This window comes from Streptomyces sp. NPDC055025 (genome assembly GCF_053608565.1).
The window spans coordinates 1-111,741 of record NZ_JBSGVS010000018.1 but is presented as its reverse complement, the minus strand read 5'-3'; the positions used below and the strand labels follow the sequence as shown (position 1 = coordinate 111,741).

103 protein-coding genes, 1 tRNA gene, 6 pseudogenes and 1 riboswitch (1 of these 111 only partly in view) are annotated in these 111,741 nt (G+C 70.8%); of the genes and pseudogenes, 58 read left to right on the top strand and 52 right to left on the bottom strand.

Annotated features, from left to right (window positions below):
* On the top strand, nucleotides 1-639 hold the 3' portion of the coding sequence (locus ACWGDX_RS14280; protein ID WP_365901916.1) for a 1,4-dihydroxy-6-naphthoate synthase. 210 nt of this gene lie to the left of the window's left edge; 639 of the gene's 849 nt are visible here — the last part of the coding sequence; its start codon lies off the left edge, out of view; the stop codon is at nucleotides 637-639.
* Between the two features lie 69 nt (nucleotides 640-708).
* Here the strand turns inward: ACWGDX_RS14280 and ACWGDX_RS14275 are convergent, their stop codons facing one another.
* Nucleotides 709-1,092, bottom strand: a complete 384-nt coding sequence (locus ACWGDX_RS14275; protein WP_046507938.1) for a cold-shock protein — start codon at nucleotides 1,090-1,092, stop codon at nucleotides 709-711.
* A 176-nt stretch (nucleotides 1,093-1,268) separates the two neighbouring features.
* Here ACWGDX_RS14275 and ACWGDX_RS14270 point away from each other — a divergent pair, with 176 nt between their 5' ends.
* Entirely contained in the window at nucleotides 1,269-1,550 is a 282-nt protein-coding gene (locus ACWGDX_RS14270; RefSeq protein ID WP_453625417.1) for a hypothetical protein, read from the top strand.
* A gap of 38 nt (nucleotides 1,551-1,588) precedes the next feature.
* On the opposite strand, the gene ACWGDX_RS14265 is transcribed toward ACWGDX_RS14270, so the two are convergent.
* Nucleotides 1,589-2,257: an HAD family hydrolase gene (locus tag ACWGDX_RS14265; protein WP_453625415.1), complete on the bottom strand. Its 669-nt coding sequence runs from the start codon at nucleotides 2,255-2,257 to the stop codon at nucleotides 1,589-1,591.
* A gap of 220 nt (nucleotides 2,258-2,477) precedes the next feature.
* Here ACWGDX_RS14265 and ACWGDX_RS14260 point away from each other — a divergent pair, with 220 nt between their 5' ends.
* The 5 genes from ACWGDX_RS14260 (at nucleotide 2,478) to ACWGDX_RS14240 (ending at nucleotide 7,825) form a co-directional block, all read left to right on the top strand.
* The gene (locus tag ACWGDX_RS14260; RefSeq protein WP_453625414.1) at nucleotides 2,478-3,512 is read left to right on the top strand and encodes a FecCD family ABC transporter permease; all 1,035 of its coding nucleotides are present in this window, start codon (nucleotides 2,478-2,480) and stop codon (nucleotides 3,510-3,512) included.
* Between the two features lie 85 nt (nucleotides 3,513-3,597).
* The gene (locus ACWGDX_RS14255; RefSeq protein ID WP_453625463.1) at nucleotides 3,598-4,758 is read left to right on the top strand and encodes a FecCD family ABC transporter permease; all 1,161 of its coding nucleotides are present in this window, start codon (nucleotides 3,598-3,600) and stop codon (nucleotides 4,756-4,758) included.
* Entirely contained in the window at nucleotides 4,755-5,558 is an 804-nt protein-coding gene (locus tag ACWGDX_RS14250) for an ABC transporter ATP-binding protein (RefSeq protein WP_453625412.1), read from the top strand. Before ACWGDX_RS14255 ends, ACWGDX_RS14250 begins: the two co-directional genes overlap by 4 nt.
* Nucleotides 5,559-6,884: 1,326 nt before the next feature.
* Nucleotides 6,885-7,379 carry a MarR family winged helix-turn-helix transcriptional regulator gene (locus tag ACWGDX_RS14245; protein ID WP_453625410.1) on the top strand — a complete coding sequence of 165 codons (495 nt, stop codon included), beginning with the start codon at nucleotides 6,885-6,887 and terminating at the stop codon, nucleotides 7,377-7,379.
* Complete coding sequence (locus ACWGDX_RS14240; RefSeq protein WP_453625408.1) at nucleotides 7,376-7,825, top strand: MarR family transcriptional regulator; 450 nt, start codon at nucleotides 7,376-7,378, stop codon at nucleotides 7,823-7,825. The genes ACWGDX_RS14245 and ACWGDX_RS14240 overlap by 4 nt, the downstream gene beginning before the upstream one ends.
* Before the next feature lie 30 nt (nucleotides 7,826-7,855).
* Here ACWGDX_RS14240 and ACWGDX_RS14235 read toward each other — a convergent pair.
* The 4 genes and pseudogenes from ACWGDX_RS14235 to ACWGDX_RS14220 all read right to left on the bottom strand — a co-directional run.
* Nucleotides 7,856-8,237: pseudogene (locus ACWGDX_RS14235) on the bottom strand (IS5/IS1182 family transposase); the annotation flags it as partial.
* A 49-nt stretch (nucleotides 8,238-8,286) separates the two neighbouring features.
* Nucleotides 8,287-8,832 carry a hypothetical protein gene (locus ACWGDX_RS14230; RefSeq protein WP_453625406.1) on the bottom strand — a complete coding sequence of 182 codons (546 nt, stop codon included), beginning with the start codon at nucleotides 8,830-8,832 and terminating at the stop codon, nucleotides 8,287-8,289.
* Nucleotides 8,833-8,972: 140 nt separating this feature from the next.
* Nucleotides 8,973-9,413 (bottom strand): ATP-binding protein, encoded by a 441-nt coding sequence (locus ACWGDX_RS14225; protein ID WP_453625405.1) that lies wholly within the window; start codon nucleotides 9,411-9,413, stop codon nucleotides 8,973-8,975.
* A 94-nt stretch (nucleotides 9,414-9,507) separates the two neighbouring features.
* Entirely contained in the window at nucleotides 9,508-10,749 is a 1,242-nt protein-coding gene (locus ACWGDX_RS14220; protein ID WP_453625403.1) for a helix-turn-helix domain-containing protein, read from the bottom strand.
* Nucleotides 10,750-11,038: 289 nt separating this feature from the next.
* Here ACWGDX_RS14220 and ACWGDX_RS14215 point away from each other — a divergent pair, with 289 nt between their 5' ends.
* From ACWGDX_RS14215 to ACWGDX_RS14200, 4 genes are all read left to right on the top strand, one after another.
* Nucleotides 11,039-11,257 carry a DUF397 domain-containing protein gene (locus ACWGDX_RS14215; protein WP_453625402.1) on the top strand — a complete coding sequence of 73 codons (219 nt, stop codon included), beginning with the start codon at nucleotides 11,039-11,041 and terminating at the stop codon, nucleotides 11,255-11,257.
* A 280-nt stretch (nucleotides 11,258-11,537) separates the two neighbouring features.
* On the top strand, nucleotides 11,538-12,434 hold the full coding sequence (gene ribD, locus ACWGDX_RS14210; protein ID WP_453625400.1) for a bifunctional diaminohydroxyphosphoribosylaminopyrimidine deaminase/5-amino-6-(5-phosphoribosylamino)uracil reductase RibD: 897 nt from the start codon (nucleotides 11,538-11,540) through the stop codon (nucleotides 12,432-12,434).
* A gap of 257 nt (nucleotides 12,435-12,691) precedes the next feature.
* Nucleotides 12,692-13,207: a GNAT family N-acetyltransferase gene (locus ACWGDX_RS14205; RefSeq protein ID WP_453625398.1), complete on the top strand. Its 516-nt coding sequence runs from the start codon at nucleotides 12,692-12,694 to the stop codon at nucleotides 13,205-13,207.
* 22 nt (nucleotides 13,208-13,229) lie between these two features.
* Nucleotides 13,230-13,724: a hypothetical protein gene (locus tag ACWGDX_RS14200; RefSeq protein ID WP_453625396.1), complete on the top strand. Its 495-nt coding sequence runs from the start codon at nucleotides 13,230-13,232 to the stop codon at nucleotides 13,722-13,724.
* 91 nt (nucleotides 13,725-13,815) lie between these two features.
* On the opposite strand, the gene ACWGDX_RS14195 is transcribed toward ACWGDX_RS14200, so the two are convergent.
* Complete coding sequence (locus tag ACWGDX_RS14195) at nucleotides 13,816-14,889, bottom strand: hypothetical protein (RefSeq protein WP_453625394.1); 1,074 nt, start codon at nucleotides 14,887-14,889, stop codon at nucleotides 13,816-13,818.
* Nucleotides 14,890-15,110: 221 nt separating this feature from the next.
* On the opposite strand from ACWGDX_RS14195, the gene ACWGDX_RS14190 reads away from it, so the two are divergent.
* On the top strand, nucleotides 15,111-17,939 hold the full coding sequence (locus tag ACWGDX_RS14190; protein ID WP_453625392.1) for a helicase-associated domain-containing protein: 2,829 nt from the start codon (nucleotides 15,111-15,113) through the stop codon (nucleotides 17,937-17,939).
* 25 nt (nucleotides 17,940-17,964) lie between these two features.
* Here ACWGDX_RS14190 and ACWGDX_RS14185 read toward each other — a convergent pair whose 3' ends face one another.
* Nucleotides 17,965-19,797, bottom strand: a complete 1,833-nt coding sequence (locus ACWGDX_RS14185; protein WP_453625390.1) for a pectate lyase — start codon at nucleotides 19,795-19,797, stop codon at nucleotides 17,965-17,967.
* A gap of 118 nt (nucleotides 19,798-19,915) precedes the next feature.
* Nucleotides 19,916-20,590: a VanZ family protein gene (locus ACWGDX_RS14180; protein ID WP_453625388.1), complete on the bottom strand. Its 675-nt coding sequence runs from the start codon at nucleotides 20,588-20,590 to the stop codon at nucleotides 19,916-19,918.
* A 255-nt stretch (nucleotides 20,591-20,845) separates the two neighbouring features.
* Between ACWGDX_RS14180 and ACWGDX_RS14175 the strand changes: the two genes are divergently transcribed.
* Nucleotides 20,846-22,489: a DNA repair helicase XPB gene (locus tag ACWGDX_RS14175; protein ID WP_453625386.1), complete on the top strand. Its 1,644-nt coding sequence runs from the start codon at nucleotides 20,846-20,848 to the stop codon at nucleotides 22,487-22,489.
* 127 nt (nucleotides 22,490-22,616) lie between these two features.
* Here the strand turns inward: ACWGDX_RS14175 and ACWGDX_RS14170 are convergent, their stop codons facing one another.
* Both ACWGDX_RS14170 and ACWGDX_RS14165 read right to left on the bottom strand, forming a co-directional pair.
* On the bottom strand, nucleotides 22,617-23,828 hold the full coding sequence (locus tag ACWGDX_RS14170) for a glycosyltransferase 87 family protein (protein ID WP_453625384.1): 1,212 nt from the start codon (nucleotides 23,826-23,828) through the stop codon (nucleotides 22,617-22,619).
* A gap of 74 nt (nucleotides 23,829-23,902) precedes the next feature.
* Nucleotides 23,903-24,109, bottom strand: coding sequence for a hypothetical protein (locus tag ACWGDX_RS14165; RefSeq protein WP_363082752.1), 207 nt, complete (start codon nucleotides 24,107-24,109; stop codon nucleotides 23,903-23,905).
* Between the two features lie 379 nt (nucleotides 24,110-24,488).
* Between ACWGDX_RS14165 and ACWGDX_RS14160 the strand changes: the two genes are divergently transcribed.
* Nucleotides 24,489-26,624 carry a HelD family protein gene (locus ACWGDX_RS14160; protein WP_453625382.1) on the top strand — a complete coding sequence of 712 codons (2,136 nt, stop codon included), beginning with the start codon at nucleotides 24,489-24,491 and terminating at the stop codon, nucleotides 26,622-26,624.
* Here ACWGDX_RS14160 and ACWGDX_RS14155 read toward each other — a convergent pair.
* Complete coding sequence (locus ACWGDX_RS14155) at nucleotides 26,621-27,571, bottom strand: HpcH/HpaI aldolase/citrate lyase family protein (RefSeq protein ID WP_453625381.1); 951 nt, start codon at nucleotides 27,569-27,571, stop codon at nucleotides 26,621-26,623. The two genes, ACWGDX_RS14160 and ACWGDX_RS14155, sit on opposite strands and share 4 nt — an antisense overlap.
* Nucleotides 27,572-27,740: 169 nt before the next feature.
* Between ACWGDX_RS14155 and ACWGDX_RS14150 the strand changes: the two genes are divergently transcribed.
* Both ACWGDX_RS14150 and ACWGDX_RS14145 read left to right on the top strand, forming a co-directional pair.
* Nucleotides 27,741-28,760 carry an MBL fold metallo-hydrolase gene (locus ACWGDX_RS14150; protein ID WP_453625379.1) on the top strand — a complete coding sequence of 340 codons (1,020 nt, stop codon included), beginning with the start codon at nucleotides 27,741-27,743 and terminating at the stop codon, nucleotides 28,758-28,760.
* Entirely contained in the window at nucleotides 28,757-30,109 is a 1,353-nt protein-coding gene (locus ACWGDX_RS14145; RefSeq protein ID WP_453625377.1) for a CaiB/BaiF CoA transferase family protein, read from the top strand. The genes ACWGDX_RS14150 and ACWGDX_RS14145 overlap by 4 nt, the downstream gene beginning before the upstream one ends.
* A gap of 129 nt (nucleotides 30,110-30,238) precedes the next feature.
* Here ACWGDX_RS14145 and ACWGDX_RS14140 read toward each other — a convergent pair whose 3' ends face one another.
* Both ACWGDX_RS14140 and ACWGDX_RS14135 read right to left on the bottom strand, forming a co-directional pair.
* A complete protein-coding gene (locus tag ACWGDX_RS14140) occupies nucleotides 30,239-30,985 on the bottom strand; it encodes a GntR family transcriptional regulator (protein ID WP_363082748.1) in 747 nt (248 codons plus the stop codon).
* Nucleotides 30,982-31,887: an alpha/beta fold hydrolase gene (locus ACWGDX_RS14135; protein WP_453625375.1), complete on the bottom strand. Its 906-nt coding sequence runs from the start codon at nucleotides 31,885-31,887 to the stop codon at nucleotides 30,982-30,984. Before ACWGDX_RS14135 ends, ACWGDX_RS14140 begins: the two co-directional genes overlap by 4 nt.
* A 114-nt stretch (nucleotides 31,888-32,001) precedes the next feature.
* Here ACWGDX_RS14135 and ACWGDX_RS14130 point away from each other — a divergent pair, with 114 nt between their 5' ends.
* The 5 genes from ACWGDX_RS14130 (at nucleotide 32,002) to ACWGDX_RS14110 (ending at nucleotide 38,040) form a co-directional block, all read left to right on the top strand.
* Nucleotides 32,002-32,865: an ABC transporter ATP-binding protein gene (locus tag ACWGDX_RS14130; protein ID WP_453625373.1), complete on the top strand. Its 864-nt coding sequence runs from the start codon at nucleotides 32,002-32,004 to the stop codon at nucleotides 32,863-32,865.
* A gap of 249 nt (nucleotides 32,866-33,114) precedes the next feature.
* Entirely contained in the window at nucleotides 33,115-34,170 is a 1,056-nt protein-coding gene (locus ACWGDX_RS14125; protein ID WP_382854755.1) for an ABC transporter substrate-binding protein, read from the top strand.
* On the top strand, nucleotides 34,170-35,111 hold the full coding sequence (locus ACWGDX_RS14120; protein ID WP_453625371.1) for an ABC transporter permease: 942 nt from the start codon (nucleotides 34,170-34,172) through the stop codon (nucleotides 35,109-35,111). The genes ACWGDX_RS14125 and ACWGDX_RS14120 overlap by 1 nt, the downstream gene beginning before the upstream one ends.
* The gene (locus tag ACWGDX_RS14115) at nucleotides 35,108-36,034 is read left to right on the top strand and encodes an ABC transporter permease (RefSeq protein WP_453625369.1); all 927 of its coding nucleotides are present in this window, start codon (nucleotides 35,108-35,110) and stop codon (nucleotides 36,032-36,034) included. Before ACWGDX_RS14120 ends, ACWGDX_RS14115 begins: the two co-directional genes overlap by 4 nt.
* A 161-nt stretch (nucleotides 36,035-36,195) precedes the next feature.
* The gene (locus tag ACWGDX_RS14110) at nucleotides 36,196-38,040 is read left to right on the top strand and encodes a CocE/NonD family hydrolase (RefSeq protein WP_453625368.1); all 1,845 of its coding nucleotides are present in this window, start codon (nucleotides 36,196-36,198) and stop codon (nucleotides 38,038-38,040) included.
* A gap of 151 nt (nucleotides 38,041-38,191) precedes the next feature.
* Here the strand turns inward: ACWGDX_RS14110 and ACWGDX_RS14105 are convergent, their stop codons facing one another.
* Complete coding sequence (locus tag ACWGDX_RS14105; RefSeq protein ID WP_453625366.1) at nucleotides 38,192-38,905, bottom strand: copper homeostasis protein CutC; 714 nt, start codon at nucleotides 38,903-38,905, stop codon at nucleotides 38,192-38,194.
* A gap of 318 nt (nucleotides 38,906-39,223) precedes the next feature.
* Between ACWGDX_RS14105 and ACWGDX_RS14100 the strand changes: the two genes are divergently transcribed.
* From ACWGDX_RS14100 to ACWGDX_RS14090, 3 genes are all read left to right on the top strand, one after another.
* Nucleotides 39,224-41,668 (top strand): heavy metal translocating P-type ATPase, encoded by a 2,445-nt coding sequence (locus ACWGDX_RS14100; RefSeq protein ID WP_453625364.1) that lies wholly within the window; start codon nucleotides 39,224-39,226, stop codon nucleotides 41,666-41,668.
* Nucleotides 41,669-41,748: 80 nt separating this feature from the next.
* Nucleotides 41,749-42,504 (top strand): HD domain-containing protein, encoded by a 756-nt coding sequence (locus ACWGDX_RS14095; RefSeq protein ID WP_453625362.1) that lies wholly within the window; start codon nucleotides 41,749-41,751, stop codon nucleotides 42,502-42,504.
* Between the two features lie 177 nt (nucleotides 42,505-42,681).
* On the top strand, nucleotides 42,682-43,962 hold the full coding sequence (locus tag ACWGDX_RS14090; protein ID WP_453625461.1) for a Cmx/CmrA family chloramphenicol efflux MFS transporter: 1,281 nt from the start codon (nucleotides 42,682-42,684) through the stop codon (nucleotides 43,960-43,962).
* 196 nt (nucleotides 43,963-44,158) lie between these two features.
* On the opposite strand, the gene ACWGDX_RS14085 is transcribed toward ACWGDX_RS14090, so the two are convergent.
* Together ACWGDX_RS14085 and ACWGDX_RS14080 are read right to left on the bottom strand one after the other, a co-directional pair.
* Nucleotides 44,159-44,446 carry a DUF4031 domain-containing protein gene (locus ACWGDX_RS14085; RefSeq protein ID WP_453625361.1) on the bottom strand — a complete coding sequence of 96 codons (288 nt, stop codon included), beginning with the start codon at nucleotides 44,444-44,446 and terminating at the stop codon, nucleotides 44,159-44,161.
* The gene (locus tag ACWGDX_RS14080) at nucleotides 44,443-44,925 is read right to left on the bottom strand and encodes a hypothetical protein (protein ID WP_453625359.1); all 483 of its coding nucleotides are present in this window, start codon (nucleotides 44,923-44,925) and stop codon (nucleotides 44,443-44,445) included. The genes ACWGDX_RS14085 and ACWGDX_RS14080 overlap by 4 nt, the downstream gene beginning before the upstream one ends.
* Before the next feature lie 75 nt (nucleotides 44,926-45,000).
* Here ACWGDX_RS14080 and ACWGDX_RS14075 point away from each other — a divergent pair, with 75 nt between their 5' ends.
* Together ACWGDX_RS14075 and murQ are read left to right on the top strand one after the other, a co-directional pair.
* Nucleotides 45,001-45,927 carry a MurR/RpiR family transcriptional regulator gene (locus ACWGDX_RS14075; RefSeq protein WP_453625358.1) on the top strand — a complete coding sequence of 309 codons (927 nt, stop codon included), beginning with the start codon at nucleotides 45,001-45,003 and terminating at the stop codon, nucleotides 45,925-45,927.
* 131 nt (nucleotides 45,928-46,058) lie between these two features.
* Entirely contained in the window at nucleotides 46,059-47,033 is a 975-nt protein-coding gene (gene murQ / locus ACWGDX_RS14070; RefSeq protein ID WP_453625356.1) for an N-acetylmuramic acid 6-phosphate etherase, read from the top strand.
* A gap of 150 nt (nucleotides 47,034-47,183) precedes the next feature.
* Here the strand turns inward: murQ and ACWGDX_RS14065 are convergent, their stop codons facing one another.
* From ACWGDX_RS14065 to ACWGDX_RS14055, 3 genes are read right to left on the bottom strand one after another with little or no spacing between them, the layout of a single operon-like run.
* The gene (locus ACWGDX_RS14065) at nucleotides 47,184-47,705 is read right to left on the bottom strand and encodes an amidase (protein WP_453625355.1); all 522 of its coding nucleotides are present in this window, start codon (nucleotides 47,703-47,705) and stop codon (nucleotides 47,184-47,186) included.
* Nucleotides 47,702-47,920, bottom strand: a complete 219-nt coding sequence (locus tag ACWGDX_RS14060; protein ID WP_453625353.1) for a hypothetical protein — start codon at nucleotides 47,918-47,920, stop codon at nucleotides 47,702-47,704. Before ACWGDX_RS14060 ends, ACWGDX_RS14065 begins: the two co-directional genes overlap by 4 nt.
* On the bottom strand, nucleotides 47,904-48,134 hold the full coding sequence (locus ACWGDX_RS14055) for a hypothetical protein (RefSeq protein WP_453625351.1): 231 nt from the start codon (nucleotides 48,132-48,134) through the stop codon (nucleotides 47,904-47,906). Before ACWGDX_RS14055 ends, ACWGDX_RS14060 begins: the two co-directional genes overlap by 17 nt.
* Nucleotides 48,135-48,327: 193 nt before the next feature.
* On the opposite strand from ACWGDX_RS14055, the gene ACWGDX_RS14050 reads away from it, so the two are divergent.
* Together ACWGDX_RS14050 and ACWGDX_RS14045 are read left to right on the top strand one after the other, a co-directional pair.
* Nucleotides 48,328-49,125 (top strand): helix-turn-helix domain-containing protein, encoded by a 798-nt coding sequence (locus ACWGDX_RS14050; protein WP_453625459.1) that lies wholly within the window; start codon nucleotides 48,328-48,330, stop codon nucleotides 49,123-49,125.
* The gene (locus tag ACWGDX_RS14045) at nucleotides 49,106-49,315 is read left to right on the top strand and encodes a DUF397 domain-containing protein (RefSeq protein WP_453625349.1); all 210 of its coding nucleotides are present in this window, start codon (nucleotides 49,106-49,108) and stop codon (nucleotides 49,313-49,315) included. Before ACWGDX_RS14050 ends, ACWGDX_RS14045 begins: the two co-directional genes overlap by 20 nt.
* 131 nt (nucleotides 49,316-49,446) lie before the next feature.
* On the opposite strand, the gene ACWGDX_RS14040 is transcribed toward ACWGDX_RS14045, so the two are convergent.
* Nucleotides 49,447-50,418, bottom strand: a complete 972-nt coding sequence (locus tag ACWGDX_RS14040) for an aldo/keto reductase (protein ID WP_453625458.1) — start codon at nucleotides 50,416-50,418, stop codon at nucleotides 49,447-49,449.
* 131 nt (nucleotides 50,419-50,549) lie between these two features.
* On the opposite strand from ACWGDX_RS14040, the gene ACWGDX_RS14035 reads away from it, so the two are divergent.
* Nucleotides 50,550-51,425 carry an alpha/beta hydrolase gene (locus ACWGDX_RS14035; RefSeq protein WP_453625348.1) on the top strand — a complete coding sequence of 292 codons (876 nt, stop codon included), beginning with the start codon at nucleotides 50,550-50,552 and terminating at the stop codon, nucleotides 51,423-51,425.
* Between the two features lie 48 nt (nucleotides 51,426-51,473).
* Here the strand turns inward: ACWGDX_RS14035 and ACWGDX_RS14030 are convergent, their stop codons facing one another.
* Nucleotides 51,474-53,087 carry a GMC family oxidoreductase gene (locus ACWGDX_RS14030; protein ID WP_453625456.1) on the bottom strand — a complete coding sequence of 538 codons (1,614 nt, stop codon included), beginning with the start codon at nucleotides 53,085-53,087 and terminating at the stop codon, nucleotides 51,474-51,476.
* Between the two features lie 184 nt (nucleotides 53,088-53,271).
* Between ACWGDX_RS14030 and ACWGDX_RS14025 the strand changes: the two genes are divergently transcribed.
* From ACWGDX_RS14025 to ACWGDX_RS14000, 6 genes are all read left to right on the top strand, one after another.
* Nucleotides 53,272-54,015 carry a recombinase family protein gene (locus ACWGDX_RS14025; protein ID WP_453625454.1) on the top strand — a complete coding sequence of 248 codons (744 nt, stop codon included), beginning with the start codon at nucleotides 53,272-53,274 and terminating at the stop codon, nucleotides 54,013-54,015.
* A complete protein-coding gene (locus ACWGDX_RS14020) occupies nucleotides 53,945-54,211 on the top strand; it encodes a hypothetical protein (protein ID WP_453625346.1) in 267 nt (88 codons plus the stop codon). Before ACWGDX_RS14025 ends, ACWGDX_RS14020 begins: the two co-directional genes overlap by 71 nt.
* The gene (locus ACWGDX_RS14015; protein ID WP_453625344.1) at nucleotides 54,192-54,710 is read left to right on the top strand and encodes a DUF6879 family protein; all 519 of its coding nucleotides are present in this window, start codon (nucleotides 54,192-54,194) and stop codon (nucleotides 54,708-54,710) included. Before ACWGDX_RS14020 ends, ACWGDX_RS14015 begins: the two co-directional genes overlap by 20 nt.
* Nucleotides 54,711-54,716: 6 nt before the next feature.
* Complete coding sequence (locus ACWGDX_RS14010) at nucleotides 54,717-55,565, top strand: helix-turn-helix domain-containing protein (protein WP_453625342.1); 849 nt, start codon at nucleotides 54,717-54,719, stop codon at nucleotides 55,563-55,565.
* Nucleotides 55,566-56,181: 616 nt separating this feature from the next.
* Nucleotides 56,182-56,319: a hypothetical protein gene (locus tag ACWGDX_RS14005; RefSeq protein ID WP_453625340.1), complete on the top strand. Its 138-nt coding sequence runs from the start codon at nucleotides 56,182-56,184 to the stop codon at nucleotides 56,317-56,319.
* Nucleotides 56,316-57,494, top strand: a complete 1,179-nt coding sequence (locus ACWGDX_RS14000) for a methyltransferase domain-containing protein (protein ID WP_453625339.1) — start codon at nucleotides 56,316-56,318, stop codon at nucleotides 57,492-57,494. The genes ACWGDX_RS14005 and ACWGDX_RS14000 overlap by 4 nt, the downstream gene beginning before the upstream one ends.
* 97 nt (nucleotides 57,495-57,591) lie before the next feature.
* Here ACWGDX_RS14000 and ACWGDX_RS13995 read toward each other — a convergent pair whose 3' ends face one another.
* On the bottom strand, nucleotides 57,592-57,939 hold the full coding sequence (locus ACWGDX_RS13995) for a VOC family protein (protein ID WP_453625335.1): 348 nt from the start codon (nucleotides 57,937-57,939) through the stop codon (nucleotides 57,592-57,594).
* Entirely contained in the window at nucleotides 57,936-59,276 is a 1,341-nt protein-coding gene (locus ACWGDX_RS13990) for an MFS transporter (protein ID WP_453625334.1), read from the bottom strand. Before ACWGDX_RS13990 ends, ACWGDX_RS13995 begins: the two co-directional genes overlap by 4 nt.
* Before the next feature lie 47 nt (nucleotides 59,277-59,323).
* On the opposite strand from ACWGDX_RS13990, the gene ACWGDX_RS13985 reads away from it, so the two are divergent.
* Nucleotides 59,324-59,899 (top strand): CGNR zinc finger domain-containing protein, encoded by a 576-nt coding sequence (locus tag ACWGDX_RS13985; protein WP_453625452.1) that lies wholly within the window; start codon nucleotides 59,324-59,326, stop codon nucleotides 59,897-59,899.
* A gap of 84 nt (nucleotides 59,900-59,983) precedes the next feature.
* On the opposite strand, the gene ACWGDX_RS13980 is transcribed toward ACWGDX_RS13985, so the two are convergent.
* Nucleotides 59,984-60,631: a TetR/AcrR family transcriptional regulator gene (locus ACWGDX_RS13980; RefSeq protein ID WP_453625332.1), complete on the bottom strand. Its 648-nt coding sequence runs from the start codon at nucleotides 60,629-60,631 to the stop codon at nucleotides 59,984-59,986.
* A 73-nt stretch (nucleotides 60,632-60,704) separates the two neighbouring features.
* On the opposite strand from ACWGDX_RS13980, the gene ACWGDX_RS13975 reads away from it, so the two are divergent.
* The gene (locus ACWGDX_RS13975) at nucleotides 60,705-61,664 is read left to right on the top strand and encodes an oxidoreductase (RefSeq protein WP_453625330.1); all 960 of its coding nucleotides are present in this window, start codon (nucleotides 60,705-60,707) and stop codon (nucleotides 61,662-61,664) included.
* A 99-nt stretch (nucleotides 61,665-61,763) separates the two neighbouring features.
* Here the strand turns inward: ACWGDX_RS13975 and ACWGDX_RS13970 are convergent, their stop codons facing one another.
* From ACWGDX_RS13970 to thrC, 6 genes are all read right to left on the bottom strand, one after another.
* Entirely contained in the window at nucleotides 61,764-62,402 is a 639-nt protein-coding gene (locus ACWGDX_RS13970) for a hypothetical protein (protein ID WP_453625328.1), read from the bottom strand.
* Nucleotides 62,399-62,935 (bottom strand): RNA polymerase sigma factor, encoded by a 537-nt coding sequence (locus ACWGDX_RS13965; protein WP_453625326.1) that lies wholly within the window; start codon nucleotides 62,933-62,935, stop codon nucleotides 62,399-62,401. The genes ACWGDX_RS13970 and ACWGDX_RS13965 overlap by 4 nt, the downstream gene beginning before the upstream one ends.
* 167 nt (nucleotides 62,936-63,102) lie before the next feature.
* Complete coding sequence (gene groL, locus ACWGDX_RS13960; protein WP_453625324.1) at nucleotides 63,103-64,725, bottom strand: chaperonin GroEL; 1,623 nt, start codon at nucleotides 64,723-64,725, stop codon at nucleotides 63,103-63,105.
* 384 nt (nucleotides 64,726-65,109) lie between these two features.
* The gene (locus tag ACWGDX_RS13955) at nucleotides 65,110-65,313 is read right to left on the bottom strand and encodes a cold-shock protein (protein WP_005315736.1); all 204 of its coding nucleotides are present in this window, start codon (nucleotides 65,311-65,313) and stop codon (nucleotides 65,110-65,112) included.
* Between the two features lie 386 nt (nucleotides 65,314-65,699).
* A complete protein-coding gene (locus tag ACWGDX_RS13950) occupies nucleotides 65,700-65,975 on the bottom strand; it encodes a ubiquitin-like small modifier protein 1 (RefSeq protein ID WP_093596123.1) in 276 nt (91 codons plus the stop codon).
* Nucleotides 65,976-66,074: 99 nt separating this feature from the next.
* Nucleotides 66,075-67,361, bottom strand: coding sequence for a threonine synthase (gene thrC, locus ACWGDX_RS13945; protein ID WP_453625322.1), 1,287 nt, complete (start codon nucleotides 67,359-67,361; stop codon nucleotides 66,075-66,077).
* 17 nt (nucleotides 67,362-67,378) lie between these two features.
* Nucleotides 67,379-67,506: riboswitch (SAM riboswitch) on the bottom strand.
* Nucleotides 67,507-67,740: 234 nt separating this feature from the next.
* On the opposite strand from thrC, the gene ACWGDX_RS13940 reads away from it, so the two are divergent.
* From ACWGDX_RS13940 to ACWGDX_RS13930, 3 genes are all read left to right on the top strand, one after another.
* Nucleotides 67,741-68,805 carry a glucosyl-3-phosphoglycerate synthase gene (locus tag ACWGDX_RS13940; protein ID WP_453625320.1) on the top strand — a complete coding sequence of 355 codons (1,065 nt, stop codon included), beginning with the start codon at nucleotides 67,741-67,743 and terminating at the stop codon, nucleotides 68,803-68,805.
* Nucleotides 68,806-68,843: 38 nt separating this feature from the next.
* Complete coding sequence (locus tag ACWGDX_RS13935) at nucleotides 68,844-69,206, top strand: hypothetical protein (protein WP_453625319.1); 363 nt, start codon at nucleotides 68,844-68,846, stop codon at nucleotides 69,204-69,206.
* Nucleotides 69,207-69,326: 120 nt separating this feature from the next.
* The gene (locus tag ACWGDX_RS13930; RefSeq protein WP_453625317.1) at nucleotides 69,327-70,775 is read left to right on the top strand and encodes an alpha,alpha-trehalose-phosphate synthase (UDP-forming); all 1,449 of its coding nucleotides are present in this window, start codon (nucleotides 69,327-69,329) and stop codon (nucleotides 70,773-70,775) included.
* A 137-nt stretch (nucleotides 70,776-70,912) separates the two neighbouring features.
* On the opposite strand, the gene otsB is transcribed toward ACWGDX_RS13930, so the two are convergent.
* The 3 genes from otsB to ACWGDX_RS13915 form a co-directional block, all read right to left on the bottom strand.
* Nucleotides 70,913-71,761 carry a trehalose-phosphatase gene (gene otsB, locus ACWGDX_RS13925; RefSeq protein ID WP_453625315.1) on the bottom strand — a complete coding sequence of 283 codons (849 nt, stop codon included), beginning with the start codon at nucleotides 71,759-71,761 and terminating at the stop codon, nucleotides 70,913-70,915.
* Nucleotides 71,762-71,835: 74 nt separating this feature from the next.
* Complete coding sequence (locus ACWGDX_RS13920) at nucleotides 71,836-72,201, bottom strand: DUF3263 domain-containing protein (RefSeq protein WP_453625313.1); 366 nt, start codon at nucleotides 72,199-72,201, stop codon at nucleotides 71,836-71,838.
* A 12-nt stretch (nucleotides 72,202-72,213) separates the two neighbouring features.
* The gene (locus tag ACWGDX_RS13915; protein WP_453625311.1) at nucleotides 72,214-73,482 is read right to left on the bottom strand and encodes an ABC transporter substrate-binding protein; all 1,269 of its coding nucleotides are present in this window, start codon (nucleotides 73,480-73,482) and stop codon (nucleotides 72,214-72,216) included.
* Nucleotides 73,483-73,825: 343 nt separating this feature from the next.
* Between ACWGDX_RS13915 and ACWGDX_RS13910 the strand changes: the two are divergent.
* The 5 genes and pseudogenes from ACWGDX_RS13910 to ACWGDX_RS13890 all read left to right on the top strand — a co-directional run.
* Nucleotides 73,826-74,701, top strand: a pseudogene (locus ACWGDX_RS13910) (ROK family protein); the annotation flags it as partial.
* 251 nt (nucleotides 74,702-74,952) lie between these two features.
* Nucleotides 74,953-76,107, top strand: coding sequence for an N-acetylglucosamine-6-phosphate deacetylase (gene nagA / locus ACWGDX_RS13905; RefSeq protein ID WP_453625309.1), 1,155 nt, complete (start codon nucleotides 74,953-74,955; stop codon nucleotides 76,105-76,107).
* A gap of 167 nt (nucleotides 76,108-76,274) precedes the next feature.
* Nucleotides 76,275-76,490 (top strand): annotated as a pseudogene (locus tag ACWGDX_RS13900) (PfkB family carbohydrate kinase); the annotation flags it as partial.
* Between the two features lie 354 nt (nucleotides 76,491-76,844).
* Nucleotides 76,845-77,537: pseudogene (locus ACWGDX_RS13895) on the top strand (1-phosphofructokinase family hexose kinase); the annotation flags it as partial.
* 170 nt (nucleotides 77,538-77,707) lie between these two features.
* Nucleotides 77,708-78,691: a class II fructose-bisphosphate aldolase gene (locus ACWGDX_RS13890; protein WP_453625307.1), complete on the top strand. Its 984-nt coding sequence runs from the start codon at nucleotides 77,708-77,710 to the stop codon at nucleotides 78,689-78,691.
* Here the strand turns inward: ACWGDX_RS13890 and ACWGDX_RS13885 are convergent.
* Nucleotides 78,672-79,706 carry a CBM35 domain-containing protein gene (locus tag ACWGDX_RS13885; RefSeq protein WP_453625305.1) on the bottom strand — a complete coding sequence of 345 codons (1,035 nt, stop codon included), beginning with the start codon at nucleotides 79,704-79,706 and terminating at the stop codon, nucleotides 78,672-78,674. The two genes, ACWGDX_RS13890 and ACWGDX_RS13885, sit on opposite strands and share 20 nt — an antisense overlap.
* Nucleotides 79,707-79,987: 281 nt before the next feature.
* A complete protein-coding gene (gene cdgB / locus ACWGDX_RS13880) occupies nucleotides 79,988-81,721 on the bottom strand; it encodes a diguanylate cyclase CdgB (protein WP_453625303.1) in 1,734 nt (577 codons plus the stop codon).
* Nucleotides 81,722-82,176: 455 nt separating this feature from the next.
* On the opposite strand from cdgB, the gene ACWGDX_RS13875 reads away from it, so the two are divergent.
* On the top strand, nucleotides 82,177-82,752 hold the full coding sequence (locus ACWGDX_RS13875) for a flavin reductase family protein (protein ID WP_453625301.1): 576 nt from the start codon (nucleotides 82,177-82,179) through the stop codon (nucleotides 82,750-82,752).
* A 130-nt stretch (nucleotides 82,753-82,882) separates the two neighbouring features.
* Here the strand turns inward: ACWGDX_RS13875 and arfB are convergent, their stop codons facing one another.
* Entirely contained in the window at nucleotides 82,883-83,314 is a 432-nt protein-coding gene (gene arfB / locus ACWGDX_RS13870) for an alternative ribosome rescue aminoacyl-tRNA hydrolase ArfB (RefSeq protein ID WP_453625299.1), read from the bottom strand.
* Between the two features lie 203 nt (nucleotides 83,315-83,517).
* Here arfB and ACWGDX_RS13865 point away from each other — a divergent pair, with 203 nt between their 5' ends.
* Nucleotides 83,518-84,093: a TerD family protein gene (locus ACWGDX_RS13865; RefSeq protein ID WP_453625297.1), complete on the top strand. Its 576-nt coding sequence runs from the start codon at nucleotides 83,518-83,520 to the stop codon at nucleotides 84,091-84,093.
* A gap of 90 nt (nucleotides 84,094-84,183) precedes the next feature.
* Here ACWGDX_RS13865 and ACWGDX_RS13860 read toward each other — a convergent pair whose 3' ends face one another.
* Complete coding sequence (locus ACWGDX_RS13860; protein ID WP_453625295.1) at nucleotides 84,184-85,686, bottom strand: M1 family metallopeptidase; 1,503 nt, start codon at nucleotides 85,684-85,686, stop codon at nucleotides 84,184-84,186.
* 22 nt (nucleotides 85,687-85,708) lie between these two features.
* Nucleotides 85,709-86,287, bottom strand: a complete 579-nt coding sequence (locus ACWGDX_RS13855; protein WP_453625450.1) for a Uma2 family endonuclease — start codon at nucleotides 86,285-86,287, stop codon at nucleotides 85,709-85,711.
* A gap of 253 nt (nucleotides 86,288-86,540) precedes the next feature.
* Here ACWGDX_RS13855 and ACWGDX_RS13850 point away from each other — a divergent pair, with 253 nt between their 5' ends.
* On the top strand, nucleotides 86,541-87,038 hold the full coding sequence (locus tag ACWGDX_RS13850; protein ID WP_363080727.1) for a hypothetical protein: 498 nt from the start codon (nucleotides 86,541-86,543) through the stop codon (nucleotides 87,036-87,038).
* Nucleotides 87,039-87,402: 364 nt separating this feature from the next.
* Here the strand turns inward: ACWGDX_RS13850 and ACWGDX_RS13845 are convergent, their stop codons facing one another.
* Nucleotides 87,403-88,095, bottom strand: a complete 693-nt coding sequence (locus tag ACWGDX_RS13845; RefSeq protein ID WP_363080726.1) for a pentapeptide repeat-containing protein — start codon at nucleotides 88,093-88,095, stop codon at nucleotides 87,403-87,405.
* Nucleotides 88,096-88,302: 207 nt separating this feature from the next.
* On the opposite strand from ACWGDX_RS13845, the gene ACWGDX_RS13840 reads away from it, so the two are divergent.
* The 3 genes from ACWGDX_RS13840 (at nucleotide 88,303) to ACWGDX_RS13830 (ending at nucleotide 92,437) form a co-directional block, all read left to right on the top strand.
* Complete coding sequence (locus ACWGDX_RS13840; RefSeq protein ID WP_453625292.1) at nucleotides 88,303-89,532, top strand: NAD(P)-binding protein; 1,230 nt, start codon at nucleotides 88,303-88,305, stop codon at nucleotides 89,530-89,532.
* A 69-nt stretch (nucleotides 89,533-89,601) separates the two neighbouring features.
* Complete coding sequence (locus ACWGDX_RS13835) at nucleotides 89,602-90,615, top strand: zinc-binding dehydrogenase (RefSeq protein ID WP_453625290.1); 1,014 nt, start codon at nucleotides 89,602-89,604, stop codon at nucleotides 90,613-90,615.
* Nucleotides 90,616-90,868: 253 nt separating this feature from the next.
* Nucleotides 90,869-92,437: an MFS transporter gene (locus ACWGDX_RS13830; protein ID WP_453625289.1), complete on the top strand. Its 1,569-nt coding sequence runs from the start codon at nucleotides 90,869-90,871 to the stop codon at nucleotides 92,435-92,437.
* Nucleotides 92,438-92,861: 424 nt separating this feature from the next.
* On the opposite strand, the gene ACWGDX_RS13825 is transcribed toward ACWGDX_RS13830, so the two are convergent.
* Nucleotides 92,862-93,341: a GNAT family N-acetyltransferase gene (locus ACWGDX_RS13825; protein WP_405985732.1), complete on the bottom strand. Its 480-nt coding sequence runs from the start codon at nucleotides 93,339-93,341 to the stop codon at nucleotides 92,862-92,864.
* Nucleotides 93,342-93,366: 25 nt separating this feature from the next.
* On the bottom strand, nucleotides 93,367-94,281 hold the full coding sequence (locus ACWGDX_RS13820) for an aminoglycoside phosphotransferase family protein (protein WP_453625287.1): 915 nt from the start codon (nucleotides 94,279-94,281) through the stop codon (nucleotides 93,367-93,369).
* On the opposite strand from ACWGDX_RS13820, the gene ACWGDX_RS13815 reads away from it, so the two are divergent.
* Nucleotides 94,280-94,936, top strand: a complete 657-nt coding sequence (locus ACWGDX_RS13815) for a rhomboid-like protein (protein WP_453625285.1) — start codon at nucleotides 94,280-94,282, stop codon at nucleotides 94,934-94,936. The two genes, ACWGDX_RS13820 and ACWGDX_RS13815, sit on opposite strands and share 2 nt — an antisense overlap.
* Complete coding sequence (locus ACWGDX_RS13810) at nucleotides 94,933-96,324, top strand: NAD(P)/FAD-dependent oxidoreductase (protein ID WP_453625283.1); 1,392 nt, start codon at nucleotides 94,933-94,935, stop codon at nucleotides 96,322-96,324. Before ACWGDX_RS13815 ends, ACWGDX_RS13810 begins: the two co-directional genes overlap by 4 nt.
* Before the next feature lie 769 nt (nucleotides 96,325-97,093).
* On the opposite strand, the gene ACWGDX_RS13805 is transcribed toward ACWGDX_RS13810, so the two are convergent.
* Nucleotides 97,094-97,921: a glycoside hydrolase domain-containing protein gene (locus tag ACWGDX_RS13805; protein WP_453625282.1), complete on the bottom strand. Its 828-nt coding sequence runs from the start codon at nucleotides 97,919-97,921 to the stop codon at nucleotides 97,094-97,096.
* A gap of 245 nt (nucleotides 97,922-98,166) precedes the next feature.
* Between ACWGDX_RS13805 and ACWGDX_RS13800 the strand changes: the two are divergent.
* A pseudogene (locus ACWGDX_RS13800) lies at nucleotides 98,167-98,373 on the top strand (IS5/IS1182 family transposase); the annotation flags it as partial.
* Nucleotides 98,374-98,516: 143 nt separating this feature from the next.
* Here ACWGDX_RS13800 and ACWGDX_RS13795 read toward each other — a convergent pair.
* Together ACWGDX_RS13795 and ACWGDX_RS13790 are read right to left on the bottom strand one after the other, a co-directional pair.
* A pseudogene (locus ACWGDX_RS13795) lies at nucleotides 98,517-98,798 on the bottom strand (N-acetylmuramoyl-L-alanine amidase); the annotation flags it as partial.
* A 146-nt stretch (nucleotides 98,799-98,944) separates the two neighbouring features.
* Nucleotides 98,945-99,021, bottom strand: a tRNA-Thr gene (locus tag ACWGDX_RS13790).
* Between the two features lie 203 nt (nucleotides 99,022-99,224).
* On the opposite strand from ACWGDX_RS13790, the gene ACWGDX_RS13785 reads away from it, so the two are divergent.
* The 3 genes from ACWGDX_RS13785 (at nucleotide 99,225) to ACWGDX_RS13775 (ending at nucleotide 101,871) form a co-directional block, all read left to right on the top strand.
* Nucleotides 99,225-100,346, top strand: coding sequence for an ABC transporter ATP-binding protein (locus ACWGDX_RS13785; RefSeq protein ID WP_363084012.1), 1,122 nt, complete (start codon nucleotides 99,225-99,227; stop codon nucleotides 100,344-100,346).
* A gap of 297 nt (nucleotides 100,347-100,643) precedes the next feature.
* Nucleotides 100,644-101,066: a hypothetical protein gene (locus ACWGDX_RS13780; protein ID WP_363084011.1), complete on the top strand. Its 423-nt coding sequence runs from the start codon at nucleotides 100,644-100,646 to the stop codon at nucleotides 101,064-101,066.
* Between the two features lie 88 nt (nucleotides 101,067-101,154).
* Nucleotides 101,155-101,871 (top strand): nucleotidyltransferase family protein, encoded by a 717-nt coding sequence (locus ACWGDX_RS13775; protein WP_363084010.1) that lies wholly within the window; start codon nucleotides 101,155-101,157, stop codon nucleotides 101,869-101,871.
* Nucleotides 101,872-102,260: 389 nt separating this feature from the next.
* Here ACWGDX_RS13775 and ACWGDX_RS13770 read toward each other — a convergent pair whose 3' ends face one another.
* The 7 genes from ACWGDX_RS13770 to ACWGDX_RS13740 form a co-directional block, all read right to left on the bottom strand.
* Nucleotides 102,261-104,120 (bottom strand): DoxX family protein, encoded by a 1,860-nt coding sequence (locus tag ACWGDX_RS13770; protein ID WP_453625279.1) that lies wholly within the window; start codon nucleotides 104,118-104,120, stop codon nucleotides 102,261-102,263.
* A 217-nt stretch (nucleotides 104,121-104,337) separates the two neighbouring features.
* On the bottom strand, nucleotides 104,338-105,288 hold the full coding sequence (gene rlmB / locus ACWGDX_RS13765) for a 23S rRNA (guanosine(2251)-2'-O)-methyltransferase RlmB (RefSeq protein WP_453625277.1): 951 nt from the start codon (nucleotides 105,286-105,288) through the stop codon (nucleotides 104,338-104,340).
* 270 nt (nucleotides 105,289-105,558) lie between these two features.
* Entirely contained in the window at nucleotides 105,559-106,959 is a 1,401-nt protein-coding gene (cysS, locus tag ACWGDX_RS13760) for a cysteine--tRNA ligase (RefSeq protein ID WP_453625275.1), read from the bottom strand.
* A gap of 240 nt (nucleotides 106,960-107,199) precedes the next feature.
* Nucleotides 107,200-107,604: a PPOX class F420-dependent oxidoreductase gene (locus tag ACWGDX_RS13755; protein ID WP_453625273.1), complete on the bottom strand. Its 405-nt coding sequence runs from the start codon at nucleotides 107,602-107,604 to the stop codon at nucleotides 107,200-107,202.
* A 220-nt stretch (nucleotides 107,605-107,824) separates the two neighbouring features.
* Entirely contained in the window at nucleotides 107,825-108,439 is a 615-nt protein-coding gene (ispF, locus tag ACWGDX_RS13750) for a 2-C-methyl-D-erythritol 2,4-cyclodiphosphate synthase (RefSeq protein WP_453625271.1), read from the bottom strand.
* The gene (gene ispD / locus ACWGDX_RS13745) at nucleotides 108,429-109,175 is read right to left on the bottom strand and encodes a 2-C-methyl-D-erythritol 4-phosphate cytidylyltransferase (protein WP_363084921.1); all 747 of its coding nucleotides are present in this window, start codon (nucleotides 109,173-109,175) and stop codon (nucleotides 108,429-108,431) included. The genes ispF and ispD overlap by 11 nt, the downstream gene beginning before the upstream one ends.
* A gap of 543 nt (nucleotides 109,176-109,718) precedes the next feature.
* A complete protein-coding gene (locus ACWGDX_RS13740) occupies nucleotides 109,719-110,201 on the bottom strand; it encodes a CarD family transcriptional regulator (RefSeq protein WP_003953493.1) in 483 nt (160 codons plus the stop codon).
* A gap of 763 nt (nucleotides 110,202-110,964) precedes the next feature.
* On the opposite strand from ACWGDX_RS13740, the gene ACWGDX_RS13735 reads away from it, so the two are divergent.
* Nucleotides 110,965-111,660 (top strand): DUF461 domain-containing protein, encoded by a 696-nt coding sequence (locus tag ACWGDX_RS13735; protein ID WP_453625269.1) that lies wholly within the window; start codon nucleotides 110,965-110,967, stop codon nucleotides 111,658-111,660.
* Nucleotides 111,661-111,741: the final 81 nt, after the last annotated feature.

Sequence of the window (111,741 nt, the reverse complement as noted above, 5' to 3'; positions counted from 1 at the left end):
ACACTGCTGCCGTGCGGCGGCGCGCTCGGCCGGGGCTGCGGTCCGCTCGTACTGACCCGGGAGCCGGGCACCGATCTGACCGGCAGGACCATCGCCGTACCGAGCGAGCGCTCCACGGCCTATCTGCTCTTCCGGCTGTGGGCGGCGGATGTCGTCCCGGGCGGGGTGGGCGAGGTCGTCGTCCTGCCGTTCAACGAGATCATGCCGGCGGTACGCGACGGCAAGGTGGACGCCGGACTCGTCATCCACGAGGCGCGCTTCACCTATCAGGATTACGGTCTGCACTGCCTCGCCGATATGGGCGAGCACTGGGAGACCACGACGGGCCTGCCGATCCCGCTGGGCGCGATCATCGCGAAGCGCTCGCTGGGCACCGAGGCGCTCCAGCTCCTGGCGGAGTCGGTGCGCAGGTCGGTCCGGATGGCCTGGGACGACCCGGAGGCCTCACGCCCGTATGTCCTGGAGCACTCCCAGGAGATGGACCCGGCGGTGGCGGACCAGCACATCGGTCTGTACGTCAACGAGTTCACCGCGAATCTGGGCGACGACGGCTACGCGGCGGTCCGCGGGCTGCTCACACGCGCGGCGGCCGAGGGGCTCGTACCGCCCCTCGGCCGTGACGCGTTGCGTTTCGTCTGATCCGGTTCTAGCTGCGTTTCGTCTGATCCGGTTCTGTTCGACTGATCCGGTTCTACCGGGCCCGGGGCGTCACACGTCCAACTGGTCGGCCACCGCCCGCAGCAGGCCCGCGATCTTCGCGCCATGGACCTTGTCGGGATAGCGGCCACGCTCCAGCATCGGCGTGATGTTCTCCAGCAGCGTCGTCAGATCCTGGACGATCGAGGCCAGTTCGTCGGGCTTGCGGCGCTGGGCCGCCGCGACCGAGGGCGTCGGGTCGAGGACCGTCACCGAAAGCGCCTGGTCGCCCCGCTGGCCCGCGACGACGCCGAACTCCACGCGCTGGCCTGGCTTGAGTGCGTCGACTCCGGCAGGGAGGACCGACGAGTGCACGAAGACGTCGCCGCCGTCGTCACGGGAGAGAAAGCCGAAGCCCTTCTCACTGTTGAACCACTTGACCTTGCCGGTAGGCACGTCTGTCCTCGTCCTCGTACTCGTTGGGGCGCTGGCGCGCACAAAAACGGCTCTGGATAGCACTACAGCGGGTCGACCGACCCGCCAACCCCAAGGCTAATGGTCCAGGGGCTGGTGACAAGACGTCGCCGGATGGTTCCTGTCCGCTGCTGTCCGGTGGGAACTACCCTGGTGAGGTGACTGCTACTCCTGCACCCCGCACCACGGACGAGGCACCCCGCACCACGGATGAGGCCGGGCCGGGCGACGGCCTGGTCCGTATCGGCGCGATCGTCTTCATCGTCGGCGCGATCGCGACGCTGATCACCGTGGCACCGCTGTTCCTCGGGACGGACCCGTTCCCGTCCGTCGCGTATGCCGTCTGCATGCTGATGGGGGTGGGATTCCTGATCGCGGGCGCGGGTGTGCTGCGGTCGATCGCGGCGCAGCGCCGTCAGGCCAGGTCGGCGGAACGTTAGAGCAGGCCGGAGGGCCGTCGGGACACTTCGGCGGACCGTCAGGCCAGGTCGGCGGCCTCCACCGGCGCATAGCTCTCCGCATAGCTCGCCAGCCAGGCCGGGAAGGCGGTCAGATCCGGCAGGATCACATCCGCTCCCGCCGCCCGCAGCTCCTCCTCGTCGCACGGCCCGGTCGGTACGGCGACGGAGAGCGCCCCGGCCGTACGGGCCCCGCGTACATCGCCGATGTGGTCACCCACGTACACCGTCGCGCCGTGTTCGCGCAGGGCCACCGCCTTGGCCTCCGCCCACAGCCATCCGACGACCTCGTCCGGCTCGATACCGAGGTGGTTCAGATGCAGTTCGGCGTTCGGCTGGTGCTTGGCGGTGACGACGATCGCCCGGCCGCCGAGTGCCTGTACGGCGGCGATGGCCTCACGGGCACCGGGCATCGCGGGCGTCGGGGCGATCGCGAATGTGGGATAGATCTCCCTGTAACGGTCGCCCATCTCCTCGATCCGGTCCTCGGGGAACCAGTGCGCCAGCTCCTCTTCGAGCGGCGGCCCGAGCCGGGTGATCGCGAGATCGGCGTCGATCGGCACTCCGGTCTCGGCGGAAAGTGCCAGGTAGGCGGCGTGAATACCGGGGCGGGAGTCGATGAGGGTCATATCGAGGTCGAAGCCGACCGTGGGTGCGTGCCGAGCCGTGGAGGAAGCCATGACAGCCATTGTGCCCAGGCGGGCGGTGCGCGGACCGGGCCCTGGGGATGGCTTGATTCGGGTGCTTAGACTTAGCCAAGCCTAACCAGACCGACCCCGCGTCCCCGTTCCCTGCGTACCTGTTCCGTCCGTACCCGTCCCCTGCGTGCCCGTCCGGTCCGTACCCCGTCCCGTCCGTGCCTGTTCCCTGCGTGCCCGTTCCGTCCGTACCCCGTTCCGATTGGTCCCGATGTCAGCCGCCGCCCCGCCGGTCCACAGCGCCCGACGCGCCCTGGTCGCCCGCCGTATCGGCTGGACGGCGGGCGCCGTCGTGGCCGTGCTGCTCGCGGTCCTGCTGAGCCTCGCGGTCGGCGCGCGCGCCGTCGCTCCCTCCGCCGTCGTCGACGCGCTGCTGCACGGAGGGCGCGGCGACGACGCCGAGGTCATCCGGCAACTGCGCGTACCGCGCACCCTGATCGGGCTGATGGTCGGGGCGGCGCTCGCGCTGGCCGGTACCGTCCTCCAGGGCATCACCCGCAATCCGATCGCCGACCCCGGCATCCTCGGGATCAGCCAGGGCGCCTCCGTAGGCGTCGTACTGGCCATCGCCTTCGCCGGGGTGCACACCCTCAGCGGCTATGTCTGGTACGCGTTCGCCGGCGCGGGTGTCGCCTCGGTGGCGGTGTACGCGATCGCCTCCAGCGGGCGCGGCGGTGCGACCCCCGTCAAACTCGCCCTGGGCGGCGCGGCGATCAACGCGCTGCTCGTCTCGGTGACGATGGGGGTACTGACCACCAGCGCGGCGACGCTGGACGAGTTCCGCTTCTGGCAGGTGGGCTCGATCGCGGGCCGGGACGCCGAAGTGGTGTCCCAGATCTGGCCGTTCCTGCTCATCGGCACCGTGCTGGTGGTCTCCGTGGCGCGCGGCCTCGACGCGCTGGCGCTCGGTGAGGACGTGGCGAAGGGGCTGGGCCAGAATGTCGCGGCCGTACGTGTGCTGGGCGGCCTCGGCGCGACGGTACTCACCGGCGTGGGCGTCGCGGCGGCGGGACCGATCGCCTTCGTCGGACTGGCCGTTCCGCATATCGCCCGTGCGATCGTCGGCACCGACCACCGCTGGGTGCTTCCGATGGCCGCGCTGATCGGGCCCGTGATGCTGCTGGTCTCGGATGTGATCGGCCGGATCGTCTTCCCGCCGAGCGAGGTGCCCGCGGGGGTGATGACGGCGCTCCTCGGGGTGCCGTTCCTGGTCGCGCTCGTACGCAGGAAGGCGGTACCGGCGTGACGGCCGTACGCAGGAAGGCGGTACCGGCGTGACGGCGCTGACGTCGAAGGACCCGGGGAAGGGCGCGAGCAGGGGTGCGGGGAAGGTGGACGCGGCCCACGCGTCCGGCGGGACCGCCGGGGTGCGGCCTGCCGGATACGCGCGGATACGGATCGGCCGCGGCACCTTCCTGCTGCACCGGCGGGCGGCGGCGGTGGCCGGCGCGCTCACCGTCACGCTGGCGGCCGTCTGCGTCGTGTATCTGAGCGTCGGCGAGAGCTTCGTGGCGCCCTCCGAGGTCCTGAAGGTGCTGAGCGGGCAGCCGTCGTCGGACGAACTCGTCGTCGGCACACTGCGCCTGCCGCGCATGATGGCGGGGCTGTTCGTCGGGCTCGCGTTCGGTGTCGCGGGCGCGCTGATCCAGACCGTCGCCCGCAATCCGCTGGCCAGCCCCGACATCATCGGTATCAGCCAGGGCGCGAGCGCGCTCACGGTCGGCGCGATGACCTTCGGTGTCACCTCGTTCAGCGTGCTGCCGTATCTCTCCGTCGTCGGCGGGATCCTGGCGGCGGCGCTGGTGTACGTGTTCGCCTGGCGCGGCGGGCTGCACGCGACCCGGTTCGTACTCATCGGGATCGGCTTCGCGATCGCGCTGCGTTCCATCACCACGCTCTTCCTGACCAAGGGCGACTATCTCGTCGCCCAGCAGGCGCAGATCTGGATGACGGGATCGCTCAACGGCCGCGGCTGGGACGAAGCCGCACCGCTGGGGTGGCTGCTGCTGGGGCTGGTGCCCGCGATGCTGTGGGCGGCGTACGCGCAGCGCACGGTGTCGCTGGACGACGACACGGCCACCGCGCTGGGGGTACGGCTCGGCCGCGTCCGGCTGGGTCTCGTACTGCTCGGTGTGGTGCTGGCGTCGGTCGCGACCGGCGCGGCGGGGCCGGTGGACTTCGTGGCGCTGCTGGCCCCGCAGATCGCCCGGCGGATGACCCGTACCGCGCAGATCCCGCTGCTGTGCTCGGCGTTGACGGGCGCGGTGATCGTCGTACTCGCGGATCTGCTGGCCCGCAGGCTGCTGTCGCCGACGGAGCTGCCGGTGGGGGTGCTGACGGCGGCGGTGGGGGCGCCGTATCTGATCTGGCTGATCGTCCGGAGCCGTGCGGTGGGCGCGGGGGCGGGTACGGGGGCGAGTGCGGGTACGGGGGCGGGTGTGCGCGCAGGTGCGGGTGTACGTGCAGGTGTACGAAAGGGAGGGACCGCATGAGCAGGCTCATGGCCCGCGAGCTGACGCTCGCCTATGAGGACCGCACGGTCGTGCACGAGCTGGAACTGGCCGTCCCCGACGGGCGGGTGACCGTGATCGTCGGCCCCAACGCCTGCGGCAAGTCGACGACACTGCGCGCGCTGGGGCGGCTGCTGAAGCCGCGCGGCGGCTCGGTGCTGCTCGACGGCGAGGAACTGGCGAAGATCCCGACGAAGCGCATCGCCCGGTCGATCGGGCTGCTGCCGCAGTCGCCGGTCGCGCCGGAGGCGATCACGGTCGCGGACCTGGTCTCGCGCGGACGCCAGCCGCACCAGCACTGGTGGCAGCAGTGGTCGGACGAGGACGAGCGCGCGGTGACGGAGGCGATGGCCCGGACGGCGGTGACCGAGCTGGCCGACCGGCTGGTGGACGAGCTCTCGGGCGGACAGCGCCAGCGGGTGTGGATCGCGATGGCCCTGGCCCAGGAGACCGATCTGCTGCTCCTCGACGAACCGACGACCTTCCTGGACATCGCGCACCAGGTGGAGGTCCTCGACCTGGTGCGCCGGCTCAACCACGAGCAGGGCCGTACGGTCGTGATCGTCCTCCACGACCTCAACCAGGCGGCCCGCTACGCCGACCATCTGGTCGCGATGAAGTCGGGCCGCGTCGTGGCGGAGGGCCACCCGGCGGAGGTGGTGACCGCGGACCTGGTCCAGGAGGTCTTCGGCCTCGCCTCGGTGGTGATCCCGGACCCGGTGACGGGCTCCCCTCTGGTCATCCCGGGAGCCCCGTTCCAACCGGAGGGGACGGGGGCGTAGCTGGTGGTTGCTCTGTCTGCTCTGTCTGCTCTGTCTGCGGGTGAGGACCGAGGGGTAGTCGGGGTGGGCCGGTAGGTCCCGTGCCACGCGGGGGCCGCCCCTCTGGCTTTGAGTTTCGCGACTCCGGGCCGGGCGTCAAGGGCGCTCCTCCGTCGCGTCGGCAAGCCGATTCCGCTGCGCTCCACCCTTGACTCCCGTCCCTCCATCGCAAGTGCGGACAGGCGGGAGGGGCGGCCCGGGGGAAGGGGTCCCCGGGGAGATCCGTTGAGGGTCCCGGTTTCCTCCCCGGCCTGCGGCCCGGTGGGTGCTCTGCGCGGCAGTGGAATGGGGCGGTGACGACACCGGCTCAGCGACAGACCGTCCACTGCTCGCTGGGGCTCAGTCCCGTGCCTGAGATCCGTGAGCACGTGGCACCCCAAGCGCAACGCGGACAAGCCTGCGCCCCCTCAAGGGCCCGAACGGGCCGGTGTGTCTGCCCTTTTCGCCGGTCGGGGACCTGTGAGGACGCTTCCCGCGTCACTAGGACGCAAGAGACGTCCGAAGGACATCGCCGGACCCATCGCCGCGCCATTCCCGGGGAAAGGGGCTCACCAAGCCCCACCCATGCCCCATATGCCCACATTTGGAAGAGTGCTGGGGAGTCCCGCGAGGCGGTCATGTGTCCCCAGTTGCGTTAGACGGGTCCCAGGGCAGGCCCTCAACTGGCCCACCCACACCCGCCACGGACACACCCACGCCACCAACCACCCACCCCAGGCACGGGACTGAACCCCGGCAAGCAGCGGACAGAAAGCCGCTGAGCCGGTGTCGTCACCGCCCCACTCCACTGTCGCGCAGCCCCGCAGGGCCCACCGGGCCGCAGGCCGGGAAAGAAACAGACACCCCCAACTCAGCCCCCCGGGGACCCCTTCCCCCGGGCCGCCCCTCCCGCCTGTCCGCACTTGCGATGGAGGGACGGGAGTCAAGGGTGGAGCGCAGCGGAATCGGCGCAGCCGACGCGACGCAGGAGCGCCCTTGACGCCCGGCCCGGAGTCGCGAAACTCAAAGCCAGAGGGGCGGCCCCCGCGTGGCACGAAACCACCCGGCCCACCCCGACTACCCCTCGGCCCTCACCCGCAGACAGAGCACACAGAGCAAACAGAGCAACCACCCGAGCAACCACAAGCCAGCACCCCGACCGCAGGACCGGGAAACGGAACGGAATCGTGCAGGGCGGCGAACGCGGACGGGAACGTCCCGCGTTTGAGCTTGATCATGCGACGGGGCCGAGGCGGTTCCGCCGGAAAATAGTAGCCATGGACATAGTAGCTATGTAATCTATTCGCCATGAGCAAGGGTTCACCGAGCCCCACGCCCGGCTTCCTGGTGTGGCGGCTCGCCAACAAGTGGCGCGTCGCGGTCGACCGCGCGGTGGCTCCGCTGGGTCTCACCCACGCGCAGTACGTAGTGGTCGCGTCGCTGCACGGCATGCAGCGCGCCGGCGAGCGGCCCAGCCAGCGCCGGCTCGCCGACCACACCGGTCTGGAGGCGCTGTACGTCTCGAAGCTGGCGCGCGTCCTGGAGTCGGCCGGTCTGATCGAGCGCACCCGCGACCCCCGCGACCCGCGCGCCGTACAGCTCGCCCTCACCGAGCAAGGACAGGCTGTCACGCGGCAGGCCATCGCGGTGGTCCAGGAACTGCTCCAGCAACTGCTGGAGCCGCTCGGCGGCCTCAACGCCCCGCGGACGCGCGCGTTCACCGACGAGCTGACGACCCTGCTCGACGTACCTCTCGCTCCATCCGTACCGAACGACCAGAGCACTCGGAGGAGAACACCATGACCACCGCCGCCACCAATCCCGCCGCCGATGCCCGCACCGTCGCCCTGGCCCACTACGCCGCCCGCGGTGTCCTGGAGCACATCCTGGCCCGGCACGGCGCCACGTTCCAGCAGCAGGTCACCCTGCGCGCGGCCATCACCACCGAGACCCCGCAGACGCCGGACGATCTCATCACCCAGGTCCAGGGCTTCCTCAAGGCCGATCCGGCCGACATCCGCGCCACCCTCGACGAACTGCTGGCCAAGCAGCTGCTCGTCATGGACGGCGCACATCTTCACCCGACGGACGCGGGGCGCGAGCTGCTCGCCGCCACCGGCGCGGAGACCGCGCCCGTCTCCGCCCGCATCTGGGGCGGGATACCCGCCGAGGACCTGACCGCCGCCGGCCGCGTCCTCGCCCTGGTCACCGAGCGCGCCAACGCGGAGCTTGCGGCGCGGACCGCCTGACCCCACGACCGGTCCCGCAACCGGCTCCGGTCACGGGCTGGTTGGGGTGAGGCCGTTGATCCGGATCATGGAAGCGCGGAGATACAGGCCGGCGAGGTGGCCCTGCGGGGCCTTGTCCCAGCGGGCGGCGATGCCGCGCCAGGCTTTCAGCTTGTTGATCAGTCGCTCGACAGCCTTCCTCGACTTGTAGAGGCCGGTGTCGTGGCTGACGGGCCAGGCCACCGCTGCCGCCCTTCTTCTTCCGGCTGGCGGCCTTGATCTGGTGTCTTCGCAGGTAGGTGCGGTTGCCGCGAGACGAGTACGCCTTGTCCCCGGCGACCGCGCCGGGCCGGGTGCGGGGACTGCCGACCGGCCGGCGGACCCGCACCTTCGCCGACACGGGGATGAACTGCGGGCTGTCGGCGGCCTGCCCCGGCCCGAACTGCTGCCCCCTGCGGATTGATCACAACCAGAGACTGGGTCTACTGGCCCCCGAGGACTTTCCCCCGCGCTTCCGCGCGCTTCAGATACGCCGCGTGCTCCGCTTCCAGGTCCACCACCGTGAACTCCTGGAACTCCATGATCAATTGAGACGCCAGCACCCACCCGATCCGCCAGTCCTCGAACGTCACCCCATCCGCGTCATACACCACCGGAAACGCCCCACCCGGCTGGTACAGCGCCCCGTGCACCCCCGCCGGCACGAACGCCCGCACCCGCAGCGCCACATACACCTCACGCAAATGCGGACACGCACCCACCGACGTCACCGCACACGGCACACACACCGGCGGATGCGTCGTGACATAACCCGGCTCCCACAACTCCGGACCATCCACGTCCTCCCCCACCAGCCACAGCGTCCCCTCACCCGTACGGTCCGACGGCCCACCACAGACCTGGCACAACAGCTTCCGCATCGCCCGCCGCTGCCGCAGGAAATGCACCTTCCCAAACTCCGGCCGCCCCTTCCCCGGACTGATCCCGATCCGCTTCCACAGCACACCCATCTCATCGCGCTCATACACCCCCTCATCCGCATACGCGATACCACCGCCCCTCACCACCACCACACCCGCAGGCCGCTGCTCCGACGACCAACACGCGATATACGGCACGACATCCGGCCGCGAAAACGCACCCACCGGAGGCCTGCCCACCGGCGCGGTCACGAGCAACCACCCTCGCCCGGCAGCCCGACCGGCAGAACCAGCTCCGCCCAGACCACCTTGCCCGGCCGCCCGGTCCGCTCGGCCACCCCCCACGCGTCCGCCAACGCATCGACCAGAAAGAGCCCCCGCCCATTCACCGCCCCCGAATCCGGCACACACGGAAGCGGACGCGCGTCCGAACCGTCGTGAACCTCGATCCGCAGAGCACCCGAACTGCGGAAGTACCGCGTCTCGATGGTCTGCTCCGGCGTCACCCTCGCGTGCACGCCCGCGTTCGTCAGAAGTTCCGACAGGATCAGGACGGCCGAGTCCTCAAGGACGGACAGCCCCCACTCCGCCAGCGCCTTCCGTAACTCCAGCCGCGCCAGCGCCACACACCTCGGGTGACCGCTCCACCGCAGCACAATGCGGCAATCCCTCTGCTGGTTTCTCGCCATGTTCGTCAAAGTAGAGAAAACGGAATGCGGCCAGCCAGACAGAAGTTATGCACTTTTCATGACGTGCCATCAGAAGTGCATTGGCACGATGCAGTTACGCGAAAACGCCGAGGTGAGTGCCGACTTCCCGCATCTCCGTGGTGAGGGTGCGGCGCTTCCGCGTCACCTCTTCGAAGGTGACCGCGGCGGACGACTGGTGACGGAACCACTCGGGCGCGATCTCGTCCAGGCGGGACAGCTCCTCCATAGCGGCCGTGGGATCGCCTGCCCGGACATGTGCGCGAGCGAGGTCGAGCCGGTAGCGGTTCCCGTCATTGGTGCTGGGACCGCCCAGTCTCTTCCAGTTCTTCTCTTTGAGGTTCGCTTCCTCGTCGGACTTGCGGATCACCGCACGCGCGTCCCCGGCGACCATGAAGTCCTCCAATTCCTTCATGGACGCGGTGACGGGCCCGAACATCGACCAGTGACGCAACAGATTCTTGTGCGTGGAACCCACCGCTTTCGCGGCTGTGCCCGCCGCCTTGCGTAGCGACTTGGCCTCCTTGGGGCGGTTGTTACGGGCCGCCGCAGCGGCTGCCTCCATCGCCAGACCACCCCATGTCGCGTACTCGTCGGGGGTCGCTCCGGTGATCTTCGGCTCGATCAGATCCATCGTCGCTACGGCGATGTCCTCCGCCTCGTCGAACCGCTCGGTCCGCATGAGCATCCAGCACATGCCGCCGACCCCGGAAGCCGCGACAAGCTGGTTCCCCGCCGCCTTGGCATCGGCGATAGCCACCCGGACGGCCCCATGAGCGAGGTCGTACTGCCTGATCTGCGTCAGATACCGGCCGGCCAGTTGCAGAGCCTGAGAACGGGCCACCAGGGCCTTCGCGCGCTCCTCGCCCGAGTCGTAGTAGGCGACCGCGTCGTTCGCGGCAAGGATGAGAGCCGGAAGGTCAGCCGCAATGCTCCGGTAGCTGTCCTCGAAGTAGAGGACGGAGTTGTCATGTGTCATGCGCCGCAAGCGCGACACATCCGGCTCGTCCCCGACGGGAGCACTCACCGAAGCGAGCCCGACGGCCGGTGTCAAGGCGATTCGGAGATCACGCAAACGCATTCCGTTGGAGTTGTCGTGCGCGACAGGCGCGGGAACGCCTGAGGCCATGAGCGCGGACGTCCTCACGTTGAAGGCGCGGGCGATGGCGTGCAGGGTCTCCATACGCACCCCGTCATGCCCTTGCTCGATCCTGCGGACAGGTCCGACAGAGAGCCCGGCATGGTGTGCCAGCTCCTCTTGGCTCCACCCCGCAGCGCGCCGGTACTTCCTTACGTTGCTGGCCAGTTCGTCCGACATGCGCCACCGTCCTTTCCGATTCCAGCGTACGACGACGAAGGACACCTCATCCTGAGGACGCAGCGCGCGGAACCGAAATGCCCAGCGCGGCAGTCCTCGACCGACACCGCCCCGGCACCCGCTTCCTCCGCCGACTGATCGAGCCCACACGCCCCCACCATGCCGTCCCTACCATGCTGCTTCCGCCCCTCCGATGCCCATGCTGACGGCCTACCATCGGTTGCAGGCCGTCAGCCCTCTCCAAGGCGGCATCTGTGGCCATGATCGAGCAGTTGCGAAAGGGCACCCCGTGACGACTCAATCCCCCCGTTGGATCAAGTCCTCCTACAGCGAGAACGGCGGCGCCTGCGTGGAGGCCGCCGCCAACCTCGCCGCCCCACGCGGCATGGTCCCCGTCCGCGACTCCAAGAACCCGGACGGTCCGGTCCTGGACATCACCGCCAACGCGTTCACCTCGTTCATAGAGGCCGTCAAGGCGGGCGAGTTCACCCGCACCCCCGCCACATGACCCGCGCACCGCAACACTGACCCACGCCGTTCCCCAAGCCTCACCCCTCCGGAACGGCGAGGCTCTTCGTCCCGCCCTCCGTCCCACCCAGGCTCAGGCCAGAGCGTCGATGGCCTTCACGACGAGAGCCCGCGCCTCGGCGCCGTACACGGCCCTGCTCCACAGTTACGCGAAAGTGAGCGGGTACGAAAGGGCAGCACAGGCCGCCGCGGTTCAGCTTCGGTCCGTACGGTGTCTCGGTTGTTCGACGCCATCAAAGAAGGGGCGGATCTCTGACGTCATGATTGCCCATGAGATGGCCGCCATGCGCCGCGCCATCGCGATTTCCGCTCAGGGGCTGGGGTCGACCAGCCCCAACCCGCCTGTTGGTTGCGTAATTCTCGACAGTGATGGGCGGACCGTTGGCGAGGGATATCACGTACGCAAGGGCGAGTCACACGCGGAAGTCAATGCCCTTGCCGCCGCCGGCAGACGGGCGGAGGGCGGGACGGCTGTCGTCACGCTGGAGCCATGCAACCACTACGGGCGCACGCCGCCATGCCGCGAAGCTCTGATCAACGCGAAAGTCGCCAAAGTACTCATTGCCGTGATGGATCCAACGTCGCGCGGCGAAGGCGGGGCGGAACTTCTGCGAAAAGCCGGTATAGAAGTCCAGCAAGGCTGTCTGGAGGACGAGGCGCTTCTCGTTCTGGGTCCTTGGCGAGCCTCCCTGAAGGACGACCGCCCCTTCATTACCTGGATCTATGAAGCGAGTGCGGATGGAAACCCCGATGCTTCTCTCACGCAGGGGGTCACACTTGAGGAGATGAACTCACTTCGGGAGTCGTACGATCTCGTCATCGGCCACGGCGGCATCGAAGAAGGGAGGCCGCGCAGTCACGGCAGCGATGTATTCCAGCTTCCGCGCGGACCGCTGAGCGGCGACCCCGCCGAGACGATCAGAGTCCTCCGCGACACAGGGGCGCGATCCGTTCTGCTGGCCGGCGCGATCGATGAAATATCTGCGATCACTTCAACGGGGTTGGTTGATCAAGTGATCGCCTATCTTCCGAAAACGCCGTACTCATGGTCGCCCGACATGGATTCGACCCGAACCATGGCCGTCCCGGACGGTTTTCAGCTCACCGAAGTGACCCGACGGGCAGCCTATGTCCGCCTGGTCGGACGCAGGACCTGATTGCTCCAGTGTCGCCTTCGCGCTCTCTGGTCGGATTCGGCCTCGGTCTTCCGTACATGCCACGCGCTCTCCATAACCAACGAGCCTTCGCGGACCCTGCGCCTCCTCATGTCAGAAGTGGAACAGTCCCGGAACCAGCCGATGCCGGGGTCTCAGGCCCCGCCCCGACCTGCCTAACGCAACACCCCGCACATGAGCCGCGCCGCAACGGGGCCCAGCCCCCGAAGCCGCCGAGCGTGGATCGAGGAGTCCGCCCCATGGATCTGAAGCGCTACACGCACGCGGACGCGCGGGATGTGCGTTCGCTGCTGCTGGACATCCATGACGAGGTGTACGCCGGTGATCCGGATCCGTTCCACCTGCGTGAGCGTTTCTCCTACTTTGTCGACCTCTGGTCCTCGCGGGAGGACTGGCAGTGCGTTTCCGGCTGGGAGGAGGGCGGCCCGGTGGGCTACGCGTACGGTTCGATGTTCAAGCCGGGCGGCTGGTGGAAGGGGCACCGGCGTCCTTCCGGCCTCAGGGGCTCCGTGTTCGCTCTGTCCGAACTCATGGTGATTCCCCAGTGGCGCGGCACCGGACGTGCGCGGCAGATCCACGACGCGTTACTCAGCTCGGTGTCCGCCGACATGGTCACACTCACGGTGGACACCGAACACCCCAGAGTCCAGGCTCTGTACGAGCGCTGGAACTACAGCAAGGCAGGCGAGGCAAAGCCCTCCGACGACTCCCCGCTGTATGCCGTTATGGTCCGGAAGCTGGTATCCGCGACCTGAGTCGAATTGACTGGTGGAACGTATGACGACGCTGGCTGTGACCGGGCACATGGACCTCACCGAGGAAAGCGTGGCGCTCGTGCGGGGTGCGCTGCGTGAGGTGTTGGTGGCGTATCGCGGGGATCTCACCGGGGTGTCGTGCATCGCGGCCGGGGCCGACAGTCTGTTCGCGCAGGAGGTCCGTGCGCTCGGGGGGCGGCTGGTGGTGGTGATTCCCTCTCGGGACTACCGGGAGAAGAAGGTGAAGCCGGACCACGCTCCGGTCTTCGATCTCTTGGTGCGGGAGGCGGCCGAGGTTGTGGTGATGCCGTACGAGACGGCGAACCGGGCGGCATACGAGGGTGCCAACGCGGAGCTGTTGAAGCGGGCCGACCGGCTGGTCGCGGTGTGGAACGGCGAGCCCCCGACCGGCAAGGGCGGCGGCACGGCGGATGTGGTGATCGAGGCGCGCGAGGCCGGTCTCCCGGTGGACGTGGTGTGGCCGGACGGCGCCGCCCGGCGTGCTTCCCGTCCGTGAACGCGAGCCCGCCCGGTGACGGTTCGTCTCCGCACGCGGGCGGGCCCGATCTGCCCACCCGCGCCAAGGCCGGCTCCGCCGGACGCCGGGTCTACCGGCGGCGGGCCCGCCAGATCAGGTACAGGGCCGAGGCCACCGCCGCCGTGCGGAGGACCGGTGGCCACGTGTCCGCGAGGGCCTCGGCCATGGCGGTGTCCGGGATCGGGGCGCCCCAACGGCCGTCCAGGCGGCCCCAGAGCCAGATCAGGCCCCCGCCCGCCGAGACGCCGGGGAGGCCGAAGACCGCCCATTTCGCCTCGGCCCGGGAGAGGGTCCGGGAGGCGTACGCGAGGAGCCAGCCGCCGATCAGGGCCAGCCAGGTGCCGGCGATCGCGCCCACCACCAGCAGCGCGGCGGCCAGCAGCAGGAAGGGGTTGGAGAGTCCGGCCTTCTTCGGGGCGGCCTCCTTCTGGGCCTTGGCAGCCTTGGCAGCCTGGGCCTTGAGAGCCTTGGCTGCCTTCTGCCCCTCCGGGGCTTCGTCCCCGGATTCCCCGGAGGTCCCGGAGGCACCGGAGGTCCCGGCCTTCCCGCGGCGCAGCAGCGCGCGCCAGCGGGCACGGGCCGACGACTCCGCCGCCTTGTCCCCGGCGGCTCCGCCGCCCTCCGCGCCCTCGCCGTCCTTCTTCTCGTCCGGATCCTCCGGCGGCGGTACGAGTATCTCCGGGATCTCGATCCCCGCCAGGATCCCCCGCTCGCCCGCCCCCGCGTCCATCGGACCCAGTCCGATCCGCCACCAGTCCGGCTCGCCGAAGGCCGCGGGCCGCGGGCCCGTCCGCTGTTCCGGCAGAACGAGGTCCTCTTCCGTGAAGACCGGCTCCGTCTTCCGCTGCTCGGGCACGGCCGGCCGGGGCTCCTCCGGTTCGGCGGCCCGGCTCCATCCCCCGCGCCGGTCCCCGCCGTCCGAGGACGCCGCCTCCACCACCGCGTCCGGTGTGCCCAGCCGCCCCAGGATCCGGCGGACGGCCGCCGGGCTGTCCCCGCCGAACTTCCCGCGCTGCCGGTCGATCTCGTTCCGCAGCGTCGACACCAGCCGCATCCGGTCCCCGGACGGCAGCTGCCGCTGCTGCGCCGCGTCACCGACACGACTCAGGTAGTCGTAGACGAGCTGGTCGCTCTCGATCCCCACACAGTCCTCCGCACAAGCGCGCCGCCACACGCGATGGTGTCGGAGTCATCCCCGAACGTCCACCCCGAACACGCGCGCCGTACCCCCCGTACGGAGAAGGTACGAAGCAGACTCGGCATCACACCCGCCGCCGACCCCGGGCCCCGCGGCGCGGGCGGAGCGCCCCTCAGGGGCTAACGTGGAACGGATGGGGAACCGCGAAGGCTGAGCAGGAGGCGCACGTGCCCGAAGGAACCGGCGGTACGCCACCGCGGACGCTCGCGGAGGCCCTGCGTACCCAGAGCGACGACTCCCTGGCCGCCCTGCTGCGCGCCCGGCCCGATCTGCTCACCCCCGTACCCAGCGATCTCTCGCAGCTCGCGACACGCGCGGGCACCCGTGCCTCGGTCGTACGGGCCCTCGAACGCCTCGACCGGTTCACGCTCCAGACCGCGGAGGCGCTGGCCGTCGCGCCGGAGCCCGCGCCGTACGAGACGCTGCGCGCGCTGCTGACCGGCGACGAGGGCGATCCCCGGATCGAGGCGGCGCTGCCCGGCACCGTGCGCACGCTCCGTGACCGGGCCCTGATCTGGGGTGGTGACGACCGGCTGCGGCTGGTCCGTACCGCCCGTGAACTCCTCGCGCCGTCCCCCGTCCATCCCTCGCCGACCGGTCTCGGTCCGACCGTCGCCGAGGCCACCTCCGGTATGTCCCCCGGCCGGCTCCAGGAGATCCTGGCCGCGGCCCGGCTGCCCTCCACCCACGATCCGGTCTCCGCCGTCGCCTCGCTGACCGCGCTCTTCACCGACCGCACCCGGATGGCCGCCCTGCTCGACACCGCGCCGATGGAGGCGCTCTCGGTGCTGGACCGGCTGGTGTGGGGGCCGCCGTACGGAGAGGTCACATCGAGCCCGACGCCGCCCGTGCAGTGGCTGCGGGACCGCGGACTGCTGCTGCCCGCGACCACCCGTACCGTCGTACTGCCGCGCGAGGCCGCGCTGCATCTGCGCGCCGGGCGCGCGCACCGTACGCCGGAGCCCGTCGCACCCGATGTCGCGCCCCGCGCCTCCGAGACGGCGGGCGGCTCGGCGGTCGGCTCGGCAGGCGTCTTGCCGGGCGGGTCCGCGAGTGGCTCGGCGGGCGGCTCGCTCGGCGGCTTCGCGAACGCCGGAAACCGGGCGCACATCGTGGACAGTACGGCCGCGGCCCAGGCGTACACCACGCTCGCCACCGTCGAGGAGCTGGCCAAGGACTGGAACGAGGGCGGTCCCAACGTCCTGCGCGCCGGCGGACTCTCCGTACGCGATCTCAAGCGCACCGCCGCCGCCCTGGACGTCTCCGAGTCCGTGGCCGCCTTCTGGGTCGAACTCGCCTACACGGCGGGGCTGCTGGCCACGGACGGCGAACCGGACGAGCGGTACGCGCCGACACCCGCGTACGACGACTGGCAGGAACTGTCCTCGCCCGAGCGCTGGGCCCGGCTCGCCACCGCCTGGCTGACGGCGACCCGTACGGCGGGCCTGGTCGGCAGCCAGGACAGCAAGGGCCGGACGCTCGCGGCCCTCGGCCCGGATCTGGACCGCGGTCCCGCGCCCGAGGTACGGCGCCGGATCCTGGAGCTCCTCGCCACCCTCCCCGAGGGCACGGCCCCCGACCCCGAATCACTGCTGGCGCGGCTGCGCTGGGAACGTCCGCTGCGCGGCGCGTCCTCCGCCGGCCGGTCCGACGATCTGCGCTCACGGCTCGCGGCCTGGACCCTGAACGAGGCCGAGATGCTGGGGGTCACCGGCCGGGGCGCGATCTCGTCGCACGGCCGGGCGCTGCTCGCGCGCAGCTCCCCGGACGGCCGTGACACACGCGCGGCGGGCACAGGCATGGCGGGCACAGGCGTGGCGGCCACGCGTACGACGGACACGCGCGCGGCGGAAGCGGGTCTCGGCGGACCGCGCTCCGGCGACGGCGGTGTCATCGGTGTCCCCGGTGCCGGCCGTGGCGGACCGCGCCCGGCCGACGGCGGTCTCGGCGGACCGCGTTACGCGGACGGCGCCGTGCGCACCAGCGCCGAACTCACCGCCGCCGGGCTCCGGGCCGCCGCCGCGCTCGCGCCGCTGCTCCCCGAACCCCTCGACCATGTCCTGCTCCAGGCCGATCTGACCGCCGTCGCCCCGGGCCCGCTCCTGCGCCCGCTCGCCGAGCTGCTCTCCATCGCCGCCGATGTCGAGTCCAAGGGCGGGGCGACCGTCTACCGGTTCACCCCGGGATCGGTACGGCGCGCGCTCGACGCCGGGCAGTCCGCCTCCGATCTGCATGACTTCCTCAAGGCCCACAGCCGCACGCCCGTTCCCCAGCCGCTCGCGTATCTCATCGACGATGTGGCGCGCAAGCACGGCCATCTCCGGGTCGGTTCGGCCTCCGCGTACGTACGCTGCGACGACGAGGCCGTACTCGACGAGATCGTCGCGGACAAGCGGTCGCAGGGGCTGCGGCTGCGCCGTCTCGCCCCGACCGTCCTGGCCGCCCACGCCGATCCGACGACGCTCCTCGACGGGCTGCGCACCATGGGGTTCGCGCCCGCCGCCGAGTCCGCCGAGGGCGATGTGATGATCACCCGCGCCCATGCCCACCGGACCCCGCCCAGAGCCGCGCCCGCGCCGGTCCCGGACGGGCCGCCGGTGCCGGACTCGACGCTGCTCGGCGCGGCGGTGAGAGCGATCAAGGCGGGGGACCTGGCGGCCACGGTCGTCCGCAAGCCGGTCCAGGTGCCGGAGCCGTCCGCGCCCCTGTCGGCGGCGGCGGTCGCCGCCGCGGCTGCTGCGGCGACCGGGAACGGCGAACTCCCCCGTACGACCTCGGCCGAGACCCTCGCGACCGTCCAGGCCGCCGCCATGACGGGCTCGGCGGTCTGGATCGGCTACGTCAACGCGGACGGCGCGGCCAGCCAGCGGGTCATCGCCCCGGTGCGGGTGGAGGGCGGTTATGTGACGGCGTACGACCACACCGCGGACGAGATCCGTACGTACCCGCTGCACCGGATCACCGGGGTCGCCGAACTGGCCGACGACCCCGCGTAGAAGCCGTCACGCACCCGGCCCGGCGTCAGGGCGCCGCCACGTATCCGACGAGCTTGGCCATGTTCGCCACATACGCGGCGGTACTGATGCACAGCGGCGGCTCGGCGGGCCGGTACGGCGGCTCCAGCGGCGGGTCCATGGGTCCGTACGGCGAGGTGTCGCGGGTGTCGCCGACGTGCTTGCTCATATACGCCCTGCCGTCGTACGGCTCCGCCGAGCCCGGCCCCCGGTAGGGATTGGTGACCGCGTCCATCGGCGTCAGCCAGTGGTCGCGCGTCCCGAGACCGGCCACCAGCGCCGCCGCCTCCGCGTCCGTCACCGCCGGCAGGGGCAGCGGCGCGTCCCGCAGCAGATCGGACAGCTGGAGATCGCGCGGCGAGAAGTAGCGCGGCAGCGGGATGCGCCCGCCGTGCGCGTTGGCGGGCGACAGGGGTGACCGGGCGCGCAGACCGGCGATCTGGGCCGGGGTCAGCGCGGCCAGTTCCTCGTAGGTCGCGCGCAGACCGGCCAGGTCGACGGAGCGTCCCGCCGAGTAGTGGCTGAGCGTGTCCCTGTGGTCGTGGTCGTGGTAGTACGCGCCGTTGCGGATGTTGGAGCCGAAGCGGTGCACGAAGCGCGCGCGGTTCGTGCCGAGTTCCACGAAGGTCGGGTGCGTACGGCCCGCCAGCAGCGGATTCTCGGCAATCTGAGCGCTCGTCAGCCGACAGCTCTCCAGCCAGTCGAGGGCCTCGGGTACCCGGCGCAGATACGCGCGGTCGCCGGTCAGCCGGAAGTAGTGGAAGAGCTGCTGGACATTGGTCTGGGTGGTGTGGGTGGCGAGGGCGCGCGGTTCGTACGAGCGGGCTCCCGCCGGCGCCCCGGCGGGCCGGCCGCCCTTGGCCCGGGAGAGGTGCTGGAGGCCCCAGCCCGCCTGCGGTCCCGGCTGCTGCATCCGGCGCAGACACTCCATCGCCCGTGTGACGGGACCGATCAGATCGCGGCGCCCGAGCGTCGAGACGCACATCAGCAGGAACTTGATGTTCTCGCCCAGGACGTCGTCGTTGAAGGTGACCTGCTGGGTGTACTCGCCGTCCTCCATGCCGTGCCGTACCCCGGCGGGCAGCCACGGCGGACGCTTCTCGGGCCAGGGCGTACGGCTGACCGATCCCGGGAACGCAGGAAAGCGCTGCGGCCAGCCGCCGTCGGCGGCCCCGCCCCTGAACTGCGAGGCGAGCAGAAAGCCGATGACGCGGTCGAGCGAGCGCTTGAAGCGCGGATCGCGGCGCTCCGCGTACAGCCGCAGGATGAGCTGGGCGGCGGACGAGGTGCCCGCGTCGTCGAAGGTGGCGTTGCCGTAGTAGTGCTGGAACTCCTCCAGCCGCCAGCCGTTGGCGCCGATGGTCGCGTACCAGTCGCGCAGGGAGTCCTCACCGGCGAAGTCATGGATGTAGTTCCAGCCGCCGACGGGGAGCTGGGCCTCGACGAGCGCGAGACCGGTCCGCGCGGCGGCCCGGTAGCAGACCTCCTCGCCGGTCGCGTGGTACGCGTCGAGCATGCTGTGCCCGACGGACGGGGTGCCGGGGGGCTGGACCCAGCACATGGTGCGCTTGGCCTCCATCTCGCCCCAGGTGACGGAGAGGTCGGGCAGATAGTTCCAGACGTAGCCACCTCTGTAGGAGACGGTCCCGTCCATGAACGCGACGGCCCGCCGTATGGCCCGGACGGTCTCGGCGCGCGGCGTCGGCGGCGGCCCCGCCATGGAGGTGGCCGGGGTGCCGGCCGCCGCGGCGGCGGTCCCGGGGAGCAGCACGGCCGGGGCCGTGAGCAGGGGAGTCATGGCTATGTGATGGAACGTGCGGCGGCTCAAGGGCTTCTTCATGGGCGAAGTGCCTTCCTGGAAGGTGGTGGAACACTGGTGCCGCTTTCCACCACGGGAAGGTAGTGACACTCCGCACGCTCTTCAAGTATGTGGACAACAATTTCGTACACGAACAGAGTCAGTCGGTCGCCCTGCCCTTCGCGGGCTTCGCGGACTTCACCGGCTTCACCGACCGCGTCCACGGCATCTTCGGCCTCGTCAGCTTCTTCGGTTCGCCCGCCTTGGCCGCCTTCTCGGCCTTCTCCACCCTCGCCGCCTTCTCCGGCCTCTTCGGCTTCCGCGACGTGCCAGGCCTCTCCGCCTTGCCCGCCCTGCTCGGCTTGCCCGGCTTCTCCGGTACCGCCTCCAGCGCGTGGAAGCGCCGGCCGATCCGCCGTCCCAGGAGCAGATACGCGATCAGCGCGCCGCCTGTGTTCAGGATCACATCGTCCACGTCGAAGGCCCGCCCCTGGACGATCGCGCCCTGAGCCAGCTCCACCAGCACCATCACCACCGCGGTGAGCATCACCACCCGCAGCATGCGCATCCTGCGCGGTACGAGCACCGGGAGCAGCAGCCCGAAGGGCGCGCCCAGGACCAGATTGCCGCCGATCTGCTTGCAGGCGGCGAGGAACGTGTAGTCCTCCATGTACTGGCGCAGTGAGCGCCCCGGCCGCAGATTGGCGCCCGCGATCTCGGCCGACGCGGGGGACGGCGTCAGTGTCAGCTTGGCCAGCACGGCGGAGAAGACCACCAGCGCGACAAGCGCCACGGACACGATGAGGATCCGCGCCACGGTCCGGCCCCATGACATACGCGATGACTTACGCGACGACATACGCGCGGACCCACGCGCCGGCACCTCCCGGGACCTGCCGCGCGCCCTGCCCCGCGATCTGCCCCCGGACACACCCGTCCGCGCGGCTCTGTCCGGCCCGGTTCCTTCCGTCTCAGCGGTCATAGCACCCTGGTGCCCCCGCCACGTCGGCGTAAGCCCTGGGAAGTTCTCCGGTCCGGATCCGCTCGGGATGCGCGACACTGGTCGTTTGGCAACGGAAAGGGCGCCGCTGTGAATGGACCTCTCATCGTCCAGAGTGACAAGACACTGCTGCTCGAAGTCGACCATGAGCAGGCGGACGCCTGCCGCCGCGCCATCGCGCCGTTCGCCGAACTGGAGCGCGCTCCCGAGCACATCCACACCTACCGGCTGACCCCGCTCGGGCTGTGGAACGCCCGTGCCGCGGGTCATGACGCCGAACAGGTGGTCGACGCGCTGGTGGCGTTCTCGCGGTATCCCGTACCGCACGCCCTGCTCGTCGATGTCGCCGAGACGATGGCGCGCTACGGCCGGCTCACCCTCTCCAAGCACCCCACCCACGGTCTCGTCCTGACCTCCACGGACCGTCCGGTGCTGGAGGAGATCCTCCGTTCCAAGAAGGTCCAGCCGCTGGTCGGCGCCCGGATCGACCCGGACACCGTCGCCGTGCACCCCTCCGAGCGCGGCCAGATCAAGCAGACGCTCCTCAAGCTGGGCTGGCCGGCCGAGGACCACGCCGGTTACGTCGACGGCGAGGCGCACGCCATCGAGCTGGACGAGACCGGCTGGGCGCTGCGCCCGTATCAGAAGCAGGCCGTCGAGGGCTTCTGGCACGGTGGCTCCGGTGTGGTCGTCCTCCCCTGCGGCGCGGGAAAGACGCTGGTCGGGGCGGGTGCGATGGCCGAGGCCAAGGCGACGACCCTGATCCTGGTCACCAACACCGTCTCCGCCCGGCAGTGGAAGCACGAACTGGTGAAGCGCACCTCGCTCACCGAGGACGAGATCGGCGAGTACAGCGGTACGAGGAAGGAGATCCGCCCGGTCACCATCGCCACGTACCAGGTGCTGACGACCCGTCGTAAGGGCGTCTATCCGCACCTTGAGCTGTTCGACTCCCGCGACTGGGGGCTGATCATCTACGACGAGGTGCATCTGCTGCCCGCCCCCGTCTTCAAGTTCACCGCCGATCTCCAGGCCCGCCGCCGGCTCGGGCTGACCGCGACGCTCGTACGGGAGGACGGCCGGGAGTCGGACGTCTTCTCGCTGATCGGGCCGAAACGGTTCGACGCGCCGTGGAAGGAGATCGAGGCGCAGGGCTATATCGCCCCCGCGGACTGTGTCGAGGTACGGGTCAATCTCACCGACAGCGAGCGTCTCGCGTACGCGACCGCCGAGCCGGAGGAGAAGTACCGGTTCTGCGCGACGACCGCGACCAAGCGGAAGGTGACGGAGGCGCTGGTACGCAAGCACCGGGGCGAGCAGACCCTCGTCATCGGCCAGTACATCGACCAGCTCGACGAGCTGGGCGAGCATCTCGACGCGCCCGTCATCAAGGGCGAGACCAGCAACGCGCAGCGCGAACTGCTCTTCGAGGCGTTCCGGCAGGGCGAGATCTCGGTGCTCGTCGTGTCGAAGGTCGCGAACTTCTCGATCGATCTGCCGGAGGCGACGGTCGCGATCCAGGTGTCGGGTACGTTCGGCTCCCGCCAGGAGGAGGCCCAGCGCCTGGGCCGGGTGCTCCGCCCCAAGGCGGACGGCCACGAGGCGCGCTTCTACTCGGTCGTCGCCCGGGACACCATCGACCAGGACTTCGCGGCGCACCGGCAGAGATTCCTCGCGGAGCAGGGGTACGCGTACCGGATCGTGGACGCGGACGAGCTGCTCACGGAGAACTGAGAGCGGAAAGCTGAGAGCGGAAAGCTGAGGCGGGGCGCGGGTCGGACGCGGGGTAGCGGCCCGGGTGTACGGGCACGGGTCCGGGTCCCGCGTAAAGCGGGTGCTCAGCCCGTGCCCGTTGGCGTAGTTACCCCTGGACCCGGGTCCGGACCGACTCGGCGCGCGGTGTGGGCAGGGCCGGGCCCGTGGCCGCCCGCGCCATGCCCGCGCCCGTCCCCGTACGCCAGCCCGCGAACGCCAGCAGCCCCAGGGCGCACAGCGCGTACGGCGACGCCACCGGCTGCTGCCACCAGGCCAGCCGGAGATCCAGCTCGCCCTCGTGCGGTACGGCCCAGAAGCTGCGCGCCGTCCAGACCACCCCGACCGCCGCCGCCGTACGGAACCGCCGCTCCGCGATCAGCACCGCCAGCAGCGGTACGCACCACACCCAGTGGTGCGACCAGCTGATCGGCGACACCAGCAGCGCGGTCAGCGCGGTGACCAGTACGCCCCAGCGCTCCGACCCCGCCCGTACGACGGCCGTACGCGCCATCCACAGGCCGCCGGCCGCCGTGACCGCGGCGGCCACCGTCCAGACCGCGCCCGGCTCCGGGGTGTGCAGGACGCGTGCCAGCAGCCCTTGCAGCGACTGGTTGTCGATGATCCACGCCTTGCCGACCCTGCTGGTCTCGAAGACGCGCCGGGTCCAGAACTCGTCGCTGGCCTGCGGCAGTACGAGCACACCCAGCAGCACCGTGGCGGTGAGGGAGGCGAGGGCGGTCAGCCCGGCCCGTACGCGCCCGGTCACCAGCAGATAGACGATGAAGACGGCCGGGGTCAGTTTGATGCCCGCGGCGACCCCGAGGGCGAAGCCCTTGCCGAGCGCGTGCTCGGGTCTGGACAGGTCCCAGAGGACAAGACAGGCGAGGGCGAGATTGATCTGGCCGAACAGGACGGTCTGGAAGACGGGTTCGAGCCAGAGCCCGGCGGCGACGGCGACGAGCAGGGGCACAGGACCGGCGGGCAGCCCCGCGAACCGCCAGGACAGCCGGACGAAGAGGGCCAGCAGCGCGACGTTCCCGATGACGAAGACGACTTTGAGGGCGTCGACGGGCAGCCAGGTGGTGGGGACGAAGAGGATCGCCGCGAAGGGCGGATAGGTGGCGGGCAGCTGCCACCGGGTGACCGTGAACCCGTAGAGATCGGTGCCGCCGACGACGGCCGCGCCTTCCGCCCGGTAGACGAGCGTGTCGGCCATCGGGATGTGCCGGGCGACGCAGAGAGTGGCGAATGCGGCCAGCGACAGGGCGAGCACGCCCGCTGCGGCGAGTGAGCGGGGGGTCACGGTCCGATAGGTCACGGCCGCGACCCTAGTGGATCAGGGGGTCGTGGGCCTCCCGCGAGCCCCTCGGACAAGCCCCACAGACACGCTCCTCAGAGCCGGTGGCCACGGGTGATACCGGCCTCCTCCGCGTACTCCCCGAGGACGGCCACCCGGAACGCGGTGCTCACGAAGACCTTGACCGCGCGCACGGCGTTGCCGACATGGTGGGCGGGGTGGGGGGCGGACCCCGAGGCGGTCGCGCCGGGCGGTGACGCGCCGTGCGGGGCATGGGCTGGGGTGAAGGCTGCTGTACTCATACATCCATCATGGATTCACGCCCGCCGGTACACATCGACCCTTGGGCGGAACCTCACACAGCGCTACGTACGACTCGGGGCCTGGTGACCTGTACGACTCCCGGCATACGGGGTCTCCCCTACGGGACGGACCCGACGGGGCGGGGCACGGCGGCGCGGGGCGCGGTACCGGCAGGGCCCCCGGACCCGGCCCCGGAGCCCGGCCGGGAAAAACATTCGCCCGCGCTTCGACCGCTGGCTACAATCGCCCACCTTGCCCGCCTCCCTCAGCGGAGTGCCGTCGTCCGGACGGAAACCGGACGGCCACCGCCATGATGTGATCCACGCCGACCGACGGGCTCGCGGCCCGTCGGTGCGCGTACAGCCCGGAGGCAACACCGTGCCCGCGTACGATTCCGACCCGACCCTGCCCGACGCGCCCCCCGCGGGTCCCGTCCATCCCGTCGGCCCCACGGCCGACCCCGCCGATCCCGCCGACCCGCTGGCGAGGGAGCGCGCGCATCTCAGCGACTCCCGTTCCGCGCTCCGCGCGATGCGCGAGGACGTCCAGGCGCTCGACATCCGCGATGTCACCGCGAACTGGGTCAACGCCGCCGTCCTGGAGGCCCAGATCGAGGAGCGCGTCAAAGCGCTCGCCGATCTCTCCCACACCCCGCTCTTCTTCGGCCGGCTCGACTATCTGCACCCCGTGGGAGCGGCGGAGGCCGAGGGCGCCGAGGGCGACAGCTTCTATATCGGCCGGCGCCATGTCCATGACGCCGAGGGCGACCCCATGGTCATCGACTGGCGCGCCCCCGTCTCCCAGCCGTTCTACCGGGCCTCCAAGAAGGACCCGCACGATGTCGGGCTGCGCCGCCGCTTCGGTTACACGGGCGGGGACCTCACCGCGTACGAGGACGAGCGTCTCTCCGATCCCGCCGAGGAGGCGCGCTCCAGCAAGCTTCTCCAGGCCGAGATCGAACGGCCGCGCGTGGGCCCGATGCGGGACATCGTCGCGACGATCCAGCCGGAGCAGGACGAGATCGTCCGGAGCGACCTCGGCGGCACCGTCTGTGTCCAGGGCGGCCCCGGCACCGGCAAGACCGCCGTCGGTCTGCACCGGGTCGCGTATCTGCTGTACGCGCACCGCGAGCGGCTGGCCCGTACCGGCACGCTGGTCATCGGACCGAACGCGTCCTTCCTCCACTACATCGAGCAGGTGCTCCCCGCGCTGGGCGAGCTGGAGGTGCGGCAGTCGACGGTGGACGCGCTGGTCGCCTCCGTCGACGTACGCGGCACGGATCCCGCGCCCGCCGCCGTGCTCAAGGGCGACGCCCGGATGGCGGAGATCCTGCGCCGGGCCGTGCGCTCCCATGTCACCGCGCCGACGGAGGGCGTCGTGGTGGTGCGCGGCTCCCGGCGGTGGCGGGTGCCCGCGTACGAACTCGCCGAGATCGTCGAACAGCTGCTGGCCCGGGACATGCGCTACGGCGCCGCGCGCGAGGCCCTTCCGCAGCGGATCGCCCACGCCGTGCTCGTACAGATGGAACGGGCGGGCGAGGCCCCCGACGACCGGGTGCAGGACGCGGTGGCGCGGAACGCGGCGGTCAAGGCGGCGGTGAAGGCCGTCTGGCCCCCGGTCGACCCGGCGAAGCTGGTACTGCGGCTGCTCTCCGACGCGGAGTTCCTGGCCGCGCACGCGGAGGGCCTGCTGACGCCGGACGAGCAGCGGACGGTCCTGTGGGAGAAGCCCGCGCGCAGTGTGAGGTCGGTGAAGTGGTCACCGGCGGACGCGGTGCTGATCGACGAGACGGCCGATCTGATCGCCCGTACCCACTCGCTGGGACATGTCGTACTGGACGAGGCCCAGGACCTCTCGCCCATGCAGTACCGCGCGGTCGGCCGCCGCTGTTCGACCGGTTCGGCCACGGTCCTGGGCGATCTGGCCCAGGGCACCACCCCGTGGGCCACCGCGAGCTGGGCGGAGGCACTGCGCCATCTCGGCAAGGCGGACGCGCTGGTCGAGGAGCTGACGGCGGGCTTCCGAGTGCCGCGCGAGGTGATCGCGTACGCGTCGCGGCTGCTGCCGGAGATCTCGCCGGGTCTGACGGCGGTGGAGTCGGTACGTGAGTCCCCGGGCTCGCTGGAGGTACGGGAGGTGGCGGACGCCGCCGGACTGGACGCGGCGGTCGTGGCCGCCTGCGAGCGCTCGCTGGCGCACGAGGGCTCCATCGGTCTGATCGCGGCGGACAGCCGGATCCCCGCGCTGCGCGAGGCGCTCGCCGCGGCGGGCATGCCCTGGCTCTCCCCGGGCGAGGAGACGACCGCGGACTCCCGGCTGACGCTGGTGCCCGCGTCGCTGGCGAAGGGCCTGGAGTACGACTACGTGGTCCTGGACGACCCGGCCTCGGTCGTCGCCGCCGAACCGGACGAGCGCACCGGACTGCGCCGCCTGTACGTGGCCCTGACCCGCGCGGTCTCGGGACTGACGGTGCTGCACGCGGCGCCGCTCCCCACCGCGCTCCTCGCCCGCTAGTCGGCGTCCGGTCGGTCCTCGGGGGCGGGGGCAGGGGCGGGGGCGGGGGCGGCGGTCCGTCCGGTGAGGTCCCGGGCCCTGCGTACCGTCGCCGCGTCGGCCATCGCGCCCCGCCCGTCGCGGAACGCTCCGCTGCCCTCGCGCTCGTGCCGCTCGAAGAGATCGAGCAGGGCGTGCGCGTCGGCCAGCGCGGCGGGATCGGTGCCGAACACCTCGTTGGCGACGGCGACCTGGTCGGGGTGGATACAGGCGCGGCCCTGGAAACCGAGGGCGCGCAGTCGCAGGCTGGAGGCGCGGAACGCCGCCCGGTCGGACGTATGGACGGAGACGGGCGCGACGGCGCACTCCAGCCCGTGCGCGACGGTGTGCGCGACGACCGGTCCACGGGCCCAGTCGAGCAGGCCGTCCCCACGGGCCGAGTCGGGTTCCATCCGCAGATCCGCCCGCAGATCCACCTCGCCGAGCTGGATCCGGCGCACGGCCGGGTGCCGGGCGGCCACGCCGAGACTCAGCACACCCTCCGCGCTCTCGACGAGCAGCCCCAGGGCGACGGAGCCGCCGGTCGCGGTGACGGCCGCGCCCACGGCGGCGGCCAGGGTGTCCAGCTCGGCCCCGGCGGTCGCCTTGGGCATCCAGAGGCCGTCGATCCGGCCCGTGGCGAGCAGGGCGCGGGCGTCGTCGAGTCCCCGGGCGCCCCCGTTGACCCGTACCCACAGCTCCGGTCCGCCAGCTGCGGGACGGCCGAGGGCGAACCCGACGGCCGCCTCCCGGGCGTCGTCCTTGCGCGCGGGCGCGACGGCGTCCTCCAGATCGAGGATGACGGCGTCCGCCTCCGTACGAGCGGCGCTGCGCAGAAAACGCGGCTGGTCGGCGGGCACATAGAGATGGGAGCGGGGCTGCGGACGGGGCTCGGGACGGGGAGGGGAAAGAGGCGGACGCGGGGGCACCGGGCTACTCCTCACACACAAAGAACAGGATGATGCATTTTCCTAAGCGGTGATGTAGCTTACCAGTCACAATACTTCGGGTCGGCCCGTGCGAGGAGACCGTGCGGGCCGTCCGGATCCGTGACGAGGGGCGGGGCCGGTGCCCCGCCGACGAGGAGGGGATCGCGGCGTGTTCCAAGCCGACAGCGTCACGATTACCGTGCTGGTCGAGAACCAGGTGGACATGCTGCTGCCCGACCAGGCCAGCCCCACCGGCGGTGACGGCCGGGACGACGGACACGTGGACGACCACTGCGTCACCCGGTACGGGCTCATCGAGCACTTCGACCCCAAGCGCGTCCCGCCCCAGGCGGAGAACGGCATCAGCTTCCTGGTCGAGGCGGTCCGGGGCCGGCACACCGTGCGGGTGCTGTTCGACGCCGGGCTCACCGGCACGGTCCTCGAACACAACATGCGGGTGCTGGGCGTGGACCCCGCCACCATCGACCATGTGGTGATCAGTCACGGCCACCCGGACCACTTCGGCGGTATCCACCGCTTCCTCAGTCTGGCGGGACGGCGTATCCCGGTCGCCACGCACGCCGACGCGGAACTGCCCCGGTACGCGGTGATGGGCGACGGCAGGACCTCGCCGGTCTACAACGCGGCCTTCGGTTTCGGCGAGGTCGAGAAGTCCGGCGGTATCCCCGTGCTGACCAGGGACTCGCTCGATCTCGGCTGGGGTGTGCACACCACCGGGGAGATCCCGAGGGAGGTCGCCTTCGAGGCCGGTGCCGCTCCCGCGTTCAGCCCCGGCGATCCCGGTCTCTACCAGGTCTCGGCGGAGGGCAGGCTGCGCCGGGACGAGGTGCTGGACGAGATGGGTCTCGTGGTGGATGTGAAGGACGTGGGTCTGATCGTACTGACCGGCTGCGCGCACGCGGGTGTCATCAATACGATCGCCCAGGCCCGCGCGGTCTGCGGGCCCAGACCCATCCGCGCGGTGATGGGCGGCTTCCATCTCGGCTTCCCCACCACCCCGGCGGAGAATGTCGGGCTGACCACGAACGCGCTCGCCGAGCTGGAGGTCGCGACGGTCATGCCGATGCACTGCAGCGGGCTGCACACGCACGCGCGGGTGGCCCGCGATCTCCCCTCGAACTACGTACAGCCCGCCGTCGGCACCGTGCTGCACTTCGGCCGCTCATGACGACGGACACGAGCGGGGACACGAGCGGGGACACGGACGGCGTCATGGTCGGGGACGGGACCGCGGATCTGCGGGGCGTCCGGGTCATCGCGGTCGAGCAGGCCGTCGCCGCCCCCCTCTGCACCCGGCATCTCGCCGACCTGGGCGCCGAGGTGATCAAAATCGAGCGTCCGGGCGGCGGGGACTTCGCCCGTGGCTACGACGAGGCCGTCCACGGCCTCGCCAGCCACTTCGTCTGGCTCAACCGGGGCAAGCGCAGCGTCGTACTGGACCTGAAGGCCGAACCGGGGCGGGAGGCGCTGCGCCGGCTGCTGCGCGACGCCGACGTCCTGGTCTGCAATCTCGCGCCGGGCGCCCTGGAGCGGATCGTCCCCGACGAGGAACTGGCCCGGCTGAACCCGCGTCTGGTGCGCTGTTACCTCTCCGGGTACGGGCCGTCGGGACCGTACGCCACCCGCAAGGCGTACGACGCGCTGGTGCAGGGCGAGGCCGGGACGATCACGGCCACCGGTACGCCGGAGACGCCCGCCAAGCCCGGGGTGTCCCTGGCCGATCTGGCCGGGGGGACGTACGCGCTCACCGCCGTCACCGCCGCCCTGTACGCACGCGAGCGGACCGGTCTGGGCAGACGGATCGACGTGGCGCTGTTCGACGTGCTGCTGGAGTGGATGAGCCCGCTCCTGCTCGCCGAGTTGCACGCGGGTTCCGCGCCCCCGCCGGCCGGGCTGCGGCACGCGAGCATCGCGCCGTACGGCCCGTACACGACGGCCGAGGGCCAGGACGTGCTGATCGCGGTGCAGAACGAGGGCCAGTGGCGGCGGCTGTGCCGGCTGGTGCTGGACGAGCCGGGGCTGCTGGAGGATCCGGCCTTCGCGTCGAACACCACCCGGGTACGGCACCGTGAACGGACCGAGCGCGCGGTGCAGGCACGGCTGAGCCGGCTCTCCACCGCCGAGGTCACCGAGCGGCTGGAGCGCGCCGATGTGCCGTACGCGCGGCTCAACCAGATCGGCGAGGTCCTGGAGCATCCGCAGGCGGCGGCGACCGGACGCTGGTCGGAGGCGACGCTGCCGGACGGGCAGGCGGTCCGGGTGGTCACCTCGCCGCTGCATCGCGAACCGGAGCCGCCGGGCGGGCGCCGGGTGCCGGCCCTGGGCGAGCACACCGCGGAAGTACTGCGTGAACTGGGCCTGTCCCAGGCCGAGATGGACGCTCTGCTGACGCCGCCCGCGCGACCGTCCGGCACGTCGCCGTCGGATACACCGACGTCGGATACACCGACGTCAGGTACACCGGCGTCGGATACGCCGGCGTCGGGAACCTCAGCGTCCACGGCGCCCGTCCTGTAACGGCGCCCGTCCTGCCGGTCGTCCCGGCAGCCGGACCGGCCGCGGCCCCTGGGGGCGGCGGCCGGCTCGGTGAAAGGCCCGGTGAGGGGCGCGGGGAGAGGCCCGGTGGAAGGCCCGGTGAAGGTCCGGTCAGTCGTTGTCGACGTCGAACGGGTCGGCGATCTGCTGGCCCGTCAGATGCCGTGCCAGCGCGAGGAAGCTGCGGGCCAGATGCCATTCCGTCGCCCTGGCCAGCGCGTCGCCGTCGCCGAGCCGGGCCGCGGCCAGCATCGCCCGGTGTTCGTTGGAGGTCTCCTCGGCACGGTCGTGCAGGACCTGGAGCACATCCCACGGGAACTTCTGCCAGAGCTGGTCGATCTCGTCGGTCAGCCCTTCGTTGCCGCAGTTCGCGTAGAAGAGGAAGTGGAACTGACGGTTCGTGGCGTTCAGCCGCGCCCGGTCCCCTTCCGCGGCGGCCTCCTCCATCTCGGTCACCAGCCGCTCCGCGAGGTCGATGTCGCGCGGGGAGAGCCGCCGCGCCGCCCGCTGCATGGCGTACGGCTCCACCAGGCGGCGCAGCAGATAGACGGTCTTGACCTGCTCGTAGTCGGCGTCCGCGACCCTGACCCCCTTGTGCGGCTCACCGACCAGTACGCCCTCGGCCTCCAGCAGCCGCAGCGCCTCGCGGACCGGGGTGATGCTGGTCTCGAACATCGCGGCGAGTACGTCCTGCTGGATACGGCTCCCCCGGGGCAGTTCGCCCTCGCTGATCATCCGCCGCAGCTCGGTGGCGATACGGTCGCGCTTCGTCAGCGGTTTCGCCCCCTTCGACGCGACACCGTCGGTCGCGGTGGGGGGACGTCGGCGGGCCGGCGGCAGCATGGGTGTGTCCTTCATCGCTCAGCGCTCGGGGAGCGTCGGGTCGGCGGGTCTGACGAGTGTCGCACCGGCACAACGGGTTCCGTGCCGGATCGACCGGCCTGACCCGCCACCGCGGCCGGACCCGCCACCGCGCGGTCGAGGCCGTGATGGAAGTCCGCGAGGACCGCGGCGAAGGCCTCGGGCTCGTCCAGATACGCGACATGGCCCGCGCCGGGCACGACACCGTACGTACCGCCGAGTTGACCGGCCAGGGTCTGCGCCGCGTCGGCGCCGACGCGTTCGTCGTACGCGCCGCGCAGCACCAGACAGGGCGGACCGGGCGGCCGGGGCGGCTCGTCGTCGGCCCAGCCGAGCGTGGCGCGCAGGGAGTCGAGCAGCGTCCGCGGGCGGGTCGCCGCCATCGACCGGCGCAGCAGTTCACTCCGGGCGGGATCGGGGCCGCGCAGGGTGCCGTCCACATAGCTCCGGGCGAAGGCGGCGGTCCCGGCGCGGCGCAGCCGTTCCTCGGTCTCCGCCAGCCGGCCCGCCGCCGCGGGCCCGCCGGCCGGGGGAAATCCGACGAGGGTCAACGAGCGTACGGAGCCGGGTCGTTGGCGGGCGAGGGCGAGCGCGACAAGGGCGCCGAGACCGGAGCCGACGACATCCACGGGACGGTCCGCGGGCCGGTCCGCGAGGTGATTCGCGAGGTGATTCGCGAGGTGATCCGCAGGCCGGTCTGCGAGGTGATCCGCCGTGTGCGCCGAGGCCGTCTCCACCGCACCGGCCAGGGTGAAGGGTTCGGCCGCCCGGTCGCCGTGCCCCGGCAGATCGGGTGCCTCGGCGGCCCGTCCCCCGGCACACAGGAAGCGGAGCGCGGGTGCCCAGGTGCGCGCGTCGCCGCCCCAGGTGTGCAGCAGAAGCAGAGACGTGGCCGACATGGCCGGAGACATCGCCGTCGCAGTCATAGGCACCTCACGTCAGGATCATGCATCTTTCGGTTTCTTGAGTATAGCTATTGCATGTCAGGCATCCTAGTGCTCAGAATCCCCGGTATGACCACGACCCACTCCGTGCACCACAGCGAGGGCGACGCACCGCGCGACCCCCGAGCCGACGCGCCGGGGCCAGCAGGAACGGCCGCACCGGCCGGCGCGCACGGTGGCGCCACGGTGGCGATCGACGGGCTGACCATGCGCTTCGGTGAACGCACCGTGTCCCAGGACATCGATCTGACCATCGGCGCCGGGGAGGTGCTCTCGATCGTCGGACCCTCCGGCTGCGGCAAGACCACCCTGCTGCGGGCGGTGGCCGGACTGATCCCGCCCGCCGAGGGCGAGGTCCGTATCGACGGACAGACCACGGCCGGCACCCCGGACGGGGTGGCGATGGTCTTCCAGCACTTCGGCCTCTTCCCGTGGAAGACGGTCGAGGCGAATGTCGCCTACGCCCTGCGCGTGCGCGGCGTCGCCAAGAAGGAAGCGCTGGACCGGGCGCGGGAGCTGATCACCCTCGTCGGTCTGTCCGGCTTCGAGAAGTCGTATCCGCACCAGCTCTCCGGCGGTATGCAGCAGCGCACCGGTCTGGCCCGCGCGCTGGCCGTACGCCCCCGGCTGCTGCTCATGGACGAACCCTTCGGCGCGCTGGACGCCCAGACCCGCGAGGTCCTCCAGTTCGAGCTGCTGAACATCTGGCAGGACCATCCCGTGACGATGCTGTTCGTCACGCACTCGATCGACGAGGCCGTCCTGTTCGGGGACCGGATCGCCGTGCTCAACGGGCGGCCCAGTGGTGTGGCCGAGCTGATCGACGTGACGCTTCCGCACCCCCGCGACCGGTCCGTACTGGCCGCCCCGGAGTTCCTCGCCATCCGCGAGCGGGTCTGGTCCCTGGTCATGGCCCCCGACGCGCGGCACTGACCGCGCGGCACCGACCGCCTGTACCGACCGCTTGTACCAACCGCCTGTACCGACCGCCCGGCCCGTGCCCGGCGCGGACCGCCTCCGATTCCCGCTCGCCCTCGATTCCCCATCGCCCCCCGATACCCCCCGATACCCCCCTCGCCCTCCGCCCCTCAGCCACCCCGTCACCACCACCCGCACCGCCACCTGTCGCGCACGCGCACTCGTACTCGCACTCGGCACGGCGGCAGAAGGAGAGCAGTTCGCATGAGAATCTCCCGGCGCAGACGCGCCCTGGCCGCACTGGCCGCACTCGTCTCTCTCGGCGCCGCCGTGGCAGGCTGCGGCTCGGACGACTCGTCCTCCGGCTCCGCGGGCGACGGCGGGTCCGGCGGGAACGCGAAGATCACCATCGGGGTGCCCGGCATCCCGCCGATCTATCTGAACACCGTTCTCTACGTGGGCGAGAAGCAGGGCTTCTTCTCCGCACGCGGTGTGGATGTCACCCTCCGCCCGCTGACCACCGGCGCCGATGTCGGCCGCGCGGTGCAGAGCGGCGAGATCCAGGGCGGCATCATCGGCACCCCGGGCGCGGTCGCCCTCGGCGCGAGCGGCGGCTCGATCGTCTCGGTGATGGGCTTCCCCAAGCCGACCTATCTGCTGGCCAGTACCGACGGAAGCGTCACCGACTGCGCCTCGGTCAAGGGAAAGACCGTCGCGGTCGACGCGGTGGGCGCGCCCAAGGCCCTGGGGCTGGGCGCCATGCTGGCGAGCTGCGGCCTCGGCGCGAAGGACGTCAGCACCATCAATGTGGGCGGCCCGCCCACCGTCGACGCGCTGGTGGCCGGTCAGGTCAAGCTCGCCGTCCTCCACCCCGACGAACTGGCCACCGTGCAGGAGAAGATCAAGCCCGGCACCAAGGTCAACAAGGTCATGACACTCGCCGACGTCGACCCGCTCCAGCACTACACCGTGCTCGTCGCCCGCAAGGACCAGCTCAGCGGCGCATCCCGGGACACCTGGGTGAAGGTGGTCGCGGCGCTCCGCGAGACGGTCGCCTTCATGTACGACCCGGCCAACGCCAAGCAGGTCGCGGCCGAGGCGGCATCCGTCACCAAGGAACCGGGGACCGTGACCGAGGCGGCGCTGCCGCAGTTCCTCGCGCTCGGCGTCTGGCCCAAGGAGGGCGACGGCCTCGACAAGGCCGCCGTCCAGCACACCATCGACGAGGCGGTCAAGGCGGGCAATGTGCCCGAGGCCAAGGCTCCCACGTACGACTCGCTGGTGGACCCGTCGGTCTTCGCCGACGCGACGGGCAAGTGATGCGGGCCCCGGAACCGCGGACCACCCCCGGCGGCGGATCCCGGCCGCCGGGGGGCGGTCCGCCACCGGCCGGCGGTCCGCCACCTCCCACTGGTCCGCCACCTCCTCCCGCCGCCGCCCCGACCCGGCGTACCGGGCCGCGCGGGGTCCGTACGGCATCCCCGCGTCCGGCCTCCCCGGCTTCCCTGACGGCGCGTCTGCGACCGCTCGCCATCTCGGCGGCGGGGCTGCTGGCCGGGCTCGGGCTGTGGCAGTTCGCCGGGCAGCGGGACCCCGTCCTGTTCGCCACACCCGGCCGCTCGGCCTCGGCGCTGCTCGACATGGTCCGGGACGGCTCGCTCCAGAGCGCGCTGCTCTCCTCGGGAAAGCTGCTGGTCATCGGGCTCGCCCTGGCGATCGTCGCCGGTGTCGGATTCGGTCTGCTGCTCTCCCGGGCCCGGCTGCTGCGGGCGAGCACGGACTGGCTGCTCTTCGCGCTCCAGTCGGTCCCGATCGTGGCGCTCGCCCCGCTGATCCTGTCGGCGTTCGGCTTCGGCCTGCCCGCCAAAACGCTGGTGGTCTTCCTGACCGCGGTCTTCCCCGTCGTCGTGAACACGGCGGAGGGCGCGCACCGGGTGCCGACGACCCTGCTGGAGGTCGCCCGTACCTACCGCAGCAGTGAGTGGCGTATCTGGAAGGACGTGCTGCTGCCGCACACCGTGCCGTACGCCATGACCGGGGTACGGCAGGGGATCGCGATGGCGTTCGTGGGAACCCTGGCCGCGGAGTTCTTCCTCAACGCCAGTGGAGTCGGCGGACTGCTGCTCGCCGCCGGCACCCGGTTCGACACGGCCACGGTGCTCGGTCTGACCGTGCTGGTGTCGGTGCTGGCCGTCGCCCTGATGGGCTGCGGCCGGGCGATCGAGCGGCACTTCGCACGCTGGCGGACGGTGAAGGCATGACGGCACATCAGGACACATCGGCGGCAGCCCGTACACCGGGGTCCCGTACGCCGGGGTCCCGTACGCCGGGGTCCCGTACGCCGGGGTCCCGTACCCCGCGTGAGCGGGACGGACGCCCGGCCGGCGGGCCGAAGGGACGGCCGGGCACCCGTGGCTCCCGGCTCAGCCCCCGTACGGCCGGGCTGCTCGGCAAACTGACCGTGGCCCTCGTGGTCGTCGTGGTCTGGGAGGCCTCGGTACGGCTGTGGCTGCCCGCCTATCTGCCCACGCCGTCCGGTGTGGCGGGGACGGCCTGGCCGACGCTGACCTCCGAGGCGTTCGGCACCGCGCTCGGCGAGACGCTCGGCGGGGTGGCGCTCGGTCTGCTCCTGGGCTGCACCGCCGGTACGGCGCTCGGTCTGGGTCTGGGCAGGGTGCCGTGGCTGCGGCATCTGTCCTCCCCGTACATCAGCGGTCTGTACGCGATGCCGATGCTGGCCATCGTGCCGATGGCGACGATCTGGCTCGGCTACTCCAGTCAGACCCGGCTGGCCGTGATCGCCCTGTCGGCGTTCCTGCCCTGCGCGGTGAGCACCGGCGACGGCGCCCGTGAGATACCCGCCCAGCTGGGCGAACTCTCCCAGGTGCTGCGGCTGTCGCGGTGGCGGGTGGTGGTCGACGTCCTGCTGCCCTCGACGCTGCCGTTCATCATCGCCGGGGTCCAGGTGGCGGTGGGCCGGGCCCTGGTCGGCGCGGTGGCGGTGGAGTTCCTCGCGAGCCTGCCGGGTCTGGGCACGTACATCCTCAGCAACGCGCACTCCTTCCAACAGGACGCCGCGTTCGTGGCGGTCCTCGTGCTGGCCACGCTCGGCATCGTCGCGCGGGCGGGTACGGAGACGGCGCTGCGCCGGCTGGCCCCCTGGCACCTGCACGTCAACCGCTGACCGTCACCGACCAGTGGCCGTCCCGGGACCACTGAAGTACCGGCCATGAAGTACCGATCTTCGAAGTACCGCTCTTCGAAGTACCGACCACTCAGCACCGATCACCACTCAGCACCGATCAGTACCGATCAGCACCGATCACTGAGGCAAGGAGCGAGGAAATGCCCGACGACGGCGGCCCGCGGCCGTTCCGTACGCAGCTCATCGACGGAATGCGCGTCGAGTGGGACGTACCCATCGAGATGGACGACGGGATCGTGCTGCGCGCGGACGTGTTCCGGCCGGTGACCGACGAGCCGGTGCCGGTGATCATGACCTACGGTCCGTACGCCAAGGGCCTGCCCTTCCAGCGCGGGTATCCCAGCGCGTGGGAGGCGATGTCCCGGGACCACCCCGACACCGTGGCGGGCACCTCGAACAAGTACCAGAACTGGGAGGTCGTCGACCCCGAGAAGTGGGTGCCGCACGGCTACGCCTGCGTACGGGTCGACTCGCGCGGCACCGGCCGCTCGCCCGGCCGGGTGGACCCCTTCTCCCCGCGTGAGACCCGCGACTTCCACGACTGCGTCGAGTGGGCGGGCACCCGGGAGTGGAGCAACGGGCGGGTGGGCCTCAACGGCATCTCGTACTACGCGATGAACCAGTGGCACGTCGCCTCCCTGCGCCCGCCGCACCTGGCCGCGATCTGTCCCTGGGAGGGAGCCGCGGACTTCTACCGGGACGGCGCGTACCAGGGCGGTATCCGCTCCACCTTCTGGGACAACTGGTACGACATGCAGGTCAAGACGGTCCAGTACGGGGTCGGCGAGGTGGGCGGCCGTAATCCGAACACCGGTCAGCCGATCTGCGGTGACGAGCTCCTCGATCCGGCGGAGCTGGCCGCGAACCGTACCGACCTCGGCGCGGACATCAGGGCGCACGCCTTCGACGACGCGTACCACCGGGACCGCTCGGCACACTGGGACGCGATCGACGTCCCCGTTCTGAGCTGCGGCAACTGGGGCGGCCAGGGGCTCCATCTGCGCGGCAACGTGGAGGGGTTCGTACGGGCCGCCTCCACCCGCAAGTGGCTGGAGATGCACGGCCACGCGCACTGGCCGCTCTTCTACACCGACTACGGCGTCGATCTCCAGATGCGCTTCTTCGACCGGTATCTGAAGGACGAGCCCAACGGCTGGGAGGACCGGCCGGCCGTACAGCTCCAGATCCGGCACGTCGACGGGACCTTCACCGAGCGCGGCGAGGACGCCTGGCCGCTGCCGTCGACGCGGTGGACCCGGCTGCGTCTGACCGCGGACCGCTCGCTCGCGGAGGAGCCGCCGACCGCGGATGGGACGGCCGGGTCCGCGGCGCCCGGCGAGGGAGCGCCGGGCGAGGAAGTGTCCGGCGAGGGAGCGTCGGGAGAGGAAGTGTCCGGCGGGCGAGTGGAGTTCGCGGCGTCCGGCGACGGGGTGGAGTTCAGTACCCCGCCGCTGCCGGAGCGGACCGAGATCACCGGTCCGCTGGCGGCGAAGCTGTTCGTCTCGTCCACCACCACCGACGCCGATCTGTTCCTGGTCGTACGGGTCTACTCGCCCAACGGCGAGGAGGTCGTCTTCCAGGGCGCGCTGGACCCGCACACCCCCGTCGGCCAGGGCTGGCTGCGCGCCTCCCACCGCCGTCTCGACCCGGAGCTGTCGACCCCGTACCGCCCCTTCCATCCGCACGACCGCGCCGAGCCGCTGGAGCCGGGGGCCGTCCACGAGCTCGACATCGAGATCCTGCCGACCTCCCTGGTCATCCCCGCCGGCTACCGCCTCGCCCTCCAGGTGCGCGGCCGGGACTACGTCTACCCGGGCCCCAGCGCCCGTCTCTCCAACCTCAAGAACGAGCTGACGGGGTGCGGCCCCTTCCTCCACAACGACCCCGCCAACCGCCCGTCCGACGTCTACGCCGGCCGGACCACCCTCCACGTGGGCGGCTCCCACGCGTCGTATCTCCTGCTCCCGGTGATCCCGTCGGCCTGAGAGACCACTTCGCCCACCGGCCCCGACCGGCTGCCGTTCTCGGAGGCAGCCGCCGGGGCCGGTGTTCGCGATTTCCGGGGCAGCGGCCGGGGCCGGTGTGGGTTCGGTACGGCGAGGTGGGCGGGGCCGGTGTTTCCGAGGTGGGCGGGGGTCAGGCGTCCAGTGCCTCGCGCCACTCGCGTACCGCGTCGACCGATACCGGCCCGGTCCAGCCGCCCGGCCTCGCCGCGCCGCCGATATGGAAGCCGTCGACTCCCGCCGCGAGCAGGACGTCCACATGGTCGAGGCGGAGCCCGCCGCCGACCAGCATGCGCGGACCGTAGCCCGCCTCACCGCGGCCCGCCGCGCGTGCCTCCGCGAGCAGCGTGGGCAGGCCGTTGTCGACGCCCGCGGCCGAACCGGCGGTGAGATACGTGTCCAGCCCCGGCAGATCCGCCAGCTGCTTGCGCAGCGCGTCCCGGTCCGCCGCACGGTCGATCGCCCGGTGGAAGGTCCAGCGGCAGCCGTCCAGCTCCGCGAGCAGCCGCTCCACCGTCACCAGGTCCGGCGTCCCGTCCTCCTCCAGGAAGCCGAAGACGAACTCCTCCGCCCCCTCCGCCCGCAATCCGCGCGCCGCCGCCACCAGCGCGTCCACATCGCCCGGCCCGCCCGCTTCGCCCACCGTGAAGCCGTCGGCCAGCCGCAGCATCACCCGGAGCGGGATGTCGACCGCGGCTCGGATCTCCGCGAAGGTCTCGCGGGGCGGGGTCAGCCCGTCCGCCGCCATGTCGGTGACGAGTTCGAGGCGGTCCGCACCTCCGCTCCGGGCGGCGACCGCGTCCTCCGCGTCGAGGGCGATCACCTCCAGGACTGCACGCTTGCTCATGAGACCTCATTCATCAGGGGGATTGATCAGGGGATTCATCAGGGAGGACGTGTCCGGCTATAGGTCTAGTCCAATGTCCAGCCTAAGGGGAGCGAAACCCCGGCGCACCAGCGCACCCGTACCGCGAATCACTGCCGCAACATGGCGGCACCCCGGCCGTGACCCGGCCGCACCCCGGTCGCGACCCGGCCGCGGTCCCGGAAAATACCCCCCTGGGGTACCTTGAACTCCACACGGGTGAGAGGTATACCTGAAAGCAGTAATACCCCTAGGGGGTACAATGTGCCCTATCGGTCGAACACCAAGGAGCCGTCAGCGATGAGCCTCGCCAGTACCACCGGCGCACCCGCCGAAGTCGAGCTCGCCATCGGCGGTATGACCTGCGCCTCCTGTGCCGCCCGTGTCGAGAAGAAGCTCAACCGCATGGACGGCGTCGAGGCGACCGTCAACTACGCCACCGAAAAGGCCAAGATCTCCTACCGCGGCACGGACATCGCCGTCCAGGACCTCATCGCCACCGTCGAGGCCACCGGCTACACCGCCCGGCAGCCCGCCCCCGTGGTGCCGGAACCGGCCGATACGGAAGTCACCGATAAGGGAATCGCCGACGCAGAACCCTCGGAGGACGCCGCCAAGGACGCCGAACTGCGTTCCCTGCGCGAGCGGCTGATCACCGCCGTCGTCCTCTCCGTCCCCGTCGTCGCGATGGCCATGATCCCCGCCCTCCAGTTCGACTACTGGCAGTGGCTCTCGCTCACCCTCGCCGCCCCCGTCGTCACCTACGCCGGCTACCCCTTCCACCGCGCCGCCCTCACCAACGCCCGCCACGGCGCCGCCACCATGGACACCCTCATCTCGGTCGGTACGTCGGCGGCGTTCCTGTGGTCGGTGTGGGCGCTGTTCTTCGGTACGGCGGGCATGCCCGGGATGACCCACCCCTTCGAGCTGACCATCACCCGCACCGACGGCGCCGGGAACATCTATCTCGAAGCCGCGGCCGGGGTGACGGCCTTCATCCTCGCCGGGCGCTACTTCGAGGCGCGTTCCAAGCGGAAGGCCGGCGCGGCCCTGCGGGCGCTGCTCGAGCTGGGAGCCAAGGAGGTCACCGTCCTGCGCGAGGGCCGTGAGACCACCGTGCCCACCGCCCGGCTCCGGGTCGGTGACCGTTTCCTCGTACGGCCCGGCGAGAAGATCGCGACCGACGGCACCGTCGTGGAGGGCTCCTCGGCCGTCGACGCGTCGATGCTCACGGGAGAGTCCGTCCCCGTCGAGGTGTCGGCCGGGGACGCGGTGACCGGCGCCACGCTCAACGCGGGCGGCCGGCTCGTCGTCGAGGCCACCCGTATCGGCGCGGACACGCAGCTCGCCCGCATGGCCCGGATGGTCGAGGACGCCCAGAACGGCAAGGCCGCCGTCCAGCGTCTCGCGGACCGTGTCTCCGCCGTCTTCGTCCCCGTGGTCATCGGTCTCGCGCTGGCCACGCTCGGCTTCTGGCTCGGCAACGGCGCGGGGCTGACGGCCGCCTTCACCGCCGCCGTCGCCGTACTGATCATCGCCTGCCCCTGCGCCCTGGGCCTGGCCACGCCCACCGCCCTCCTGGTCGGCACCGGACGCGGCGCCCAGCTCGGCATCCTCATCAAGGGGCCCGAGGTCCTCGAATCCACCCGCCGCGCGGACACGATCGTCCTGGACAAGACGGGCACGGTCACCACCGGGAAGATGACCCTGCTCGCCATCCACACGGCGGCCGGCACCGACGAGACCGAGGTGCTGCGGCTCGCCGGCGCCCTGGAGCACGCCTCCGAACACCCCATCGCCCAGGCCGTCGCCGCCGGCGCGGCCGAGCGCCTCGCCGGGCGGGAGCGTCTCGCCGGCGCGGCCGAGCGTCTCGCTGACCGGGAGCAGCTCACCGGCCGACGGCCGACCGCGGGTTCCGTCGAACGGCCGGCCACCGCCCCCGGCGGACGGCTCGCCGCCGGTTCCGTCGAACGCCCCGGCGCCCTCCCCACCCCCGAGGACTCCACCAACATCCCCGGTCTCGGCGTCCAGGGCACCGTCGACGGCCACACCGTCCTCGTCGGCCGCGCCCAGCTCCTCGCCGACCGGAAGATCCTCCTCCCCGCCGGTCTGGAGCGCAGGAAGGCCGAGGCCGAGGCGGCGGGCCGCACGGCCATCGCGGTGGCCTGGGACGGAGAGACCCGGGCGGTCCTCGAAGTCGCCGACGCCGTGAAGGACACCAGCCCCGAGGCCGTCCGCCGACTGCGCGCCCTCGGTCTGACCCCGATCCTGCTCACCGGCGACAACAAGGCCGTCGCCGCCTCCGTCGCCGCCGAGGTCGGTATCGGCCCGGACCAGGTCATCGCCGAGGTCATGCCCGAGGACAAGGTCGACGTCGTCAAGAGGCTCCAGGCGCAGGGCCGTTCCGTCGCGATGGTCGGCGACGGTGTCAACGACGCGGCGGCCCTCGCCCAGGCCGACCTCGGCCTCGCCATGGGCACGGGCACCGACGCCGCGATCGAGGCCGGCGATCTCACCCTCGTCCGCGGCGATCTGCGTACGGCGGCGGACGCGATCCGGCTGGCCCGCCGCACCCTCACCACCATCCGCGTCAATCTCTTCTGGGCCTTCGCCTACAACGTCGCCGCCATCCCGCTCGCCGCCGCCGGACTCCTCAACCCGATGATCGCCGGGGGCGCCATGGCCTTCTCGTCGGTCTTCGTCGTGGGCAACTCGCTCCGGCTGCGCGGCTTCAAGGCGTCGTAGCCGCCGCGTACGAGCGCTGCACGGAAGGCTCCCGGGGCCCGGAACGGATCCGTTCCGGGCCCCGGCCCTATGGTCGTCCCATGTCCGCCCCTGATCCCCACGGCCCGCACCACGTCCGCGACCTGCGCGGCCGGTTCGCCGCCACGCTCCTCGCCCTCCGCGACGAGGCCGCGCCCGGCCCGCACGTATCCGGCCCGCACGCTTCCGAACCACACGCGCCCGACCCGTACGCTTCCGAACCACACGCGTCCGGGCCGCACGCGCCCGACCCGTACGCGTACGCCGACGACCTGCTCACGCGCTGGGCCGAACCTCAGCGCCGCTACCACACCACCGCTCATCTGCTCGCCGTCCTCGACCACATCGACACCCTCGCCGAGTACGCGGCCGATCCCGACGTCGTGCGTCTCGCCGCCTGGTTCCACGACGCCGTCTACCGCCCCGACCGCTCCGAGAACGAGGAGCGCTCCGCCCGTCTCGCCGAACGCGCCCTCCCCGAGGCCGGGTTGAGCGACGGCCGTACGCGCGAGGTCGCCCGGCTCGTCCGCCTGACCACCACCCACGCCGCCGGGCCCGACGACCGCAACGGCGCCGTCCTCTGCGACGCCGATCTCGCGGTCCTGGCCTCGGCCCCGGACGCGTACGCCGCCTATCAGACGGCGGTCCGCGAGGAGTACGGATTCGTCCCGGACGCGGACTTCCGCGCGGGCCGGGCGGCGGTGCTGGAGCAGCTGCTCGCGCTGCCGGGCCTGTTCCGTACCCCCTACGGCGTACGGGAATGGGAGCACCGCGCCCGCCACAACCTCGCGGGCGAACTGGCCGCGCTGCGCACGTGACCGCGACAGGGAACCGTGAACGCGGAAGGGAACACGGCCGGGGATTCGGGCGCGAACGGGGCGCGTACGCGGACGGGAACGCGGCCGGGAACGCGGCCAGGGATCCGGGCGGGAATGTAACGGCCTACACCGGCGTTGGCACCTGTCATGCCCGACTCCGCCGATCGACGCTCCGGTATGCCGCTCGCCGTCTACATCCTCGGCCTCGCGGTCTTCGCCCTCGGTACGAGTGAGTTCATGCTGTCCGGCCTGCTGCCCCCGCTCGCCGACGACATGGACGTGTCCATCCCCACCGCCGGACTCCTCATATCCGCCTTCGCGATCGGCATGGTGATCGGCGCCCCGCTGCTCGCCGTGGCCACCCTGCGGCTGCCCCGCCGTACCACGCTCATCGCCCTGATCACCGTCTTCGGCCTCGGCCAGGTCGCGGGCGCGCTTGCCCCGACGTACGAGGTGCTCTTCGCGTCCCGCGTGATCAGCGCCTTCGCCTGCGCCGGATTCTGGGCGGTCGGCGCGGCCGTCGCCATCGCGATGGTCCCGCTCGACGCGCGCGCCCGCGCCATGGCCGTGATGATCGGCGGCCTGTCCATCGCGAACGTGCTCGGCGTACCGGCCGGCGCGTTCCTCGGCGAACACCTGGGCTGGCGCTCGGCGTTCTGGGCCGTCGGCGCGGCCTCCGCGGTGGCGCTGGCCGGTGTCATGACGCTGATCCCGCGTATCCCGGTCCCGGCGGAGAGGCCGCGGCTCAAGCGGGAGATGACCATCTACCGCGACCGTCAGGTCTGGCTCTCCATCACCGTCACCGCGCTCTCCGCGGGCGGTGTCTTCTGCGCGTTCTCGTATCTCGCGCCGCTGCTCACGGATGTGGCCGGGCTGGACAGCGGCTGGGTGCCGAGCGTGCTCGGACTCTTCGGGGTCGGCGCGCTGGTGGGTACGGCGCTGGGCGGCCGGTACGCGGACGCGCATCTCTTCGGCGTGATGCTCAGCGGCATCACCGCCTCGACGGTGCTGCTGGTCCTGCTGGCGCTCACCGCGTCGAACCCGGCCGCCGTGGTCACCCTGACCTTCCTCCTCGGCGTCTCGGCGTTCTACACGGCCCCGGCCCTGAACGCCCGTCTGTTCAACATCGCCGCCGCGGCCCCCACCCTCGCGGGCGCCACCACCACGGCCGCCTTCAACCTGGGCAACACGGGCGGCCCCTGGCTCGGCGGTGTGGTCATCGACGCGGACTTCGGCTTCGCCTCGACGGCCTGGGCGGGCGCGGCGATGGCGGTGGTCGCGATCGCGCTGACGGCCGTATCACTGCGCTTCCACCACAGGGCCACGAGCCGAGTGGTCACGGGCTCAGCCCCACTCCCCCCGTCCCCGTCCCCCGCCGCGTCCCCGACCCCGACCCCGACCCTGTGCCCGTCCGCCCCCGCCCAGAACGCCACCCCCACCGAGCCCGCCAACGGCTGAGCCGCTTGTCAGAGCGCCCCCGTAGTCTCCGCCCGTGACAACACCACCCAGAGCGCTGCCCGTACCCACGGCGCTGCCCATGGAGCCCACGGGATGGGACGGTCCTCGCGGTCGGCTCGGCCGCCCGCTCTTCGGGCGTCGGTGTCCGTCCGGGACCGCGTGGCCGGGACGGCGGAAAAGCCGCTGCCCCCCATCGCTACGGCGTCGAACGCGGCAGCGGTGCCGGGCGGCCCTTCGGGCGGCGCAGGCCCGCTTCCGTCAGTCTCCGCACGAGTTCCTTCGAGCCGATCTCCACCGCGCCCGCGCGCACCACATCGCCGTAGCGGTCCGACGGCACGTCGTAGTGATCGCGTTCGAAGGCGCGGAGCGGGCAGCCGGCCTTCGCCGCGAAGGCGTGCAGTTCCTCGTACGAGACATCGCTGACCAGGTGGGACCACATACGGCCGTGCCCCGGCCAGGTCGGCGGGTCGATGTAGAGGGTCACGAGGCGCCCGCCTCGCCCGTGCCGCTCTCCGGATCCGCCCCGGCCCCTCCCGGCAGCGATCCCAGCACCCCCAGCGATCCCACCGCCGCGATCACCACCCCCGCCTTCCCGCAGACCCAGTGCGGATCGGGCCCCAGCTCCGGTTCCACGTCCAGCGCGTGCGGCTCCGCCTCCACGCCCTCGGCCTCCGCGCAGACCGGGCAGAGCGGCCAGCGTCCGTACCGTTCCATCAGCGCGTCCTGGACGTCCTGGGCCACCAGTCCCGCCACATACGCGGCGCCTTCCGGCCACTGCTCGACCCACCAGCGCCGGTGCGACACCGACTCCTCCACCAGGGACACCACCTCCGCGCGCGCCACACCGCCCGCGATCAGATCGGCCAGCACCAGCGCACGCGCGGAGTGCAGCACCCGCTCCAGCGGGTCCACGCCGGCCACGGGATCCGCCTCATCCATACGGTCGTCGGTCTGGTCATCCATCCGGTCGTCCATTCACCCATTGTCACGGACGGCGGGGGGTTGACGACCGGCCAAATCCGAAAATATCTTTCAAAGGTGACCCAGGATGTGAAGGAAATTTTCAGCGGTGACCCGCCACCACCCGCACCCGCCGCACTCGCCGCCAAGGTGCGGACCCTCGCGCCCACGATGACGCGCTCCATGCAGCTCGTCGCCGAGGCCGTGGCGGGCGACCCGGCCGGCTGCGCCGCGCTCACGGTCACCGGCCTCGCGGAGCTGACCGGCACGAGCGAGGCCACCGTCGTCCGCACCGCCCGGCTCCTCGGCTATCCCGGCTACCGCGATCTGCGCCTCGCCCTCGCCGGCCTCGCCGCACAGCAGCAGTCCGGCCGCGCCCCCGCCGTCACGGCCGACATAGCCGTGGACGACCCGATCGCCGACGTCGTCGCCAAGCTCGCCTACGACGAACAGCAGACCCTCGCCGACACCGCCGCCGCGCTCGACACCGTCCAGCTCGGCGCCGTCGTCACGGCGGCCGCGGCGGCCCGGCGGATCGACATCTACGGGGTCGGCGCCTCCGCCCTCGTCGGCATGGACCTCGCGCAGAAGCTGCTCCGTATCGGCCTGATCGCCCACGCCCACTCCGACCCGCATCTCGCCGTCACCAACGCCGTCCAGCTCCGCTCCGGCGACATGGCCATCGCGATCACCCACTCCGGCTCCACCGGCGATGTCATAGAACCGCTCCGGGTCGCCTTCGACCACGGCGCGACGACGGTCGCGATCACCGGCCGCCCGGACGGTCCCGTGTCGCAGTACGCCGACCATGTACTGACGACCTCCACCGCCCGCGAGAGCGAGCTGCGCCCGGCCGCCATGTCGAGCCGTACGAGCCAGCTCCTGGTGGTCGACTGCCTGTTCATAGGGGTCGCCCAGCGTACGTACGAGACGGCGGCCCCCGCCCTCTCCGCGTCGTACGAGGCCCTCGCGCACCGGCACAGCCCCCGCAGCACGAACCGCTGAACCGCGGCCGACCCGCTGAACCGCACCACGAGCCGCCGAACCGCTGCCCCACGAAGATCCACAAGATCCAAAAAGTCCACAAAGGCACCCGCACCCGCACCCCCTCATCACGCAGAAAGAGCCGTCCCGTCATGACCTCTCAGTACGGCCGCCAGGGCCGGCCGGACCAGTACGGCCGGTACGACGAACTCCGCGCACAGCTCGACACCCTCACCACCGAGGCCTTCCGCCCCGAGCTGGCGGAGATCGACACCCTGCCCACCCTCGACATCGCCCGGCTCATGAACGGCGAGGACACCACCGTCCCCGCCGCCGTCGCCGCCCAGCTCCCCCGGATCGCCGCCGCCATCGACGGCATCGCCGAGCGCATGGCCCGCGGCGGCCGGCTGATCTACGCGGGCGCCGGCACGGCGGGACGGCTCGGCGTCCTCGACGCCAGCGAGTGCCCGCCCACCTTCAACACCGACGCGGACGACGTCATCGGTCTGATCGCGGGCGGCCCCGGCGCCATGGTGACCTCCGTCGAAGGCGCCGAGGACTCCAGGGAACTGGCCGCCGCCGACCTCACCGCCACCAAACTCACCGCCACCGACTCGGTGGTCGGTATCTCCGCCTCCGGCCGCACTCCGTACGCGATCGGCGCGGTCGAGCACGCCCGCTCCCTCGGCGCGCTCACCATCGGTCTCTCCTGCAACGCGGGCAGCGCGCTCGCCGCCGCGGCCGACCACGGCATCGAGGTCGTCGTGGGCGCCGAGCTGCTCACCGGCTCCACCCGCCTCAAGGCCGGTACGGCACAGAAGCTCGTCCTCAACATGCTCTCGACGATCACCATGATCCGGCTCGGCAAGACCTACGGAAACCTCATGGTCGACGTCCGCGCCTCCAACGAGAAGCTGCGCGCACGCTCCCGCCGTATCGTCTCGCTCGCCACCGGCGCCTCGGACGAGCGGATCGAGACCGCGCTCGCCGCCACCGACGGCGAGGTGAAGCCCGCCATTCTCACCATCCTCGGCTCCGTCGACGGCCCCACCGCCGCCACGCTCCTCGCCGACTCCCAGGGCCATCTGCGCGCCGCGCTGAAGGCCGCCCGTACCACCACCGACTGACGCACGACCCGGAACCGGCCACGGAACCGGCCCGCGCCTGCCCGTACGACGAGCCTGACCGTACGACGGCGGCACCCCGCAGGAGGGGCGCCGCCCAGGAAGTCACCGACCTACAGACCTACAGACCTACGGGTCTACAGACCTACGGGCCTACAGCGGCCGGACCCCCGCGCCCCCACTCCCCGCCACGGTACGCAGGAACCGCACCAGATCGTCCGCGCCGTACCCGAGCCGGGGCCCGCGCTCGGCGGCCATCAGCAACAGCTGTCCGACGATCTCACCGCCCCAGCCGTCCGTACCGTCGTTCCACCACTCCCAGAGCTTCTCGATCCCCAGATCGCACATGAGCAGGCCGTGCTCGGCCCTGATCTCCGCGCACACCGGACCCACCGCGTCCAGCAGGGTCGCCCCCGGCCGGCGGCAGCGCAGCCCGAAGTACTGCCCGTACCGCTCCACCTCGCACCCCTCGGGCGGCAGGGCCTTCAGCCGGTCATAACGGGGATCGTCAAAGCCCGGGTACTCCTCGACCGGACAGTGGATCAGCTTGAACGTCTGCGTGTTGTCGAACATCCCCGTCTCACCCATGTGCGTCTCGTGCGTCTCGTGCGTCTCGTGCGTTTCTTGCGTCTCGTGCGTGTTGCGCGTGTTGCGCGTGTTGCGCGTCTCGCTCACGGCAGCAGCCGCCTCTCCCGGTTCATCTCCGTCACCCGCGCCCGCAGCACCTCACCGGGCGGCGCCGGGTGGACGGTCTGCTGCGGGCAGTTCCATTCCGCCCCACCGTTCGGCGGCCTGAGCTGGACGTATCCGCTGTCCACACTCATCACCCGCCCCACACGCCCGTCGCGGGAATCGACGGCGTACGTACCGGGCTCAGGCGTGTACGTCATCGCCGGCCCCCTCCCGTACGGCGGCCAGTACGGCGCCGAGCCGCAGCGCGGTGGGCAGATCGCAGCGTCCGAGATCGACCAGCGGTACGGGTGCCTCGCCCAGGCACGACGCGGGGACGATCCGCAGCGCGTGCAACGTCACCCCCACTGCCGCGAGCCCGGTCTGTAGCGCCTCCACAGCGTCCTCGGCGGCGCGTACGTGTGTGGCGACCATGCGCCGACCTTCTCTTATGTCGTAGGTAACCATGTTTTGTCGTCTCCACGCTATGTATCTACTTTCACCACACAGCGTGGTCATCTGTGGCTAGCCTGACCAGACGCAGCAGACAAACACCGCTACGTGTTCCGGAGGAGCACCTGTGCCTCAGCAGCTCAAGCCACTTGATCCGACGTCATCACCGCGCGCCATGCTCGGTGCGGAAGTCAGGTACCACCGTGAGAGAAAGGGCATGTCTCAGGGCGAACTGGGACGACCGCTGTTCGTAAGTGGCGCGTTCGTCGGGATGTTGGAGATGGGCGTCCGGAGGATGCAGCCGGAGTTCGCCGTCAAACTCGACGAGATCTTCGGGACCGGGGAGTTCTTCGTCCGGAACTGCGAGGTGCTGAAGAAGTCGAAGTATCCGGAGCACTTCGCGGAGGCGGTGGAGGCCGAGGCGACGGCGAAAATGATCAAGGAGTATTCGCCGCTGCTGATTCCGGGCCTGTTGCAGACGGAGTCGTACGCGAGGGCGATCTTCCGTGCGGGGCTGCCGCTGGCGACGGAGGACAGGATCGACGAGCTGGTACTGGCTCGACTGGCCCGGGGCAAGTTACTCAAAGATTCGACCGAGCCGGTGGTTTGGGTCGTACTGGACGAAGCCGTTCTACGCCGGGCCGCCGGTGGCCCGGCGGCCATGGCCGAGGTACTGCGTCATATCGCCGCGCTCGTCCGGCGGCACCGCATCATCATGCAAGTCCTTCCGTTCACGGCGGGCGCCCACGCGGCGCTGGAGGGCGCCATCAAGCTGATGACCTTCTCGGACGCACCGCCGCTCGCCTACCTGGAGGGCATGAACTCGGGCCAACTGGTCGACGACCCGCCATCGGTGGACCGCTTCGTGCTGACCTACGATCTGCTTGAGGCCAGCGCATTGTCACCGAAAAAGTCCTTGGCCCTGCTGGAATCGGTGGCGGAGGATTACGCGCATGAAGAGCAGCGGGAATGAGTACGACCTGAGCGCCGCGTCCTGGCACAAGTCCAGCTACAGCGGAGCCAGTGGTGGCAATTGCCTCGAAGTCGCCGACGGCCTCACCGGCATCGTGCCCGTCCGTGACTCCAAGAACCCCGTCGGGCCCGTCCTCACCTTCCAGGCAACCGCCTGGTCGGCGTTCCTCACCCGGGTCAAGGCGGCCTGAAGGCCGGTATGTCGCCGGGGCCGGCCCTCAAGCAAGCCCCGGCGACGCGGTGTTGCCCGACCGTCAGCCGTACCGGACCGTCAGCTGCACCCGACCGTCAGCTGCACCCGACCGTCGGCCGTATCCGACCGTCAGCCGTAGAAGTTGCGCTGCCAGCGGTGCTTGGCCAGTACGGCGAGCTGGTCGGCGGTGAGCGCGCGGCCGTCGCTCAGGGCGGTGTTGCGCTCGACGTTGCGTACGGTGCGCATGCCCGGGATGACGGTGGAGACCGCCGGGGAACTGAGCACGAACCGCAGCGCGGTCTCGGCGATCTCATCGGGGGCGATACCGAGGTCGGCGACGATCGCGGCCACATGCTCTTCAACCTGGGCCGGGCGGTCGTCGCGGAAGTAGCGGTTGCGCCAGTCGCCTTCGGGGAAGGTCGTACCGGCGGTGATACGGCCCGTCAGGCCGCCCTCGTCCAGGGCCACCCGCACGATGACACCGACGCCGTGCTCCTCACAGGCGGGGAGCAGCGCGTCGGCGGGTGCCTGGTCGAAGATGTTGTAGATGACCTGCACGCTGTCGACGGCGCCGCTGCGGACGAGCGCGAGGGCGTTGTCGGGCTGGTGGTCGTTGATGGAGACACCGAACAGGCCGATCTTTCCCTCCTGCTTCAGTTCGGTGATCGTCTCCAGCCAGTCGCCGCGGCCGACCCATTCGTCGCTCCAGACATGGAACTGGAGCACGTCGAAGTGGTCCAGGCCGCTGGTGAGCAGACTGGTCTCCAGACTTTCGCGGATATGCGCGCCGGGGTAGGTCTCGGCGGGGTCGAGGCCGTCGGGCGCGGGCCAGACGCGGTTCTTCGGCGGCACTTTGGTCGCGACGCGGACCTCGTCACCGGCGGCGGCCCGCTCGCGGACGACCCGGCCGACGATCCGCTCGCTCTCGCCGTAGCCGCGGGCGGTGTCGATGAAGTTCACGCCGAGGTCGATGGCCTTGTTCAGGGCGCGTACGGATTCGTCCTCCGTGGCGCCCACCCAGGCGGACTCACCGATACCCCACGCGCCGTAACCGATCTCGGACACGGACAGTCCACTGCGTCCCAGCTCGCGGTAGCGCACAATCATCCTCCACGTCGTGATCGCCGGCCCGGCATCCGGGCGGGCCGGGCCGGGCCCAAGCCTAGATCCCCCAGGTCCTCTCCCACGGGGATTCCCGCCCCCGATCCCCGTCCTCGCCTATGGTGGGAAAGGTGCTGGAGTGGACCGACCGAGACGTGGACGGACTCCTGGTCCGCGAGGCCCGTGACCCCGAGGTGCGGGAGCGGGGCCGGATACTGCTGGTGCCCGGGTCCATGCAGGGCTGGTGGGCGTACGAACGGTGGATGCCGGTGTTCGCGGAGGCGGGCTGGACGCCGCTGGCGATGTCGTTGCCCAACCACACCGGTTCCCGGGCCGTACCGGAGGCGGAGTTCCTCGCGTACACGCCGGGTGATTACGCGGACGCGGTCCGTACGGCCCTGAACAACCTCCACCCCGACCGGAATCCCGACCTCGACTCCGGCTCCGACTCCGGCCAGACCCCGGACCAGGACCAAGCCCCGGACCAGGACCCGGACTTCCGGCCGCCCGTTCTGCTGGGGCACAGCATGGGCGGTCTGGTGGCCCAGTTGGTGGCCGAGGCCTACGTTCCGTATGCCCTGGTGCTGGTCTCGACCGTGGGGCCGGGGCAGCTCGGGCCGATGCGGTCGACGGCGTATCCGAAGGACCGGCCGGTGACGATGACCCGGGAGCAGGTCCAGGAGGTGTGGTTCCGCCATATCGCGGAGGAGGATCTCGACGCGCTGATGGACCGCCTCACCCCCGAGTCGCCGAACGTGATGAACCAGTACAGCAACGGCAGCGTCACCGTCGACCCCACCGCCATCCGCTGCCCGGTCCTGGTGGTGGGACCGGAGAACGACCGTACGCCCGTCCATGACACCCGTACCGTCGCCGAACTGCTGGGCGCGACCCCCGTCGTCGTCCCGAACGTCGGCCACGACATGCTGCTGGAACGCCCCGGCCTGCCCGCGGCCGCCACGATCGTCGCCTGGCTCGACACCCTCACCCCGGCCGCCGGTCCGTGAACTCCCCGGCCGCCGGCCCGTGAAATCCGCGGGAGTCCGACCGCGGTCCTACGGCCCGGAGACGATGAGGGTGGCCGCCCGTTCCGCGATGCCGTAGACGGCCGCCATGGTGTTGGCCGCGGGAATGGACGGAATCACGGAGGCGTCGACGACACGCAAACCGGTGATGCCGTGTACGCGGAGTCGCGGGTCGACGACAGCCATGGCGTCCGTACCGATCCTGGACGTGCCGACGGCATGCCAGTAGGGGCTGAAACTGTCCCTGATGTAGTCGCGGAGGTCACCGTCGTCGGTGACCTCCGGGCCCGGGTGCGCCTCTCGTAGCCGCCACGGGTCCAGCGCCGGTGCCGCGCCGATCCTCCGTGCGATCCGCAGGGCGGTGAGCATGCCGTCGAGATCGCGGGGGTCGCTGAGATAGCGCGGCTCGACGAGGGGGGCGGAGTCCGGTGCCGGATCGGCCAGCCTGACCGTTCCCCGGCTCTTCGGGATCATCACGGAGAAGGCGATCGTGTAGCCGTTCTCGGGCCCGAAACGCGGCGGCAGGTAGCGGGCGCTGCTGAACATGATGAATTGCAGCGCCGGGCGTGGCCCGCCTCCGGGGCCCGGATGGTCCGCATACCCGGGGGCGTGGACGACCCCGCTCGCCTCCGCGTGGTTGTTCTCCCCGCGCGGGACCGGCCGCGCCGCCTCGTAGGCGACACCGGTGATGGGATGGTCGTGCAGATTCGCGCCGACGCCCGGGAGATCGAGGACCGGGACGACACCGGTGTCCCGGAGATGGGACTCGGGACCGATGCCGGAGCGCAGGAGCAGATGCGGGGTGCCGACCGCGCCCGCCGAGAGGATGACCTCCTCTGTGCACAGGGCCGTGCGGACAGCGGTACGGCGCCGGCCCTGGGCTCCGTATCCGCCGCCGTACTCGACACCCACGCACCGGCCGCCCTCGACGAGTATCCGGTTCACCAGGGTGTCGGTCACGATGGTCAGGTTCTCCCGGCCCCTGACCTCGGGTGTCAGATACGCGTCGGCGGACGTGAGGCGCCGGCCCCGCTCGATGGACAAGTCGTGCAGGCCGATGCCCTCTTCGAGACCGCTGCTGGGATCGGCGGCCCTGGGCAGGCCGGCTTCGCGGGCCGCGTCGAGCAGTGCGCGGGTGACGGGGTTGCGGTCGGCGGCGGCCCGTACGGTCAGCGGGCCGTCGGTTCCGCGTACGGCGGCGTCCCGGTCGGCGGTGTCCCGGCCGGCGGCGTTCTCGGAGCGTTTGAAGAAGGGAAGAAGGTCGTCGAACCCCCACCCCTCGGCGCCTTCGCCGGGCCAGACGTCATAGCCGCTCCGGTGCCCGCGGACGAACACCATGCCGTTCATACCGGTCGAGCCGCCCAGCGCCTTTCCTCGCGAGAGGATGGAGGACCGCTTGGTGGCCTCGTCGAACGCCACGTCACCCCAGTCGCAGGGGCTCCCGATCAGATCGGTCCAGGTACGCGGAACGGCCGCCGCTTCCGGCGGTTCCGCGGGCCCGGCCTCCACCAGCAGCACGCGCGCCCCGGGCCGCTCCGACAGCCGCGCCGCCAGTACGCACCCGGCTGTTCCGCCGCCGACGACCACGTACTCGTACTCGTACCCGTGCTCGGCCGATCCCGCTCCCGATCCCGGTCCCGCCACCTGTACCGTCCGCCTCACCCCCGAGGCTTCATCACAGGAATTCCAGGATAGATCCGCGCCTCCCCCCACCGCACACGCTGCCCCACGGCGGGGCCCCGGTTCAGACCGCCGCCCGTTCCGCCGCGCTGCGTTCCACGCACAGCTCGTTTCCCTCCGGGTCTCCCAACACTCAGAACGAGACGTTATCGAGTTCGGCGAGGGCGAGCACGTCCGTGAGGCAATCGACCTTGGGGTTTCGGCGAGCGAGGTTTCCCCTTTCGACCGTCCGCAGCTCGGCATGTGGCTTGCCCGTCCCGATGACTTTGACGCACTGGTGTGGTGGCGCTCTGACCGTGCCATCCGGTCCATGGCGCACATGCACGAGCTTGCGAAGTGGGCCCGCGAGCACCGGAAGATGCTCGTCTTTGCCGAAGGGATCGGCGGGGGTCGGCCCGTGCTCGACTTCCGCAATCCCATGGACCCGATGGGTGAACTCCACATGTTGATGTTGGGGTTTTGCTCAGGTCGAGTCGCAGAGCATCAGCGAGCGTGTGTTGGGCGCGCAGGCAGCTATGCGCATGATGCCGCTGCGGTGGCGTGGGTCCCGTCCCTCTTACGGCTACGCCGTTGCCCCGCTGGAAGGCGGGGGCTACACCGTTATGCGCGAGCGGTTCCAGTGGTCCCCGTCCGTCATGACGAATCTGCTCCGCTCGCCGGCTCTGCTCCTGGCCCCACAGCACCACAAAGCGCCCGCGCCCCGTCACCCACACCAGGACGGCGGGCGCGGGACCGTCGTCGCGATGCGCTCTTGACGCTGGTCGCACGCAGGGGTGACGCTCGTGCACGTCCGTGCACGCGACTCGGTAGAGGAGTGCCCAATGGCCCTGAATTTTCTGGGGATTTGGCCCAACACCCCCGACGACGGCTCGCCCACGATTTGGCTCGATGACACGACCGGCGACCTGATCATCCAGTCATGGACGGCGGACGAAGAGACAGTTCGCCAGGCACAAGAAGTGGGGTCAGTGCCGGGCCACTCCACCGACGTTCCGGACCATGAGAGCGTGATCCGACTCCCCGCCAACATGCTGCAATTCATCCCCCGCCCGGACAGTGAGGACGACGGTGGCAACAGCGGTACGTGAATGCCTCGCAAAGGCGCAGCGCTCAGCGATGCACCTGGAAATGCGGGACAGCTACATGCGGGATGACCCGGAGTTCATCCGCTGGCAAAAAGGGCACCGGTACGACCCGGCCGACCGCGCGTCGTGGTGGCGGTCGTGGCTGGACATCGTGGCCGAGACGACGGCGCGGGGCGTGGTCATGCGACGGCTGCGCGTCGTCTCCGAGCCGCTGAGCGACTATGTGCGGTACGAGTACGACGGCACGTTCACCAACGTCGCAGCGGGTGAGGACGTGCGGTGGCTGCCCCGCTCGCGGGCGCATGGCCTCTTGCTCCCCGTGCTGGACGGTTGGGTCATGGACGAGGAAACCGTGATCCTCCACCACTTCAGCGGAGAGGGTCAGTGGACCGACCCCCGCATGGAGGTCCGCCATGATCCGGAGTTGGCCGGGCAGTACGTGACGGCGTATGAGGCGGCATGGGACCGGGCGGTTCCGCACGCGGAGTATCGGCCGGACTGATCACACATGGCTGTCTCTGCGTCTTCCAGTGCCCAGCAAGCCCGGCAGGCTCTCGCGGATCGGCTTGCGGAACTTTGCCGGGATGCCGGGTTCACGGGGCTCGACCTGGCCGTGCGCTGCGGGTGGAGTCGGTCCAAGTCGTCCCGGATCATGAACGGGCGTACGCCCCCGTCTGCCGATGACATCCGGGCATGGTGTCGGGCGTGCGGCGTGGAGGAGCAGACGGAAGATTTGATTGCCATGCTCCGGACTGCCGAGGGCATGTGGGTCGGGTGGCGCCGGATGGAACGGGCCGGGCTCAAGCGGGCGCAGGAAGCGCGCTTGCCGCTGTACCAGCGAACCCGCCGTTTCCGGTCCTACTCGTCGTGGCTCGTGCCCGGCATGATCCAGACGCAGCCGTACACGACAGCCGCCCTGCAAGCGATCCAGCGGCGGCGTGGCCTGGTGGATGACGTGGCCGAAGCGGTAGCCGCCCGTATGGAGCGTCAGCGGGTGCTCTACGAGGGCGGGCGCCGGTTCGCGTTTCTCGTTGAAGAGTCCGTACTGCGGGCCGGGATCGGCGGCACTGAGGTCATGTCCGGGCAGCTTGGGCACCTGATCTCAGTGGCCTCCCTCCCCAACGTCAGTTTCGGAGTCGTGCCGATGACGCCGGATCGGGAGCGTTGGCCGACTGAGGGTTTCTGGATCTACGACGGAGCACAGGTCAACGTCGAGTTGGTCTCTGGCTATCTCACGTTCACTCAGCCCAGCGAAGTGGCGATGTACGCCGAAACGTTCGCGGAGTTGGCAGCTTCGGCCGTCTACGGCGTCGACGCCCGCGCGCTGATCACGTCGGCCCTGGACACCCTCAGGTGATTGGCGTGCAACCTCGTGCAACCGACTGTGAGTTGGCGTTCCGCTCTCCCTAGCGTTGTTGCCATCGGACCACCCGAGGGGACGGCGGGAAGCGATGACCAACAAGTGGGCCCCCACCGCGGGGGCGTATGCGGTGGACACCAGCGAGGCGGGATCTCCACGCATCGGGGAGGTTCGCCGGCTGTTCGAGGGGAGCGTGTTCCTCGTGCCCCCCGGGTGGCGTTGTCGAGTGGTCCGCACCGCCGGAGAGGCTACGGGCGCCGACTGACGCCGAGGTGTGGCAGTCGCGCGTCCGGACCCGCCCGGTCGGGTCGTGATGACCGCCCCCGCAAGACTTCGAAGAGACGCGGTGTCCCCGCTCCCACCCCTGGAGCTGGTGAGCCTCATGGATGCCCCAGCGGGGCCGTAAGCGGGCTCTCCCGAGGGCTGGTGGACAACGTACGGCGGGGCCCTGGATGCGGTCAGCGGGGTCGTCCACATCCCACAAGGCAACCCCGTGCCCCCTTGCCCGTTCCCGTGCTCGCTGTGTGGCACGGCGACGGATCACGAACCGCCGAGCCAATCCCCGTCCGGTCGGACGGATATCGGAGCACCATCGACAACGGAGGTACTGAACATGCGTGAGTGGTGGCTGACCAAGGCGACCGACGGCAACCCGCAGGACGACAGCGACAGCGGGAACAAGCACGGCGGTGGGGGCTCCGACGAAGGCGGCAACACCAACGACGGCCAGGGACCGGCGGACGGCAAGTGACCGAGCACGAATTGAAGGAGGCGGGCCCCGAACGGCTCGCCTCCGCGCTCATGGAGTCAGGCGCACTCAAGACCGATTGGCTCCCCGCCTATGAGGCCGTCGCCCGGCACCAGTTCGTTCCGGACACCATCTGGCCCGGTCGCGCGGGCATGAACCGGCAGGACGACCGGGTGACCCTGGAGGGACAGCCGGACCTGTGGTGGGAAGCCGTCTACCGGGACGCGCCGATCACCACGCAGTGGGACAACGGCGAGTACACCGGGCCCAAGAAGGGCCGGACACCGACCAGTTCCAACTCCATGCCCACCATGGTCTTCACGATGCTCGATGCCCTGGACGTCCACGAGGGGCACAAGGTGTTGGAGATCGGGACTGGCACGGGATGGAACGCCGCTCTCCTGTCACACCGCCTCGGATCCGATCACGTGGTGTCCGTGGAAGTCGACCACCAGACCGCCAGGGACGCCCGCAACCGGTTGACGCTCGCGGGACTGCACCCGCTGATCCATGTCGGCAACGGCGCGGACGGGTACGCCGATCGTGCTCCGTACGACCGTCTGATGGCCACGTGTTCCGTGGGCAGCGTGCCCGCCGCATGGAGAGAGCAGACCGTGCGCGGTGGCATCATCGTCACCCCCTGGGGTCCGACATACGGCGGTGAAGCCATCGCCCGACTCGCGGTCACCGAGGACGGTTCGGCAAGCGGCCCGTTCATCGGATCGTCCGCGTTCATGCGCATGAGCGTCCAGCGCAAGCACCTGCCGCCTACCCGGGCGTTCCTGGATGGCATCGGTTGGCCCGGGGCGGGCGTGCGGTCCGAGACCACGTTGTCCCCGGACGACGTGGGCGAGTGGGTCCACATGTTCGCCATCGGCGTGCAGATCCCAGACCTGTTCTGCCGCGTCGACTGGGGCGAGGACGGCGCCTACCGGCTGTGGCTCATGGACACGGGCGTCACGTCCTGGGCCACGGCGGACTATGCGAAGGGACACAGTGCGTACCCTGTGGTGCAATCCGGCGCCCGACGGCTCTGGGACGAGCTGGAAGGCGCCTGGCGCTGGTGGGACCAACAAGGTCAACCCGGATTCGCACGCTTCGGACTCACCGTGGACGACGACGGCGAGCGCGTATGGCTTGATTCCCCGGAACGGCCTGTGCCTCTGTACTCTCCGTGACGGTCCGCACGGCTTCGCCCCAGGTAACAGACACCAAAATGCCCCGTGCGCCCAAGTGGCGTGCGGGGCCTCTGTGTTGTGTGAGCTGCGCGTATGCTCAGAACCGGTAGTGAGAAGTGGCGGGGTCCGCGAGGGTCGCCCAGCCCGTGCCGTCCGGGCGGCGGTGGTCGGCCACGAGGGTGGCGCCGAGCGCGAGGAGGCGGTCGACCTCCTCGTCGCGGGTACGGTCCAGGGGCTGGAGATCCAGATGGACCCTGTTCTTGGTGGACTTGGCCTCGGGCACGGTGACGAACAGCAGCGCGGTCCCCGGCGCCGTCACCACGGCCTCCGGGTCGCCCGGGTGGTCGTCCTCCGCCAGTGAGCCTCCGAGCACCTCGGCCCAGAAGCCGCCGAGGGCGTATGCGTCGGCGCAGTCGATCGTGATGTGTCGTACGAGGGAGGTCATGCGGGCCACTGTGGATCGTCACGCCCGCCCTGTCCAAACAGTTTCCAACAGCCCCGGCGACCGAGGCGACTTCGGCGACTGAGGCGGACAAAGGCCAGCGTGGCAACGGCCTGGGTGGCGGCGGCGGTCAGGAGGGCGGTGGTGAGCGAACGGGCGGCAAGGGGAGCGGTCAGGGCCGCGCCCAGGGCGAAGCCGGTGATCTTCAGACTGGCGCCGGTGGTGAAGATCTGGCCGCGCGACCGCTCCGGGGCCTCGCGGTGGCGTATCGCGAACAGGGCCGCGAGCTGCGGGCCTTCGCCCAGGCCGGCGATCAGCATCGCGGTGATGAGCAGAACCGGTCGGCCGGTCGCGGCGAGGAGCAGTGCGACGGTGAGAGCGACCGTGGCGCACGGGAGGACGGTGTCGGGGCGCATCAGCCCGGGGTACCGCGAGAGCACCGCGTTGGCCACGAGCGCTGAGGCGGCCACGCCGGAGAGCAGGACAACCCCGTGGTTCGCCGAACCGAACGCCCGCTCTCCGAGCAGCGGGCTGCACGCGACCAGAATCCCCTGGCCCACACAGGAGATGACGGACGCCACGGTCGCCCGCGCCAGGGAAGGGGTACGGACGATGGCCCGGAACCCGGCACGAAGATCAACAACAATGGATGTTGGCGCTGGCGTTGGCCCTGGTGACGGTGTCGGGACCGGGACCGGAGCCGGATCCGTGATCGGGACCGGAGCCGAATCCGAGACCGGAGCCGAGGCCGGGACCGGGGCCTGCGCCGGCCCTCCACCCCGTACCCCCGGCAGCCGCCATGCCACCGGAACCGCCGCGCCGATCAGCCCCACGGAGACGATCACCCCGGCCGGCGCCCCCGCCAGTCCCGCGGCCGTGCCCGCCAGCGCCGGGCCCGTCAGGCTCGCGAAGCTGAACGTCATCGCGTCGAGCGCGGTCGCGCGCGGCAGGTCCTTCCGCCCTAGGACACGGGGAAGTTGCGCGGTCCAGCCGCCGGACAGGGCCGGTCCCAGCAGGCCCGCGCACACCGCGATCAGAACCGTGGCCACGGGCGGGACGTGCCCGAGGCTCAGAAGCATCACGACGAGGGCCGACCCGTACGCGCCCAGCGCCACCGCCAGCAGCCGGCCGGGGCGGGCCGACCGGTCGAGCAGTACACCGAAGACCGGGCCGCCGACCGCCGCCGAGACGGTGATCCCCGCGAGCAGCGCCGTCGCGGTGGACGCCGATCCGGTGACGGCCAGTCCGGCCAGCAGCAGGGCCGGGCCCGACATCTCGTCCCCGGTACGGGCCGCGGCGGCGCCGGTGGCGTAGCACCGGAACGTGTAACGCTTTCTCATGCGCGGCACGTTACGTACGTAACGCAAAACTTGACCAGATGCGTTACATTCACCCCGTGCCACCCCCGAAGCCCCCGCGCCCACCACAGCCGGCGCAGCCCCCGAAGCCCTCAGCCACCGCCGAGCGAACCGCCGCCCTCATCAACGCCTTGAGCGACGAGGACCCGACGCCGCACACGGTCGCCGCCGTCCTGCGCGAACACGGCGAGGCCGATCCCGTCGAACTCTCCGCACACGACATCGCCGAGATGCGCGCCGTGGCGAAGATGCTGCGTGAGGTCTTCGCGGCCGGTGACGTCGGCGCCGCAGCGGCCTCGCTCAACCGGCTTCTGCCGCTGAGCCCCGGGCCCCTCCGGCTCTCCTCGCACGACGGCCTCACCGCCTGGCACCCGCACCTCGACAGCACGGACGACGCACCGTGGGGCGAGTGGTTCCTCGCGTCGTCCTGTCTCGCGCTGACGGTCCTGCTCTGGAACCGCCAGCACCCTCCCGGCGGGGTCTGCGCGTCGGCCAACTGCCGGAACGTCTACGTCAGCCAGGGCAGCGGACTCCCCCGCCGCTACTGCTCCCGCCGCTGCGCGACCCGCGAACGAGTAGCGACCCACCGCCGCTCCCGCCCCTGACCCACCGACCACCCCGAGCGCCGGCCGCCCGACACCGGAGCACCGGCACCGGAGCACCGGGGCCGCCGAGCCCCGAGCGCCGGATCACCGCGGGCGCAGGCCCGCCAGCAGGGTCTCGACCGTCTCCGACACCAGCACACCGAGCGGCTTGGCGCCGTTCATACCGGTGGCCGCCAGCACCGCGAGGCCCTGCAACACCGCCAGTACCGTCATATCGACCCGCCCCGTGGTGTCGGGGTCGATATCGCCCCGGGCTCGCGCCTCCGCGAGAAGCCGTACGGGCGCGGCGAACGCCCTGTCGTTCGCCTCCCGCAGCCGGTCGCCGCGTGAGCCCTCCTTCGAGCCATGCATCAGACCCAGCAGCGCCCGGTGCTCGACCGCGAACTCGACATAGACCTGAGCGAAGAGGACCAGCCGCTCCGTGAGACCACCGCGATCACCGCGATCACCGCGAACACCAAGGCCCTCAAGATCACCGCGATCACCCTCGGAGCCATTCAGCGCGGCATCGAGCCTGCGCCCCAGCCGTTCGTACCCCTCCTCCGCGAGAGCGTCCAGCAGCGCCCGCTTGTCGGAGAAGTGCCGGCGCGGCGCACCGTGGCTCACGCCCACCTCACGGGCGAGTTCGCGCAACGAGAGGCCGTCCGCGCCGTGTTCCTCAAGGGTCCGTTCGGCCTGTCGCAGCAGGGCGGTGCGCAGGTCGCCATGGTGGTAGGGGCGGGCCGTGGTCATCGGACCACCCTATCCGCACATCCATTGAATGTTGTCATTGACTACAATGTATTCGTTGACTACTTTGACGGGCATGACCAGCCCACGCCGCACCACTCGTGCCCATGACGCCTCGTCCGCCCCTTCCCCCGCCCCCTGGTCCCTCGCCGATCTCCCGCCCCAGACCGGACGCACCGTGATCGTCACCGGCGCGGGCAGCGGCATCGGCCTGGAGACCGCCCGAGCACTCGCGTCCGCCGGGGCGCATGTCGTGATGGCCGTTCGGAATGTCGGGCGCACCCGCGAGATCGCGGCCCGTGAGATCACCGCGAGCGCCGCGGACCACGCGGCCGGCAGCACCGAGGTACTGCCCCTCGACCTCGCTGACCTCGCCTCGGTCCGCCGCTTCGCGTCCTCCTGGGACCGCCCGGTCGACATCCTGATCAACAACGCGGGCGTGGCCAATGTGCCACTCGGCCGCACTGCCGACGGCTTCGAGACGCACTTCGGCACCAACCACCTCGGCCACTTCGCGCTGACCTGTCTGCTGCTGCCGCGGATCACCGACCGCGTGGTCACCATCGCGTCCAACGCGCACAAGAAGGCCACACTCGATCTCGACGACCCGAACTGGCGGCGGCGCCGTTACCGTGCCTCGGCGGCCTACGGACAGTCGAAGCTCGCCAATCTGCTCTTCACCCTCGAACTGCAAAGCCGCCTGGCGGATGCCCGTTCACCGCTCCCGGCCCTCGCCGCGCATCCGGGCGCGGCGACCACCGGACTCAACCGTCATCTCGGGCCCGCCATGTCCCTTGTCGCCGCGACCGTCGGGCGGCTGGTGATGCAGAGCGGCCCGGCCGGAGCCCTGCCGACGCTCTTCGCGGCCACCCAGGACCTCGAAGGCGCCGCCTACATCGGCCCGGACGGCCGTGGCGAACAACGCGGCCACCCCACCCGGGCCGTCCGCAGCACCACCGCCCAGGACACCGACCTGGCCCGGAAGTTGTGGACCCTCTCCGAAGACCTCACCGCGACGGCGTTCCCTCTCCTCTGACCCCGGGCCGCCACGGCGGCACAGGCCGACGTGCTCACACGCCTGAGAAAGGAACGCCGACGCCGCACGGCTCTCGGCCGCGCCGTGACGGACCGTCCATCACCCCCCGAGCCCCAGCGCCTTCCGTACCTCCGCGCTCAGGGCAACGGTGTTCTCCGGGCCCGGCGCCGCCCTGCCGTCCCCGTCCACTCCGTACCAGCCCTGCATGGTGCTCACCAGGTAGTACCGTCCGGCGCGTTCCCCGTCCTCCGTGAGCAGGAAGACATACTCCTTCCCCGCGGTCAGCGGAGCCGTCTCCGCGGCGGTGTCCGGGGTGACATAGGACAACTCGATCCGGTCCCCGGGCACTTCGCCCTTGGCCGTCGCCGTGATCTCCACCGGTGCGACCGTCTCCGGGGCCTGCCACCGGTCGGCGCCGTGGCTCTCCTCGCGGCCGGGGCCGAGCCTGCCCCGTACGATCACGTCCGCCGCCGCCTCCAACCGCCCGGTGCTCCCGTAGTACGCCTGGTCCGCGATGGCGCCGCCCTCGGGCGGGCCCCCGCCCGGACCCTCCCCGCCGCCGCCCCCGGTCGCGAGGAACGCGGCGCCCGCGACGACAGCGGCCGTACCGCCCACGAGCGCCGTCACCAGAACAGTGCGGCGGTCCGGTCCCCGGCGCGCGGACACGGCCCGTCCCGGGACCGGCTCCGCCCCCGGCACCGGGTTGGCGTGCTTGATCAGGGATTTGACGCGGATCACGCCGACTCCTCGGGCTCGGGCTGTACAGAACGGTCTCGTACGTAAAGGTCCCGGAACGCCTTACGGGCCCGGTGCAGCCGGACCCAGACCGCCGGGACCCCGCAGCCGAGGACCTCGCCGATCTCGGCGGCGCTCAGCCCGTCCCAGTAACCGAGCATCAGCACATCCCGGTGCCGTTCGGGGAGCCGGTCGAGGGTGTCCAGTACGGCGGTGTCCTGCCCGGTCGCGGGCGCGCGGTTCAGTTCGTCGGTGATACGCCGGTGGAGTTCGGTCAGACGCGCGGTCTTGCGGTAGTGGTTGCTCAGCAGATGGCGCGCGGTGACGAACAGCCAGCCGCCGCTCGTCTCATGGCCCGCGGCCGTCCGTTCCCACGCGGTCCTGAAGACCTCCGCGGTCAGCTCCTCCGCCGCGCCCCGGTCGCCCACCCGCCGGTGGACATAGGCCGATACGCGCGGGTGCTCGCGTGCGTACATGGCCGTGAACCGCTCGGAGCGATCGCCGTCGGGCGCACGGCCCCCGTCGCTCCCCGTCATCCGAAAGGTTTCCACATCTCTCATATGTCATGAGCCCGGCGGATCCTTACAAGCCGCGGGACACGGCCCGGGAAACGCCCGAGGGCGGCACCCCCGCGAAAGGGGTGCCGCCCTCGGTACGTACCAGGACCGCGTCCGAACCGGCCGGCTCCGAGGAGCCGTCAGGCTCAGAAGTCCATGTCACCGCCCGGCATACCGCCCGGAGCGGCCGCGGCGGCCTTCTCCGGCTTGTCGGCGATGACGGCCTCGGTGGTCAGGAACAGCGCGGCGATGGAGGCCGCGTTCTGCAGCGCGGACCGCGTCACCTTCGCCGGGTCGATGATGCCCTCGGCGATCATGTCGACGTACTCGCCGGTCGCGGCGTTCAGACCGTGACCGACCGTCAGGTTGCGGACCTTCTCGACGACGACGCCGCCCTCAAGACCACCGTTGACGGCGATCTGCTTGAGCGGGGCCTCCAGCGCGAGCTTGACGGCGTTGGCACCGGTCGCCTCGTCGCCCTCCAGCTCCAGCTTGTCGAAGACCGAGGCAGCCTGGAGCAGAGCCACGCCACCACCGGCGACGATGCCCTCCTCGACGGCGGCCTTGGCGTTGCGCACCGCGTCCTCGATGCGGTGCTTGCGCTCCTTCAGCTCGACCTCGGTCGCGGCACCGGCCTTGATGACGGCCACGCCGCCGGCCAGCTTCGCCAGACGCTCCTGGAGCTTCTCGCGGTCGTAGTCCGAGTCGCTGTTCTCGATCTCGGCGCGGATCTGGTTGACCCGGCCGGCGACCTGGTCGCTGTCACCGGCACCGTCGACGATGGTGGTCTCGTCCTTGGTGATGACGACCTTGCGGGCGCGGCCCAGCAGGTCCAGGCCGGCGTTCTCCAGCTTGAGGCCGACCTCCTCGGAGATGACCGTGCCGCCGGTGAGGATGGCGATGTCGTTGAGCATCGCCTTGCGGCGGTCACCGAAGCCCGGGGCCTTGACGGCGACGGACTTGAAGGTGCCACGGATCTTGTTGACGACCAGGGTCGACAGCGCCTCGCCCTCGACGTCCTCCGCGATGATCAGCAGGGGCTTGCCCGACTGCATGACCTTCTCCAGCAGCGGAAGGAGGTCCTTCACGTTGCCGATCTTGGAGTTCACGATCAGGAGGTACGGGTCGTCCAGGGACGCCTCCATACGCTCCATGTCCGTGGCGAAGTACGCGGAGATGTAGCCCTTGTCGAAGCGCATACCCTCCGTCAGTTCGAGCTCCAGACCGAAGGTCTGGGACTCCTCGACGGTGATGACGCCTTCCTTGCCGACCTTGTCCATGGCCTCGGCGATGAGCTCGCCGATCTGGGTGTCGGCGGCGGAGATGGAGGCGGTCGAAGCGATCTGCTCCTTGGTCTCCACATCCTTGGCCTGCTCCAGCAGGGCGCCGGAGACGGCCTCGACGGCCTTCTCGATGCCGCGCTTGAGGGCCATCGGGTTGGCGCCGGCGGCCACGTTGCGCAGGCCCTCGCGGACGAGCGCCTGGGCCAGCACGGTCGCGGTGGTCGTACCGTCGCCGGCGACGTCGTCCGTCTTCTTGGCGACTTCCTTGACCAGCTCGGCGCCGATCTTCTCGTACGGGTCCTCGAGCTCGATCTCCTTGGCGATGGACACACCATCGTTGGTGATCGTGGGGGCGCCCCACTTCTTCTCGAGGACGACGTTGCGACCCTTGGGGCCAAGGGTGACCTTGACGGCGTCGGCGAGCTGGTTCATCCCGCGCTCGAGACCGCGCCGTGCCTCCTCGTTGAACGCGATGATCTTGGCCATGTGAAGTGGTCCTCCCGGACTGGGGTGGATTGCTCCGGACCGCGCTGGCGCCCGCGACGGACGGCCTGAGAGCCGTGCGGTTCCTTGCCCCACCGGCTCTTCGGGCCTCACCGACCCGGTCCTTAAGTTGTCACTCTCACTCGCAGAGTGCTAACGCCAATGATTAGCACTCGACCCCCGAGAGTGCAAGCGCCCCCGGACTCCGGCGGTGTCCCCACGCCGGGCCGCGTGCCACCCGCGCCCGCTCATCCGGGCGCCGTACCCACGCCGGCCGCGCGCCACCCGCGCCCGGACACGCACGAGGGGTCCGTATCCCGTCTCCGGGATACGGACCCCTCGGCGTGAGCCGTGAACTGCGTGCGTCGGTGGCCGATCGCGCCGGGATCAGACGGCGAGCTTGACCATGTCCGCCTGCGGACCCTTCTGGCCCTGCGAGATCTCGAACTCCACTCGCTGACCTTCTTCAAGGGTGCGGTAACCGTCCATCTGAATCGCGCTGTAGTGGACGAAAACATCCGCACCACCGTCTACCGCGATGAAGCCGTAGCCCTTCTCCGCGTTGAACCACTTGACGGTGCCCTGAGCCATGCCTAACTCCCCTATTACTGGCCCTTCCAGGGGCCACACTTCGCGCCGGAACGCGTCGACCGCGGCTGAATGTATCTGCCCAACTGCCCTCTGCAACAGGTCAATCGGACGAGAATTATGGGCATGGCCGAACACGCATAGCGACGAATTCGCTGCGTTCCCGGGCAAGTCGGGCCGGGCAAAGCGCACCTAAAGTGCAAACAGCGCGATGACTTCAGCCCTATGTTGTCGCGTTCTCATACGCGCGCCGGATGGGCGGCGGAGGGGCGTTCCCACACTCTATCGCGTTCAACCATAAAGAATGGCTCCCTCCGCTTCTCTTGCGGAGGGAGCCATACCGGTCACCCGGTGTCGCCACGAAAGGGGCGGGCCCGGGGGCCCGTGAGTCAGCCTCCGGCGACCGCGGGGATGATCGAGACGCCGGCGCCCGCCGGGGTCGCGGTCTCCAGGCCCTGCTCGAAGCGGACGTCGTCGTCGTTCACGTACACGTTCACGAAGCGGCGCAACTTGCCCTGGTCGTCCAGGACCCGCGCGGCGATACCGGGGTGGCTGGCCTCCAGGGACTGGATGACCTCGGAGAGGGTCGCCCCTTCGGCCGGGACCTCGGCCTTGCCGCCGGTGTACGTACGGAGAATGGTGGGGATGCGGACGTTGACGCTCATGTTGGGTGTTCTGCCTTCCGTCTTCCGTGACGTCGTCGGGGTCGGTGGGCCGGATCGCGGGTGAGCGGGCCGGGCCGGGTCATCGGGCCGGGCGGCCGGTCAGCGGGCCAGACCGGCGTCGCGGAACGCGTCCAGGCTCGGGCGGATGGTCGCGGTCGGGCCCGTCGTCGGCGCCACCGCGTCCAGGGTCTTCAGTCCGTCACCCGTGTTGAGGACCACGGTCGTCAGCGCCGGGTCGAGCACTCCCGCCTCGATCAGCTTCTTGGTCACGCCGACGGTCACCCCGCCCGCGGTCTCCGCGAAGATGCCCTCGGTGCGCGCCAGCAGCTTGATCGCGTCGACGATCTGCTCGTCGTCGACGTCCTCGACCGCGCCGCCGGTGCGACGGGCGATGTCCAGGACGTACGGGCCGTCGGCCGGGTTGCCGATCGCCAGGGACTTGGCGATGGTGTCGGGCTTCTGCGGCCGTACGACATCGTGTCCGGCCTTGAAGGCGGTGGACACCGGCGAGCAGCCCTCGGCCTGGGCGCCGAAGATCTTGTACGGCCTGTCCTCCACGAGCCCCAGCTTGATCAGTTCCTGGAGACCCTTGTCGATCTTCGTGAGCTGCGACCCGGAGGCGACCGGGATGACGATCTGGTCGGGCAGCCGCCAGCCGAGCTGCTCACAGATCTCGTACGCGAGTGTCTTGGAGCCCTCGCCGTAGTACGGACGGAGGTTGACGTTGACGAAGCCCCAGCCCTCGCCCAGGGGATCGCCGATCAGCTCCGAGCAGAAACGGTTCACGTCGTCGTAGTTGCCCTCGATGCCGACGAGTTCACCGCCGTACACCGCGGCCATGACGACCTTGCCCTGCTCCAGGTCGTGCGGGATGAACACACAGGAGCGGAAGCCGGCGCGGGCGGCTGCGGCGCCGACCGCGCCCGCCAGATTGCCGGTGGAGGAGCAGGAGAGTGTGGTGAAACCGAAGGCGCGGGCGGCCTCGACGGCGATGGCGACGACACGGTCCTTGAAGGAATGCGTCGGATTGCCGGAGTCGTCCTTGATGTGCAGGGAGCCGGTGATACCCAGTTCACGGGCGAGATTGTCGGCCTTGACCAGCTTGGTGAAACCGGGGTTGATGTTCGGCTTCGAGGCCACATCGGCCGGGACGGGCAGCAGTGACGCGTACCGCCAGATGTTGTCCGGGCCGTCCGCGATCCGCTTCTTGAGCTCTTCGGGGGAGCCGCTCGGCAGGTCGTACGCGACTTCGAGCGGCCCGAAACAGCTCGCACAGGCGAAAAGGGGACCGAGCTCGAATCGCTCTCCGCATTCGCGGCACGAGAGGGCGGCGGCGGGTCCGAGATCAACGGTGCCGCTGGCGTGGTGGACGGTCTGCACAGCCATGATGGCGAGGCCCTTTCTCCTCATCTTCCTTACGACGCGTTTCGCCGCAAGACGGAATTGGCACCTTCCCCACCGTGACCTCGCGGTCGGCGGGAGGGTTGCCGGGACTTCAACGGGCCGTTCCCTCAGTCCCTCTGGATGAGCGCTATGGCACCGGACCAGGTCCGGCGCGTTTTTCCGCGTTACGACCCCCGGCATGCGGCGGTCATACGTGTTGTTCAAGACTGTAACCGAAGGAGCGGACGGTTGAGATAGTGGTCCGCACCGCGAGATGGATCACGTTCGACCGGATTCGCGGGTCGCGTCCCACCGGGTTCCGGCCCGGTTCCCGACCGGATTCGCGGGTCACGTTCATGGAACACGTCAGGGAGTACCGACCGTGCTGGAAGAGGTGGAACGCTGGCTGACCAGGCGTTCCTGGTCAGCGGCCGACCGTACGCTCGACCGGCTCCTGGTGGCGAAGGCCGCGCGCGGCACCACGGTGAGCGTGGTGCTTCCCGCGCTCGACGAGGAGGCGACGGTCGGCGCGATCGTCTCCGTGATCCGGCGCGAGCTGATGGAGCGGGCGCCACTCGTCGACGAGCTGGTGGTGATCGATTCCGGCTCCTCCGACCGTACGGCGGAGGTCGCCGCGGCGGCGGGCGCGCGGGTGGTGCACCGGGACGCGATTCTGCCGCGGCTGCCCGCACTGCCCGGCAAGGGCGAGGTGCTGTGGCGGTCACTGCTGGTGACGAGCGGCGATGTGGTGTGCTTCGTGGACGCCGATCTGCGGCGGTTCTCGGCCGACTTCGTGTCCGGGACCGTGGGACCGCTGCTGACCGATTCCGATGTGCACTTCGTGAAGGCGATGTACGACCGCCCGCTGCGGGAGGACGGGACGGACGGTGACGGCGCGGACGGTGACGGCGTGGGCGACGTGGGCGCGGACGACGTGGGCGTGGGCCGCTACGGCGCGGGCGGCGGCACGCGCGACGGCATGGGCGGGGCGGCGGCCGGCGCCCAGGGCGGGCGGGTGACCGAGCTGGTGGCGCGTCCGCTGCTGAATCTGCACTGGCCTCAGCTGGCGGGGTTCGTCCAGCCGCTGGGCGGGGAGTACGCCGCGCGCCGCTCACTGCTGGAGCGGCTGCCCTTCCCCGTCGGGTACGGCGTGGAGCTGGGGCTGCTCGTGGACGCGCTGCACACGGTCGGTCTGGACGCGCTGGGGCAGGTGGACGTGGGGGTGCGGTTCCACCGCCACCAGGACGACCGGGCGTTGGGGCGAATGGCCGCGGCCATCTACCGTACGGCCCAACTGCGGCTGTCCCGGGCGCACTTGGTACGGCCGGAGCTGACGCAGTTCGACCGGGGCGAGCACGGCTTCGTACCGCGCACCTACTCCGTGGACACGGAGGAACGGCCACCGGTACGCGAGATCGCGGAGTACACGTCCGGACGCGCGGCGTAACCGCGGATCACCTCACCGATTGCCTACATTGCGCCCTTATGAGGGCAAAACATCTGATTATCTGCCGATTCTTCGGGGTGCTGGCCGGGACGCTGGTGCTGCTGGCACCGGGACAGGCGTCGGCCCTGGCACACGTACCCCTTCAGGGGTCCGGGCCCCTGCGGATGCCGGTCCACGAGCCTTTCCACAAGCCTTTCCACGAGCCTTTCCGCGGTCCTCTCCACGAGCCGCTCCAGGAGCTTTCCCACCAGCCCCCGCACGAGCCGCTCTACGGGTCCCTGCAAGGGCAGCTCGCGGACACCGGAGGGGCGGCCGAACGGCTGTGGCTGCTGGGCGGGGTGGCGCTCGCGCTGACCGGCGCGGGGGTGGTGGCACTGGCCGCGACCCGCGGCCGCCGCTAAGGGTTGTCCCGTAGGCCCTGTCCGGCGGACAGGACCTCAAGGACGGCGGGCCGCCGCACCGGGCGCAGACCACACCGTCCGTACGTTTGAGCGTTTACGCGACGGGCTAGGTTTCGCCACATGGTTACCGAGCCGCCCTCCCGGGCCCAGGTCCTCGTCGCGTCCAACCGCGGCCCCGTCTCGTACAGCGTGCGCGACGACGGCACGCTGACGGCGAAGCGGGGCGGCGGCGGGCTGGTGTCCGGTCTGTCGGCCATCGGCGCGGACGCGGACGCGGTGTGGGTGTGCGCGGCGCTCGGGGACGGCGACCGCGAGGCGGTACGGCGTACGGACGGCCGGCTCGACCCGGCGGACACGGGCGGCCAGCGGGTCCGGATGCTGGGGATCGCGCCCGAGGTGTACGAGGACGCGTACAACGGCGTCGCCAACTCCACGCTCTGGTTCGTCCACCACCTGCTCTACCAGACCCCGCTGGAGCCGTCCTTCGGCCCGGATTTCCGCGCGCGATGGGCCTCGTACGAGACGTACAACCGCGCCTTCGCGGAGGCGCTGGCGGACGAGGCCGCGGAGGGCGCGGCGGTCCTGGTGCAGGACTACCACCTGGCGCTGGTGCCCGGGATGCTGCGGGCGCTCCGGCCCGATCTGCGGATCGGTCACTTCTCGCACACGCCATGGGCCCCGGTGGACTACTACCGGCTGCTGCCCGACGACATCGGCCGCCAGCTTCTGCGGGGCATCCTCGGCGCGGACCGGGCGGCCTTTCTGACCCGCCGGTGGGCGGACGCCTTCACGGCCTGCTGTACGGATCTGCTGGGCGGGACCGGCAACACCAGGATCGGTGTGCACGGCCTGGGCACGGACGCCGACTTCCTGCGCGAGCGCGCGCACCGGCCGGATGTGGACGAACGGATCGTCACCCTGCGCGAACAGATCGGCCGTCCGGGGGACGCCGCCGACGGCTCGGACGATCTCCGGAAGACCATCGTCCGGGTGGACCGTACGGAACTGTCCAAGAACATCGTCCGCGGTCTGCTCTCCTACCGGCAGCTCCTCGTGGACCACCCGGAGTGGCGCGACCGCGTCGTCCATGTCGCCTTCGCCTACCCCTCCCGGCAGGATCTGGCGGTCTACCGCGACTACACCGCCGAGGTCGGACGGGTGGCCGACGCGGTCAACGCCGAGTTCGGCACGGAGAGCTGGACCCCGGTCGTCCTCCATGTCCGGGACGACTTCGCGCGCTCCCTGGCCGCCTACCGGCTGGCGGACGTGGCCCTGGTCAATCCGATCCGGGACGGGATGAACCTGGTGGCGAAGGAGATCCCCGTGGTCTCGGAGCGCGGCTGCGCGCTGGTGCTCTCCCGGGAGGCGGGAGCGTACGAGGAGATGGGTGAGGACGCCCTCGCGGTGAACCCGTACGACATCACCACCACGGCGAGGGCCCTCCACGAGGCGCTGAGCATGCCCCTCGACGAACGCGCCGAACGCGCCAAACGCCTGGCCGCCTCGGCGACGGCCCTGCCTCCGCAGCAGTGGTTCCTGGACCAGCTCACCGCCCTGCGCGCGATCTGAGACACGAGCCCGGCCCCCCGCCGCTCGCGAGGGGCCGGGAGGACCGGGCTGGGACGGGGCGGGGCCGACAGGGACGGTACGGGGACAGGAACGCGCGGGACAGGACCGGGCGGACGGGCCGGGCGGAGCGGGCGGTGTCAGCCGATGGTCCGGGCCAGTGCCGCCAGGAAGTCCACCACCGCCGCGGGGCCCGGGAGCCGGAGATCGGAGCGTTCCGCGAGGTCGGGGACCTCCGAGCCGCTGCACACCAGCAGGCCCGGGTGGCCGTCGGAGCGGAGCTTCTCGACCGCCGCGAAGGCCGGGAGGTCGCCCAGGTCGTCGCCCGCGTAGAGGACGGTCTCGGCGCCCACCTCACGGACGTACTCCAGCAGCGCCACGCCCTTGTCCATACCGGGCGGGCGCAGCTCCAGGACCAGACGGCCCGGTTCGACGATCAGCCCGTGGCGGGCGGCCAGTTCGCCCAGCGGCCCGCGCAGGGCCTCGAAGGCGGCCTGGGGGTCGGTGGCGCGGCGGGTGTGGACCGCGACCGCCTGGCCCTTCTCCTCCGTCCATGTACCGCGCCAGGCGTCGAACCGCTCCAGGAATCCGGGCAGTTCGGCGCGGACGGCCGCGACACCCTCGTGCGGGGCGGGGGTACGGACGGTGCCGCTGACGGCGTCCCAGCGCTCGGCGCCGTAGTGGCCGAGGACCACGAGACGCTCCAGGCCGGGCACCCCGGCGAAGCCGCCGTAGCGGACCGCGACCCCGGCGGGCCGGCCGGTGACCACCGCGACGGACGCGACATGCGGCGCCAGGGCCGCCAGGGCGGGGACGGCGCGCGGATGGGCGCGGGCCTGTTCGGGGTCGGGGACGATCTCGGCGAGGGTGCCGTCGAAGTCGAGGGCGACGACGGCGCCGCCGGGCCGGGCGAGAAGCGCGGCCAGGCCGTCGGCGCCGGCGGGAGTGATCGGTTCCGGCAGGGGGACGGGGTACGGGTTGCTGCCCATACCCCGACCCTAGCGGCGCGGACGGCCCCGGCGGACGGAAACCGAGGCGCCAAAGGCCCTCCGCCGGACAACCCTTAGCGGCGCTCTCGTCTCGCCGCTCTGATCCGGCGCAGTCTGTTCACCGTCACCGGGTCGTGCTCCGCCGCGCGCGGATCGTCCAGGAGCGCGCCCAGCAACTGGTAGTAGCGGGTCGGGGAGATACCGAGCTGCTCCCTGATTGCCCGTTCCTTGGCGCCGGGCCCCGGCCAGCCGCGCTGCTCGACGGCGAGCACGGCGCGATCCCGCGCGGACAGCCCGGCGACGCGGCCCCCCTCACCGGGACCGGCGGACGCGGCGGGCTCGGCCGACTCGACGGACGCGGCGGGCTCGGAGGGCTCGCCCGAATCAGCGGACTCGGAGGGCTCGGAGGGCTCGGCGGACTCTGGCGTGGGCGTGGTCATCTCGCCGCCACGCTACTCGGCGGACTCCGCCGCCGTCGCGTCCCGGCCGATCCGCCCCAGGACGACCCCGGGGTTCCCGTCGGGCCCGACCGCCTTGCCGATGTTGTCCTTGATGTCCTGGCTGACGTTCCCCCAGGACTTCTTGCCGGACGGATACAGCTCGGCGGTGGGCAGCACCTTCTGGAAGGTGCTCAGTTCCTTGTACGCCGAGTCCGCCGCCATCGCGTCGTTCGCGCTGTAGGTGACCGGCAGCAGGTCGTACTGTCCGACGAAGTCGAGGACGTTCTTGTCCTCGTACACATAGTCCAGGAACGCGCCGATCTCCTTGGCGTGGCCGTTCTGCTTGAAGGCCATCATCCAGTCGGCCACGCCCATCGACGGCTTCTCGTTGCCGTCGAAGCCGGGCAGCGGCAGCATCCCGACGTCGATACCCGCCTTCCGCGCGTCGAGCAGCAGCGTCGGATGCCCGTTGAGCATGCCGACCTGACCGCTGGTGAACGCCTTGAAGGCGGTCGTCCTGTCGAGCTTCGCCGGGGCGATGGGACCGGTCAGCCCCGCTCCGACGAGATTCTTCTTCAGCCACTCGAACGTCTTGATGTTCTGGTCCGAGTCGATGTCGTACGAGTCGTCGGCGTTGTTGAGATAGCCGCCCCCGCCGGCCAGCAGCCACATCAGGGTCTCGCCCTGCGCCTCCTCGGAGCCGAGCGGAAGCGCGATCGGAGTCGTCACGCCCGCCGCCTTGAGCGCCTGGGCGTCGGACTCGATGTCGTCCCAGTCCTTGGGCGCCTTCAGTCCGGACTGCTCGAACAGCTTCTTGTTGTAGAAGAGCAGCCGGGCCGAGGCTATGAAAGGCAGTCCGTACTGGATGCGGTTGACCTTGCCGGCGTCCGCGAGCTGCGACAGGAAGTTCGCCTGCGTGGGTACGGAGACCACTTCGTCCGCGGTGTAGAGCGCGTCCTGCTTGGCGTAGTCGGCGTAGGAGCCGATCTGCGCCATGTCGGGGGCGCGGCCCTGTTCGACCATGTCCGCGACATCCTGGTCGACGGTCTTCCATGAGCGGACATCGATATCGATCTTGATGCCGGGGTGCTCGGACTCGAAATTCCTCGCCAGCTCGGCCCAGTATTTGTCGGACCGGTCGGACGAGCCATTGCCGTAGTCGGCGGCGACGAGTCTGAGGGTGACGTCCCCCGAACCCGCCGAGCTGCCACAGCCGGCCAGCGCCATTGTCATGCCTAGTGCGGCCACGGCCGCCGTCGCTCCCAGAAAGCGCTGCTGCACAGCTCTGTTCCGCCTCTGTTCTTCAGTGCTCGTGTACGCCGGTGCTCGTGTACGTCGCGCCCGTGTACTTCGGTGTTCATGTACTTCGGTGTTCTGCCTGCTGTCTTCTTGTCTTCTGCCGCGTGAAGCACCGGTATGAATCTGTGATTTTCCCCTATCCGGAGGTTTACGGTCCACGGAAGGCCGGTTGCGCTTCGGCAACGTCTGGGCCAAGAGCACACAGGGATCCGCCGTTTGTATGGACGCGCAACAATCCAGGACAGTGGACTAGACCTTTCATGGGTCGACACGCGAGACTGTCTCCGTGAGACACGTCATCGCCCTGGATGTGGGCGGCACAGGCATGAAAGCCGCCCTGGTCGGGGCGGACGGCGCGCTGTTGTACGAGGTGCGGCGGGCGACCGGCAGGGAGCGCGGCCCCGACGCCGTCGTGGAGACCGTCCTCGGCTTCGCCGCCGAGCTGCGCGCGTACGGCGCCGAGCACTTCGGCGAGAGCGCCGTCGCCGCGGGGGTCGCCGTACCCGGGATCGTCGACGCCGAGCGCGGAATCGCGGTGTACTCCGCCAACCTCGGCTGGCGTGACGTACCGATGCGGGCGCTGCTCGCCGAGCGGCTCGGGGGCGTACCGGTCGCGCTCGGGCACGACGTACGCACCGGCGGTCTCGCCGAGGGGCGGCTCGGTGCCGGCCGGGGCGCCGACCGGTTCATGTTCATACCGCTGGGCACCGGGATCGCCGGGGCCATCGGCATCGGCGGGGTGATCGAGGCGGGCGCGCACGGCTACGCGGGCGAGATCGGCCATGTCGTGGTCCGGCCCGACGGGCCCGAGTGCGGCTGCGGACAGCGCGGCTGTCTGGAGACCCTCGCCTCCGCGGCGGCCGTGAGCCGCGCCTGGGCGGCGGCGAGCGGCGACCCGGAGGCGGACGCCGCCGACTGCGCGAAGGCCGTGGAGTCGGGCGACCCCGAGGCCGTACGGGTCTGGCTCGACGCGGTCGACGCGCTCGCCGCCGGACTGGTCACCGCGCTCACCCTGCTCGACCCCCGCACCCTGATCATCGGTGGCGGTCTCGGCGAGGCGGGGGAAACATTGTTCACACCGCTGCGGGCGGCGGTCGAGGAGCGCGTGACGTTCCAGAAGCTGCCCGAGATCGTCCCGGCGTCCCTCGGGGACACCGCCGGATGCCTGGGCGCGGGACTGCTGGCCTGGGACCTGCTGGCCCGGACCGAAGGGTCCACCACCAACGGGTCCACCGCCGACGGGCCCACCCCCGAAGGGTCCACCGCCGACGGACCCACCGCCGGATCCACCGCCGCCGGTTCTCCCGCCGGCACTCCTGCCGGACCGTCCGCCACCGACGCACCGTCCGCCACCGACGCACCACCCACGACCGGATCCCGCGCCACGGCCGGATCCCGCGTCACCGTCACCCATCCCCCCACCGACCCACTCGCCCCGGAGGTAAGCGCCTGATGGCCGCACGCGCCGAAAGCACCGTTCTCACCGGCGCCCGGGTGGTACTGCCCACCGGGACCGTGGAGGGCGGGCGGGTGATCATCGAGGGCCGCCGGATCGTGGGCGCCGCCCCGGACGACGCCGCGACCCTCGATCTGTCGGGCCACTGGCTGGTCCCCGGCTTCGTCGACATGCACAACCACGGCGGCGGGGGTGCCTCCTTCACCTCCGGCTCCGTGGACGACGTCCTGAAGGGCATCCGTACGCACCGCGAGCACGGCACCACCACGCTCGTCGCCTCCACCGTCACCGGTGAGATGGACTTCCTCGCCCAGCGCGCGAGCGTGCTCTCCGAACTGGTCGAGCAGGGCGATCTGGCGGGCATCCACTTCGAGGGCCCCTTCATCTCCCCCTGCCGCAAGGGCGCGCACAGCGAGTCGCTGCTGCGCGACCCCGACCCGGCCGAGGTGCGCAAACTGCTCGACGCGGCGCGCGGCACGGCACGGATGGTGACGCTCGCCACCGAACTGCCCGGCGGTATCGACTCCGTACGGCTGCTGGCCGAGCACGGCGTGATCGCCGCGATCGGGCACACGGACGCCACATACGAGCAGACCGTGGAGGCCATCGACGCGGGCGCGACCGTCGCGACGCATCTCTTCAACGCGATGCCGCCGCTCGGGCACCGGACGCCGGGGCCGATCGCCGCGCTGCTGGAGGACGAGCGGGTCACCGTCGAGCTGATCAACGACGGTACGCATCTGCACCCCGCGGCCCTGGAGCTGGCCTTCCACCGCGCGGGCGGGGGCCGGGTCGCCTTCATCACGGACGCGATGGACGCGGCGGGCTTCGGCGACGGGCTCTACCAGCTCGGCCCGCTCGCCGTGGAGGTCAAGGACGGCGTGGCACGGCTGGTGGAGGGCGGTTCGATCGCCGGCTCCACTCTGACCCTGGACACGGCGTTCAAGCGGGCGGCGACCGTGGACCGGCTGCCGGTCGAGGAGATCGTCCAGGCCGTCTCCGCCAACCCGGCGAGGCTGCTGGGTGTGGACGACCGGGTCGGCTCGCTGGAGCCCGGCAAGGACGCGGATCTGGTGGTCCTGGACGCCGGTTTCTCGGTCAAGGGCGTTCTGCACAAGGGCGAATGGGTGGTCGCGCCCCGGCTGGGGTGATCCGGGGGCCTTGGGCGGCAAGCCCTTACGGGCGGGTGTACGGAAGGGTACGGGTTCATGGAAGGTGGTCGGCCCGGGGTCTGGGCCAACCGCTTTCTTTTTGACATGATCGCTCCGATAATCGGCCGCGCGTTCGCATACCGCGCTCGTCCACACCGGGAGTGACGGTGATCCTGACGGTGACGCTCAACGCCGCGCTGGACATCACGTACCGCACCCCCGCCCTCGTCCCGCACACCACGCACCGCGTCAGCGAGGTCGTCGAACGCCCTGGCGGCAAGGGCCTGAATGTCGCGCGGGTGCTGGCGGCGCTGGGCCACGAGACGGTGGTCACGGGGTTCGCGGGCGGCCGTACGGGCGATGTCCTGCGCGAACTGCTGGCGAGTCCCGCCCTGTTCACCGGTACGGGCGGCACGGGCGCGGGCGGCGGTCCGGGGCACGGCGCCCATGGCGGACACGGCGGACGTGGCGGACCGGGGAGCCGTCCGGGACGCGGCGGACCGAGGACCGGTACGGGCCCCGGCACCGGCTTCGGGCACCGCGCGCCCTACGGACCCGGTGCGGGGCCGGGCGCGGGCCCCGGCGCCCCGGGCGGTCGGGACAGCGGAGACGGCAGGGACGGCAGGGACGGCGGCGGTTCGGTCCACCGGCTCGGCGGCCGTTCCGGACACCGCCACGGCGCCGCTTCGGGCCGCCGGCCGGGCACCGGACCCGCCCACGGCATCACACGCCCCGTGGACGCGCTCGTACCGATCGCCGGATCCACCCGTCGCACCATCGCCGTGGTCGACGGGACGAGCGGCGACACCACCCAGCTCAACGAGCCGGGTCCGACCGTCTCGGCCGCCGAGTGGAACGCGTTCCTCAGCGCCTACGAGCGGCTGCTCACCGGCGCCGACGCCGTCGCCCTCTGCGGCAGCCTGCCACCGGGCATCCATGTGGGCGCGTACGCCGAGCTGATCCGCCGCGCCCGTGGCGCGGGCGTGCCCGTACTCCTCGACACCAGCGGCGAACCCCTGCGCCGGGGCATCGCCGCGCGCCCCGATCTGCTCAAGCCGAACGCCGAGGAACTCGCCGGGCTCACCGGCTCCCGCGAGCCGCTGCGCGCCGCCCAGGACGCCCGCCGCCGAGGCGCCCACGCGGTCATCGCCTCACTCGGCCCGGACGGCATACTCGCGGCCACCCCGGACGGTGTCTGGCAGGCGACCCCGCCCGCCCCCGCGAAGGGCAACCCGACGGGCGCGGGCGACTCCGCCGTGGCCGGGCTGCTCTCCGGTCTGGTCGAGCGTCTCCCCTGGCCGGCCCGGCTGAGCCGCGCGGTCGCCCTCGCCACGGCGACGGTACTGGCCCCGGCGGCGGGCGAGTTCGACGCCCAGGCGTACGCGGAACTCCTGCCGCGCGTCACGGTGAGCGAACACCCGCCCGCGTAGACAGCGCGGGAGCAGCGCGGGAGCAGCGCGGGAGCAGCGCAGGAGCAGCGGAGAAGCAGCCGCAGGAGCAGTCGTAGGAACAAGGCAGCCGGAGGAGCGGCCGGAGCAGGCCGCAGGGAGCAAGCCGCAGAAGCCTCGGGCGCGGGCCCGGGAAGGAAACCGGGGAGCACATGCCACTCGTCAGCACAGGGGAACTCGTCACGGCCGCCGCGGCCCGGGGCCATGGGATCGCCGCCTTCAATGTGATCACCCTGGAGCACGCGGAGGCGATCGCCGAGGGCGCCGAGCGGGCCGGCGCGCCCGCGATCCTCCAGATCTCGGAGAACGCGGTGAGGTTCCACGGCGGTCGGCTGGGCCCCGTCACCGCCGCCGCGGCGGCGGTCGCCCGCGCCTCCTCCGTACCGCTCTCGCTCCATCTCGACCATGTCGAGTCGGCGGACCTGCTGCGGGCCGCGCTCGACGCGGGTTTCAGCTCGGTGATGTTCGACGCCTCGAAGCTGCCGTACGCGGAGAACCTCAGGGCCACCGCGGACGCCGTGCGGCTGGGCCATGACCGTGGCGTCTGGGTCGAGGCCGAACTGGGCGCGGTGGGCGGCAAGGACGGCGAACCGCCCCTGGACGCGCCCCCCGACCCGCATGCTCCCGGTGTCCGTACGGATCCGGCCGAGGCGGCGCTCTACGTGGCCGCGACCGGGGTGGACGCGCTGGCGGTCGCGGTCGGTTCCTCGCACGCGATGACCCGGCGTACGGCGGCCCTGGACCACACACTGATCGCCGCCCTGCGCGCGGCCGTCCCCGTACCGCTCGTCCTGCACGGCTCCTCCGGTGTGCCCGACGAGGAGATCCGCCGGGCGATCACGGCCGGCATGGTCAAGATCAATGTCGGTACGGCCCTCAACACGGCCTTCACCGGGGCCGTACGGGAGTATCTGACGGCTCGTCCGTCGGCCGTGGACCCCCGGAAATACCTCGTCCCGGCACGCGAGGCGATGGCCGGGACGGTGGCGGGGTTCATACGGGTGGTCGGTCAGGCCACCGGACCGGTGAGTCCGGTCGCACCAGCCGGTCCGCTGGACGCAGCGGGTCCGGTCGCACCGGTGGGTCCGGTCGATGCGGCCGGACCCACCGGGCCGGTCAGTTCTTCGGCGGGGTGACTTCCAGCCAGTCGAGGATGGCGTCGCACTGATTGCCCTGCTCGCAGGAGATCTTGATGGTGTTCTGGCCCGACTGGAGCTCGACCGGAGCCCAGGTGGTCTGCCAGTTCTTCTCCCAGTTCGGGTCACTGGAATGGATGAAGTTCTTCAGGCCGATGGGGTTGGAATTCGCCTTGCCGTTGACGGTCAGGGTCGCGTTCGCGTCCTTGGCCGGGATGGCGTAGCGCACCGACAGCGCGTACGCGCCGGCCTTCTCGATATCGGCGGTCCAGGTCACGGACGCGCCGACGGCGTTGAAGCCCGCCACATACGCGCCGTTCGTGCCCTCGGCTCCCTTGATGGCCGTGTCCAGGGCGGCGGGCGGTCCCAGCTTGAGGGTCGCCGCGTCCTGCTTGGGAAGCTGGATGCCCTCGGCGGGCTTCTCGGACGCGCCCTCGCTGGGCTTGCCGCCGGAATCCTCGGAGGCGGAGACCGACGGACCGCCGGACGGAGCCGTTTCGTCGTCCTGGCCGTCGTCACCGCTGGAGAGCACCGCGGCTGTGATACCGATCACGACCACCACGACCACCGCGATGGCACCGATCAGCAGGCCCCTGGTGTTGGGGCCGCCGCGTCCGCCGCCGCTGCCGCGCTGGGCGGGCACATGGCGGGTGGCGTCGGCGCCGGGGTAGGTCTCGGGAGCGGCGTACGGGGCGCTCGGCTGCTGGCCGTAGGACGCCTGGCCCCCGGCCTGGCCGTAGGCGGGCTGCTGACCGTACTGCGGCTGCTGACCGTAGGCGGGCTGCTGGCCGTGGCCCTGCTGCGGCGGGACCTGCGGCTGTCCGTACTGGCGCTCGCCGACCGTTCTGACCTGGTTGTACGAGGTCCTGGGCACACCGGGCTGCGCCGCGGGACCGGGGTAGCCGTAGCCGCCCTGGCGTCGCTGATTACCGCCCTGCGCCTGTCCGTCCTCGTACAGATAACCGAACGGATCGTCGTCCTCGGGCGTGCTCGCGCCGTTGTTCCCGGCCGTCATCCCTGGGTCACTCCTTACCATCTCGCCAGCGTCGCCGACCGGCCGAGCCTACCTCGAATGAGCAAGCCCATGGACGGGCCCTGACTGTGCTTTGCCACTCTGCGGCCCCGGGTGTGAACATCGTGTAGCGGCTCTGTCCCAGCCCTGTCCCGAATACCTGCCGGACGCCTCCGAATACGTACGGGACGCCTCCGGATACTCATCGGACGCCTCCGGGGCACGGGCGCCGGAGCTCTCGCACCCTCACCACGGGCTTGCGGCCTCACCATGGACAGGGGCAGCTATCCGGCCCGCCGGTGGACCGTCTTGCGGGACCGCTTCTCGACGTACATCCGCTGGTCGGCGGATTGCAGAACCTCCTCCACGGACATCCCGCACGCCGCCCAGCTGATGCCGAAGCTCGCGCCGACCCTGACCGCCCGTCCGTCGACCCGGATCGGCGGAATGATCGCGTTCCGCAGGCGTACGGCGAGATCCGCGGCGTCCGCCGCCCCCAGGCCGTCCGCGAGAACGACGAATTCGTCACCCCCGAGCCGGGCGACCGTATCGCCGTCCCGCACCCCCGTGGTCAGCCGGTGCGCGACCTCGATCAGTACCGCGTCGCCGGTGTTGTGGCCGAAGCGGTCGTTGATGGACTTGAAACCGTCGAGGTCGCAGAAGAGCACCGCGAGGCCCTTCGTACCGTCGTCCGTCTCGCCGTCGTCGGCGGGCGCGACCATGTGCACATGGTGGTCGAAGGCGCCGCCGCCCGCCGGGCCGGTGCCGCCGGGACCGCCGACGCGCACGCCGCCGGCCCTGCCCGTCTGCTCCTCGTAGCCGTCGTATCCGTCATAGCCGTCGTACGCGTCGTAGCCGGGCTCGTACAGGACGGTGCCCTCGTACCCCCCGTACGCCGCGTCCAGCGCCTCGACGGCGGTCTCCCGCAGGGCGTGGGGACGCGAACAGAGCCGGGCGCTGAGACGGGAGCGCAGTTCCGCGCTGTTCGGCAGGCCGGTGAGCGAGTCGTGCGAGGCCCGGTGGGCGAGCTGGAGTTCGCGGCTCTTGCGCTCCTCGATGTCCTCGACATGGGTGAGCAGGAACCGGGGGCCGTCCGCGGTGTCCGCGACCACCGAGTTGCGCAGCGAGACCCAGACATAGGTGCTGTCGCGGCGGGCGAGCCGCAGCTCGGCCCGGCCGCCCTCGGCGGAGGTGCGCAGCAGTGTCCCGATGTCCTCGGGGTGGACCAGATCGGCGAAGGAGTGGCGGCGCATCGCGGAGGCCGGGCGCCCCAGCAGCCGGCAGAGCGCGTCATTGGTCCGCAGCAGCCGGCCGTGCTGGTCCCCGCCCATCTCGGCGATGGCCATACCGCTGGGCGCGTATTCGAACGCCTGACGGAAGGATTCCTCGCTGGCCCGCAGCGCCTGCTGTTCCCGTTCGAGCCGGACGAGAGCGCGCTGCATGTTTGCTCGCAGACGGGCGTTACTGATCGCAATGGCGGCCTGGGACGCGTACATCTGGAGGGCTTCCTGCCCCCAGGGCCCGGGGCGGCGGCCACCGCGCGGCCGGTCGACGGAGATGACCCCGAGCAGTTCGCAGCCGCCGCCGGACGCGTACATCGGGGCGTAGAGGCGGTCCTGGGGGTGCCACTCGTCCTCGAAGCGGGGGTCGGGGCCCTCGGTGTACCACTGGGGGACGTCGTCCTCCAGCAGCACCCAGCCCTCGGTGTGCGGTATGAACCGCAGATCGCCCCAGCTCTCACCCATCGCGAGCCGGCGGTCCCAGGAGCCGCGCGAGCCGACCCGGCCGGTGATCAGCGCTTCGGCCGCGGCGCTGCCGGAGAAGGCCGCGACGACGAGATCACCGTCGGCCTGGACGACATTGACGCACGCCAGCTCGTAACCGAGTCCGTTGACGACACCGTCCGCGACGGTCTGGAGGGTGTCCGCCAGGCTGCGGGCGGTGTTGAGTTCGGCGACGGCCTCGTGCAACTGCCGCAGGGTCGCAAGACGGACATACGGCTCCGACTCGGTCTCCATTGCTCGCTCTCCCCGAGACCTCGACAGCAACTCCAGGATTCTCATCGGCTCTCGTGTTGCATTCTCATCGCCACTGAATCACAGCGAGCTGTTCGCCCGGTACACAGGGTCAACAAATAGTGCACTCTGTGACTCAAGTCACATGACCTGGAGAAGGGAAAGAGCGCCTGATGGGAGCGCTCCACCGCTTTCTTGAACGCAAATTCCGGACGGCACGTGGGGGGCGGGCGCGTGCGGGGCCCGTCGGGCCGTCGGGCCGTCCTCTGTGATCTTACGACGCTCTTACGCCCGGGGCGCTCTCTCCCGGCGCCGGCACCCGGGCCCGGCGGGATCCGGCCCGGCGGGATCCGGCCCAGCAAGATCCGGCCCGGCAAGATCCAAACGAGAGGTCCTAGGTCCGGTCCTGGTCCCCTGGCCCGATGTGGGCGGGCGGTGGCGGAAGCTAGCGTTCGCCCGTGTCCCAGTTCCAGACGCCCCCCGCTTCCCTGACCGAGGCCATCCCCCATCCTGAGGGGGTGAGCAACGACGAGTTCCGCGCCGCCCTGTCACGACTGGCCGCGGGCGTGGTGCTGGTGACCGCGCACGAACCTCCCATGAGCGCGGACGGCCCGCGCGGCGAGGACGCCGGGATGACGGCGACGGCCTTCATGTCCGTCTCCCTGGCACCGCCGCTGGTCCTGGTCAGCGTCCGCGAGGGCTCCCGCATGGACGATCTGCTCGCCGAACAGCCCCTGTGGGCGGCCTCCCTGCTGACGGAGAGCCAGCGGCACATCGCGGGCCGGTTCGCGATGAAGGGCCGTATCAGCGACCGGCTGCTCTTCGAGGACATCCCGTACAGGCGCGGAGAGGTGAGCGGCGCGCCCTTGGTGGGCGGCTCCCTGGCGACCCTGGAGTGCCGCACGGAACAACGCGTGGAGGCGGGCGACCATACGCTGGTCATCGGCCGGGTGCTGGCGGCCGAACTGCCGAGCGCGGAGGGCGGCCCGCTGATGTACTACAAGGGCCGCTACAGGCTGCTCGGTCAGGGCTAGGCCCGGGTCCGGTCGCGTCCGGTCCGGTCCCGGTCGCGTCCGGCCATGTGCGGTCGGCACGGTCCGGCCGGCCAGGTGATCCGTCCGGCCGGGTGGTCCGCCCTGCCGGGTCAGGGTCCGTCCGGCCGGGTCAGGACCAGTCGCGGCCTGTGCGGCCGCGTTTGGTCTCCGCGCGCTGCTTCTTCTCCCGCAGCCTGCGCTCATTGATGCCGCGCGGGATCTTCGTCTTCCGGCGCGTCCGCGGCGGCGGGGCCGTCGCCTCGGCCAGCAGGGACACGAGCCGCACCGCCGCCATCTCGCGGTTGCGCCACTGCGAGCGGTGCTCCGAGGCGCGTACGGAGATCACTCCGCCCACCAGCCGGTTCGCGAGCCGTTCCAGGGCGCGGTCCTTCCAGACCTGCGGCAGCGCCTCCGTCTTCGCGAGATCGAAGCGCAACTCGACCTGGGAGTCGGTGGTGTTGACGTGCTGTCCGCCGGGCCCGGACGAGCGCGAGAAACGCCACATCAGTTCGGCCTCCGGCAGGGAGACCGAACCGCGGATGACATAAGGAGGCCCGGACATGCCCCCATGGTCCCGTGCGCCCGCCCCTCACGTCACCCTCTTTTCCCGTACCGCCTTCTCCGGTGTGCCCGCCTTCCGCCCGCCGTCCGGGTAAAGAAAGTAAAGGGGGACGGAACCTCTCGGTCCTCTGCCTGCGTTATGCGGGGTGACGGTAGCTTCGGGACGACTCGAAGTCCGCACACGACAACGAAAGGGACATCCCCATGGCTGTAAGCCTGTCCAAAGGCGGCAACGTCTCCCTCACCAAGGAGGCACCGGGCCTGACCGCCGTCACGGTCGGCCTCGGCTGGGACGTCCGTTCCACCACCGGCACCGACTTCGACCTCGACGCTTCGGCCATCGCGGTGAACGGCGGCGGGAAGGTCGTCTCCGACGGCCACTTCGTCTTCTTCAACAACAAGTCGACGCCGGACCAGACGATCGTCCACACCGGTGACAACCGCACGGGCGCGGGCGAGGGCGACGACGAGGCGATCAACGTCAATCTGGCGGGTCTGCCCGCCGATGTCGACAAGATCGTCTTCCCGGTCTCCATCTATGACGCCGAGACCCGCAGCCAGAACTTCGGCCAGGTGCGGAACGCCTACATCCGCATCGTCAACCAGGCCGGCGGCGCCGAGATCGCCCGCTACGACCTGAGCGAGGACGCCGCCACCGAGACCGCGATGGTCTTCGGCGAGCTGTACCGGAACGGCGCGGAGTGGAAGTTCCGCGCGGTCGGCCAGGGCTATGCCTCGGGCCTGGTCGGCATCGCCACGGACTTCGGCGTCAACCTCTGACACGGACGCGTCCGCCCGAACGCCCCCGCGGTCCTCTCGCGGGGGCGTTCGGCTCCGGTGGACGGCCCCACGCCATGCGGGTGAGGACGGTCAGTCCAGCGGGGGCTTCTCGTCGCCGTCGCCGTACAGCCATGTGTCCCAGATGCCGCTGAGATCACGGCCCGCCTGCTCCTCCACATAGGCCGTGAAGTCGTGGGTGTCGGCGTTGCCGTGACGGTACGTCTCCAGCCAGCCGCGCACGATCCGGAAGAAGGCCGCGTCGCCCACGGCCTCCCGTACCTGGTGGACGACCATGGCGCCCCGCCCGTAGACCGGCGGGTCGGAGATATGCGCCGCGGAGGAGGGCTTGGCGGGCGGGAACGCCCAGTTGTCGTCGTCCTCGTACGCCTCCTCGAAGCTCTGCCGCACCGGAATCTGTTCGGTGTGCTCCGCCCAGAGCCACTCGGTGTACTCCGCGAACCCTTCGTTGAGCCACATGTCCCGCCATGACTTGGGGGTGACGGAGTTCCCGAACCACTGGTGGGCCAGCTCGTGCACGAGTGTCGCGACGCTGGTGGGACCGGGGAGGAAGGGCCTGTTCTGGGTCTCCAGGGCGTACTGGGAATCGCCTTTCCGTCCGATGATCACTCCGGTGGAGGAGAAGGGATACGGCCCGAAGGTCTTCTCCTGCCAGGTGATGATCCCGGGGAGCTCGGCGAGCAGCCGCGCGCTGTCGGCGGCGACGGCGGGGTCGACGGCGGAGTAGATGGGCAAGGCGGCCACCGTGGCCGTACCGGCCTTGTCCGCCTTCTTCCCCGTCTCTTCCGCTGTCTTGCTCCCGGCCTTCCTCCCCGCCCTCTTCACCGCTTTCTCCTCCGCCCGCTCCGCCGTCAGCGTCTTATAAGAACCGATGGCGACAGTGGTGAGATAGCTGGCCATCGGCTCCGCGGAGTGCCAGTCGAAGGAGGTACGGCCGGCCGATGTACGCTCGCTCCTCAGCTCACCGTTGGAGACGGCTTTCAGCCCCTCGGGCACGGTGATCCGGATGTCGTAGGACGCCTTGTCGCTCGGGTGGTGATTGCCCGGGAACCACGCCATCGAGCCCGTCGGCTCCCCCAGCCCCACCGCGCGCTCCCCCGATCTGAGCCACCCCTCCTCCGACTCGTCGGGATCCGTGATGCGCAGCGGTACGCCGGAATAGTGAACGACCGTACGGAAGGTCTCCCCGCGGGCGACATCGTCGTGCGGCCGGAGCGTGAGTTCCGTACCGGCGCGGTGGAGTGCGGCCCTCTCGCCGTCGACGGTCACGGAATCGACCTTCATTCCCGCGAAATCGAGATTGAAGGCGCTGAGATCCTGGGTGGCGCGGGCGGTGATCTCGGCGGTTCCCTTGAGCCGTCCGGTGGCGGGGGCGTAGTCGAGGGTCAGACCGTAATGCTGAACGTCGTATCCGCCATTGCCGAGCCGCGGAAAATAGGGATCCCGCACCCCCGCGGCTCCCGGGCGCCCGTGCACAGCGCCGTCACCGGCACAGCCGGTCAGAACAGGGGTGAGAACAAGAAGGGTGAGGGGCAGAACAAGGAGGGGGAGGGGAAGGGCCAGACGCTTGTCCACCCCATGATCGTAGGTCCCTCTGTCAGAACTCGCCGGTGTCGAGCTCGAAACCCAGGGGCTCGGGGAGCGGAACCGGCTCGGAGATCTTGTACGGAACCTTGGAGGTGTACTCCTCACCGACGGGCACCGTACAGAGCACGGCCTGGTCGGCTTCCCGGTCGATGAGCAGGTAGACGGGAATACCGGCACGGGCGTAACCCCGGACCTTCTTGACCCGGTCGTTCTGACCGGTGGAGCGCGATGTCACTTCGGCGATGAAGAGGACGGGCGCGGGATCGTGGTACTCCAGCTCGTCGGTGAAACTGCCCTTGGGCGCGATGACCAGGTCGGGCACGATCTTGCCGCTGACCGACGCGCCCGGGACGTACAACCCAAGGCCGGTGTAACTCCGCAACGACCGATTCTTACGGCGTCCTGTCACCTGGTCCGTCATCTCAGCCACGATTTCTTCGTGTTCGCCATTGGCCGGAGGCGTCACGTGGATCTCCCCTTCGATCAATTCCACGCGCCACCCCTCCGGGGCAACCGCATCGAAAACGTCGAAGGCCGCTTCTACTGACATGGCCGGGATCCTTCCCTTCACCTGCCGGAGCATCCGCATGTATTCGAGCTCGCCGTCATCAGTTCCGTACGGCTCATGCGGCTCGTACGACTCATCCGGCTCGTATTCGGAAACAGGCAGTGCCACGGCGACCTCCCTAGTGCAAGCGACACTGCCAGCCTAGGCGTCCAAACACGAAATGAAACCGCAACCCTTCACTCGAACGTGTGCGCGGTGACGTTTCCGCAACTGCCGGAACGTGTGATCGACCACCCCCCGACTCCGTCAGCCACGGCCGTGACACCATCGGCCCGTGCTCGACATCGGTTACTCCCTCTCCCGCCGCTTCCCCGATCCGCCGCAGACCGACTACCGGCGCGCGGAGGTCCAGGCGCTGCGGCACGACCTGTTCTGCGGGGACGTCTATCTCGCGGACACCAAGGCGGACCGGGAGCTGTCCACCGCCTGGGGTTGGGTGCCGGTGCTCGACTTCGCGTGGGCGCTGTGCGACATCGTCGAGCAACTCGACCGCGATCCGCGCGGCAGCCGCGCGGCCAGGCCGCAGCACGCCGAGCTGGACTTCACCGAGTCGGCCGACCGCATGCTCTTCCAGCGCCGCTTCGGCTGGGTCGATGTGGAGGCCGACTGGATGCCCGGCGACGAGCCCCCGCTGACCTTCAGCCACCGCCTGCTGCGCCGTGAGGCCCGCGACTTCCTGCACGATCTGATCGCCGATCTCGCCGACATGCACGAGGGCCTGGCCGACAACCCGATCATCTGGGACCTCCAGTCCCGCTTCCCCCGCGTCTGACCGGGAAGGGCGGCGCGGCGCCGGTCGGACGGCACGGCGCCGGTCGGCCCCGCCCGTACGACGGTCACCGCACGGGCACATCGTCGGCACACAGCCCTCGCATCGTTTTCCACGGCGGCAGGAGTACTTCCCGAGGCTCCGGGCAGACGAGAAATGCCGGGGCACCGCCGGGAGCGAACGACCGCTCCTCCCCCCACAGAGAAGGCGTGCCCCTGGCGCACCACGCAGGCCCCGGTCCATTCCCCCCAGGCCGGGGCCTCCGGTCTGTCCCGATGCCGGCCCCGGGGCCGGGCCGTCATGCGGGCCGGGCTGTCGCGCGGGCACTGCTCCGTACGCCCCCCCGGCCCTCGCCCCCCGCCTCCTGTCAGTCCTCCACCCGCACGCCTATCTGCGCCGCGAACGCCGGTGCCAGGTGCAGCAGTTGGGCCGAGCTGATCACCGCTCCCGCCAGCCGGTCCAGGCCCCGCGCGATATCCAGCTCCGCGACCGTCCGCAGATCGACGTCCTTCAACCGGGCGCCGCTCAGATCCGCCCGCCTGAGCACACAGTCCCGGAACTCCACCCGCTCCAGCTCCGCCTCCCCGAAGTCCGCCTCCGACAGGACACAGCTCTCGAAGACCACGTCCTTCAGCCGGGCCTTCCGCAGATTCGCGTAATCGATCTTCCCGCCCCGGAACAGCACCCGCTCCAGCACGGCGCCATGGAGCTGCACCCCGCCCAGACGCGCGTCCACCACCTCCACATCGCGCAGGGAGGCGCCCGACAGATCCGTGCCCACCCCCCGCACACCGCTCAGCACGGAGTCGATGAACCGCGTGCGCCCCAGTGACGTTTCGTCGAGAACGCACTCCCTCAGCGCACAGTCGATGAACCGCGCGCCCGGCCCCTCCTGCCCCGTCAGAACCAGGTCCTTGAACTCCAGACCGTCGTAATCCCCGTCCGGCTCCAGACCGCCGCCGTACGGACTGAGCGGCGGCAGCCGCACCTCCGCCCGCCTCGCCTCCACCCGCTTCGCCGAGCCCCCGCCCGCACCACTCTTCGTCGTCTTCCGCGCCATGTCCCCATGGTGACGTACGGCACTGACAACACGCCGATGTCACAACGAGCTGTCCGGTATCCGTCACACCGGTGTGAGCAAGCGCGAGAGCAAGCCCGAGCGAGTACGAGAGCCAGCAGAACAGCCGGCAGAACAGCCAGCAGGACCCCAAGCAGGACAGCCAGCAGGAGAGCAAGCGCGAGAGCACGTGACCGGAGGGGACACACCATGAATCCAAGGACCCGCGTCACCGTCATCGGCGGCGGCTTGGCCGGACTCGCCGCCGCCATCACCGCCGCCGAGTCGGGCGCCTCCGTCACGCTCTGGGAGGCCCACCACACCCTCGGCGGCCGGGCCCGTACCGCCGAAGGCGCGTACCGCACCAACGAAGGACCGCACGCCCTCTACCGCCGCGGGCCGCACTGGGCGTGGCTCAGGCAGCGCGGTCTGCTGGGTCCCGTGGCGAGCCCGCCCGCGCGCGAAGGCGCCCGTTTCCGCTTCCACCACGGCGGCGCCCTGCGCAGGACCCCGCCCCTCGGGGTGCTCCGCCTCGCCCGCCGCAAGGCCGAACACGCGCCGGTGGACACCGACTTCATGACCTGGGCCACCGGGTTGGAAGGGCCCGCCACCGCCCGCGCCGCCGCGCACTACACCGCCGTGGCCCTCTTCCACCACGACCCCGGCTCGCTCTCCGCCGCCTTCGTCCAGGAGCGTCTGCGGCGTGCCGCCGCGCTGCCGCCCGAGGCCCGCTGTCCGGTCGGCGGCTGGGGCGAGCTGATCGACCGTATGGCCGGGTACGCGTGGAACCTGGGCGTACGGATCGAGACGGCGGTACGGGTCGACACCGTCCCCGAGAACGGTCCCGTGATCGTCGCCACCTCCCTGGCCGCGGCCCGCCGGCTCCTCGGGGACGACCGGCTGCGCTGGACCGGCGGCCGTACCGCGCTGCTCGATCTCGCGGTGCGCGGGCGCCGGGGCGACGCGTTCGTCGTCTCGGACCTCGACGCCCCCGGCTGGCTCGAACGGTTCACCGCGCAGGACCCGTCCCTCGCTCCGGCCGGGGAACAGCTCCTCCAGGGGCACTTCCCGGTCGGCCCCGGCGAGTCCGCCGCCGACGGCATCGCCCGCGCCGAGCGCCTGCTCGACCTGGGCCTCCCCGGCTGGCGCGACCGGACGCTGTGGCGGCGCGAATCCCTCGCGACCGGCCGTACCGGCGCCGTCGACCCGCCGGGCACCACCTGGCGGGACCGGCCGCGTATCGACCGGGGCGACGGGGTGTATCTCGCGGGCGACGAGGTCGCGGCGCCCGGCGTGCTCTCGGAGGTGTCCTTCAACAGCGGGATCGAGGCGGCTTCGCTGGCCCTGCGCCGACAGCGACAGCCGGGCGCCGCCGCCGACCCGCGACCGAAGGAGCCGGGCGCCGCCGGCCCGGTCGGCCTTGACCTCAAGCCCTCTTGAGGTCGGACGCTTGCTCCCACCACGAACGACGAACCCGGATCACTCCGGACGAACCCCAGGGAGCCCGCCATGCACGCCGTCCGCCTCCACGCCTTCGGCCCCGCCGAGAACCTCACGTACGAGCGGACCGAGGACCCCGCGCCCGGCCCCGGCCAGGTCCGGATCGCGGTCGCGGCGGCCGGCGTCCATCTCCTCGACACCGCGCTGCGCGAGGGCATGCGGGGTCCTTACCCCGGCACCACCGAACTGCCGACCATCCCGGGCCGCGAGGTCGCCGGTACGGTCGAGTCGCTCGGCGAGGGCGTGGCCGCCGACTGGCTCGGCAAGCGGGTCGTCGCGCATCTGGGCATGGTGCCGGGCGGTTACGCGGAACTCGCCGTCACCGACACCGCCCGCCTCCACGAGATCCCGGCCGGGCTCGACGAGGCCGAGGCCGTCGCCATGATCGGCACGGGGCGTACGGCCATGGGCATCCTCCAGTTCACGGACGGACTCGGCCCCGCCGACATCGTCCTCGTACCGGCGGCGGCGGGCGGGATCGGCACCCTGCTCGTCCAGTACGCGAAGAACGCCGGCGCCGCCGTCATCGGTCTCGCGGGCGGCCCCGCCAAGGTCGCCCGGGTCACCGCCAACGGCGCCGACCTCGCCGTCGACTACACCCTGCCCGACTGGCCCGCACAGGTCCGCGACCATCTCCGCGAGCGTCACGACGGCCGGGGCGCGACCGTCCTCTTCGACTCCGTCGGCGGCGCTACGGGCCTGGCCGCCGTCGATCTCCTCGCCAAGGGCGGCAAGCACATCGTCTTCGGCTGGTCGGGCGAGGGCCCGCACGACGGGGCGCCGCTGACCTTCACCGACGAGGAACTGGCGGAGCGCGGGATCACCTCCGAGTCGGTTCTCGGCCCGGTGATGCTCCAGAAGGCGGGCGGCGACATACGCGTACTGGAGGAGCGCTCGCTCGCCGAGGCGGCGGCGGGCCGGCTGCGCCCGGCCGTACAGCGCTTCCCGCTCGCCGAGGCGGCACGCGCGCACCGGGCGCTGGAGACGCGCGGAACGATGGGAAAGGTCGTCCTGGAGCCGTAGAACCGTAGACCGTAGAGGCCTGGGGCCGTAGAGCCCTGGGCCGTAGAGCCGTGGTCCCAGGCCCAGAGGCAGAACCCCGTACCGGCGCCAGAACCGAGGGGCCGGCGCCGGTCGCGGGAAGCGAATCAACCCGATTCATGGTGTTCTGTGCAGAGATCGGTGCAGAGATCAGTGCGGAGATCGGTACGGAGATCGGACAACGGGCCGACCGCGACCAGCGGAGAGGGGAGATCCAGGTGAGGGAAGACCTGGGATGAGCGACCCGGCGAACTCGGCCGGCCGACCCGGCCCGGAGCCGGACCCGGCCCCCGGCCCGCAGCCCGGCACCGTGGTCGACACCCACCGCTGGTGGGCCCTGGCCGTCATCGCGACAGCCCAGCTCATGGTCGTACTCGACGCCACCATCGTGAATATCGCCCTGCCCTCGGCCCAGCGCGAACTCGGCCTCACCAACGGCAACCGGCAGTGGGTGATCACCGCCTACACCCTCGCCTTCGGGGGGCTCCTGCTCCTCGGCGGCCGGATCGCCGACCTCGTCGGCCGTAAACGCACCTTCGTCGTGGGCCTGATCGGATTCGCCGCCGCCTCCGCCCTCGGTGGCGCGTCCATCGGCCCGGAGACGCTCTTCCTCGCCCGCGCGCTCCAGGGCGCCTTCGCCGCGCTCCTCGCGCCGTCCGCGCTCTCCCTGCTCACCACCACCTTCACCGGCGGCGCCGAGCGGGCCAAGGCCTTCGGTGTCTTCAGCGCCATCGCGGGCGCGGGATCGGCCATCGGCCTGCTCGTCGGCGGCGTGCTCACCGAGTATCTGAGCTGGCGCTGGTGCCTCTACGTGAACGTCCCGATCGCCGCCGTCGCCGTGGTCGGCGCGTTCACCCTGCTCAGCGACCGGGCCGGCACCCGTGGCGCGCATGGGGCACATCTCGACATCCCCGGTGTCGTCCTCGGCTGCGGCGGTCTCGTCGCCCTCGTCTACGGACTCGGCGAGGCCGAGGCCAAGGGCTGGACCGCGCCGCTGGTCCTGGGGCTGCTGCTGGGCGGGGTGGCGCTGCTGTGCGTCTTCGTGTGGTGGCAGAGCCGTACCGCGGGACCGCTGCTGCCCCTGCGTATCGTCCGCGACCGCAACCGCGGCGGATCGATGCTCATCATGTGTCTGACGACCGTCGGGCTGTTCGGGGCGTTCCTGTTCATGACGTACTTCCTTCAGAACATCCTCGGTTACACGCCTCTGCGAACCGGGCTCGCGTTCCTGCCGCTGACCGCCTCGATCGTCATCGGCTCCACACAGATCTCCGCCCGGCTGCTGCCCTACGCGCCGCCACGGTTTCTGCTGGTGCCCGGCCTGCTGCTCGGCGCCGGCGGGCTGTACTCGCTGACCTTCATCGACATCCACTCCAGCTATCCGGCGCACATCCTGCCCGGCACCGTCCTGCTGGGCCTCGGCCTCGGGCTCACCTTCATGCCCGCCATCGCCACCGGCACCTCGGGCGTACCGGCCAGGGACTCCGGTGTCACCTCGGCGACCGTCAACACCGCGCAGCAGGTCGGCGGCTCCATCGGTACGGCGCTGCTCAACACGGTCGCGACGACCACCACGAGCGCCTACCTGGCGAGCCGTCTCGCCGCGGCGGAGAAGAAGGGCGGGCTCACCCCGGCCGAGCGGACCGACCTCGTGAACACCGGCACGGTCCACGGCTTCACCGTCGCCATCGCCTGGGCGGCGGTCATCCTGCTGGTCGCGGCGGTCATGGCCGCACTGGTCATCAACGGCCCCTCCCCCCGCACCCGCGAAGCGGCGGCCGCCCCCGGCCCCCCGGTCCCCTGACGGGCCGGAGCACTTCCCGGCAGCGCACGGACGGGCAGTGGGCAGTGGGCAGTGGACGGGCCGACCGCAGACGGATCGCCCACAGACGGAAGGGGCCCTCCCTCTCACGAGGAAGAGCCCCTCCGTATCGAGCGCCCGGCAGGCCTTGCACCCACATTTCCCACCGGCTGGCGGGCGTCTTTCCTTGGACCACAGACGCGTGACTCCGTGTGCTGCTTCGAAGTTACGAGATGATCATACAGGATCTGAGGACCAGTCACGTCCCCCCACCCACCACGTCACCCAACCGGCGCCCCACGTGCCCGCCTGCGCCCCACGTGCCCGCCTGCGCCCCACGTGCCCGCCTGCCCGCCACGTGCCCGCCGCGCGCCGCGTGACCGACTCGGTCCACGCGACCGCCCCGCCGCACGCGACCCCGACGCGCCTACTTGCCGCTCCCCAGCCCGGTGAGCGCGTCGTCCGTCAGGCGGTACACCGTCCAGCCGTCCTGCGGCAGTGCCCCCAGGGACCGGTAGAACGCGATCGACGGCTCGTTCCAGTCCAGGACCGACCACTCCAGCCGCTCATAACCGCGCTCCACACAGATCCGCGCCAGTTCCGTCAGCAGCGCCTTGCCGTGCCCGCCGCCGCGCCGGTCCGGGCGGACGTACAGGTCCTCCAGGTAGATGCCGTGCACCCCGCGCCACGTCGAGAAATTCAGGAACCAGAGCGCGAAGCCCACCGGCTCCCCGTCGTCGTCCGACTCCGCGATGTGCGCGAACGCCGCCGGGCGCTCGCCGAACAGCGCCTCATGGAGCTGCTCCTCGGTCGCCCGCGCCTCGTCCAGGCACTTCTCATACTCCGCCAGCTCCCGGACCATCGCGTGGATCACCGGGACATCGGCGGCTGTGGCAGTACGAATCATGAGCGCAGCCTGCCCTCTTCCCCGCTCACCGTGCCAGCAGTGACCGAGCGATGGACATCTGATCGGGATCCAGCCCGCACTCACCGTCCTTGATGTGCCACAGAGAGTTCTGGAGCACCCGCCCCAGCGTCCAGCCACGGGCCCGCTCCCGGTCCAGGCCCAGCGACTCCGTCAGCAGATCGAAGCGCCACAGCGTCTCCGACGCGTCGAAACGGTTGTCCAGCGCCGGCAGCAGCTCGAATCCCGGATCGCCCGCCAGCGGTTTCGGATCGATCGCCAGCCACGGCTCCCGGTCCGCGGCCAGGACGTTCTCGTAATGCAGATCCCAGTGCAGCAGCCGGTCCCCCGGCTCCGCCGCCACCTCGCGCACCGCCGCCGCGCAGTCCCGCAACAGCCGCCGCTCCCCCTCGTCGGCCAGCGACTTCTCCAGCACCGGCACCTCGGACAGCATGCGCGCCGCGGTATCGCCCAGCGTGCGCAGATGCGCCGGAGCCGGCGCCGACGTCAAGCGCGCCAGCAGCTCCGCGAGGATCAGGACCGCCTCGCGCGAGGGCACACCGCTCAGATCCCGGGCGCGCAACCGCTCCAGCAGCAGCGTGCCCGTCTTGTCGTCGTACCGCAGCAGCCGCACCGCCCCGTCGCCGCCCCACGCCCGCAGCGCCACCGGCTCCCCGGCCGACTCCTCGTCGAGATGCTGGAGCTTCAGCACCGCCGCCGTGCCGTCCGCGCACTCCACCGGCAGCACCAGCGCACACATGCCGTACATCGAGGGACCGGTACGGCGCAGCTCCCACCGCTCCAGGAAATCCGCCGCCCTGCCCGGCAGCGCCTCGATGAACGCCCGGCCCGCCTCGCCCAGGAACTTCGACTGTGTTTCCGCCAACTCCGCCGGAATGTCAATCACGCCCACGATCCTACGGCCATGGGTGAATCGGGCCATGCGCCGCATTCTCCACACGGTCCGCACCTGGATCACGAGCGCCCCCGGTACCTATCTCTGGCTGGCCGCCCTCTTCGTCACCACCGTCGCCCTCCACCAGATGTCACCCCAGTTCGAGAGGGAATTCCTGCTCCAGCGCTCCACCAATATCCATGAGCTGTCGACCGACCCCGTCCGTGTGCTCATCGTCAGCGCCTTCTGGATCGACGGCGGCACCTGGCTCCCGTACGCCGTGCTCTACACCCTCTTCCACGCCCCCGCGGAACACTGGCTCGGCACCCCGCGCTGGCTCTCCGTGGCCGCGCTCGCCCATATCGGCGCGACCCTCATCAGCGAAGGCGTCCTCGGCTGGGCCATCCACCACGGGCACGCCCCGCAGTCCGCCGCCAACACCCTGGACGTCGGTGTCAGCTACGCGCTCGCCGGAATCGCCGGCGTCCTCACCTACCGCGTACCGCTCCCCTGGCATCTGCCCTACCTCGCCGCCGTCCTCATCTTCTACGGCTTGCCGCTGATCACCAGCCCCACCTTCACCGACCTCGGCCATCTCGCCTCGGTCCTCATCGGACTCGTCTGCTACCCCCTGACCCGCGCCTGCCGTCCCCGCCGATACCTGGACAAACGTACGAGCAGGGGTGTACGAACACCCTCATGACCACCGCGAACAACGGCGGGATCTCCTTCTGGTACGCCCAGGACGGCATCCCCGCCCCCCGGGAACCGCTCCCCGCGGACGCGACCGCCGACGTCTGCGTCGTCGGCGGCGGCTACACCGGACTGTGGACGGCCTACTACCTCAAGAAAGCCGTCCCCTTCCTCAACATCACCGTCCTGGAAGGGAAGTTCTGCGGTTACGGCGCCTCCGGACGCAACGGCGGCTGGCTCTACAACGGCATCGCGGGCCGCGACCGCTACGCCCGGCTCCACGGCCACGACGCCGCCGTACGCCTCCAGCACGCCATGAACGACACCGTCGCCGAAGTGATACGCGTCGCGGCCGAGGAGAACATCGACGCCGACATCCACCAGGGCGGCGTCCTCGAAATCGCCCGGAGCCCTGCCCAGCTCGCCCGCCTCAAGGCCTTCCACGCCGCGGAGATCGCCTTCGGCGAGACCGGCCGCACCCTCCACGGCGCCCGCGAGACCGCCGACCGTATCCGCGTCGGCGGCGCCGTCGGCTCCACCTGGACCCCGCACGGCGCCCGGCTCCACCCCGTCAAACTGGTCAAAGGACTCGCCGCGGCCGTCGAAGCGCTCGGCGTCACCATCCACGAATCGACGCCCGTCACCGAGATCAGGCCCAAGCACGCCGTCACGCCCTACGGCACCGTCCGCGCGCCCTACATCCTCCGCTGCACCGAAGGCTTCACCGCGAGCCTCAAGGGCGCCCGGCGCACCTGGCTCCCCATGAACTCCTCGATGATCGCCACCGAACCCCTGCCCGCCGGCATGTGGGACGCCATCGGCTGGGACGGCCGCGAAACCCTCGGCGACATGGCGCACGCGTATATGTACGCCCAGCGCACCGCCGACGACCGCATCGCCCTCGGTGGCCGCGGCCACCCGTACCGCTACGGCTCCAGAACCGACAACGACGGCCGCACCCAGCCCGCCACCGTCGAGGCGCTCCGCGACATCCTCGTCCGCTTCTTCCCCGCCACCGCGGACGTCCGTATCGACCACGCCTGGTCCGGCGTCCTCGGCGTCCCCCGCGACTGGTGCGCCACCGTCACCCTCGACCGCGCCACCGGCGTCGGCTGGGCCGGCGGCTACGTCGGCTCGGGCGTCGCCACCACCAACCTCGCCGCCCGCACCCTGCGCGACCTGATCCAACAGGACTCCGGCCAGTCGGGCCCGACCGAACTGACCACACTGCCCTGGGTCAACCACAAGGTCCGCACATGGGAACCCGAACCCTTCCGCTGGCTCGGCGTCCAGGCCCTGTACGCGGCCTACCGCACGGCGGACGCCAAAGAATCCACCGCCACCACCGCAACGACCCACCCCCTGGCCCGAGCGGCCAACCGCATCTCGGGCCGCTGACCGCGCGCGGGAGGTACCCGGCTCCCGCACGTCTCGGCCGCCGATCAGCGCTCGTCACCTTGAGTAATGGCCGCGCGGAAGTGCGGGCCCCCTTTCCCGGCGGGGCGATGTAAGGCGGAAGTGGCACAAGGGGGCTAAGGGTTGTCCGGCGGAGCGGTACCACTGGCCGAGGTACCGCAGGTCTCCGGTACAAAAGCGGAACGCGCAGCGGCGTGCGGTGCGCGACGAACTCACGGCCACACCGAACAGGGCAGCGGAGAACCGGGCCCGGCGTAAACGGCTACAGGCTGGCTCATCCGGCTCCACAACCTCCCGGCACGTCGCCGCCACGCTCATGCTCGCGGCCACTGCCGACATCAAGGCCGTCTCCAAGACTCTCGACCACTCGGCCACCCACCTCACCAGAGACAGCCACAGAATGACAGAAGGCCAGGTCAGAGAGCATCTGACCTGGGCCTTCGTGGAACCCTCTGTCGGATTCGAACCGACGACCTACGCATTACAAGACCGTGAGCGTTCATGTTGCGTAGTGCGGGGCCATGCTGCCGAGTGATGTTCTTGCTGGTCAGAAGAGGTCCACCGGGGTGCCATGTGCCGCCTCGCACCGAACCGTCCAAAGGCATCCGACCGCCGAATGGCCACCAGGACGGACTCGCGGGTGACAGCGAGCCAGATCACGGCAGTCGCTGGCCTTCTGCAAACCTTCTTGCGGACGCTCCGACTCCAAGTCGCCTTGACTACGGATCAGGTTCGCCGAGTCGCGCCGCTCTCAGCCGATGATCGCGACCGGGGCGTCCCACGCATTGCGGTCGACGGTGATGGTGTAACCGCCGCGAGTCTCTTTGCTGTTGACCATGTACTGGTGGCCGCGGCTGTGGTTGGTGAACTGTGCGGGGTCCCACGGCCAGTCGGCGGTCGTGGTGTTGTTCTTGTCCCACAGGGCGTACCACAGGTTGCCCGGCAGGTCGGTTTTGTTCGTGGCGGTGGCGATCGCCTTGGCACTGGAGCTGCTGAAGCCGTAGAAACCGGCGCGGTAATTCTTGGCGCGCAGCGTCTTGGTGAAGGAGCGGACGTAGGTCAGTACCGCGTCGTTGCACGCCTTGTTGGCGATGTCGTACGGCTCCATGTCCAGGTAGACCGGGCTGCCGGCCTTCATGCCGAGCGCCGATGCTTTGGTGATCGCATCGTTGGCATTGCTCGCGCCGAGGGATGCCGCGGTGGTGGAAGTGAACTTCTCCGGGTTTTTGCTCGTCTGGCAGGGCGGCTGGGCTCCCACGTAGAGCGGAATGAGTTTCCAGCCGGAGGCGTTGACCGACTTCACCCAGGAGGCCGTCAGGTTAGGCTGTGCGCAACCGCGGTTCTTTCCCCCCATGTAGACCGCGACGGCGCCGTACAGCCCTCCGCGCCAGGCTTTCATGGCTGCCAGTGAAGGCGCCGTACAGGCGTCGAATGCCCGGCCGGTGTACGTTTTCTGTGCGGGCAGCGCGGCAGCGGCCATCGACGTCTGTGCCGCGATTCCGGCACCCCCGACGACGGCGACACCCGCCACCGCCCAGGCAACGTAGCGGGCCTTTTTGGACAGCCGGTGTTTGGACATTCCCACCCCATTCTGATTTCAAAGAGCCCTGAGCGCTGTTGGCACACCAGCAGGGCGTGGGTGCGGCATCGAGGTACAAATACGCCACTCATCGCCACACAGGGCGGCACGATAACACCGCTCCGTGCATGCACCGCACCACACTCCATTATCTCATCCGGCATGGGCCGAGACCCGCAAGGTGATCGACAATGGTGCATGCCGATCGCTTCGAAGTCGCTCCGCCTGTGCGAGGCGGGCGATGCTGCGGCCAGCGCAGATCCCGCTCCCGGGGCCTCGCCAAGACAGCCCTGCGGCACCAGCTCACCGGCGCCGCGACCGACCTCGCCCGTGCAGACCCCCACCCCACCGACACACCCTGGGCCCACGCCCACGCCCGCACCCGCCGCTTCGCAGCACTTCGCCCCGCTGAGCAACAACTCGACGGGCGAAATAATCAGGGCCCGAATTGACCAACAGCCTCATCCCATGTCCGGGCCTCCCGCTCATGCCTGATCCATGACGGTGATGGTCTCCGGCGCGCTCCCTTTGTGGCCGAGCGAGATCCGCGTCTGATTCCTCGCTCGAACGTTGTCTCTGTCCGGTGCTGGGTCGGCTACTTGAGGTAGACGAGTCCGTCCGTGGTCACGGCCGGGCGGCCGGTGGTGCCGACCACGACGATCTTGATGGTGTGTTCGGCGCCGGCGGACCAGGTCCTGGTCCAGATCGCGTCGCGGTACTTGGTGGTGGAGGACTTCAGGTCGACCGTCGCGGCCTTGGCTCCGTCCACGTAGACGTATGCCAGTCCGGACGTGGCGGCACGGGAGACAACCCGGGCCGCGGACCTCCCGGTGAACGTCCAGGTGAGGCTCGCGTTCTTCGACGAGCTGGAGCCCGAGGCGGCCCGCCGGGCTCCCGCTGTCCCGATGCGCCCCCCTCGCGCTCCCCGGGCCGCTCGCGACCATCACCGGCCGGGCCAGCAGGACCGTGACGCACGGAGGAAAGAAAAAGCCCAGGTCAGAGGACATCTGGCCTGGACCTTCGTGGAGCCCCCTGTCGGATTCGAACCGACGACCTACGCATTACAAGTGCGTTGCTCTGGCCAACTGAGCTAAGGAGGCGTGCCCGAGCAGTGTAACCGCCCTGGATCACCACCTGGCCAGGAATTTGGTGAGGGCCGAAGTACTGACAGATCCGGAATCGCGGAGTAGCGTCACCTGGAGTTCACCAGGTGGACTAGACCCATCCTCCGCCCCCCGGCGGAGGAACCATTCCTTTACTCGGATCGTCCGGCACGTTCCTGCCGGTGGAGGGACACATCACCATGGCAACTGTCTCGTTCGACAAGGCAACCCGTGTGTACCCGGGCTCCACGAAGCCCGCAGTCGACCAGCTCGAGATCGAGATCGCGGACGGCGAGTTCCTCGTCCTCGTCGGTCCCTCCGGCTGCGGAAAGTCGACCTCCCTGCGCATGCTCGCGGGTCTTGAGGACGTCAACGCGGGTTCCATCCGTATCGGTGAGCGCGATGTCACGCATCTGCCGCCGAAGGACCGGGACATCGCCATGGTGTTCCAGAACTACGCGCTGTACCCGCACATGTCCGTCGCCGACAACATGGGCTTCGCGCTCAAGATCGCCGGCGTGAACAAGGCGGACATCCGCAAGAAGGTCGAGGAGGCCGCGAAGATCCTCGACCTCAGCGAGTACCTGGACCGCAAGCCGAAGGCGCTCTCCGGTGGTCAGCGGCAGCGTGTCGCGATGGGACGCGCCATCGTGCGTGAGCCGCAGGTGTTCCTCATGGACGAGCCGCTGTCGAACCTCGACGCCAAGCTCCGTGTCTCGACCCGTACGCAGATCGCCTCGCTCCAGCGCCGTCTCGGCATCACCACGGTGTACGTGACCCACGACCAGGTCGAGGCCATGACCATGGGCGACCGGGTGGCGGTCCTCAAGGACGGGCTGCTCCAGCAGGTCGACTCGCCGCGCAACATGTACGACCGCCCGGCCAACCTCTTCGTCGCCGGCTTCATCGGCTCCCCGGCCATGAACCTGGTCGAGGTGCCGATCACCGACGGTGGTGTGAAGTTCGGCAACAGCGTGGTGCCGGTGTCGCGCGAGGCGCTCGCCGCCGCCGCGGACAAGGGTGACAAGACCGTGACGGTCGGTGTCCGCCCCGAGCACTTCGACCTGGCCGAGGACAGCACGTCCGGCACGCTCTCCAAGGAGGCGCCGGCCGGTCTGGCCGTGACCGTCAATGTCGTCGAGGAGCTGGGCGCCGACGGCTATGTGTACGGCACCGCCGACCTCGGCAGCGAGAAGAAGGACATCGTCGTCCGCGTCAACGGCCGCGCCGTGCCGGACAAGGGCGCCAAGCTGCACGTCGTACCGCGCGCCGGTGAGACGCATGTCTTCTCGACCTCGACCGGCGAGCGCCTGACCGACTGAACCGGTTGACTGACCGACCGAACCGGTCGGCCGGCAGCCTGAACCGGTTGACCGGTCGGCCGGCCGAACGAGCCGGTTGATCTCCGCGCGGCCCCGCACTCCGGTGCGGGGCCGTCCGCGTTCGCCGGATATCGCGAGCCGCGTGTCGAGCCGCATATCACATGTCGATAAATACCCTGACACACAGGTCATTTCGGACGGAGCCGTCAACACCTGATTCGAAAAGGACGATCGAACCATCCCTCGGGAGAGTGACTAAATGTCGCCAAATCATCACTGGCCGCTACGCTCGCCTGCGTGACCCACTCAGCCCGCCGTATCGGCCGAACTCTCGCTCTCGTACTGCCCGTCGTCCTGGTGCTCTCCGGGACCCTCGCGGTCGCCCGTGTTCCGTGGGCGTCCAGCACAGCCGAGTCGCAGGTCCTGACCGCCTCCTCGGACACCGCCTCGGTGCGGGCCAAGTCCCGTACGCCCCAGGATATTCTGCGCGAGCAGCTTCTCGTGGAACTCCAGGAGAAGGATCCGGGCATCGCCCTGACACACCTTCAGCGGCGTGTCGAGGAGCGCCCGTCGCTCGCCAGGCACTGCATGTCGATCGCACGGGCCCTGGGCCGCGCGGCCGTGGCGACATACGGTCCCACCCGCGCGCAGTCCTTCTCGCGCCCGGTGTGCGACACATCGTTCGCGTACGGAGTCTCCCAGCAGGCCGCGGGAAGCTGACCGCGGAGAGCCGACCGGACACCGGTCGGCCGCAGGCAGATCGCCGGCCGCGCCCCCTGGGCGCCCCGCCCCGCCTATCGTTCACGGCATGCATACGTTTCCGACGCAGGCCGTGGTCCTCGCGGGCGGCCAGGGGTCGCGGCTGCGCCCGTACACCGACGACCGTCCCAAGCCGATGGTCGAGATCCCCGGCACGGGGACCCCGATCATCGGCCATCAGCTCGCCTGGCTCGCCGCCGAGGGCGTGACCGACGCCGTCGTGTCGTGCGGGCATCTCGCCGAAGTCCTCCAGGAATGGCTGGACTCGGCGGATCTTCCGCTGCGTGTCACGACCGTGGTGGAACCCGAGCCCCTGGGGCGCGGTGGCGGGCTCAAGTACGCCGCCGCCAAGCTCCCTGCCCCGACACAGCCTTGGTATGCCACCAATGGCGACATCTGGACACGTTTCTCCCTGCGCGAGATGGCCGCCTTCCACGCCGAGCGTGACGCGACGGCGACGCTCGCCCTGGCCCGTCCCCGGATCCCGTGGGGGGCCGTGGAGACGGACGAGTTCGGCCATGTCCTCGACTTCATCGAGGCGCCCCCGTCGCCTTATCTGATCAACGCGGGTGTGTATGTGTTCTCCCCGCGGTTCGCCGAGTTGCTGCCCGAGCGCGGCGACCATGAGCGCACGACGTTCCCACGACTGGCGCGCGAACGCAGCCTCGCGGGCTTTCCCCTGCCGCACGGGGCGTACTGGCGGGCCATCGACACGGCGAAGGACCTCACGGAAGCGGCCAAGGAACTGGCGTCGGGACCGCGCTGAGACAGGACGGACCGCGCTGAGACGGTGTGGGCCCCGGCGGCGGGACTCCGGCGGGCTCCGGTGGCCCACTAAGCCTGTACGCCTGTACGGAGCCCCCTGAGCCCCTTGTGCCCGCCAGGGGGCCGTAGACGCTGAGCGCCTGCACGGAGCCTGTGCGGGGCCCGTACAAGGCTCCCGAGGGCCCGCCCGCCCCCGGTCCGCCCCCGGTCCGCCCCGCGTCCGCCCCCGGCACAGGCCCGGATCCAAGGCCATCCGGTTGCTCGTCGCTGACCGATGTCGGGCCACGTGCAGCCGTGCCTGGGCGCCGGCAGGGTCGTGTCGCCCGTCCCGCGCGCGGGACGACGAGACCGGTAGGCGCGCGCCTACCGGTCTCGTCGATCGAGCAGACCTCAGCCGAGCAGACCGCCGATGGGGTTGCTGTTGCCGGCGCCTGAGGATGTGCCGCCTGTCGTGGAGCTGTCGCCCGTGCCGGCTCCCGCGCTTCCGTCGCCCGCGCCGCCCGTTGTCGACGGGCCCTGGCTGCTGGACGGGGGCGGAGCCTGCTGGGCCGTCTGCGGGGGCTGGCGGCCCGTGCCCTGGGTCTGGCTGGGCTGTTGCTGCTGGCTCTGGCCGGTGCTGGTCGCGCCGCCCGCCGTCTCCGGGACGGTGCCGCCGCCCGGCACGGGCTGCTGGGCCTCGGGGGTGCCGGAACGGGTCGCGGACGGCTCGGACCGCCGGCCCGCCGTCGTCCCGCCGCCGCTGGGCGTGCCGGACGCGCTGCTGCCGCCGTGGCCCGGCTTCTGGGGCAGCGGTTCGCCGGGGAGCTGGTTGACCGGGTCGACGTTGGGTCCCGGCACCGTCACCATGTCGGAGGACCGTACGGCTCCGCCCAGCACCGAACCGACCAGCAGCGTGAGCCCGATGACGACGGTCGCGACGACCGCGCCCCGCCGCAGTACGCGACGCCGCAGATCCCAGATCTCGGAACGCGGCCCGAGCGTGCGCCAGGCCTCGCCCGCGAGCCTTCCGTCCACGGAGTAGACGGGCGCGCCCGCGATGATCAGCGGGGACCAGGCGGCCAGATAGATGATGTCGGGCGCGTCGTACACCGGAACCGTCCGCCAGCTCACGGTGAGCAGCAGCGCCGCGGAAAGCAGCGCGCCGAAGCAGGCGGCGACCCGCTGCCAGAGTCCGAGGACGGTGAGTACGCCCGCCACGATCTGGAGGAAGGCGACGCTGAGGCCCGCGCCGACCGGGTGGGAGAGCGCGAAGTCCCGCAGGGGTTCCGCGAGCGCCCAGGGGTGCAGCGAGTTGAGCCACTTGACCATCGAGCCGCGCTCGCCGCCGTCGAAGTAGACGGGGTCGCAGAGCTTGCCCATACCGGCGTAGATCGAGATGAAGCCGAGGAAGACGCGGAGCGGGAGCAGCACCACGCCGAGGTTCATCCGGCGGCCGGGGTAGTACGCGTGCCGGACGGCCGCCGCGTCGGCGGCCCGTGCGCCGGTCGCGCCGTAGCGCCGGTCGCGCCGCCGGTGGTCGGCGGGATCGGTGCCGGGTTCCGCGTACGGCTCCAGATCCAGGTCCGGGTCCAGATCCAGATCGGGGTCCAGGTCCGGGTCGATCGTCCGCTCGGGCGTGTCGTACGCGCCGACCGCCTGCCGCATGGGCGGCAGCAGCGGGGTGATACCGGTCCGGGTGGCGGCACCGGTACCGGCACCCGAACCGGCGCCGGAGCCACGGCTCTGATGCCCGACGACGGGCGTCGGCATGGTGGTCTCGCCGTCGAGGTCGAGCCGCGGGATGACCTGGGTGACGCCGGTGTCGTATCCCCTGTCCGGCGCTGCGGGCCGGCCGGACAGACCGGACATGCCCGGCCTGCCGCCGGGCGCGGGACGCCCATCACGCGCGTCACGGGCATCACGCGCATCACGGGCGTCCCGGTAGCCACTGCCCGTAGGGGGCACGGAGGAGTTCCGTACGGCCTGGAGGAGCCCGGTCGCCCCGGGGTCGCCCGGGGCGGACTTGCCGCTCCAGACCACGGGGGCCCTGCGGCGGGCTCCGCTCCCGCCGGTGGCGCCGCCGCTCGTGGCGCGGACGCGCGCGCTGTCCGCCGCACCGCGCGCGGGGCCGGTGCGCTGGGGCGATGCGAGCTTCACCCGGAAGCTGGCGTGGTTCACGATGACCTGCGCGGGATCGCAATCCACCTTGAGCATGCTCAGCGGGGGCTGATCGTCGAACCCGGGCCGGGGCGTTCTGGTGTCCACACTCATCTAACCGAGTGACTTGTGTTTAGGACACTGCCTTGACGAGCGGCAAATGTCCGAGACCCGTCAAGATCATCAACCGTACCCGTCGCCGGGGCCGTCGGGCCTGCTCACGCGGCACGACCGACCGGCCGGCGCCCGCGCGACCCGACCGTAAAGGGCGAGAACGCAAGAACGTACAAACGTACGACGCGCCCCGGCGCCCCGGACCCACCGCCCGGCCTCAGGCCCGGCGGCGCGCCGCCTCGTACAGCACCACTCCGGCCGCGACCCCCGCGTTCAGCGACTCGGCGCCGCCCGGCATCGGGATCCGTACCCGGAAGTCGCAGGTCTCCCCGACCAGCCGCGACAGCCCCTTGCCCTCGCTGCCGACCACGATGACGACGGGCCCGCCGAGCGCTTCGAGATCGCCGACCTCGTGCTCACCGTCCGCCGCGAGCCCGACGACCACGAGACCGGCCTTCTGGTACGACTCCAGCGCGCGGGTGAGATTGGTCGCGCGGGCGACCGGCGTACGGGCCGCCGTACCCGCCGACGACTTCCAGGCCCCGGCGGTCATCCCCGCGGCACGCCGCTCCGGTACGACGACACCGTGCCCGCCGAAGGCGGAGACGGAGCGGACGACCGCGCCGAGGTTGCGCGGGTCGGTGACCCCGTCGAGCGCGACGATCAGCGGGTCCTCGCCGTCGTCGAAGGCCGCCGCCGCGAGATCCTCGGGGTGGGCGTACTCGTACGGCGGGACCTGGAGGACGAGGCCCTGGTGGTTCAGGCCGTTCGTCATCCGGTCCAGCTCCGGCTTGGGCGCCTCCATCAGATGGATGCCGCCGCGCTCGGCCGCGAGCTGGAGCGCCTCGCGCACCCGCTCGTCGTTGTCGATGAACTGCTGGACGTAGAGGGTCACCGCCGGTACGCCGTCGCGCAGCGCCTCGAAGACGGGGTTGCGGCCGACGACCATCTCGCTGGTGCCCTTGCCGCCGCGCCGCGCGACCTGGCGCCGGGCGGTCTGCTTGGCCTTGGCGTTGGCGACACGGTTCTGGGCATGGCCCTTGCGGGCGGAGGCGGGCGGGGTCGGACCCCTGCCCTCCAGCCCGCGGCGTCGCTTGCCACCGCTGCCGACCTGCGCGCCCTTCTTGTTGGACGTGCGGCGGTTCCTGCGCTGGCTGTTCCCGGCCATGACCTACCTGTTTCGTTGCTTCAGACTGCTTGAGACAGACTGCTTGAGACTGCTTCAGCTTGAGATTGCTTCAGGATGTTGCGGCGTGCTCTGACTGTTACGGCGTGCTCTGGGTGTTACGGCGTGCTTCGGACGGAGCGTTTCGGCGAACCCTCGTACGGCCCGGTGCGGCCGGTACGGGAAGAGCCTCACGTACCCCGTCGGCCGTACCAGCCTACGTAAGGACGCAAGTGCGCCGCCCGGCAGCACCGAGCGGCGCATCGGCCGAGGTCAGCGCGGTCCCAGCGTCCAGCGCGGTCCCGAGGGACCGTCCTCGATGACGAGTCCGGTCTGCTGGAGCTGGTCCCGGATGGCGTCCGCCGTACCCCAGTCCTTGCGCCCGCGCGCCGCCTCGCGCTGTTCCAGCACCAGCCGTACGAGCGTGTCGACGACGCCGTGCAGATCCTCACCGCGGTCGGCCTCGCCGGCCCAGTGCGGGTCCAGCGGGTCGAGACCGAGGACGCCGAGCATGGCCCGCACCTCGGCGAGCCGGGCGACGGCCGCTTCCTTGTCGTCGGCGGCGAGCGCGGAATTGCCCTGCCGGACGGTGGTGTGGACGATCGCGAGCGCCTGCGGAACGCCCAGATCGTCGTCCATGGCCTCGGCGAAGGCGGGCGGTACCTCGCCCGCGGCCTCGACCACTCCCCCGGCCTTCTCCACGACGCGCTGGACGAAGCCCTCGATCCGCGCGAACGCGGACTCGGCCTCGCGCAGCGCCTCCTCGCTGTACTCGATCATCGAGCGGTAGTGCGGGGTGCCGAGGTAGTAGCGCAGCACGATGGGGCGCCAGTGCTTGACCATCTCGGAGACCAGCACCGAGTTGCCGAGCGACTTGGACATCTTCTCGCCGCTCATGGTGACCCAGGCGTTGTGCACCCAGTACCGCGCGAACTCGTCGCCGTACGCCTTGGCCTGCGCGATCTCGTTCTCGTGGTGCGGGAAGATCAGATCGATGCCGCCGCCGTGGATGTCGAACACGGTGCCCAGGTACTTGTGGGCCATGGCCGAGCACTCCAGATGCCAGCCGGGCCGGCCGCGGCCCCAGGGCGTCTCCCAGCTCGGCTCGCCGGGCTTGCTGGCCTTCCACATCGCGAAGTCGCGCTGGTCGCGCTTGCCGGTCTCGCCGTCGCCGGAGGGCTGGCGCAGTTCGTCCAGGCTCTGGTTGGAGAGCTCCAGATAGTCCGGGAAGGACCGGACGTCGAAGTAGACGTTGCCGTCCGCCTCGTAGGCGTGGCCGCGCTCGATGAGGCCGCGCATCATCTCGATCATCTCGGTGATGTGGCCGGTGGCGCGGGGCTCGTAGGTGGGGGGCAGGCAGCCGAGGACGTCGTAGCCCGCGTTGAAGGCACGCTCGTTCTCGTACCCGATGGCCCACCACGGGCGGCCCTGGGCGGCGGACTTGGTGATGATCTTGTCGTCGATGTCCGTGACGTTCCGTACGAACGTCACGTCGTAGCCGCGGTAGGTGAACCAGCGGCGCAGGATGTCGAAGTTCAGTCCCGACCTGATGTGCCCGATGTGCGGAGCGGACTGCACGGTGGCGCCACACAGGTAGATCGAGACACAGCCCGGCGTGAGCGGGTTGAAATCACGGATCTGCCGGGCGCCGGTGTCGTACAGCCGAATAGTCACGCGACAAGGGTAGTGCGCCAGGGGTAGTGCCCCGCGACCCTTTGGACCGCGGGGACACAGAAGCGTGACGTTCATGCCCGCCTGGCAAAGTCAACGGTCGAATTTCGCGACGATTGAGCTGTTTGCCCCATCCGGGTCACGGACCGGACGGACGGGCCCGGTGAGCCGGATGGGCCGGACCGGGCCGGGTGGACCCGGTTGGGCCGGGCCTGGCGGGCCCGGCCGGTCCGGCCGCCGGGCTCAGATACGGCCGATGATCTTGCGCGGGGTGATACGGACGACCACGCGCTCGGCGTCCTCGCTCGACGTCGGGTTGAACTCCGCGTACGGCTTGCCCGTGTACTTGAGGGACAGCTCGTTGATCAGCTCCTGGCCACCCTCTGTGGTCAGGGTCGCCGAGCCGCGGATCTCCGCGTAGACGTACGGCGCGTCGTCGGGCCGCGCGACGACCGTCACCCGGGGGTCGCGGCGCAGGTTCTTCTCCTTGCGCCGGCCGACGGTGGTCGAGATGAGCAGATCGTCACCGTCGCGCTTCACCCACACCGGCGACACCTGCGGGCTGCCGTCGGGCTGGATGGTGGCGATGTCGACGAAGACGGGTCCGTCGAGGAGTTCCTTGAGCTTGTCGGAGAGTGCGGCTGCCATGACTGCCTTCCTGATGCCCGGTACCTGGTCACTGTTGGGGCCTGATGACTGTTCAGCGCTGTTCAGCTGATCACTTTAAAACTGAGAACTGTTGAACGGAGAGCTGTTGAGCGGAGAGCTGACGCCAGACACCTGATGCCTGACGCCTGGTGAAACCGGCGTCAGATCGGATGTCACGTCTGACGCTCTCTCAACCCGTACCCCACGCGATGTATTTTGATCAGTCCGTACGGACGACCAGCGCCGTGGCGATCCCGGCCAGTCCCTCGCCGCGGCCGGTGAAGCCGAGCCCGTCGGAGGTGGCGGCGGAGACCGCGACCGGAGCGCCGACGGCCTCCGTCAGAACCTTCTGCGCCTCGTCCCGCCGCTTGCCGATCTTCGGCCGCGGACCGACGACCTGTACGGCGACATTGCCGATGGTGAAGCCCGCCTCGCGCACGATCCTGGCCGCCTCCGTAAGGAGGGTGAGTCCGGAGGCCCTGGACCACTCCGGGCGCCCGGTGCCGAAGTGCGCGCCGAGGTCACCGAGACCGGCGGCCGAGAAGAGCGCGTTGCAGGCCGCGTGGGCGACGACATCCGCGTCGGAGTGACCGGCCAGACCGGGACCCTCGCCCTCCCAGAGCAGCCCCGCGCACCACAGCTCGCGGCCCTCCTCGTAGGCGTGGATGTCGGTGCCGATGCCCACCTGCGGCAGACGTACGGGCACGGAGCGCGCCGCGCCGGAAGCGGGAGCCGCCCCGGCCGCGCCGGAAGCACCAGCCGCCTCGGAGGCGGCCGATCCCTCGGGCGGGGTGCCTGGCCCCTCGGGCCCGGAAGGCTCAGGCTCAGTAGCCATCGTTGGCCCTCCTCCGGGCGAGTACCGCCTCGGCCAGCACCAGATCCAGCGGCCTGGTCACCTTGAACGCCTCCTCGTGTCCTGGCACGACCACCACGGGCGCGCCGAGCCGCTCGACCATACCGGCGCAGTCCGTCGCGCCCTCGCCGACCGCCGCCACCGTCCGATGGGCGCGCTGGAGCGTGGCGCGGTCGAAGCCCTGCGGGGTCTGTACGGCGCGCAGCAGTGCCCGCTCGGGCGTGGCGACGACCGGTTCGGGCTCGCCCTTCTCGCGCGGCTCGACCTGTTTGACGGTATCCGCGAGCGGCAGCGCGGGCACGACGGCGGGCGCCCCGTCCCGTACGGCCTCGACGACGGCGTCCACGGTGTCGACGGGTACGAGCGGGCGCGCCGCGTCATGGACGAGCACGGCGGTGATGGAGTCGGGCAGGGCCTCGATTCCGAGCCGTACGGACTCCTGGCGTGTCTCGCCGCCCGGGACGACGAGATAGTCGGTGCGCTGGGGCAGCGCGTGCTCGTCGAGGAGGTGTTTCACCTCGGCGGCGCCGTCGGGCGGGGCGACCACCACGACGAGCGAGACGGCGCGTGAGGCGGCCATCGCGCGGACGGCGTGGATGAGCATCGGTGTGCCGCCCAGCGCGCGGAGGGCCTTGGGGGCTCCGGGGCCGAGCCGTACCCCCCGGCCTGCTGCGGGAATCACCGCGGCGGTGCGGTGGGGGCGGGCTTCGTCTGACATCGGTTGCACTCCGGCAGGTTTGTTTCCTCGGCCGACATGGGTATGGCCACACCGTGCCGGGCGCGACGCCTTGACCGGACCCTTCCGTGACACACGGTCGAGACGGACCGCGCCCGCTGCCCGGGGCTCCGCATACCCGGGTCCGCCCGGGGTATGGCGAGACCCCGGGTGAAGTCCCGGTGACTCACCGGGTACGGGTACGAGGGGTGTGAAGCCTCAGGCGTCCGTGACAGGCGTCCGGAACCTCTCCGGAACTTCGGACGCCTCCGGTGGACGGAGTTCTCCGGCCGGATCCGGTGGAGCTGTCCGGTGGATCCGGTGGACGGTGTACGGACGTCATCGTCATGGTGCGGGGATGTCGGGGCGTGCGTGTACGGGCGATGTGGGCCGTATGTCGTACCCGTATGTCGTACGAGGTGCGGGTGTACGGACATGCCGCAGCGCCCGGCGACACAGCATTTTCCTCACAGCTGGTCAGCGGGCACCACGGCATCACTGCGTTGTACGGCATGCGCCACCGGCACGATGGCGTCACGTCATGGTTCAGGACGCGAGGACCTCGTCGAGCAGAGCCTCGGCCTTGTCTTCATTCGTGTTCTCCGCGAGAGCCAGCTCGCTGACAAGAATCTGCCGCGCCTTGGCGAGCATGCGCTTCTCACCTGCGGAGAGTCCGCGCTCGCGCTCCCGGCGCCACAGGTCGCGCACCACTTCAGCGACCTTGATGACATCGCCGGAGGCGAGCTTCTCGAGATTTGCCTTGTAGCGACGGGACCAGTTCGTCGGCTCTTCTGCGTACGGTGCGCGAAGCACCTCGAAGACCCGGTCCAGCCCGTCCTGACCGACCACATCGCGCACGCCGACGAACTCCGCATTGTCCGCCGGTACACGCACTGTCAAGTCGCCCTGGGCGACCTTGAGCACCAAGTAGGTCTTGTCCACGCCTTTGATCTGGCGAGTTTCGATGGCCTCGATCAGCGCGGCCCCGTGATGGGGATAGACCACGGTGTCGCCAACCTTGAACGTCATGTGACAGGTACCCCTTCCGTGGCTATCCAGGGTAACACGAGAATGGCATCTTCTGAATGGCGTTTTCGCAGGTCAGGACGGTTCTCGGGGCTTGACAACTGCGCCAGGAACGTGCTGCGGGCGGCTTCCGGAAGGAGGTATTCGCAGGTCGGAGCCACTGCGCGGGCGCACGGAAACGCGTACGTTACCCGCCCCGCAACACCCTCAGGAGTGGATGAACGTCCCGATTTGCCGGGTTTCAGGCATCAAACTTCCCACACTCCGTTCGGTTGTCGATCACTCGTACGGATGGAAGTGCGGGAGATTCCGCAATTGATCACCGTGGGGCCGGGGGCGGTATTCGTAAGGAATGTGCGGCGGCCGGAGGAATTGATCACCGGCATTATGTGAACGCCGTGCGAAACGACGGGATCGAGCAGGAAATCGGATACGGAATCCGGCCCGGGGGCGGCGCCTTGAAACGACCCGGAGAGCGGTACGGGAGCGGTACGGGAGCGGTGGACGAGCCGTACGGGAGCGGCGCCGGGCGGTACGAACGCGCTACCGCTGCCATACGGACGCCGCACGGACGCCGTAGCCGGGCCGTACGGCAGCGGCGGCAGGGCGCTGGAGGCGGGTCGGGTGCGGGGCGCCGACGACGGCTCGGTAACCTAGGCCCGCTGAAAGCCTTGAGCACCGTCGGTACCACCGACACCGCGCCAGGTTCTCGGTGTTGTCCCGTCCTGAGCCCTTCCGTCCGTACGTCCTAGGAGTTGCCGCCGCCGTGAGCCGCAGCCTTCGACGCGGCGTCCTCGCCGCTTCTGCCCTCGTGTTCTCGCTTGCCCCGCTCACCGCGTGCGGCGCCGGCAACAACGCGCAGACGCTCGGCGTCAAGCCGGACAACGCCGCCACCTCCGTGGGTGACATCTCCATCCAGAACGCGACGGTGGTCACCCAGCCCGAGGCCGACGCCGAGGGCCCCGCGGTCGTCACCGGCACGGTCTTCAACAACGGCCGGAGCGGCCAGACCCTCGACTCGATCACGCTGCCCGGCACCACCGCCGGTGTGAAGCTCTCGCCCGCCGAGGGGTCGGGACCGATCACCGTGCCGGCCGGCGGCTGGGTCCAGCTCGGCGGTGAGGGCAACGCGTCCGCCGTGATCGAGAACGGCCGCGAGGCCGCGAAGAACGGCGACGCGCAGCAGGTCGTGTTCACGTTCAGCGAGACCGGCGATGTCGGTCTGCGCGCCTTCGTCTTCCCGTCGAACACCTACTTCAAGGGTGTCGGCCCGAGCGCCCTGCCCTCGCCGTCGCTCTCGGCACCCGCGTCCCCGTCGCCGGGCGCGTCGGGCACGTCGGGCGCGCCCGCCGGATCGGCCTTGGAGTCGTCCTCCGGCTCTCCGGCGGAGTCGCAGTCGGGTGAGGCCGGTGAGCCGGGGACGACGACCCCGTCGGACTCCGCGTCCGCCTCGGCGCACTAGGACCAGGACCGGAACGTACGGACACGTCGGCGCCGGCGCCGGGTACACACCGGCGCCGGCGCACAGCAGACGCGCTTAGAC

Bases quoted from the DNA above. Each gene is read 5' to 3' on its own strand.
- ACWGDX_RS14265 (WP_453625415.1), bottom strand. From the start codon at position 2,257: ATGGCTGTCATGGCTTCCTCCACGGCTCGGCACGCACCCACGGTCGGC.
- ACWGDX_RS14260 (WP_453625414.1), top strand. From the start codon at position 2,478: ATGTCAGCCGCCGCCCCGCCGGTCCACAGCGCCCGACGCGCCCTGGTC.
- ACWGDX_RS14250 (WP_453625412.1), top strand. From the start codon at position 4,755: ATGAGCAGGCTCATGGCCCGCGAGCTGACGCTCGCCTATGAGGACCGC.
- ACWGDX_RS14245 (WP_453625410.1), top strand. From the start codon at position 6,885: ATGAGCAAGGGTTCACCGAGCCCCACGCCCGGCTTCCTGGTGTGGCGG.
- ACWGDX_RS14240 (WP_453625408.1), top strand. From the start codon at position 7,376: ATGACCACCGCCGCCACCAATCCCGCCGCCGATGCCCGCACCGTCGCC.
- ACWGDX_RS14225 (WP_453625405.1), bottom strand. From the start codon at position 9,413: ATGGCGAGAAACCAGCAGAGGGATTGCCGCATTGTGCTGCGGTGGAGC.
- ACWGDX_RS14220 (WP_453625403.1), bottom strand. From the start codon at position 10,749: ATGTCGGACGAACTGGCCAGCAACGTAAGGAAGTACCGGCGCGCTGCG.
- ribD (WP_453625400.1), top strand. From the start codon at position 11,538: ATGATTGCCCATGAGATGGCCGCCATGCGCCGCGCCATCGCGATTTCC.
- ACWGDX_RS14205 (WP_453625398.1), top strand. From the start codon at position 12,692: ATGGATCTGAAGCGCTACACGCACGCGGACGCGCGGGATGTGCGTTCG.
- ACWGDX_RS14200 (WP_453625396.1), top strand. From the start codon at position 13,230: ATGACGACGCTGGCTGTGACCGGGCACATGGACCTCACCGAGGAAAGC.
- ACWGDX_RS14185 (WP_453625390.1), bottom strand. From the start codon at position 19,797: ATGAAGAAGCCCTTGAGCCGCCGCACGTTCCATCACATAGCCATGACT.
- ACWGDX_RS14180 (WP_453625388.1), bottom strand. From the start codon at position 20,590: ATGTCATGGGGCCGGACCGTGGCGCGGATCCTCATCGTGTCCGTGGCG.
- ACWGDX_RS14165 (WP_363082752.1), bottom strand. From the start codon at position 24,109: ATGAGTACAGCAGCCTTCACCCCAGCCCATGCCCCGCACGGCGCGTCA.
- ACWGDX_RS14145 (WP_453625377.1), top strand. From the start codon at position 28,757: ATGACGACGGACACGAGCGGGGACACGAGCGGGGACACGGACGGCGTC.
- ACWGDX_RS14140 (WP_363082748.1), bottom strand. From the start codon at position 30,985: ATGAAGGACACACCCATGCTGCCGCCGGCCCGCCGACGTCCCCCCACC.
- ACWGDX_RS14135 (WP_453625375.1), bottom strand. From the start codon at position 31,887: ATGTCGGCCACGTCTCTGCTTCTGCTGCACACCTGGGGCGGCGACGCG.
- ACWGDX_RS14130 (WP_453625373.1), top strand. From the start codon at position 32,002: ATGACCACGACCCACTCCGTGCACCACAGCGAGGGCGACGCACCGCGC.
- ACWGDX_RS14125 (WP_382854755.1), top strand. From the start codon at position 33,115: ATGAGAATCTCCCGGCGCAGACGCGCCCTGGCCGCACTGGCCGCACTC.
- ACWGDX_RS14120 (WP_453625371.1), top strand. From the start codon at position 34,170: ATGCGGGCCCCGGAACCGCGGACCACCCCCGGCGGCGGATCCCGGCCG.
- ACWGDX_RS14115 (WP_453625369.1), top strand. From the start codon at position 35,108: ATGACGGCACATCAGGACACATCGGCGGCAGCCCGTACACCGGGGTCC.
- ACWGDX_RS14110 (WP_453625368.1), top strand. From the start codon at position 36,196: ATGCCCGACGACGGCGGCCCGCGGCCGTTCCGTACGCAGCTCATCGAC.
- ACWGDX_RS14105 (WP_453625366.1), bottom strand. From the start codon at position 38,905: ATGAGCAAGCGTGCAGTCCTGGAGGTGATCGCCCTCGACGCGGAGGAC.
- ACWGDX_RS14100 (WP_453625364.1), top strand. From the start codon at position 39,224: ATGAGCCTCGCCAGTACCACCGGCGCACCCGCCGAAGTCGAGCTCGCC.
- ACWGDX_RS14095 (WP_453625362.1), top strand. From the start codon at position 41,749: ATGTCCGCCCCTGATCCCCACGGCCCGCACCACGTCCGCGACCTGCGC.
- ACWGDX_RS14090 (WP_453625461.1), top strand. From the start codon at position 42,682: ATGCCGCTCGCCGTCTACATCCTCGGCCTCGCGGTCTTCGCCCTCGGT.
- ACWGDX_RS14080 (WP_453625359.1), bottom strand. From the start codon at position 44,925: ATGGATGACCAGACCGACGACCGTATGGATGAGGCGGATCCCGTGGCC.
- murQ (WP_453625356.1), top strand. From the start codon at position 46,059: ATGACCTCTCAGTACGGCCGCCAGGGCCGGCCGGACCAGTACGGCCGG.
- ACWGDX_RS14060 (WP_453625353.1), bottom strand. From the start codon at position 47,920: ATGACGTACACGCCTGAGCCCGGTACGTACGCCGTCGATTCCCGCGAC.
- ACWGDX_RS14055 (WP_453625351.1), bottom strand. From the start codon at position 48,134: ATGGTCGCCACACACGTACGCGCCGCCGAGGACGCTGTGGAGGCGCTA.
- ACWGDX_RS14050 (WP_453625459.1), top strand. From the start codon at position 48,328: ATGCTCGGTGCGGAAGTCAGGTACCACCGTGAGAGAAAGGGCATGTCT.
- ACWGDX_RS14045 (WP_453625349.1), top strand. From the start codon at position 49,106: ATGAAGAGCAGCGGGAATGAGTACGACCTGAGCGCCGCGTCCTGGCAC.
- ACWGDX_RS14020 (WP_453625346.1), top strand. From the start codon at position 53,945: ATGGCCCTGAATTTTCTGGGGATTTGGCCCAACACCCCCGACGACGGC.
- ACWGDX_RS14010 (WP_453625342.1), top strand. From the start codon at position 54,717: ATGGCTGTCTCTGCGTCTTCCAGTGCCCAGCAAGCCCGGCAGGCTCTC.
- ACWGDX_RS14005 (WP_453625340.1), top strand. From the start codon at position 56,182: ATGCGTGAGTGGTGGCTGACCAAGGCGACCGACGGCAACCCGCAGGAC.
- ACWGDX_RS13995 (WP_453625335.1), bottom strand. From the start codon at position 57,939: ATGACCTCCCTCGTACGACACATCACGATCGACTGCGCCGACGCATAC.
- ACWGDX_RS13990 (WP_453625334.1), bottom strand. From the start codon at position 59,276: ATGAGAAAGCGTTACACGTTCCGGTGCTACGCCACCGGCGCCGCCGCG.
- ACWGDX_RS13980 (WP_453625332.1), bottom strand. From the start codon at position 60,631: ATGACCACGGCCCGCCCCTACCACCATGGCGACCTGCGCACCGCCCTG.
- ACWGDX_RS13975 (WP_453625330.1), top strand. From the start codon at position 60,705: ATGACCAGCCCACGCCGCACCACTCGTGCCCATGACGCCTCGTCCGCC.
- ACWGDX_RS13965 (WP_453625326.1), bottom strand. From the start codon at position 62,935: ATGACGGGGAGCGACGGGGGCCGTGCGCCCGACGGCGATCGCTCCGAG.
- groL (WP_453625324.1), bottom strand. From the start codon at position 64,725: ATGGCCAAGATCATCGCGTTCAACGAGGAGGCACGGCGCGGTCTCGAG.
- ACWGDX_RS13955 (WP_005315736.1), bottom strand. From the start codon at position 65,313: ATGGCTCAGGGCACCGTCAAGTGGTTCAACGCGGAGAAGGGCTACGGC.
- ACWGDX_RS13950 (WP_093596123.1), bottom strand. From the start codon at position 65,975: ATGAGCGTCAACGTCCGCATCCCCACCATTCTCCGTACGTACACCGGC.
- thrC (WP_453625322.1), bottom strand. From the start codon at position 67,361: ATGGCTGTGCAGACCGTCCACCACGCCAGCGGCACCGTTGATCTCGGA.
- ACWGDX_RS13935 (WP_453625319.1), top strand. From the start codon at position 68,844: ATGAGGGCAAAACATCTGATTATCTGCCGATTCTTCGGGGTGCTGGCC.
- ACWGDX_RS13930 (WP_453625317.1), top strand. From the start codon at position 69,327: ATGGTTACCGAGCCGCCCTCCCGGGCCCAGGTCCTCGTCGCGTCCAAC.
- otsB (WP_453625315.1), bottom strand. From the start codon at position 71,761: ATGGGCAGCAACCCGTACCCCGTCCCCCTGCCGGAACCGATCACTCCC.
- ACWGDX_RS13920 (WP_453625313.1), bottom strand. From the start codon at position 72,201: ATGACCACGCCCACGCCAGAGTCCGCCGAGCCCTCCGAGCCCTCCGAG.
- nagA (WP_453625309.1), top strand. From the start codon at position 74,953: ATGGCCGCACGCGCCGAAAGCACCGTTCTCACCGGCGCCCGGGTGGTA.
- ACWGDX_RS13890 (WP_453625307.1), top strand. From the start codon at position 77,708: ATGCCACTCGTCAGCACAGGGGAACTCGTCACGGCCGCCGCGGCCCGG.
- ACWGDX_RS13885 (WP_453625305.1), bottom strand. From the start codon at position 79,706: ATGACGGCCGGGAACAACGGCGCGAGCACGCCCGAGGACGACGATCCG.
- cdgB (WP_453625303.1), bottom strand. From the start codon at position 81,721: ATGGAGACCGAGTCGGAGCCGTATGTCCGTCTTGCGACCCTGCGGCAG.
- arfB (WP_453625299.1), bottom strand. From the start codon at position 83,314: ATGTCCGGGCCTCCTTATGTCATCCGCGGTTCGGTCTCCCTGCCGGAG.
- ACWGDX_RS13865 (WP_453625297.1), top strand. From the start codon at position 83,518: ATGGCTGTAAGCCTGTCCAAAGGCGGCAACGTCTCCCTCACCAAGGAG.
- ACWGDX_RS13855 (WP_453625450.1), bottom strand. From the start codon at position 86,287: ATGCGGATGCTCCGGCAGGTGAAGGGAAGGATCCCGGCCATGTCAGTA.
- ACWGDX_RS13845 (WP_363080726.1), bottom strand. From the start codon at position 88,095: ATGGCGCGGAAGACGACGAAGAGTGGTGCGGGCGGGGGCTCGGCGAAG.
- ACWGDX_RS13840 (WP_453625292.1), top strand. From the start codon at position 88,303: ATGAATCCAAGGACCCGCGTCACCGTCATCGGCGGCGGCTTGGCCGGA.
- ACWGDX_RS13835 (WP_453625290.1), top strand. From the start codon at position 89,602: ATGCACGCCGTCCGCCTCCACGCCTTCGGCCCCGCCGAGAACCTCACG.
- ACWGDX_RS13830 (WP_453625289.1), top strand. From the start codon at position 90,869: ATGAGCGACCCGGCGAACTCGGCCGGCCGACCCGGCCCGGAGCCGGAC.
- ACWGDX_RS13825 (WP_405985732.1), bottom strand. From the start codon at position 93,341: ATGATTCGTACTGCCACAGCCGCCGATGTCCCGGTGATCCACGCGATG.
- ACWGDX_RS13815 (WP_453625285.1), top strand. From the start codon at position 94,280: ATGCGCCGCATTCTCCACACGGTCCGCACCTGGATCACGAGCGCCCCC.
- ACWGDX_RS13820 (WP_453625287.1), bottom strand. From the start codon at position 94,281: ATGGCCCGATTCACCCATGGCCGTAGGATCGTGGGCGTGATTGACATT.
- ACWGDX_RS13810 (WP_453625283.1), top strand. From the start codon at position 94,933: ATGACCACCGCGAACAACGGCGGGATCTCCTTCTGGTACGCCCAGGAC.
- ACWGDX_RS13805 (WP_453625282.1), bottom strand. From the start codon at position 97,921: ATGTCCAAACACCGGCTGTCCAAAAAGGCCCGCTACGTTGCCTGGGCG.
- ACWGDX_RS13785 (WP_363084012.1), top strand. From the start codon at position 99,225: ATGGCAACTGTCTCGTTCGACAAGGCAACCCGTGTGTACCCGGGCTCC.
- ACWGDX_RS13775 (WP_363084010.1), top strand. From the start codon at position 101,155: ATGCATACGTTTCCGACGCAGGCCGTGGTCCTCGCGGGCGGCCAGGGG.
- ACWGDX_RS13770 (WP_453625279.1), bottom strand. From the start codon at position 104,120: ATGAGTGTGGACACCAGAACGCCCCGGCCCGGGTTCGACGATCAGCCC.
- rlmB (WP_453625277.1), bottom strand. From the start codon at position 105,288: ATGGCCGGGAACAGCCAGCGCAGGAACCGCCGCACGTCCAACAAGAAG.
- ACWGDX_RS13755 (WP_453625273.1), bottom strand. From the start codon at position 107,604: ATGGCAGCCGCACTCTCCGACAAGCTCAAGGAACTCCTCGACGGACCC.
- ispF (WP_453625271.1), bottom strand. From the start codon at position 108,439: ATGGCTACTGAGCCTGAGCCTTCCGGGCCCGAGGGGCCAGGCACCCCG.
- ispD (WP_363084921.1), bottom strand. From the start codon at position 109,175: ATGTCAGACGAAGCCCGCCCCCACCGCACCGCCGCGGTGATTCCCGCA.
- ACWGDX_RS13740 (WP_003953493.1), bottom strand. From the start codon at position 110,201: ATGACGTTCAAGGTTGGCGACACCGTGGTCTATCCCCATCACGGGGCC.